The organism is Micropruina sp., from assembly GCF_047606665.1.
In the GTDB taxonomy this organism is placed as follows: Bacteria; Actinomycetota; Actinomycetes; order Propionibacteriales; family Propionibacteriaceae; genus Micropruina.
This window is the reverse complement of sequence record NZ_JASGEF010000035.1, coordinates 1-82,993: the sequence shown is the minus strand read 5'-3', so window position 1 is coordinate 82,993 and position 82,993 is coordinate 1. Positions and strand designations below refer to the sequence as shown.

Here is an 82,993-nt window from a genome sequence, read left to right as displayed (position 1 = left end):
TCGGTCGTCCCGGACCAGGCATCTGCGGCTCCTTCGGTAGAGGTTCTACCCCCTGAAACCGCCCCACCCCAACCGAAATTCCCGAATCCAGCAATTATCTCACGAAACAACCTGACAGGACACTAGGGAGAGGACCCGGTCGGTGTGCCGGCGACCTGGGCGTCCATCCGGTCCAGGGCGGCGAGCATGGTCCGGGCGCTCTGACAGAGCACCTCCAGGTCGTCCACCGACAGCACCTGCAACACGGCGCCGAGAATCCGGTCGAACATGGAGTCCATCTGGCGCATGATGTCGCGGCCGGCCTCGGTCGGGTGCAGGCGGCGGATCCGGCGATCGCCGACGTCGTCGCTGCGCGCGATCAGTCCCTTCTCGACTAGGCGTTCGACCAGCCCGCTGGCGGTCGGCGCGCTCACCCCGAGCAGACCGCCGAGCTCGTTGCCCGAGATGCCCGGACGCCGAACGACCTGGCCGAGCACCCGGAACTGCTGCATGGTCAGGTCGGGTGGTGGCGGCATCGGGCCCACCAGACCGATGGCCCGGTCGTGCACCTGCATGTTGAGGTCGATCAGGTCGGCAGCCAGCGTCGCACGTTCTCCGTCAGGTCCGAACGACTGGGGTGATCGCACCAGGAATCGCTTTCTGCCATACGAATAGTTAGAGCTATGCTAACCGACGTGGCCGGATCTGGTCACCCGTTCGACCCGGCGCCCGTGAGCCGAAGAAGGGGAAACCGTGCTCCGCCTGACCAAGCTCAGCCTCGCCCATCGCACCGTGGTGTTGCTGCTCAGCCTGTTGACCATCGGATTGGGTGTCTACTCGACCACGGCGCTCAAGCAGGAGTTGATCCCGTCCATCGACGTGCCCCGTGGCAGCGTCGTGAGCGTCTACGCCGGCGCCGCACCGGACATCGTCGAGGCGCAGGTCTCCAAGCCGATCGAGAGCGCCGTCAAGGGCGTGGACGGCATCACCGACGTCACCTCGACCAGTTCCAGCGGCGTCTCCCAGGTCTCGGTGAAGTGGGACTACGGGGTGTCGGCCGACGACATGGCCAACAAGCTGCGCAGCGCCATCGACTCGATCGCCGCCACCCTGCCGAGCAACGTGGACCCGCGGGTGATCACCGGCGGCACCGACGACATCCCGGTCGCGCTGCTCGCCCTGTCGTCCGACGAAGACCTGAACACCCTGTCCCAGAAGGTCACCGACACCGTCGGCCCCGAGCTGAAGGCGGTCGCCGGCGTCCGCGACGTCGCGGTCTCGGGGGAGGAAGAGCACGAGATCGTCATCACCTACAAGCAGTCCGAGTTGCAGAAGTACGGTGTCGACCCGGCCACCATCGCCCAGATGTTCGCCGCCAACTCGACGGCGATCCCGTCGGGCACCATGTACACGGGCACCGCCAACCTCAACGTGCAGACCGGCACCACCTACTCCAGCCCGAAGGAGATCGCCAATCTCCGAGTGCAGGGCACGGACGGCCCGGTCCGGCTGAGCAGGCTGGCCACCGTCAAGGAACAGCCGGTCGAGAAGACCAGCATTTCACGGGTTGACGGCCGGGCGTCGCTCACCCTGTCGGTCACCAAGACCCAGGACGCCAACACGGTCACCGTCGCCCACGGCATCGCCGACAAGCTGCCGGGGCTGGAGCGGTCGCTGGGCAGCAACGCCCGCTTCGTCACGGTGTTCGACCAGGCCCCCTACATCGAGCAGTCCGTGCACGACCTGACCGTCGAGGGCGGCATCGGCCTGGCCATGGCGGTGTTCGTGATCCTGCTGTTTCTGCGCTCGCTGCGTCCGACCCTGATCACCGCGATCTCGATTCCGCTGTCGCTGCTGATCGCACTGATCGGTCTGTGGGTGGGCGGATTCACCCTGAACATCCTCACCCTGGCCGCGCTGACGGTCGCGATCGGACGCGTGGTCGACGACTCGATCGTCGTGATCGAGAACATCAAACGTCACCAGGGCTACGGCGAGGTCGGTGGAAAGTCGATCATCAACGCCGTCCGCGAGGTGGCCGGCGCGGTCACCTCGTCGACGCTGACCACGGTCGCGGTGTTCCTGCCCATCGGCCTGGTCGGCGGACAGGCCGGCGAGATCTTCCGTCCGTTCGCGGTGGCCGCCGTGGTGGCGCTGCTGGCCTCGCTGGTGGTGTCGCTGACGGTGATCCCGGTGTTCGCGTCCTGGTTCATGAAGCCGAAGGTGGTCCACCAGCGGGCCGCCGACGCCGATCCGGAGGCGACCGTCGTCGACCTAGAAGAGACCGAGACCTGGCTGCAGAAGGCCTACCTGCCGATCCTGAACGGGAGCCTGGCACATCGCTGGATCACCCTGCTGATCGCGTTCGGCATCTTCGCCGGCACCCTCGCGCTGGTGCCGCGGTTGAAGACCGACTTCATCGGCAGCATGGGGAACGAGAGCCTCACCATCACGCAGGAGCTTCCGGCCGGCACCAGCCTTTCGGAGACGGACAAGGCCGCCACCCGGATCGAGCAGGTGCTGGGCAACGACCCCGATGTGCAGACCTATTCGACGACGATCGGCGGTGCCTCGTCGGCGGTGTTCCTGGCCGCCCCGAGCGACACCAACAAGGCCAACTTCACGGTGCCGCTGAAGGCCGGCGCGAACGGCACCCAGGCCGCCGATCGACTACGTCGGGAGATCTCCCAGCTCGGTCCGGACCTCGGTGAGGTCGAGGTCGCGATCGGGGCCGGCAGTTCCTCGACCGGCCTGGCGGTCTACGTCGAGAGCTCGGACGCCGATCAGCTCGCCGCGGCCAGCGACCAGGTGCAGGCGATGGTGACCGGCATCCCCGGGCTGACCAATGTGACCAGCGACCTCTCCAGTGCCCGCGACATGCTTCAGGTGAGCATCGACGATTCCGAGGCCGCCGACCTGGGCATGACCCAGTCCTCGATCGGGCAGGCCGTCGCCCGCTCGGTGCGCGGGCAGCTGATCGGCACCCTCGCCGAGGGCGACGCCACACTGAACGTCTACCTACGCTCGCGCACGCCGGTGAAGAGCCTTGAGGAGCTACGCGAGATCAAGCTGCCGGTCACCCAGCTGATGATCGGCAACGCCAAATCGGACGCCGCCGATCGTGTCCAGGAACGCTCGGAGAAGCTGTCGGAGGAGTCCAAGCGGGACGCCACCAAGGCCTACAACGACCAGGTCAACGCGCTGAAGAAGGGCCGTGCGGAAGCCCGGAAGGCACAGAAGAACCTGACCAAGCAGTTGAACAAGGCGAAGAAGAGCCTGTCGTCTCTGCGGAAGCAGCTAGCCACCGCGCAGCAGCAGCTGGCCACGGTCTGCCCGGTCGATCCGGCCAATCCGATCTGTGCGCCGCTCCCGGCCACCATCTACGGACTCACCCAGCAGCTTTCAGCCGCCGGTGCTCAGGTCGCCCAGCTGGGTGCGGCACGGGCCCAGGCCAAGTCCGGGGTGACCCAGGCCGACAAGCAGCTGGACGCGGCGGCCGAACAGCGGACGAAGTCGCTGGAGGCGCAGAACAAGCAGCAGGCCATTCAGGACGCCAGCAAGGAGGCGGCTGAAGCCACCGCCGATCCGGTCCGACTGCGGCAGGTCGCGAAGGTCGACCTGGTGCAGGCGCCGGCCAGCGTGACTCGGGTGAACGGTATCCGGGCCGCCACCATCACCGGCACCTCGGAATCGTCCGACCTGGGTGCGACCACCGCGGCGATCTCCCAAGGCATCGCCTCGCTCGATCTGCCGCAGGGGGTCACCGTCCGGATCGGCGGCGTCTCGCAGCAGCAGCAGGAGTCGTTCGCCCAGCTCGGCCTGGCAATGGTGGTCGCCGTCGCCGTGGTGTACCTGATCATGGTGGCCACCTTCGGCTCGCTGCTGCAGCCGATGATCCTGCTGGTGTCGATCCCGTTCGCCGCCACCGGCGCACTCGGGTTGTCGCTGATCACCGACACCGCGCTCGGCATTCCCAGCATGATCGGCCTGCTGATGCTGATCGGCATCGTCGTGACCAACGCGATCGTGCTGATCGACCTGATCAACCAGAAGCGCAAGTCCGGCTCCAGCATCGAACAGTCGATCGCCGCCGGCGCCCGGTTGCGCGTCCGGCCGATCGTGATGACGGCGCTGGCCACCATCTTCGCGCTGGTGCCGATGGCCCTCGGCCTGACCGGCGGCGGGGTGTTCATCTCCAAGCCGCTGGCGATCGTGGTGATCGGCGGGCTGGTGTCGTCCACCCTGCTAACCCTGATTCTGGTGCCGGTGCTGTACGACATCCTGGAGAATTGGCGGCGGAACGGACGCAGCAAGCGGGACGCCCGGCGCGCCGCGCGGCGGGTCGCCCCGGATGTGCCGACCGACGAGGCGTCCGCGCAGGCGTCCGCGCAGCAAGGCTGAAAGATGGATCGAGGGCTCAGAGGCCGGCGCTAGCAGCAGACACCTCGCTGGCGTCCCAGGTGGAGGACCGGCTGTCGGTCTCGATCGTGTAGAGCAAGAGAGAGCGAATACTTGATGACCGGTGGCCGCGGGACGGTTTTGCTCGCTCAGGTGGCCGCGCTGGCCTGGGGGCTGCAGCTCGCGGTGCTCAACCTGGCCCTTGCGCTGTTGTTGACCGACCTGCTCGGCGCCACCGAGGGGGAGGTCGGGCTGGTCCTGGCTCTCTACAACGCCAGCGGGTTCGTCGCCGCGTTGATCGTGCCGGCCTGGGCAGACCGCCGCGGCGACTATCTCGGTCCGATGATCGGCTGCGGCGGTCTCGCCCTCGCGCTCGCCGGCACGCTGGCCGTGGCCGGGTCGCTCCCCGTCGCAGCCGTCGCCCTGATCGTCCTCGGCGGACCGGCCGGAGTCGGTAGCACCTTGTTCTTCGCACACCTGCGGGCCAGCGGCTGGGCGGCGTCCGCGGTGATGCGGGCGCGGGCGATGGTCTCGGCGTCGTGGGTCGCCGGACCGCCGCTCGCCATGCTGCTGGCCGGACTCGCCGGCACCCGCTCGGTCCTGGTCGCCATCCTGGCGATCACCCTGACCGGCATCGCGGCCATCCTCGCCCTTCGCCGCAGACAACCCGGCCCAACCACCGGCCAGCGGGCGGCCGACGGTCCCGCGGTGCCGTCGTCCCGGAGACGGGTGTCGGGCGTCGTCGTTGCGTTCGTCGCCCTGCAGGCCACCAACGCGACCACCACCTCGGTCGTCACCCTGTTCACCGTCAGCGCGCTCGGTGTGGACGCCATCTGGGGCGGCATCGCGCTGGCTGTCGCCGCCCTCGCCGAAATCCCGGCGCTATTCCTGCTCGGACGGCTGTGGAATCGATACGGTCCAGTCGCGTTGCTGGTCGTCGGCAGCATGGCCGGGATCGCGTTCTACGTCGCGATGGCCTTCGTCAACGACCCAATGGCCCTGGTCGGCGCCCAGATACTCAATGCCTGGTTCTTCGCCACCGTCACCGGCGTCGGACTCACCTGGTTCCAGGACCTCATTCCGCGACCCGGACTGGCCTCCGGACTCTTTGCCAACACCCGCCGGATCGGCGCCATCGTCTCGGGCGGGGTGATCGCGATCGCCGGAACCACTGCCGGCTACACCGGAATGTTCCTGGTCTGCGCCGGGCTCACCGCCGCCGCGCTGGTCGTCATTCTGATCGCCGGAGGGCGCACGAACGGCAGGAAGAACGCCTGAAGCCACCATGGGCGTCGTGACCTGCTGCGAGGACCAAACTCGCCACAGTACGACAGCCATGATCCCGCGTCGGCGAACCTCGGACGCGGAGCATGATGGGGCCATGGCACTGCTGGAGCGGTCGGGCCCGCGGGCCGTGTTGAGCGCGGCGGTCGATCGGCTTCGCCGCGGCCGTGGCCAGGTGGTGCTGGTGCATGGTGAGGCGGGAATCGGCAAGTCCAGCCTGGTGGCCGAGTTCCTGCGGACGCTTCCCCGCGGCCTGCGGACATTGAGCGGCCGGTGCGACGATCTGCTCGTACCCCGTCCGCTGGGAGCGATCCAGGAACTATGGGACGGCGTGTCCGGCGCATTCGAGCCGAGCGGGCACCCAGGGCTGCAGACCTGCACCATGCTGGCGGCCCGGCCCACCGTGCTGGTCGTCGAGGACGTCCACTGGGCCGACGAGGCCACCCTCGACGTGCTCGGCTACCTCGCCCGGCGAATACGCGTACTGCCGCTGCTGCTCGTGCTGACCTTCCGCGACGACGAGCTGCCCGCCGGTCATCCCTTGCATCGCACCCTCGCCGCCGCGCCGAGTTCACGCTGCCGGCGGATCGAGCTGAGCCGATTGAGCCTCGACGCGGTGGCCCAGCTGGCCGGCCCAGCCACGGACGCCGCGGCCGTCCATCGGATCACCGGCGGCAACCCGTTCTTCGTGTCCGAACTGGTGGTCGCGCGGGGCGAGCAGACACCTGCCAGCGTGCGCGAAGCGGTCCTCGGCCGGTACGCCCGTCTCGATGGAGCGGCACGCACCACCGCCGATCTGATCAGCGTGCTGCCCGGCCGGTGCGAGGCGTGGCTGATCGACACCTGTCTGGGGGCCGGCGCCGACACCGTGTCGGGCGAAGCCGCGGGCCTGCTGGTCGCCGATCGCGACGGCGTCCGGTTCCGCCACGAGCTGGCCCGCCGGGTCATCGAGGGCTCACTTCCCGGACAGCGCCGTCGCGAGCACAACGCCGCGGTGCTTCGCGCCCTGACCGCCGCCGGCGCACCTGAGGCCCGGTTGGCGCATCATGCCCGGCAGGCCGGGGACCCCGCAGCGCTGGTCCGCCATGGGCTGGCCGCCGCCCGACTGGCGACCCAGTCGCGCTCGCACCGCGAGGCGGCCGATCTGTACGCTCTGGTCCTGGACCATCAGGAGCTGCTGACCGTCTCTGATCGGGCCGACGCCTGGGACGCCTACTCCACCGAGGCCTACGCCGCCGGCCGCAACGGGACCTCCGACGCCGCCCGCACCCAGGCCCTGGCGTTGCGCCGCCGGCTGGGCGATCCGCGGCGACTCAGCGACACGCTGCGGTGGCTCTCCCGGATCCGCTGGACCAGCGGCGACCGGCAGGGTGCCGAATCGGCCGGTGACGAGGCGGTTCGAGTGCTCGCCGGTTTGGACGACGCGGCGCCCTCTCCGGAACTCGCGACGGCCCTGAGCAATCAATCGGGCCTCGCGATGCTGGCGCAACGGGACGCCGAAGCGATCGAACTCGGGCGGCTGGCGGCGGCGATCGCGCACATGGTGGGCGACCAGGAGACGGTGGTCAACGCGACGGTCAACATCGGCAGCTCGCTGGCGCGGTCCGACCTGGACGCCGGCCTGGCGCTTCTGGAGCAGACCGCGCGCTCGGCGTCCGACCAGGGCTACGACGATCCGGCGGGCCGCGCCCTGCTCAATGCCGCCTGGAACGCCCTCGACCAGCACCGGCTGGAGACCGCCGGGCGGCTCATCGATCGGGCGGCGTCCTTCGCCGAGAACCGTGAGTTGTCGCTTTACCTGGCCTATCTGCACGTGATGCGGGCGATGCTCGCGCTGGCCCGCGGCGACATCGCAACCGCTCGCGTCGCCATCGGGCGGGCGCCGGACGCCCATCCCGCGCCGTCGACGATGGTGAAGGCGACGATCGCCGTCCGGTGCGGCGACCCCGATGCGCCCGCGCTGCTCGAGGCGGGCTGGCGAGTCGCGTTGGCGACGGCCGAGTTGCAGCGGATCCGGCCGATGGCCTGCGTCCGTGCCGAATGGGCCTGGCTGCATGCGGACGCCGCGGCCCTAGACGCAGCGACCGCTGACTGCTACCGGCTGGCGTTGCGCCGCGGCAACGCGTGGGACATCGGTGCGGTGGCGGTGTGGCGCCAGCGGGCCGGCCTGCTCGATGTCGTCCCAGACGGGATGCCAGAACCGTACGCCCTCGAACTCGCCGGCCGGACGCAGTCTGCCGCCGCAGCGTGGGAGGCGCTGGGCGAGCCGCATGCGCAGGCGCTGACGCTGCTCGCGTCGGACGCTGCTGAAGACGTCCGGGTTGGGGCGGAGATCCTCGACCGGACCGCCGCGGTCGGCGGGCTGCCGTTCGCGCGCGCCCGGTTGCGCGCGCTCGGCGTCGCGAGCGTGCCGCGGGGACGCCTGCGCCGGACCCATGCGAATCCGGCCGGACTGACCGATCGACAACTCGAGGTGCTTCGGCTGATGACCGCAGACCTTTCCAATCGCGCGATCGCGGACCGCCTGGTGCTCTCACCCAAGACGGTGGAGCATCACGTCGGGGCCATCCTGGCCAAGCTCGGCGTCACATCCAGGACCGAGGCGGTGCGGCTCGCCGCCGGTTGGTGAACGCCACGGCCGACGTGGTTCTCATCGAACAGTCTCGCCCGCCAGATGCCCCAGATGCCGCAATACCCCGGGGTGGTTACTCGCGTGCCCGATGACGCGGTAGCGTGGCGCTGTGGTCGTCGGTGTGCGCGCAGTGCTCTTCGACCTGTTCAACACCTTGATTCCAGGTGGCTCTCGCGTCGAACGCGACGGGGTTTCCCGGCGTATGGCCGAGGTGTTGGCTGTAGACCCTGACGATCTCGCAGCCATGATCCGTGACACGTTCGATGACCGCACTCGTGGCCGACTGGGAGACTTGCGAGGCACCGTCCGATGGCTGGCGAGTCGCCTCGGTGCTACCCCGTCCGATGCCGCCGTGAAAGAGGCCGTCGAGCTTCGTCTGGAGATGACCCGTGCGTTGCATCGCGACACATGGGCACTTCCGGCCCTGCGCGAGCTCCGCGTCTTGGGAATAGCTCGCGGGCTGGTGAGTGACTGCTCGGCGGAAACACCCGAGATCTGGGCGGACAGCCCTTTGGCTCCGTTCTTCGAGGCTGTGTCCTTCTCCTGCGAGACCGGCTTTCGCAAGCCCGCACCCCACGCATACCTGGCCGCGACACGGCAACTCGGCCTCCGCCCCGACGAATGCCTTTTCGTCGGCGACGGTGGAAGTTTCGAACTCACTGGCGCTCAGGCATTGGGGATGCACACCGTGCGCTTGGTGACGCAAGGTGCGAACGCCGGAGAATCCATCGACGAGGACACCGAATGGTCCGGTCCTCACATTGCCGACCTGAGGAGCCTCCTCCATCTGCCCCTCTTTGGTCGCGACCGCGCCTGACAGCCGATCGGTTCACTACCGCGATCTACACCCCTGCGACCAGGGCAAACGCAGCATCTGCGAGCGCCCGTGCGCTCATCGGCCTCACGAACTGTGGGGGTTCCGCCGGCAGATCTGGGGGTGCAGCCCCGACGTCCGGAGAGGTCCCCAGACCTAGCGTTTTCGGTACGGGCAGATTGTGCCCGCAGCACCGGCAGCGGTCCCGTCCAACCGCGTCGATGATCTCGGCGGACCGAGATCGCGTCATCGAGCCGGCGCCACCGGACGAGCACCAGGAGGTGCCAGACATGAGAACCAGGATGCGATTCGGAATCCTCGCCGGGGCCGCGTTGACCGTCGCCATCACGGTGCTGTCACTCGGCAGCACCGCAACCGCCGCACCCGCGGTCGCCGGCCATCCGGTCGCCAACGCGACGGCGACGATGCCCGGACCGGGCGTCCCCACGACGTCCCCTTCGTTGCCGCCGTTTTACCACTATCTGGTCAACCGGCAATACGGCCAGTGCATGTACGCTCCCGGCGTCCTGAACGGCGGACTGCAATTGGCGACCTGTACCTATTCCTTGAAGGAGCAGTGGTCGTTCCAGCAGGTGAATATCTATTCCGAACCGGGCAAGCCGAACATCTACCGGATCAGGAATCGGGAAAGCGGACTGTGCGTCTTCGTGAACAACACCGGGCCGGGCGGACGCGTCCGCGAGGGGTATTGCACCACCGCAGCCAATGTGCAGTGGGAGTTGTGGCCGTCGAGCGTCAGCGGCTCGTACCTGTTCGTCAACGTCAGCACCCGGCTGGCCCTGGACACCGCCGGCGGCCGGTTCAGCCAACTGGCCCAGTGGCCCCCGGCCGGCAACTACGCGCAGTTGTGGTACCTCTACCTGTGAGGACGCGGCGACGGCCCTACCTCGCCGGCCCGGTCCACGAAACCTTCGAAGGTGGCCGTGGCAATACCTCCCATCGGGGCGTCCGATGTAGTCAGCTAGAGCCATGTATGGAGCAGTGATTCACGCACCCGGCGACGTCCGCTTCGAGGAGCGCGCCGATCCCGTCATCGTCGAGCCGACGGACGCCGTGGTGCGCACCGTGGCCGCCTGCGTCTGCGGGTCGGACCTGTGGCGCTACCGCGGCGTCGCGCCGGTGCCACAGCCGACCCCGATCGGCCACGAGTTCTGCGGCGTCGTCGAGCAGGTCGGCGACGCGGTGACCACGGTCAAGCCGGGCGACTTCGTGGTCGGCGGCTTCAACCCCGGCGACAACAGCTGCCCGGTGTGCCGCAAGGGCGCCCAGGCCAACTGCGTCAACGGCGCCCACTACGCCGGATGCCAGGCCGAGAAGATCCGGATCCCGTTCGCCGACGGCACCCTGCTGACGACGCCCGGCGTCCCCACCGACGAGCAGCTGCCCGCGATCCTCACCCTGTCGGACGTGATGTGCACCGGGTGGCACGCCGCGGTCAGCGCCGGCGTCGCACCCGGTAGTTCGGTCGCGGTGGTCGGGGACGGCGCGGTCGGGCTCTGCGCGGTGCTGGCCTCGGCGCAGCTCGGGGCATCCACGATCATCGCGATGAGCCGGCACGACGACCGGCAGGCGCTGGCGCTCCGGTTCGGCGCCACCCACATCGTCGCGGAACGGGACGAGGCCGGCGCCGAGGCGGTCAAAAAGCTCACCGACGGGATCGGCGCCGACTGCGTGCTGGAGTGTGTCGGCACCGAGGGCTCCCGCTTGCAGGCGATCGGCTGCGTCCGGGACGGCGGAAACATCGGCCTGGTCGGCGTTCCGCACGGCGATCTCCCTGTGAACGAGCTGTTCTGGCGCAACGTCGGCGTCCGGGGCGGTCCGGCACACTGCCGCGCGTATCTGCCCGAGTTGCTCGAGCTGGTCTGGGACGGGGTGATCGATCCGGCACCGGTGTTCGATCTGCAGCTCCCGCTGGCCGATGTCGCCGAGGCCCATGCGGCGATGGACTCCCGGCGGGCGGTCAAGGTGTTGCTGCGGCCGTGAGTGACGGCGTCCGGGCGATCGATGCAGACCGAGGTGCCCGGCCGTCAACCCGAAATCTACGGAGTCGATTTGAGATGAATCGTTTTAGCATGCTCTCCATAGCGATCGAGTCTGGAGTTTTCGGGATCTCCTGTCATCGAGTCGACTGACGGACCGACGACTGCGAGGCGTCGAGTACCCCTACGCTGCGTAAGGAACCACTGATCCACCGCGTTCCGGGCCGCGGCAGGCTCGGGACAGCACCGATCAGCGCTTCCTTGGCGAGCGCGTTGTCACCCGAGGATGGGATGTTCGGATGTGGGTGCTCTACGCGGTGGGTTCCGCGGTGTTCGCGGGCCTGACCGCCATCTTGGCGAAGGTCGGCATCCGGCACACGCCGTCCAATCTGGCCACGGCGATCCGGACGGTGGTGGTGCTCTGCTTCGCCTGGCTGGCGGTGTTCGTGGTCGGCTCGCAAAGCACCATCGGGACGCTTTCCGGCGGCACGATCGGCTTTCTGGTGCTGTCCGGCCTGGCGACCGGGGCGTCCTGGCTGTGCTATTTCCGAGCCCTGCAGTTGGCCGACGTCAACCAGGTCACGCCGATCGACAAGTCCAGCATCGTGCTGACCGTGCTGTTCGCGATCGTGCTGCTGGGTGAGACCGACAGCCTGGCGACCCGGCTGGCCGGGATCGCGGTGATCACCGCCGGCACCGATCTGATGATCGACCGCCACCCGCGTCCGGCGTCCCCTGCGGTCCCGACCCGTGGGCCTGGTTGGCTGGTCTACGCCCTCGGCTCGGCGGTGGTCGCGGCGTTGACCGCGATTCTGGGCAAGGTGGGAATCGCGGACGTCGAATCGAACCTGGGCACCGCGATCCGGACCGCGGTGGTGTTGGTGATGGCGTGGGTGGTGGCCTTCGCGACCGGCGAGCACCGCGGGTTGAACCGGATACCGCGCCGCGATCTGGTGTTCATCCTGCTCTCCGGTGTGGCGACCGGGGCGTCCTGGCTGTGCTACTTCCGCGCCCTGCAAGCCGGTCCGGCCAGCGTCGTGGTGCCGATCGACAAGACCAGCATCGTGCTGACCGTCGCGTTCGCCTGGCTGTTCCTCGGCGAGCGCCTCGGCCGGCGGGCCACCATCGGCCTGGTGCTGATTCTCGCCGGGACGCTGCTGATGCTGGTGTGACCGCGGGGACGGTTCTCCCGGTCACCGGGGACCGCTGGGTGGTTAGTCGATGAGGGCGAGGCGGCGGAAGGCATTGGCGAGGCCGTCGGCGTCCACGTGGTCGGTGACCAGGGTGGCGGAGGCTTTCACCTCGTCGGGGGCGTTGCCCATGGCGACCGAGGTGCCGCAGGCGGCGAACATGCCGAGGTCGCTGCGGGCGTCCCCGAAACCGATCAACGACTCGGCGCCGACCCCCAGATGGGTGGCGAGGCGTTCGACGGCTGCGCCCTTGTGGATGCCGAGTTGACCGAACTCGCCGAATTCGGCGCGCTTGCCGGTCATGCTCCAGGTGTCGATCGCGGCGCGTCCGGCGTAGTGGGCGGCCAATGCGTCGAGGTCGACGGCGGGCTCCAGCACGAAGCTGATCTTGTTGACGTCGTCCCGCCCGGCCCGCGTTCCGTAGATCAGCTGCGGCATCGCCTCACGGATGAACCGGACGTTCTCGGGAGTCACCCCGCCGTCCAGGATCGCCGCCGCCTTCTCGGGCAGATGGTCGCTGGCGTACAGCCCGGAGTTGCATTCCAGGTAGAAGCCGAGATCTTCGGCCAGCAGCCACCCGACCGCCTCGGCGACCACGGCGGCGTCCAGCACCTGATGGAAGACGACCTGACCGGCGTCCTCGATGTAGCTACCGTTGCCGCCGATCAGTCCGTCGACACCCAGATCCCAGAGCTGGTCATAGATCTCGGCGCGGCTGCGTCCGGTGCACAGATAGACCCGATGTCCCCGATCGCGGGCCGCTCGGACGGCGTCCGCCGCACTCGCGGGAAGCTCGGTGGCGTAGTTGACCAGGGTGCCGTCGATGTCCAGCAGCAGCACCCGCCCCGGCGTCCCGCTCACCGGTCGGCCTCCGGTCCGGACGCCTGCAACGGACGGGCGACCGGCACCACCAGGATCGCCAACAGGCTGACCGCACCGACCACCAGCATCGCCCGCAGCACGCCGAAGTGATCGCCGAGGAAGCCGATCAACACCGGCCCGGCCAGGAACGCGCCGTAGCCGACGGTCGACACCACGCTGAGCCGGACGGCGGCGCGCGCCGGGTCGTCGGCGGCCGCCGACATGCCCACCGGGAAGCCGAGGCTGGCGCCGACACCCCAGATCGCCGCGCCCGCGAAGGCCAGCCACGGCGACCCGAAGACCACCAGTGCGCAGCCGACGACGGCAGCGGCGAACAGCGCCCGGAGCACCGCGATGCGGCCGTAGCGGTCGAGCAGCTGGGTGCCGAGGATCCGTCCGCCGGTCATGAAGGCGAGGAAGACGGCGAGGGCGACCACGCCCATCGAGTTGTCCAGGCCGTGGCCTTCGACGAAGGCGAGCGCCATCCAGTCGTTGGCGACACCCTCGGTGAACGCGGCGGCCAGCACCATCACGCCGATGAGCAGGGTGCGCGGCTCTGTCCACGCCGAGCGTCCCTTCGAACCGGCGGACCCGGTCGCTTCGGCGTTCTCGTCGAAGGCGGGCAGGAACTGGGCCGTGCCCCACCAGACGGCGGCCAGGGTCAGCACCGCAGCGAGCGACAGGTGGATGCCGAGGGGGATCTTCAGGTAGGTCAGGGCGGCGCCGATCAAGGCTCCGACCACGGTGCCGGCGCTGAACAAGGCGTGGAACCACGGCATGATCGCCCGGCCGAGCGCCTGCTCGATGATGGTGCCCTCCAGGTTCTGGGCGACGTCCCAGATGCCGATGCCCAAGCCGAACAGCACCATGATCGGCGCGATCAGCAGCAGCGGCGCATGCAGTTCGACGGCCAGCGCCGCGAGCACGATGCCGGGCAAGGTGAGCAGCGCGCCCAGCCGCACCGTCGCGGTCGCGCCGAAGCGGTGGGCGATCCGGCCGGCCACCGGCAGACCGAGCATCGAGCCGACCGAGATCGCCAGCAACAGCAGGCTCAACTGGCCGGCAGTGATGTCCAGCATCTGTTTCGCGTCGGGCACCCGTGACATCCACGAGGCGAAAACGAAACCGTTCATGCCGAAGACAAGAAGGTCTCCGTTGCGCGCCGATTTGGTAGCCAATTGGGACGTGGCTGCGACCTGGGTCACGGATTCCTCCGAGGGCATGCGGGCGCCACGCTGCCGCGTGGCCGGGTGAGGGACGTCCGGACCAGCCTAGGCGAATATGTACACTAGTGTCGAATTTTGTCGGAAGGGAGCCGATGGGCACACGCGACGGCGGCTACGCCAGCGGACGACTGCGCCGCGAGCAGATCGTCACCGCAGCGACGGAGCTGTTCTCGCGGGTCGGCTACCGACACGCCACCGTCCTCGAATTGGCGCAGGCGGCCGGCATCTCGCGCACCGGGCTGTTGCATCACTTCGGCTCCAAGGAAGCGCTCCTGGAAGCCGTTTTGCAGCGTCGGGACGCCGAGGACGCCGCGCGGTTCGACCTGGCCGCCGGCGACCAGACCGGCCTGACGGCGCTGGCCGCGCTGGTCGAACTGGCTTCCTACAACGCCTCGCGGCCGCAGCTGGTCGCGCTGTTCGCCGTGCTGTCCGCGGAGGCGTCCGACCCCGACCACCCGGCCCACGACTACTTCGTCCAGCGCTATCGGCGCACCGTGGACACCGTGCGACGATCGCTGACTCGGGCCGGCGAGGCCGGCCTGCTGGCGCCCCGCGTCGAACCGACCCGGCAGGCGCGCGCGATCGTCGCGCTGATGGACGGACTGCAGGTGCAGTGGCTGCTCTCCCCCGGCGATGTCGACATGGCCGACGAGATCCGGCGGCAGGTACAGCAATTGCTCACCGTCCCCTTGCCGACCGGCCCGTGAGAGCCTCACTTTCACACCTCGCGCTGATTTCGGTTTTCGGTGGGCGTCGGGCCTTGTCAGGGGTGCGGGTGTCGATTTGGGGGAATCCCAACACCTACTACAAGGCGCTGAAACGGTGCGCCGGCCAGCACCCACCACCGGCCATTTGCGGGCGCTCGCCGGCGGCGTAGGTAGTGGGCGCAGCATCCCACTGGGCATGGCATCGCCGGGAGGACGGATCTGGTCAGGCCCTGGAGCTGCCGAGTCCACAGGCCCCCACGTAGGGACGCAGCGCGTCCCGCACCCGGTCGACGAGCAGCTCGTGGCCGGACGGCGTGAGCTCCCCCTCGCGCACCCGGTCGAACTGCTTGGGCAGGTACTGGCTGATCAGCGGCCCGGGAATGCCCACCTCGTCCAAGTTCGCCAGCATCAGATCGATCGCCTTCACGATCTCTTCGTTCGGCAGGTAGTAGCGAATCCGATCGGAGTAGCTGAACCGGCGGGCGACCTCCTGCTCGTGCGCGGAGCCCTCGTAGTAGCCCTCCCAGTACCCCGGCGACTCCGTCATCACCCGCTCGATCACATCGACCAGATTGGACCGCCGGGTGGCGTCCTCGACCAGGTAGTTCTCGATCGCGGCAAGGGCGAACAGTCCCTCGCGCAGGGCGAAGGTGAGGCCCGGTCCGACCTTCAGGATCGCCCAGTGGTCGAGCACCAGATCGCGCAGGTTGCTCTCGGTCTGGTAGTCGGTCGAGTGCGCTTCGAAGACCAGGCGCTCCTGGTCGTCCAGGGCATGACGCAGCCCGCCGATGTTCGCCGAGACGTAGTCGATCACCTTCACATGGTCGAACTCGACCGCCGGCTGCACCACGATCGCCGCCACCTTCGACCAGGCGTCGGTGACGCCGGCCCGGTCGAACGCCTCCTTGTGCGCCGCGATGGTCTCGTGGACGGCCTCCGCGGACGTCGGGGTGAGCTTGCCGAGCGTCTCGTGCGCGCCGCCCGGAACCGGCACCTCGGTGCCGATCACATACGAGATCGGCACGCTCAGGTCGGCCGTGCCGGCGGCCTCTTCGGCCACCACCATCAGCCGGGCCGCACGCTCGGCGACGATGGCGTCGGTCAGCGGCACCGGGTCGCCGGCGCACGACATCGAGCAGTCGAGATGGATCTTGGTGTAGCCGGCCGCCACATACGCACGCACCAGATCTTCCGCCTTGGGCATCGCAACCTCGGGCGACTCCTTCTGCCAGCGGTTCGGCCCCAGATGGTCGCCGCCCAGGATCACCCGGTCACGGGGGAACCCCTCGGCATCGGCAATCCCGAGAACGAAATCGCGGAAATCGACCGGGGTCATTCCGGTATAGCCGCCGAACTGATCGACCTGATTCGAGGTCGCCTCGATCAGCACCAGGCTGTCGTCGGCCAATGCCTGACGTATCGACGCCTCGATGACCAGCGGATGAGCCGAACAGACGGAATAGATTCCCACCCCGACACCCCTGCGGTGGTCGGCCAACACTTCACGCAACGCATCGCGCGCCATGATTTCACCTTTCATTATCCGCCGGACGGCGAAGGATATCTTCGCCTCGCCCGGCAAGACTTCGGTTCACTAATAGACATCTTCGGTCGCCGCAGATAGGCTACCGACCGCTGGTCGAGTTCAGCGGTTCCTCGGCAGGCCGTCCTCTCCGGCGACCCGGAACATCACCTTGAGTCGATGCTCGTCACGAGAACGCATCGCCTCGAAACCGCTGACAGCGTCCTCGAGCAGCACCTCGTGGGTGGCCAACAGTTCGGCGTCGACCAGTCCCGAACCGAGGATGCGCACCGCGCTGGTCCATTCGTGACACGGGAAGCGATCGAAACCCACCCGACCATCGTGTGCGCCGCCCTCGCCATCGCCCGCGACCTGCAAGCCCGCTCCGGCCGGAGCCTCCGCAAGCTCATCACCCTGCTGAAGCCGCTGCGCCATGTCACCATCACCATCGGCAGCCACCGGGTACGCCCAACCCGCCATCAACCCAGACACCCAAGAAATCCTCCACACACTGGGGCACCAAAGAGGTGCAACTCAGGCCAGAGGTCAGCTGCCGGTGCGCCCGAGCGGCCCCCTCAGCCGGCCAGGGACGCCGGCTCCGGTACCGGGTCCAGTTCCGCACGCAGATCGGCCAGGATGCGGCAGAGCAGGCGGGACACCCGCATCTGCGAGAGGCCGAGTCGGCGGGAGATCTCGCGTTGGGTGCATCCCCGCCGAAACGCCGGCCGAGGAGCGTCCAGTCACGCGCCGACAGCCAGCCGAGCGCCTGCCGCAGCGCGAGGCGATCGGTGAGAGTCGCGTCCAGATCCTCGTCGGCAGTTGCGAGCCGGCGGACTCCCCGACCCCCGTGCGTGAGACGTCCAGCGAGTCGGGGTGGTAGCTGCCGCCGTGCCGAGCACGGCTCTTGCAACGGCCGCGGGGCCGGATCGTCCAGCAGTGGTCGGCGCGGTATCTCTCAACGGCCGACCAGAGCCACTCGATCGACCTGGACAAGGTCGTCGTGATCGGCACCGCGTCCCCGGTCGCGACTCGTCAGCCCATCGCACAGGGACAGGTCCAGCGTGACGATTCGTTCCACGATCGCGTGCCGCGACACGGGCTCGGGGGCCGCCCGAAGCAGGAGGACGAACAGGCCCTGCATAGCGGCTCCGCGGACGGATGGGACGGTCGATACGGCTGCGTTGTGTGCACCATGGCGCGCTCCTCGGGACAGCCGAGTCGGCACCGGGTTTGACCGCTCAGACGTCCGCGAGTGCCACGGGATCGTGGGAATCAGAGGGTTCGGGGGACGCCCGTGGCTGCGCAGCGTCTGGCGACCAGATGGCCGCCGCGCAGCCTCCGCCGCATGGCCCCAGGAGACGGTCCGCGCACGCCGCGCCACCCCGATCGTGCAGGTAGGAGGAGAGCAGATGTAGCTCATCACCGAATTGGGGTTGAGGTACACGCCTTGAGCGATCTCGGAGCTCGACATGAGGCTCGCGAGCTCGCTCGCCGGGTGATCGAGACCGGTCAGGAACCCGAAGAGGCGTAGACCCGGCGCGAATGCGCAATTGTGACACCCCGCAATTCTGACACCCAGGCATCGGGACCCGGCCCCTTGCCGAAACGCGGGGCGGGACGGACGATCGTTTATCAGGCGATCATCCGGCGGGCGTCCCGCCCATGGGGATGGCAGCTTTCCGACGGAAGGAGCCGTCAATGGCCCGCAACACACTCAATGTCCAGTTCGATCTCACCTCGATCAAGTGCCATGACGAGGGCGACGGCCTGGGTTCGGCGGAACCCTATCTGTGGACCGTCTTCTTCCTGGTCGACGGCTCCACGATCAGCGTCAACTCCGGGCTGACACTGTCCGGCCAGGCCACGATGCATTTCACCCCCGGCTCGCACGGCAACCTGCCCAATGACGATGTGGACGCCGGCGAGACCGTCTCCATCCCGGCCGCCATCGGCGAGTGGCAGACGCTGATGAAGCCGATCCCGGTGCCGCCGCCGTTCGACGCGGCCCAGCCCGACGTGGGCGGCGTGACCGGCGTGGTGTGCGTGCTGATGGAGGAGGACAACGTCTCCGACGACGGTGCCGCCGCCGGGAAGACCGCGCTCAACAACGCCGTACGCTCCGCGGTCAACCAGATCGTGGCCACCAGATCGCTCACCAATCAGGAGGTCTCCGAGGGTGAGTTGAAGCAATTCGAGGGCGCCATCAAGAGCGCCGTGGAGGACGCGATCAAGAACCAGCAGAGCTTCTTCGAGAACCTCTGGAGCTGGCTCAACCCCGATGACACCATCGGCTTCCAGGTCTTCCTGTTCAGCCATGACGAGCTCGCCAGCAAAGGCACGATCTCGTTCTCGAAGCGCTGGAAGAACGAAGGCGACTGGGAGATCTTCGGCAATGTCACCGGCACAGTCACCTGCCCGGCGAACGCGCTTGACAACCTCTTCTCGTCGGTCAATTCCAGCTCCAGTCTCGACCTGGACCGGATGCGAAAGATCAGGGACGACCGCCTGCGGAAATTCCCCGGTGTGGACAAGTGGTGGGGACTCGCCGAACGCAACCTTCCGGAGGCGGTCCGCATTCTGAGCGAGGACGCCGAACTGCGCGGCCAGGCCGAGAAGCTGATGCAGGTCGTCACCGATGCGGTCGATCAGCCCGACGCCGACGTCTCCGACGATCAGCTCAAGGAACTCGACGTCTTCTTCGGCGCTCTGGCCGAGCGCTCGGTCAGCCGCCGACTGCGGATCGACGCCCGCCGCGCACAGGAGGCGACCCGTCTGGTCACCCGCGGACGCGCCGACGGCGTCCTGAAGTTCCTCGGGACGTTCTCACCCGCCCGTCGTCAGACGGAGCGTTTGAAGCCTCTCGAGCCCCGCGCTGACCGCGAGCGTCCTTGACCAGCCGTTTCAGGCCCGTCGGGTCCGTGCGCGAACCAGCACGTCGAGCATCCGCCGGAGCATCCCGACCAAGACGACCGCCCAGACGACCACGGCGACGGTGACTGCGCCCTCCCCGATCGCGTGGATCGTGGCGGCCCGACAGGGGATTCCCGAAAACTCCACAGTCGATACCGAAAAGGCGGGCGACACGCCGGCGGAGAGCAATCGACTGGGGGGTTTTCGGGTTCGTTCGGTCGCCTACGGCTCCACCGAGGGGGCCCGCACCGGCGTGTAGCCCTCGTCGGCGAGCCATTCGCGGGCGCGTCCGCGCTGGCGGTCGTCGCTGAACGCAAACCAGGACGCGAGCCGGTCGGGCCAGCGGCCGAGGGTGTCTTTGAACCGGCGGAACGCTCCCCGGCCCTGAACCGCGACACTCAACAGGTCGGCGATCATCGGATCATCGAGGTCGTCGATGAACACCAGCATGTCCCGGTAGCCGTCATGGGAACCGTGCGGCCAGATGGTCAGCCACTCCCGTTCCTCCAGATCGTCATCGTCGTCGTAATCCCCGTAACCGGAGTCGAAGTCGGGCCGGAACTCCCCGGTGGCCAGGTCGATTGCGCCGCCGCTGTCGCCGAAACCGCCCTCGAGAGCCTCCGCCACGATTTCGAGGTCGACGGGCACCGGACGCAGCGTATGGATCGGTTCGGCACCCAGGCCAGCCTCCAGGGCTTCGGCGAGGACGTCGTCGCCGTCCCAGCGCCGCTCCCGCAACTCGGCGACGCAGCGGCGCGCCGGCTCCTCTGCCTCGGGCACGCCTGAACTCAGCGCGTCGATGAGCCCGTCGCCGACCAGTTGCAGCGCGTCCGGCGGCCACGCATCGCCCGCCAGAAGGCGCAACAGCCCAGGAACATCGCGCTCGTAGACGGCGATCCGCAACTCTCTACGTACGTCCTCAACAGCCATGGCTCCATCGTGGTTGGTCAGGTGACGGATGGCTACCCTGGCAAGATGTTGACCGCATTGCACACGATGATCTACTCCGATGATCCGACCGCGACCCGCGCCTTCTTCGCCGAGGTGCTGCACTGGCCGTTCGTCTCCGAGGGCGAGTCCGGCGACAGCGGCGTGGGTGGCGCGGGCACCGGTGGCAGCGATCCGGCCGAATGGCTGATCTTCCGCAGCGGCCCCAGCGAGGTCGGCGTCCACCCCACCAGCGGCGTCCATCGCGGCGAGAAATGGACGGCACGCCGGCAACACAACATCGCGCTGATGTGCGACGACCTGGACGCCACCATCGCCGAATTGCGCGGACGCGGTGCCGAGTTCAGCGGGGAGCCCGCCGAGTTCGGTTTCGGCCGCGGCATCGGGCTGAAAGTGCCCGGCGCCGACGATCTGCTGCTATACCAGGCGCACCACGCGATCGCCTATCGTCTGCCGGCCGCGGATACGACCCACGGGGACCGCTAAGGCAGCCCAGCCACAATCCGGACAGTCGCGCGACCTCGTACCAGTGCAGGGAAGGGAGGGTGGCAAGCCCGGCCACTAGCCATTGCTCCAGGCCGAAGTAGCCGGCGTCGGCAAGAACCCCATCGTGACCCACTGAACGCCAGGATCACAGTGGGAGCCATCACCGCAACGGCGGCGCCGCTGTTGCCGGCGTGGGCGCCGTGGTCACCAAGATCACCATCGTCATCGAACAGCCCGGTGATGGGCCTGAGCGCGAACGGTTCGCCCGGTGTCTACTTCCGTCGTCTACTTCCGTCATCGTGCGATGACGGAGGATTCCGCTACCGCGCCCGGACAGACCGTTTCGCCGTGACCGACTCGTCGGCCAGAATAGGGAGTCGCACCCCCGCGCCTCCCCCCACCGAGGAAGTCACCTGGCTATGCCGATCATGCTCTTCAAAGACACCACCTACCAGTTGAACGGCCTCATCGAGGACATTCGCCGAGGCGAAGTGGCTCTGCCCGATATCCAGCGTCCCTTCGTGTGGCAGGCCAGCAGGATCCGCGATCTTTTCGACTCGATGTACCAAGGATTCCCAGTGGGTTACCTTCTCTTCTGGGCCACAGGAGCACCGGTCGGGGCTCGACAGATCGGTACCGTCGAGAAGGAGGCGGTGCCGCGTCTGTTGGTGGTGGACGGGCAGCAGCGACTTACCTCGCTGTACGCCGTTCTCGCCGGTCAGCCGGTGTTGAAGTCTGACTATTCGACGGCCCGGATCAGCATCGGCTTCCGCCCCTCCGACGCTCACTTCGTCGTCACAAGCGCCGCGACTCGTGAGGACCCCGAGTACATCGCCGATATCACCACGCTCTGGAACGGCAAGGGGAGACGACAGGTGGTGCGGGACTTCTTCGCACGGCTCGAACAGAAACGCACCCTGGAGAAGGAGGAGCAGGATCGTCTCGATGACGCCATCGATCGACTGTTCGATCTACAGAACTACCCATTCAAGGTGATCGAGCTGTCCGCTGATGTGGACGAGGAGCAGGTCGCCGAGGTCTTCGTCCGGATCAACTCCGAAGGCGTCAAGCTCAACCGAGCCGACTTCATCCTCACGCTGATGAGCGTGCACTGGGAACGCGGGAGACTCGAGCTCGAACAGTTCTGCCGGTCGGCCAAGAACCCGGCCGCCAGCGGCCCATCCCCGTTCAACTGGTTCATCAAGCCCCAGCCCGACCAACTGCTCCGTGTCGGGATCGCGCTGGGTACCAAGCGAGCCGTCCTGCAGCAGGCATACACCCTGCTCCGTGGCAAGGATCTCAAGACCGGAATCGCCTCCGCGGAAGCGCAGAGGTCCCAGTTCCAACGGCTGGAGGCGGCTCAGAGCCACGTCCTCAACCTGACCAACTGGCACGAGTTTCTCCAGTGCCTGGAGCGTGCCGGCTACCGCAGCGCGGCCATGATCACTAGCGACAACGCGGTGCTGTACAGCTACGCGATGTGGCTGATCGGGCGGGTGGACTACCGGATGCCGATCGCGGAGCTGCGCGATGTGATCACCCGATGGTTCTTCATGGCGCATGCGACCAGCCGATACAGCGGTTCGTTCGAAACCCAGTTCGAGTCAGACGTCGCCAAGCTCGATAGCATCACCACTGCCGCAGGATTCACCGCCACCCTCGACCAAGTTGTGAACGACACGCTGACCTCCGATTTCTGGACGATCACTCTGCCGAACAGTCTCGCCACATCTGCATCGAAGAGCCCCGCCCTCAGTGCGTATATCGCCGCGCTCAACATCCTCGATGCGGACGCTCTGCTGGGCAAGGTCAAGGTGAGATCTCGACTCGACCCCGCGATCGCAGCGAAGAAGGGCGTGGAACGGCACCACATCTTTCCCAAGGCCTACCTGAAAAGGCATTTAGGCCTAACGGACATCAAGCAGGTCAACCAGATCGCGAACATGGCCCTCGTCGACTGGCCCGAGAACATCGGAATTTCTGACCAGCCACCCACGGAGTACTGGCCGACGTTCGCCGCGCGGCTCGATGCGCATGTCCTGGCGCGCCAAATGCACCACCACGCACTTCCGGAAGGCTGGACGGAACTGTCCTTCTCCGAGTTCTTGGTCGCCCGCCGCAGCCTTATGGCACAGGTCGTTCGTGAAGCGTTCGACCAGCTGCGCAGTAGCAGGTATGTGGCGCAGTATCCGCACTCGGCCCGGCCGAGTACGGACGATCAGGCAGGCCTGCCCGACGAGAAGCGCAGGATGTCCGTGGCCGAGCTGCTGGAGGCCGGGTCCCTGCAACTGGGTGCCGTCCTGATGCCGGCCGACAACTCCCTCGATGCGCTCGCAACCGTGCTGGAGGACGGCCGACTCGACATCGACGGCCGGCTCTACGAGTCACCCGACCATGCGGCGATCGCGGTGACGGGCGCCGAATCCGACGGCTGGCGGTTCTGGCTCGCGGACACCCCGGAAGGCCCTCGCCCACTCATCGAGTTGGAGGCGATCGTCGGCTGAGCGACTGCTCTAATCATCCAGGCTCCGGACGCCGCGGGCCACCTCACCGAGCCAGGCCAGAGACGGCTTCGGGGTGCGAGCGAAGGTCTCCGGATCCCACGAGACCAGGCCGAATGTCGGCTTGTAGGAACCCCATTCGTAGTTGTCGAGCAGCGACCAGTGCAGGTAGCCGAACAGCGGCAGGCCGGCGTCCATCTCGGCGCGCAGGGCTCGCAGTGCATCGCGGGTGTAGTCGATCCGGCGGGCATCGTCCGCGGTGGCGATGCCGTTCTCGGAGACCAGCACGGGCAGCCCGGTGATGTCGTGGGCGAGCCGGGCCGCCTCGGCGATGGCCGGCGGGTAGTACTCCCAGCCGGTCAGCGTCCGCTCGACGGTCTCCGGTGCCGGCACCGGGCCGTCCAGGGTGATCCGGGTCCGGGTGTAGGCCTGGACGGCGACGAAGTCGTCGCCCCGCGCCGCCTCCAGGAAGACGATCTCGCGCGGGTAGGCGTACTGCTTCAACATCTCCTCGGCGCCCGGATCGGCGAAGAACTGCTGCGGCGCCACCGGCCAGCCCACCGCAACACCCACGCTCCGGACCAATTCGACCGCCCGCTTATGCGCGGCGATCAGATACCTGGTGGCCACCGGATCAGGCGCCGGCAGACTGCCGGCCTGCAATTCCTCGCCGCCCTTCTCACCGCCGATCATCATCGCCAGAATGTTCGGCTCGTTGATGGTGAACACATGCGAGGCGGCGTCCAGCAGCGGCAACACGGCTTCGACATAGCGGGCGAAGCGTTCTACGCTGCGCTCTTCGCGCCAGCCGCCGTCCTCGGTGAACCAGCGTGGCGAGGTGAAGTGGTGCAAGGTCAGCAGCGGGGTGACGCCGTGTTCGGCGCAGCAGGCGATCATCCGGCGGTAGTGGTCGAGTTCGGCCCGTGAGAAATGTCCCTCGACCGGTTCGATGCGGGCCCATTCCAGCGAGAACCGGTAGCTGGTCAGACCCGATTCGGCGAGTAGCCTGATGTCCTCGGCATAGCGGTGGTAGCTGTCGGCGGCGTCCCCGGACGGCTCCGGAATCGGGGTTCCGGGCGCATGTTCGCGCGCCCACCAGTCGCTGTTCACGTTATTGCCTTCGATCTGGTGCGCTGCCGTCGCGGCACCCCAGATGAAGCCGTCGCCAAAATCGTGGCCCATTGCCGCTCTCCCTTTGTGTTCTCGATTTATGTTCTCGATGGTTGGTCGTTTGTTCAAATGCAGGCGCTCAGCCGGTGATCTCCAGGCCGGCGACCAAGAGATCGGACAGCCTGGACGACGGCCCGACCAACAGTTCGAAGATGCCGGGCTCGACGATCCGGTTGCCGGCGGCGTCCACGATGCTGGCCGACGCCGCCGGCACCCGCAGCTCGACCACCCGGCTCTCCCCCGGATCGAGGAAAACCTGGACGAACGCCTTGAGTTCCCGGTCCGCCCAGGTGACCGACGCCACCACGTCGCGGACGTAGACCTGCGCGGTCTCGACGACCGGCCGTCCACCCACATTGGACACCCGCACCGTGGCCCGAATCGTCTCGTCGGCGCGCACCCGCGGCGTCCCGATCTGAAGATCGGCGTACTGCACCGAGCTGTACGAAAGGCCCTCGCCGAAGGCGAATTGCGGGTCCTGTGTCAGGTCGGCGTAGCGGTTGCCGTGCTGACCACGGACGGTGTTGTAGAAGACAGGCAGTTGTCCGGCGTGCCGGGGAATCGAGATCGGCAGCCGTCCAGTCGGCTCGACCCGGCCCAGCAGCAGTTCGGCGATCGCCCGCCCGCCGCGCATGCCGGGACTGAACGCCCAGATCAGTCCGGACGCCGCCAGCGCAGTCGGCGGCAGCACCAGCGGCTTGCTGCTCATCACCACCACCGTCATCGGAGTGCCGGTGGCAGCGACCGCGTCCAGCAGCGCCAGCTGGCCGGCGTTGAGCTCGAGGGTGGCGGTGGAAAGACCCTCGCCGACCTGACTGAGGTGGTCGCCGACCACCATCACGACGTGGTCGGCCCGTTCGGCATGGTCGACCGCCTCGGCGATCAGGCCGGGATCGGGGCCCGCCGGCACCGACCGGTACCGGTCCGGCGCGCCCGGCCACGCCGGCAGATCGCCGGCCAGGCGCGCCATCCGCGCACCCTGCGCGTGGGTGATCTCCCAGTCGTCCGGCGCGACCGCACGCAACCCGTCCAGCACCGTTTCGATCAGCTGCCGCGGATGCCCCTCCGGCATCCAGTCGATCTGACCCGAGTTGCCCGCCCAGTCCCCGAGCTGACCCTGCGGATAGTCGGCCAGCGGCCCGATCAGGGCGATCCGGCGTCCGGACGCCGACGCGTCGAGCGGCAGCAGAACCTCGTTGCGCAACAACACCAGCGCCCGCCGGGCCGCCTCCAGGTTGAGCGCGGCGTGCGCCGGCGAACCGATCGCCGACTGGTCGGCGACGCACGGCAGCCGCGGCCGGTCGAACAGGCCGAGCGCGAACTTCAGGCCCAGAATGTGCCGGACGGCGGCATCGACCCGCGCCTCGTCGACAGCACCGGACGCGATCGCCTCGGCCGCCGCGGCCGCGAAACCGGGCGTGTTCATGGTGAGGTCGTTGCCTGCGTTGATGGCGATCGCGGACGCCTCAGCCAGGTCGCGGCAGACCCGCTGTTCCCAGACCATCCGGCCGACGTTGTCCCAGTCGGTGATCAGGATGCCGCGGAACCCCCACTCGCCGCGCAGAACGTCGTTGAGCAGCCAGGTGTTGGCGGTGACCGGGACGCCCTCGATCGCCTGATAGCCGAGCATGAACGTGCCGCAGCCTTCCCGCACCGCACGCTCGAACGGCGGCAGGAACCAGGAGCGCAGCTTGCGCCGGCTCAGATCGGCCTCGCTGGCGTCCCGCCCGCCCTGAGTCTCGGAGTAGCCGGCGAAATGCTTGGCGGTGGCGAGAATCGCGGTCGGGTCATCCAGCCCGCGACCCTGATAGCCGCGGATCATCGCGGCCCCCAGCTCGCCGATCAAGAACGGATCCTCGCCGAAGGTCTCCCCGACCCGTCCCCAGCGCGGGTCGCGGGCGATGCAGAGCACCGGCGAGAACGCCCAATGGACGCCGGTCGCCGCCGCCTCGACCGCCGTGGCCCTGGCCACCCGTTCGACCAGCTCGACATCGAAGGTGCAGGCCAGCGCGAGTTGCTCGCCGAAGATGGTGGCGCCGGGCCAGAACGAATGCCCGTGGATGACGTCCTCGGCGACCAGCAGCGGAACCCGCAGCCGGGTGCGCTGCACCAGTTGGTGAAGTTCCAGGAGCCGGGCCGGTGAGGCGTGCAGCACCGACCCGGCCAGCTTGGCCAGCACGATGTCGGCGAGATCCTCGCGAGCGTCCAGTTGCAGCATCTGTCCGAGCTTCTCGGGCAGCGTCATCCGGCCCAGCAGATCGCTCACCCGTTCCTCGACCGGCGCGTCCGGATCGAGGTAGCGGGCCTCATCCGGCGAGGCAGCAACGTACTGGGCAGGGCGCTCGGCGCCCTGCCCAGTGGTGTCGTCGACGTGGGTCACGACCGGCGTCCGCTCACTTCACGCCGGCGCTGACCACGCTCTGCACGAAGTAGCGCTGCAGGAAGAGGAACAGGATGACGATCGGGGTGACCACCAGCACCGAACCGGCCAGCAGCAGCCCGTAGTTGGTGGCTTCCTGACCCTTCGAGAACAGGGTCAGCGCGATCGGCAGGGTGTACATCTTCTCGCTCTGCGCAGCGACCAACGGCCAGAGGAACTGGTTCCACGAGCCGAGGAAGGTCAGGATCGACAGGGTTGCCAGCGGCGCCCCGCACAACGGCAGGATCACCCGGAAGAAGATCGTGCCTTCCCTGGCGCCGTCGATCCGGGCGGCCTCCATCAGCACGTCCGGGATGCCCATGATGAACTGGCGCATTAGGAACACGCCCAGCGGCGTGACGATGGACGGCAGGAACAAGCCGGGCAGGGTGTTGACCAGGCCGAGCTTGCTGACCAGCACGAACAGCGGGACGAAGGTGACCGTGCCGGGCACCATCAGGGTGATCATGACCAGCGCGAACAGCACCTTCTTGCCGGGGAATTCCATCTTGGCCATCGCGTAGCCGACCATCGAGCAGAACACGACATTGCCGGCCACCGTGACGATGGCGACCACGAGGCTGGTGCCGAAGAACTGCTGAATGTTCAGCTCCTGGAACCAGCGGGTGTAGTTCTCGAAGGTGATCTCGGCCGGGACCAGCCCGACCGGGTTGCGCAGCAGCTCGCCCTCGGTCTTCAACGAATTGATGATCATGATGACGAACGGCAGCAGGTACAGGATCACGCCGATGGTCAGCAGCACATAGGTGATGGCTTGCAGCGACATCGGGGTGGCCATGCCGGCCCCGGTCCGGCGTTTCCGTCCGGACGTTTCCGGCGCCGCCGCACGGGTGGCCGATGTGGTGGTTGTCATATCGCCCTCAGTCCTTCTCGCGCAGGACGCGGAACTGCACCAGCGACAGCAACGCGATGATCACGAACAGCACGTAGCTGCCCGCCGATGCGGCCGCGTAGTTGCCGAAGCCGAACTGGTTGTAGATGAAGTAGCTGACCGAGAGGGTCGCGTTCAGCGGACCGCCGTTGGTCATCACGAACGGCTCCTCGAAGAACTGCAGGTAGCCGACCGAGGTGAGGATCGCGCCGAGCAGCAGCGTCGGACGCATCAACGGCAAGGTGATATGGACGAACCGGCGCCAGATGGTCGCCCCGTCCACCGCGGACGCCTCTTTCATCTCGGGCGCGATGCCCTGCAGGCCGGCCAGGAAGATGATCATCAGGGTGCCGACATTGCGCCAGACCGCCATCAGGATCATCGCCGGCATCGCCCAGAAGGTGTCGTTGAGCCAGTTCGGCCCGTTGATGCCGACCGCGCCCAATGCGGCGTTCAGCACGCCCTCGTCCTGCAGGATGAACCGCCACACGACCGCCACGGCGACGATGGAACAGACCACCGGCAGGTAGAAGCCGACCCGGTAGACCGCCCGGAACCGCTCGATGCCGCTGTTCAGCGCCAACGCCAGCAGCAATGCCACCGCCATGGTCAACGGAATGCCGACCAGCACGAAGTAGAAGGTGACGCCGAGCGAGTTGAGGAACTGGGCGTTCCGGAACAGGCCGGTGTACTGGTCGAATGCGACGAAGCCGACCGCGAATGGGTTCGGAATGTCCTGCGCCCGGAAATCGGTGAACGACATCGCGAACGACGACACGATCGGAATCAGCATGAAGACCGCGAAGAACACCATGTAGGGGGCCGCGAACCCCCATGCGACCCAGGCCTGCCGGCGGGCGTCTCTCGACGCCCGTCGGCGGCCTGGCTTCGCCGTCGCGGTTGCGGCGGTCATCGCCGTCCGGTGCCGATCGAGTCAGCCTGGCTCTGCAGATCCTTCATGACCGCTGCCGGATCGGCGCCACCGCGGACGATCTGCTCCAGCGCCTTGTCGGCCTGCGCGCTCACCTGTGTCCAGGTCAGCAGGGCCGGCGGGGCCTTGGTGTCGGTCAGCTGGTCGCCGAAGACGCTCAGATGCGGATCGTCGGCCAGGCTCGGATCTTTCCAGGCCGCCTGCTTGGCCGGCAAGTCGCCGATCGTCTTCTGCCACTTGACCTGGATCTCGGGCTGGCTCAGCCAGCGGGCGAACTTCCAGGCGGCGTCCGCGTTCTTGCCCTGCTTGAAGACGACCAGGTTCGAGCCGCCGGTGAAGCTGGTCGAGCTCTTGCTGGCCGGCACCCGCATCACCGAGAACTTCGACTTGTAGGAGTCGCCGCCACCGGCCTTGGAGATCGATCCGATGCCGCTCGGTCCGGCGGTCAGCACCGGGGTGTCACCGCTCACGAACAGCGACTCGCCGGCACCCGCGCCGGTCGCCGGGTTCGGATCGGCCAGGCCCTCGGTGAAGAGGCTCTTGTAATACTGCATGGCCTCGACGAACTCGGGGGTATCCAGCGTCCACTTGGTCTGGGCGTCGTCGGTCAGGTTCGCGCCGTTCGACCAGGGGAACATCAGCATGCTCTGGAAGCCGTCCGCGCTGCCGCCGTTGGGCAGGCCGACACCCCACTTCGCGCCGGCCTTCGACTTCAGGTCCTTGAGGAACTGTTTGAACTCGTCCCAGGTGGCCGGGGCCTTCTCCCAGCCGGCCTTCTTCGCCAGGTCGGTGCGGTAGTAGAAGACACGGGTGTCGACGTACCAGGGGATGCCGAACAACTGGTCGCCGACCTTGTTGGTGTTCAGCGAGCCCTGGAAGAAGTCGGAGGTGTCGATGCCCTGCGGGACGGTCTGGAAAGCATCGTTGAAGTCGGCCATCCAGGTGGTGCCCATCTGGGCCATGTCGGGCGTGGTGCCGGACGCGATCGCCGTCTGGTACTTGTTGTGCGCCGCGTCCCAGGGCAGCGGGGTCACGGTGATCTTCAGGCCAGGGTTGGCCTTGGTGAATTCTTCGGCGAACTTCGGCAGCGCGGCCGCCTCGTCGGCCTGCGCCCAGACGTTGAGCTCGCCGGTGGCCGGGGAATTGTCGATCGACGCCGCCGGTGCCGTCGAGCCACCGCCGGACGGGGTCTCGGCACGGCCGCAGCAGGTGAGCAGCAGCGACGTGGCCAATGCCGCCGCACCGAGGGCCGCGGAGGCCCTCTTCCATTGTTTCGTCCCTGACATCGTTGTCCTCTCTCGTGGTCCTCCACGAACCATGGGCAGACCCTCGGTGATTTATGATCGCCGAGTAGTTAATCCCTTGCCGCGAGGGTAAGAGCCCTCCCCAGCACTGTCAAGGGCTTCCGCCGGAGCCATGGCACACTGAGCGGATGGTGAACGCCCCGGTCGAGCAGGGACGTCCGCTGACGTCCAGCCAACTCCGCCGAGTCACCGCCGATCGCATCCTGCGCGCCATGAAACGCCAGTCGGTGCTGACCGCGACCGACCTGATGGAGGCCACCGGCCTCAGCCGAAACGCGATCCACAAGGTGTGCGGCGAGTTGGTCGGCCTCGGCCTGGTCACCGAGACCGGCCTGTCGGACGACGCCAGCCGCGGCCCGGCCGGCCGGGGCCGCCCGCCGCGGATGTTCAGCTTCGCCGCGGACGCTGGCGCGATCGTCAGCGTCGACTTCGGGGTCAACACCATGCGGGCCTGCGTCGCCGACCTGCGCGGCAACGAACGAGGCCGGGTGATGCGGCACGTCGACAACCCCGACGACATCGACCGGGAGCAGATCCTCGACGAATTGCTCACCGCCGTATTGGGCGCCGCCGGCGTCCCCGCCGACCGGATCCGGGTCGCCGTGGTCGGCGTCCCGATGGCGCTGTCGTCGAACGTGGCGATCCACTACCCCGCCTATCAGCGGGTGATCGACATCTCCCGGCGCTGGGGACGCACCCACGGCTGGCCGGTGCTGGTCGAGAACGACGCCAACCTCGCCGCCCTGGGCGAACGGCGCTTCGGCGCGGCCCGCTCGGCCACCGATGTCGTCGTCCTGCTGGCCGGCGAGCGGCTCGGCGCCGGCATCGTCACCCGCGGCACCCTGGTTCGCGGCGCGCACGCCAGCGCCGGCGAGCTGCGATTCCTCTCGCTGCTGCCCGGTTCGACCCCGGAATACGTGGGCATCGGGCTGCAGGCCCGCGGTCTCGCGCGGGACGCCCTCGCCGACGGCTGGGCCACCGAGGGCCTGCGCGCGGCGGTCGAGGCCGACGACGGTCACATTCGCATCTCGAGCATCTTCCGGACCGCCGAAGCCGGCGATTCCAGCGCGATGTCGATCGTCCGCACGGTAAGCGAACGGCTGGCCGGGCTGATCGGCGTGCTGGCCACGATTCTCGATCCGGCGATGGTGGTGATCTCCGGCGGCGTCGCCGAGGCGGGCGATCTGCTGGCCCGGACCACCCAGGGCCTGCTCCCCTCGTGGATGATCGACAACCCCCCACGAATCGCGATGTCTACACTCGGTGCCGACGCCGTCGTGGCCGGCGGCATCAGCCTGGCGCTCGACCACCTCGACGCCCATCTGCTGGACGACCTGGACGTGCCCGACCGGGCCGGTGGTCCAGCGGCCTGACGCCGGCGGCACCGCCTCAGCCGACCGCTGGGCACCGGACGCGCGTGAGGATATTGTCATCGGCGTTGATTAATTCGCCACACAGGTCGAGGAGCATTCATGATCGACGCCGACGTCCGCACGGTTGACCTGCCGTTTCGAGACTCCGCCCTTCCGGTCGCCGATCGGGTCGCGGACCTGCTCAGCAGGCTCACCCTGGAGGAGAAAGTCGGGCAGATGATGCAGCTCGACGCCCGCCAGGACGTCGCCGACGAGGTGCTGCGAATGGGTGCTGGCTCGCTGCTGCACGTCTCCCCCGAACGACTCTGGCTAGCCCATTCGCTGGTCGAGCAGACCCGGTTGCGGATTCCGCTGCTGATCGGCGAGGACTGCATCCACGGCCATTCGTTCTGGTCGGGCGCGACCGTCTTTCCCACCCAGCTCGGCATGGCGGCGTCCTGGGACGCCGGTCTGGTCGAGCGCATCGCCCGAGTCACTGCCGTGGAGGCCGCCGCCACCGGGGTGCACTGGACGTTCTCGCCGGTGCTCTGCATCACCCGCGATCTGCGCTGGGGGCGGGTGAACGAGACCTTCGGCGAGGATCCGTTCCTGATCGGCGAACTGGCCTCGGCGATGGTGCGCGGCTACCAGGGCTCGGGGCTCGACGATCCGACCGCGATTCTCGCCACCGCCAAGCATTTCGCCGGCTACTCCGAGACCCAGGGCGGCCGGGACGCCAGCGAGGCCGACATCTCGCCGCGCAAGCTGCGGTCGTGGTTCCTGCCGCCGTTCGAGCGGGTTGCGAGAGAGGGATGCCGGACCTTCATGCTCGGCTACCAGTCGATGGACGGCCTCCCGATCACCGTGAACGACTGGATTCTGACCGACGTGCTGCGCGGGGAATGGGGCTACACCGGCACCCTGGTCACCGACTGGGACAACGTCGGCCGGATGGTCTGGGAACAGAAGATCCACCCCGACTACGCCCACGCCTCCGCGGCGGCGGTCCGGGCCGGGAACGACCTGATCATGACCACCCCCGGCTTCTTCGAGGGGGCGCTGGACGCCGTCGCGTCCGGCCTGCTCACCGAGGCCGACCTGGACCGGGCGGTGGCCCGGATTCTCACCCTGAAGTTCGAGCTGGGTCTGTTCGAGAACCCGCGCCCGGCCGACTCGGACCGGATCGCACTGTCGATCGGGTCGGACGCCCACACCGTGGTGAACCTCGAAGCCGCCCGGCGTTCGCTGGTGCTGCTGCGCAACGACGGCGTGCTGCCGCTCTCCCCCGCCCAAAGGCGGGTCGCGGTGGTCGGGCCGCTCGCCGACGACGCCCAGAACCAGCTCGGCGACTGGGCCGGCGGTTCTGGTCAGGTCGACTGGATCGACGCCCAGCCGCGGGAGCTGATCACCACCGTGCTGGACGGGCTGCGCGCGCTCGCCCCGGCCGACTGGACGGTGGCCCACGCCCGCGGCGCCGACATCGCGCACTTCGTCCCGCACCCGGACGGGCCCACCTACCCCGACGGTCAGCCCCGGATGCCGCTGGTGGTGGCCAGTCCGCCCGACCCGGAGGCGATCGCCCAGGCGGTGGCGGCCGCCGCGGCCGCCGACCTGGTGGTGGCCGTCGTCGGCGACTGCATTCCGCTGTTCGGCGAGGCTCGCTCCACCGCCACCCTCGAACTCATCGGCGGCCAGATCGCGCTGCTGGACGCCGTCGCGGCCACCGGCACCCCGATGGTGGTGGTGCTGATGGCGTCCAAGCCACTGGTGCTGCCGCCCTCGGCACTGGACGCCGCGGCGCTGCTGTGGGTCGCCAACCCTGGCATGCAGGGCGGCCGGGCGATAGCCGAACTGCTGCTCGGAACGATCGAGCCGTCCGGACGGCTGCCGATCTCGTTCGCCCGCCACGTCGGCCAGCAGCCCTGCTACTACAACCAGGTGCGCGGCCAACACGGCGACCACTACGCCGATCTCACCCAGACCCCGGCCTTCGCCTTCGGCGAGGGACTGTCGTACACGACCGTTGACTACAGCGATCTGCGGTTGGACGCCGACCGGCTGACGGCGTCCGACGCCCTGGCCGCGGAGGTGCGGCTGACCAACACCGGGACGCGGCCCGCGCGGGAGACCGTGCAGGCCTATGTGAGCGACCTGATCACCTCGGCCAGCTGGGCCGATCAGGAGTTGAAGGCCTACCGGCAGGTCGATCTCGAACCCGGGGAGTCGGCCGTCGTCCGGATCGAGATCGGCGTCTGCGAGTTGACCATCGTGAACGCCCGCGGCGTCCGGGTCATCGAACCGGGCGAGTTCGAACTGCGCGTCGGCCCCTCGTCGCGCGCCGACACCCAGTTGCGCACACGGTTCACGGTCGTCGGCTGACTCCTAGAACCAAGTCCTCGATCACGACCAACCGTCAAGACCTTCTTGACATACGTACGTGTCAAGCTAGCCTTGACGGATGGAGACCCGCGAATCCGCGCGCAGGAACGGGCTCGACGAGTTGGATGTCGCCGTTCATGGGGCCCGCGACGCGACCCATTTCCGGCGCATCCTGGCAGCACGTCGACAGATCGCCGAAGCCGAAGCCGAACTTCGCGATGCGGTCCGGGCCGCACGCGCCGCAGGCGATTCCTGGGCGGTGATCGCGGCCGCTCTCGACACCACCAGGCAGGCCGCGCAGCAGCGCTTTGGAAAGAGTTCAGCGTAGCCAGACGGCGGATATCAGCGGGCGTCGGGGCAGGAGGATCCCGCCACCCCAACGACGGTTGATACCGAGTTGGTATCATCCACTCATGGCTATGACACTCCGCTTGAGCCCCGAGGACGACCGCGCGCTCACCCTGCTTGCCGAGGCGGACGGCGTAAGCAAGCAGGAGGCGACGGTGCGCGCGATCCATGAGGCCGCGGGCCGTCGGGTGCGCCGCGACAAGCTCGCGGAACTGTCCGCGGGGGCACGGGAACGCTACGCCGACCTGCTGGACCGACTCGGCCAATGATCGAGTACGTGGAGCTCGACGACATTCTGACGTTGATCGATGACCTCGGTGTCGGTCCGATCCGGGACGTCGGGCTGCTCGACTCTGCCGCCCATCGACCACAAGCCACCGTTTTCGGTACCGACGCCTACCCCACCCTTGATCGGAAGGCGGCAGTCCTGCTCGAATCCCTTGTTCGCAACCATGCACTGATCGACGGAAACAAGCGCCTCGGCTGGTTGGCCACCGTGGTCTTCTACGGGCTGAACGACATCACCATCGAGGCGCCCGACGACGATGCCTACGACCTTGTCATCGGGATTGCGAGTGGGGTGGTCGGCTATCAGGAGGCGGCACTCCAGTTGGCGCCCTGGACTGACCGTGTGACGACGCTCGTTTCCACCGAATCGCCATTCTCGCCGTCGAACGGCGGGCTGAATGGACTGGTACCCGTGTGACCGCGTCGCTGGATCGCGGCTCAACGACTTCTTCCTACGCGGATGGTCAGTGTGACGGGGCGAACACTTTTCCTGGATTGAGGATGCCGAGCGGATCGAAGACCGCTTTGATCTGACGCTGCAGTTCCCACTGGTCGTCGCCGAGTTCGTCGGCAAGCCAGCGGCGTTTGAGCACGCCGATGCCGTGCTCGCCGGTCAGGGTGCCGCCCAGACGGAGGGCAGAGCGGAACAGATCGTCGGCGGCGTCCCAGACGATGTCGGGCACCTGGTCGCCGGAAAAGACGAAATGGGGGTGCAGATTCCCGTCGCCGGCATGAGCGAACGCCGGAATCCTCAGTTCGTACTCGCGCTCGACCCTCACGATCTCGTCGAACATCGCGGGCAGCGCGCTTCGCGGCACCGATACGTCCTCGATGAGGGCGGTGCCGAAGGACTGCTGTAGCGCGGGGTTCACGGCCCGCCGCACGGCGAGCAGCTGTTCGCTCTCGGACGCGTCGCGGGACAGGGTGACGTCGCCGCCCAGCCCGCGCAGCACGTCGGCGACTTGCTCGGCCTCGGCGCGCGCGGCCGGACCGTCGGTCTGCACGATCAGCAACGCGGCACCGGACGCCGGGGGCTCCAGTCCCAGGTAGGCGCGGGTCGCACTGACGCACGTGGCGTCCATCAACTCCATGATCGCGGGCTGGACGCCGGCCGCCATCACCGCTGCGGAACCTGCGGCGGCGTCCCCGGCGCCGGGGAACGTGGCCACGATCGTCAGTGTCTCCCCGGCGACGATTCGGCGAAGTTTGAGCGTCGCGCCGACGACCACGCCGAGGGTCCCCTCGGAACCGACGAACAGCGAGGTGAGGTCCAGCCCGGTGACGCCTTTCACGCTGCGATGGCCGAGGTGGAGAAGGCGTCCGTCGGCGAGGACGACGTCGAGACCGAGCACCGCGTCGCGCACCGCGCCGTACTTCGCGCAGAGCAGACCGCCGGCGCCGGTGGCGATATTGCCGCCCACCGTCGAGATGGCGCGGCTGGCAGGATCGGGCGCCCACCACACGCCATGCTCGGCAAGCATGGCGTTGAGATCGCCGTTGAGAATGCCCGGCTCCACCACCGCGAGCAGGTCGTCCGGTCGTACCTCGAGGACGCGGTCCATGGCGCGCAACGACAGGGCGATCTCGCCGGGGCCGGCATTGGCGCCTCCGGCTAGACCGGTGCGGGCACCCTGCGCGACCACCGGAGTGCGAGTCTCGGTCGCGATCCGCATCACCGACTGGACGTCTTCGATGGACGCCGCGCACACCACCGCCAGCGGGGGGCCCGCGGAGACATGCCCCGATCTGTCGGCCTGCGCGCTCGTCAGGCTCTCGACGGAGGTGTCGACGCGGTCGCCCAGCACCGTCCGCAACCGATCGACCACGCGGGCATCCAGCATGTCGCGGGAGTCTAGTGCGCCAGGGCCGCCCCGATGGGACCTGGCAGACCCTTCGGTCCTGGCAGAAGACGCCCTGCAATTGGGGTGGTGGTGCGGCGGGGAGGGGTTCTTTCGGGCCACTGACCGTCGAGCGTCGCGTGTGGACGAGGTCCCGCCGGCAAGGGTTTTCGACAAGCTCAACCAGCGACGGACTCGGTCGCGATGCAGGTGCCGTTGCGCTGCACCAGCCGGTCCGGCGAGGGCTGGCCGGGCTCGGCGCCATACACCGCGTCGGCCTCCGTGGACCGCGACGCGTTGATCACCGTGCCCAGCAAGTGCCGTACCAGGTGCGGTGACGCGTCCCCCACCGCTTGGGACAACAACCGGGCAGGGTCGACATATGAGGAACGGTCATCGTGATGGCTCCCTTACGGGAGCCGGAGCCACCGAAACACCTCGGACGCGGCCGGCGGCGCATTTGACGGGCATCCCCACGCTGTTAGGCTGGTCTTCGCCGATTTGATCCAATCATCGAATCAGCCCCACCAGCCTCCGGCCAGCGTTCCCGCGGCCGAACACCCACAATCGTCCAGGAAGGACGGGGCGGACCAATGTCGCTCTCTTCGCACGATGTCTTCAACGCGCCCGATTGGTGGCGACAGGCCGTCGTCTACCAGATCTATCCGCGCAGTTTCGCCGACGCCAATGGCGACACGATCGGTGACCTGAAGGGCATCACTTCGCGGGTTCCCTATCTCAAAGACCTCGGCGTCGACGCCGTCTGGTTGAGCCCGTTCTACCCCTCGGCGCTGGCCGACGGCGGCTACGACGTGGACGACTACCGCGATGTCGATCCGAAGATCGGCACCCTGGACGATTTCGACGAGATGGTGGCGGCCCTGCACGCGGCGCACATCAAGGTGGTCGTCGACATCGTCCCCAACCACTCCTCCGATCGGCACGAGTGGTTCAAGGCCGCCGTCGCCGCCGGCAAGGGCTCGCCGGAACGTGACCGCTACATCTTCCGCGACGGCAAGGGCGAGAACGGCGAGTTGCCGCCGAGCAGCCTGCGCTCAATCTTCGGCGGCGACGCCTGGCATCGGGTCACCGAGCCGGACGGCACGCCCGGCCAGTGGTACCTGCACCTGTTCGCCAAGGAGCAGCCCGATTTCAACTGGGACAACCCCGAGGTGCACGCCGATTTCCTGAAGACCCTGCGCTTTTGGAGCGACCGCGGCGTCGACGGCTTCCGGGTCGATGTGGCGCACGGCCTGAAGAAGAACCTCGACCCGGCCTTCGACGCGATGATCGGCGTGGATGACGGCATCGTCGAGTCCGGCGACGGCCAGCATCCGCTGTGGGACCGCGACGAGGTGCAGGACGTCTACGCCGAGTGGCGCGCGGTGTTCAACGAGTACGATCCGCCGCGCACCGCGGTCGCCGAGGCGTGGGTGCGGCCGCACCGCCAGGCGCGCTATTCCTCGCCCGCTGGCCTGGGCCAGACCTTCAACTTCGACCTGCTGCGGGCCGAGTTCTCCGCCGCCGACTTCCACGACGTCGTCGACCGCAACCTGAAGGCGGCCAAGGAGATCGGCGGCTCGACCACCTGGGTGTTCTCCAACCACGATGTGGTGCGGCACGCCACCCGCTACGGACTGCCGGGCGGTGCCGTCGGTGCGGGGGCGCCGGGTGCCGGCTCCACCACTGGCGGCAACGATGGCAAGCAGTGGCTGCTGGACGGCGGCGACCCGTCCGCGGTCGACCAGGCGAAGGGCCTGCGCCGGGCGCGGGCGGCCACCCTGTTCATGCTCGCGCTGCCCGGCTCGGCCTATCTGTACCAGGGTGAGGAGCTGGGTCTGCAGGAGGTCAGCCAAATCCCGGACGCCGACCGCCAGGACCCGGCGTTCTTCCGCAACCGCGAGGTCGAGATCGGACGCGACGGCTGCCGGGTTCCGCTGCCCTGGACCCGCGAGGGCTCGTCCTTCGGCTTCGGTGCCGACGGATCGCATCTGCCGCAGCCGGAATGGTTCGCTGACTACGCCGTCGACGTTCAATCGGACGATCCGGCGTCCACGCTGAACCTGTACCGCCGGGCGCTGGCCCTGCGGCACGAGCTGGAGTGCGAAGAGGCCCTGGAATGGACACAGGTGTCGCCGACGGTGCTGGCGTTCGCCCGGCCGGACGGCTGGTCCGCGGTGACCAACTTCGGCACCGAACCGGTCGCCCTGCCCGAAGGCGAGGTGCTGCTGGCCAGCGGTCCGCTCGGCGACGGCCGGCTCCCTGGCGAAACCACCGCCTGGCTTCGTCGCTGACGCGATTCGTGAGCTGCGCGGGTGGCGAGATGGCCGCACGCCGCCCCGCAGGGCGCGAAGGTCGTTCCTGATCGCCTTGCCGATCCGTTCGACCTCGGTGCCGAAATGGTTGTCGGAGACCATGTAGGTCCAGGTGGCACCTGGGCGATACAGGCCCGCGTCGGTGAGGTCCAGGCGTCCGTCAACCACCGGCGCGTTCGCGATCACGGTGGATAGCGAGCAGCCCGCCGTAGCGATGCGCGAGGTCACGCAGGCTGTGTCGCTGGCCGTCGGCGACCCGTTGCGCATGGTCCATCCAGCGAAGCAGCTTCCGGTCGAAGACCGTGCCGTCGTCGGCGACGTCGCGGGCCGGCGGATGCTCCGGCGCATAGCCGAGGATCAGATCGTCCAGGCTGGTCAGGAAGACGGCGCGTCCGGGATCGCCCTGGCGTCCGGCCCGTCCACGAAGCTGATCGTCGAGCCGCCGGCTGGGGAAGCGTCCGAGGCCGACGATGAGCAGGCCGCCGAGTTCGGCGACTCCGGCGGCGAGCCGGATGTCGATGCCACGCCCGGCCATCTGGGCCTCGGCGACCAGGTCGATCGCGGCCACGTCGCGCTCGGCAGCGGTGTCATAGAGCCGGTCCGGCTCGTCGACGCGGATGCAAGGACGGTGCGCTGGCAGCCCGCCCACCGGCAGGTCGTAGAGGTCGGCGATCTCGCCAGCCGCGGTGACCAGCGTCGCGCTCATTCCGACCACCGGCTCATACAGACCGATCAGGTCGCGCACCAGCAGCTGATCGAGCACATCGACGCCCGAACCCGGCTCCAGATGTTCCTTGGCCTCCACCGCCTCCTGCAAGCCTTCCGGCCACCGTTTGCAGCGCCTCGACCTGGCCGCGGCGCCGAACAGTTCAGGCCGCCGTGTACGGACTCAACCGCCCGGAAGCGATGCGGGTGGTCACGATAGTCATCGACGCGATCCACGAGAACTGGCAGGAGGCGCTCGCCGCCGCGCGCCTGACGAACTGGGAAGGCGCCCAACTCCTCGGCTCGCGAATCCTCAACCCCGCGGTGGCCGACGATCTGCCCAAGTCGCTATCGACCGTAGTGAACAGGAGGTTGTCGGAGTAGGCCAAACGATCGTCGTTGGTCTTCGCAGGCTCGATCGCCGTTCTTCCACCTCCGCACTCCGACGGTGGGCGTGGGCGTGGGCGCACGAATCTGTCGGTCCGGTCGGTCACACTGAACTGTGCGCCATCGCACAGAAGGAGCCGTCATGGATCTGCCAGCCCGAGACCCGGTCACCGTGCGTGACCGGCTCGATGTCGCGAACCTCGTGAGCTACCTGAGGCGCGAGACCCGCGAGCGGCCCGTGGTGGTGCTCACCGTCGCACCTGGCCATACCGCCCCGTACGCGTCCGCCGCCGAACTGGCCGGCGTGGCGAAGGGACGCGCCGATGTGGTGACGATCCCGACCGACGATCTGACCTGGCAGTTCAGCGAGTCGCTGGACGATCCGCAGGCCGGCACCTATCGCGGCGCCTGCCGGGTGTACCCGGCGGGCGCCGACTGGGAGAGTCATCCGCTGACCGTGCCGTTGCGGATGGCCCGCGACCGCACCGAGATCGCCAACCTCCCGCGGCTGATCGAGGACGATCTGCGCCGCCACCTGGAGCGGCCACCGACCCGACCGACGAAGCCAGTTCCACGACCGAGCCCGGCACGGGCCCCGATCCCCAGCGCACCCAGTCCGGTGCTGAGTCTGGGCACCATCGCGACGGACGCCGAGGCGTCCGCGCTCGCCGCCTATCTGGAGAGCCCGGCCCGCACCCAGCCCGCCGTGGTGGTGTCCAGGTCGGCGGACGCACCGGCGGCTTTCGCCGACATCGCCCAGCTGCGGGACGATCTCGTCGGCCTGGCGCAGGTGCACGAGATCACCACCATCGAGGCCAGCTGGGCGTTCAGCCATGCGGTCCCCGACATGTGCCAGGTCTACGGCGGCGCGAGCCGGGTCTACCCGATCGGCACCGCCTGGATGGACGACCCCTACCTGTCGCCCCTGCGGTTCGCCCACAGTCCGCGCGATCGGACCACGGTCACCCGGCAACTGGTGGCCGACGCCATGAACATGACCTCCGGTGGCAGCCACACGGTGCCGGCCGGCGCCACCAAGGCGCCCACCGTCACCGGCGAAGTGAGCGGTATCGCCGCGGGACGGGCCCTGGTCAACCTGCGCGACCAGTTTCCTGCGGTGCTGTGGCCGGAGCTGGTGGAACCCGGCCTGCCGGCCGAGCGGTTGTTCCGCAAGGGCATGCAGGTCCGGGGGACGCTCGACCCGGAGAGCCGGCGCATCGACGTCCGAGCCATGCGGCAAGAGCCGGGCGTTGCGGTCAGCCACTACCAGGCGGGCGACACGATCTTGGCACGGGTGTCCGCCGTCACCGCCGACCAGTGCACCATCGAGCTGTTTCCACGGCTCGAGCACACCCTGACCGTCTCCGACGTGACCGACGTACCGACCGATCTGCGCGAACTTCTCAGCGTCGGCGAGGTGCTGCCGGTCTGGTTCGGCGGCCGGGACGGCGATGAATGGCTGCTGTCGTTGCCCGACGCCAACCCGGACGCGGCGCGACCGGCACCGAACATCCTGGTCGGCGGCCCACCCTGGCTGGTCCCCTCGGTTGCCGAGCCGTCCGACGTCTCGGACCATCAAGTCTCGAAACCCGAGGACGTCGTCGCGGACGGGTTCGTCCTCGAGCCGTCCGCCCAGGTCGTCGAGGCACTGCGCCGCCAGATCGCGCAACAGACGGAACTGCTGCGCGAAGCCGAAAGCACGATCGCGCAGCTGACCGACGAACTCGCCACCGCACGGACGCAGCGACGGATGGCGGTCACCCGGCGGTCCACCGATTCCGACGACGCCGCACTGTTCCTCGACCCCCGCGAGCAGCTCGACTTCGAGATCAGACAGGCCTGGGCACGAATGGTCCAGCCCAGCGAGAAGGCCACCTACCCGCTGAAGAAGTGGACCTACGGACCCGAGTTCATCGACACTCTGCACAGCGTCGAAGGGGTCAAGCGCGCCAAGGTGGTGGAGGTGATCGTGCACGTCCTCACCGGCCGGGACGCCGAACTCACCTCCCGCGGACTGCACCAACTGCGCACCGGACGCGGCGGCGACAACCCCAGCGTGACCCGCGCCGGCGGCGAGCTGTGCTGGCGAGTGAGCCTGCAAACCAAGACGCCCGGCGCACGCCGCCTGCACTACTGGATGTGCAACGACGGCTCTGTCGAACTCAGCAGCATCCGCGTGCACGACGACACCCGTCCCTGAATGGCACAGATGGCGATGACCGTCTCAGCGGAACCACGCCAACATCCCGGCGCCTCAGCGGCGAGACGGCCCGCGTCGAAGCCATTCGCGTCGACGCGCGGGACCTACGCGTCCTCCCTCGTGGCCGTCACGTCGATCAGCGGCTGGGTACGTACAAATCGGCACGGTCGATCTTGTCGCCGAGCACCATGACGTCTATGTCGTTCTGAGCGTGACCAGCTTCCCCTGCATACCGTGCCGCCCATGACCCGAAGATCACCACCCGGTCGGCACCGGGGACGTCCGCGAACTCCTCCGCGATCACTTGACGGGGCCCGAAAGTCACCTCCAAGAGCCGCCCCAGCGACTCCGCCGCCGGATGGCCGAGGTTCGCACGAAGCATCCGATTCCGGCCCAGGACGGTCTCAGCGACCAGTCGGGATTCCACCAACCGCTCGGCTTCGCGATGGACCGTTGAGACCGACGCACCGACCCGCCGAGCCAGATCCGTGAGGCTGAACTCCTGACCGGGGTGAAGGTACAGCCAGGTGAGAAGCTCAGCCTCTGCGTGTCATCGAGGCCTAATCTGGAGCCACACCACCGTCCGCGACACGCATCTCACGAGGGAGGGCACCATGGCCGGAGCCCAACACCCTTCGGTGACGGGGATGGATGAACGCACGCTCGGACGCATCGACTTCATCCTCTTCGACGCCGACTACCGCGATGCCAAGGACGCCGTCGAGGATTCGTGGCGGGTCGCCGTGATGGCCTCCGATCCCCGCACTCGCGCGGCGCACGAACGCGTCCGTGCCGCAGCGGTCAGGGCGGCCAACGAACGCCGCGACCCCACCGCCCCACGTGCGCCCACCTCGACGACCGTGCACCGCGTAGCACTGGGAGTCGCGCTCCTCGCCGGCGTGGTGGCGATGGCCCTGCCGACCACCCCACACGGCAGCCCGCTCGCCGTCCGGGACGCCATGCTGCCCGCCGGCCTGCTCGCCGCCGTCGCGGTCGCGCTGTTGTGCTGGCTCGAGCCGCATCGCGCCAACGGATCGCTGTGGGGATCACGGGTACCCGCGGTGATCCATCTCACCTTCGGCGGAATGTGGATCCTGACCGCGGTGGCGGTGTTCATGCTCCGGTGGGACGAGGTCGGTACATTTTCGGCGCTACCGGCCATCTCAGGCCTCATCCTGCTCGCGAGCGCAGGCTTGGCGGCGCTCATCTTGTGCGGGTACGCGCACTGGGCCGACCGATCCGGACGTCAGACCGGCGTCGCCCGGATCACCGGCGACCTCCTCGATCAGCGAGACGCACCCGAGGTCTTCGACGCGCTCGACCGCTGGTGGTCAACCACCGGCCCGGACGCGATGCAGCACTCCGCGACCCGCGTCCGTGCCGTGCGGCGGGAGGTATTGGCGCGTCTGAAGGACGGCATGCTGATCACCGAACGCGACGAGCGCGTAGCGTGCTGGGCTCCCGATCCCGTGACGTGGGCCGAGCGTCGACGGTGACCGTCCTGAGGTCGATCACCCGCCGCCGACATGCACAACCTTGACATCGGTGCCGGCGGTCAGCAGCCGGAGGTCTGCCGGATCGCCGGTGACGATGACCGCCGGCTGAAGAGAGATGGCCACCGCGGCCACCACTGCGTCCACAGTGAGATCGCGCTTCTTGCGCCGTAGCGGCTCTGCGTGCTCACGCAGCACCCCGGCCCGTGCCGCCGCGAGCCGTTCCCGCATCGCCTGTTCGTTGCGGCTCGGGGCAGCCAATGCCTCGGTGTCCAAGACGACCGTGCGCGGGCGCGGACGGCTCACCGCATCTCGTCCATGTAGCGGGCCACATTGGCCTAGTCGACCGGGCCACCTTCGATTTCCAGCTCCTCAACCAGACTGGCGAGGTCGTCCAGTTCAAGCTGACGCCGCAATGCCTCGGTCACATACGCCGACACCTGACCGCGCGGCACCCGCTCGCGCACCGACTTCAGGACGTCGGAGGGAATCGTCCAGGACGCCTTCTGGTAGGTGACGTCGGTGCTCATGTGTCTGCCCTACCAGCAACCCGATTCCGCAGAGGCACTGCCAACCTGACGGGCAGCCAGGATGCGACGGAAGTGCACGGCATCGCGGTCCTGACTCATCGCCGGGTCGAGTTGGTCCAGTCCGGCTACGTCGCGAGCGGCGTCCACCGCAGCAGTGTAAGACCGCATGGCAGGGATTACTGCTGCGCGAACTGGCCTCTCCGAGCGAGAGCCCGCAGGCGGTCATCGCTCGGATTCGGGCCGACCTCGACGCGCTCGCCTCGTCGGTGGCTTGACGCGGACGCTCAGCTGAGCCAGAAGGGCCGCAGCATGGCGTCGACGTCCTCGGGGCGGACGCGGAGGATGCGACGTCCACTGGAGAAGACCGGCAGTTGACCGGACGCGATCCGGCGTCGAAGGGTCTTCCGGCTGATGCCCGTCCGCTCCGCCGCCTGGGGCACCCAATGGTCGGGGCGACAGGACTCGAACCTGCGATCTCCTGCTCCCAAAGCAGGCGCGCTAGCCACTACGCTACGCCCCGGTCGGCCGCCGCTCGCGCAGACGACCTCGTTGAGTGTAGGACAGCCGGACGGCGCCAGGGAAACCGGCCGCCCGTCCGCACAACCTCGTGGGCGTCCTCGTCTAGGGTCACTGGAATGGAATCACCCTTCCACGACATCGACGCCTACCTCGGTCTGCCTCGATGCTCGGGCCTCAGCCTGTCCCCGGACGGCACCCGTCTGGTCACCACGATCGCCACCCTGAACGCCAAGCGGACCCGCTACCGCAGCGCGCTCTGGCAGATCGACCCGACCGGCATCGAGCCGGCCCGGCGGCTCACCCGGTCCCGTCCGGGCGAGTCGTTGGCGACGTTCAGCGACCGCGGCGACCTGTTGTTCACGTCCAGCCGTCCCGATCCGGACGCCGATGAGGACGAGGACAGTCCCGCCGCGTTGTGGCTGCTGCCGGCGTCCGGCGGTGAGGCGGCTCTGATCGGCAACCGGCTGGGCGGCTACGACACGGTGCGCAGCCACGGCGATCGAGTCCTGGTCGCCGCGCCCCGCCTGGGCGCGTCCACCGACGAGGCGGACGACGACCGCCGTCGCAAGGAGCGCAAGGATCGGACGATCAGCGCCATCCTGCACGCCGGCTACCCGGTGCGGCATTGGGACCACGATCTCGGTCCGGGCGCCGTCCATCTGATGACCGCGACGCTGCCCACACCCGGCCCGGACGCCGGAACCGACCTCCCCCGCCTCGATCTGCGCGACCTGACGCCGACGGCGTCCGCCAATCAGCTGGAGGAGTTCACCTTGTCGCGCGACGGCAGCTTCGCCGTCGCCGTCGAATACGCGCCCAGCACCGCGACCGATCGTCGCAGCCGGCTGATCCGGATCGACCTCGACGACGGCAGCAGCACCGTCCTAGTCGACTATCCGGACGCCGACGCGCAGAATCCTGCCCTCTCCCCCGACGGCAGCCGGCTGTTGTTCACCCGGTCGCCGCTGACCAGCCCGGACCGCCCGGCTAGCCAAGAGCTGCGCCTGCTCGACCTGGCCACCGGCGACGACCGGCGGGTGGCAGCCGACTGGGACCGGTGGCCCACCGGTCAGGCTTGGCTGCCGGACGGCAGCGGCGTCGTCCTGACCGCCGACTCCGACGGACGTGGCCCGGCCTTCCTGCTCGACCTCGACACGGCCACGGTCACCCGGTTGACCAGCGACGATGCCACCTTCACCGACCCGCAGGTCTCGCCCGACGGACGCTGGCTGTACGCGCTCCGCACCTCGTACCTGGCGCCGGCCGAGGTCGTCCGGGTCGACCTGGACGCCGCCCGCCGCACCGGCGCGCCGGTGGCGTCCGAGCTGCTGAGGAACCCGGCGCCGGCCCCCGATCTGCCCGGCACGCTGACCGAAGTGACCACCACGGTCGCCGACGGCAGCACCGTCCGGGCTTGGCTGGCACTGCCGGCTGGGGCCGGTCCGGATGCGCCCGCTCCACTGCTGCTGTGGATCCACGGCGGCCCGCTGGGTTCGTGGAACGCCTGGAGTTGGCGCTGGTGCCCCTGGTTGCTGGTGGCCCAGGGCTATGCGGTGCTGCTGCCCGACCCGGCCCTCTCCACCGGATACGGCGAGGCGTTCATCGCCCGCGGCTGGGGACGGTGGGGCGCCGAGCCGTTCACCGACCTGATGGCGATCACCGACGCCGCTGTCGCCCGCGACGACATCGACGCCTCGCGCACAGGTGCGATGGGCGGATCGTTCGGCGGCTACATGGCGAACTGGGTGGCCGGCCACACCGACCGGTTCCGCGCGATCGTCACCCACGCCTCGCTGTGGAGCCTCGACCAGTTCGGACCGACCACCGACCACGCCTATTACTGGGCGCGCGAGGTGGGCGAGGTCATGCTGCGCGACCACTCGCCGCACGCGTTCATCGAACAGATCCGCACCCCGATGCTGGTCGTCCACGGCGACCGCGACTACCGGGTGCCGATCGGCGAGGGGCTACGGCTGTGGTGGGAGCTGCTCTCCCGTTCCCGATTGGCCATGGACGCCGACGGCCGGACCCCGCATCGCTTCCTGTACTTCCCCGACGAGAACCATTGGGTGCTCAGCCCGCAGCACGCGGCCATCTGGTACGGCACGGTGTCGGCGTTCCTCGCCGAGCATGTCCTCGGCGAAGCCAAGCCCTATCCGGAACTGTTGAGCGGCGACTGAAGGGGCGGCCGGCAGCTCAGACCAGCGACTGGCCCAGCGCCAGCCAGGCCAGCACGGCCAGGTCGTCCGGTTTCCTGAAATCGGACGCCGCAACGGCGGCCAGCAGTCGGCGCGAGTTCTTCGTCGCGCAGGCCGCGGCCGGCTGGGCCATCGGCCACTCCTCGGGATACAGCTGCAGCAGCCCCACCAGCTGGGCCTGCCGGACGGCGTCCAACCCGACGGGTTCGCCGGGTAGATCGCCGCCGAGCGCGTTGATCAGTCCCGCGAACGACCCGCCGGAGACCTCCTGGCTGCGCAGGTTCAGCACGTTCAACTCCAACGCCACCCATGGCGAGACGCTCGGACGCGACAGCAACCCGAGAGCCTCTTGCCGGGCGTCCTCGCCCAGCGCGAGGCTGGCCAGCCAGGCCGCCATCACCACCCGGCCGTAGCCGGGCTGCGGGTGCATCATGCCCAGCCGACGCAACGCCGTCCGGACCATCCGGGCGTTGCCGGACCGCTGGCCCCGGACGATGCCCGTGGCGATCGCCAGCAGATCGGCGTCCTGACTCCAGTCCCGGTCGTCCAGCAGTCGCTCGGCCGCGGACGGCTGGCTGATCAGCGCCCGGCCCAGCGCCTCGGCCACCACGAACGCCCCGGCCGGCGTGACCGGCGCGCCACTGCGCAACACCCAGGACGCGCCCGCCGCCAGCACCGTGTCGAGCATCGGCGCGAACGAGACGGTGAGCGAGGTCAGGCCGCGCGGCGAGTGGACCGTCACGCCGGCCCGGCCCGGCTCGCCGATCACCTGGACGGCGTCCCCTTCCGTGCGGGTGCTGGCGGGCGGGGTGACGACCAGGGCATGGTCGGGCTCGCGGAACTCCCACGGCTGTCCGGCGCTCAACTCCAGCGGCGCCAGCCAGGCAGGTAGTCGGGCGCCGATGGCGTCCATGGACGGGTACAGCTCGGCGCGCAACGTGCCGACCCAGCGGCGTCCGGACGGCAGCACGAGATCGGGAGGCGCCAGCGCGAAGCCGTCACCGGCGTCCTGCAGCCACCCCTGGATCAGCCGCAGCCCGACCACCGGTGCCGGACGTCCGGAGGGGGCGATCGCGATCAGCCCCTCGGCGCCCGCCGCCCATGCCCACGCCACGCAACCCGAGGCCGGCTGGACCGAGAGTCGCGGCGGCTCGGGAAGAGAACCGCCCAGCGCGCCTGCTTGGGGAGCAGGAGATCGCGAGTCCCCTTGTACCGGATCACCGGCGCGCAACGCCCACCGCACCGTCCAGGCCTCGGCCGAGGTGTGCCGAACGGAGCAACTCGCGTCCCCGAGGGTGAAGCCGTGCTCGACCTCGTCGGCGTCGTCGGTGAATCGACCGGCGGGCGTCAGGCCGTGGAGTTCGAAGTCGGCCCAGACGTCGTCGCCGTGCAGCAGCGTGAAGCCGGTGCCGTCGGCTCGGACCCCGACACTGAACGCTCCCCAGCGCATCAGCCGGAACCCGTCAGCGCCGCCGCTGGCAGCGCGGACACCAATAGAGGTTGCGCCCCTCCAGCACCTGGGTGCGCACCGGCGTCCCGCAGACCAGGCACGGCAACCCGGCCCGGCGATACACGTAGACCTCGCCGCCGTGCCGGTCGACCCGCGGTTCCCGGCCCATCGCCTCGGGCAGGTGTTCGTCGCGGACGGTGTCGATCCGGCCGTCCCGCACCCCGAGCCGCAGCAGCACAACCAGGTCGGCCCAGATCGCGTTCCAGGTCCGGCGCGAGAGCGTCTTACCCTCCTTGAACGGGTTGATCCGATGCCGGAACAGCACCTCGGCGCGATAGATGTTGCCGACCCCGGCGGTCACCGACTGATCCATCAGCAGCGAGGCGACGGTGCGTCCCGAGCGAGAGATCTTGGCCCATGCCTTCTCGCCGGTGCATTCCGGCCGGATCGGGTCGTCCCCTGCCTTGGCCATCACCTCGGCACGGGCTTCGTCGGTGATCAGCCGGCACCATTGCGGACCGCGCAGTTCGGCGCGGTAGACGTCCCGCGCGATCAGCAGGCGCAACGTGTCCGGGCCGGCCGGCGAGGTGGGCGGAGCGTCCAGCAGCCACAGCTTGCCGATCAGCCCCAGATGAATGTGCACCACCCGGTCCGGACCGAAGTCGACGAACAGGTGCTTGCCATAGGCCTCGGCGGCGTTCAGCACCCCGCCGTCCAGCAGCGCGGCCTCGTCGGCGAACCGGCCCTGCGGACTGCTCACCCGCACCGTCCGCCCGCCGAACCATTCGGTCAGCCCATCGGCGAGCCGATGGATCACGTGCCCCTCGGGCATAGCCTCTCTCCCGCTCGGACGCCGGTCAGCGGGCGTGCTGGGCTTCGTACTCGTCGAGCATGGCAAGCCGGCGCGCATGGCGCGGGTCGCCCGAGAACGGCGTCTCGAGGAAGACCGTCACCATCTCCAGGGCATCGCTCAGCGACTGCATGCGTCCGCCCAGGGCGACGATCCGAGCGTCGTTGTGTTCCCTGGCGAGCCGGGCCGTCATCGTGTTGTACGCCAGCCCGGCGCGCACGCCCTTCACCTTGTTGGCCGCGATCTGTTCGCCGTTGCCGGAGCCGCCCAGGACGATGCCGCGGCTCTCCGGGTCGGCCGCCACCGCCTCGGCACAGGGCAGCACGAAGGCCGGATAGTCGTCGGACGCGTCATAGGAATGCGCGCCGTGATCGATGATCTCGTAGCCGGCGCCGGACAGTTCCTTGGCCAGGAACTCCTTCAGGTCGTAGGCCGCATGGTCGGCCGCGATGTGCACGCGCATGCCGCCCAACATAGCCAACTCCCTAGCCGGGTGGATATCGACGTCCGGTGATCAGTCGAAGATCGGTCCGACGGTGCGGGTCCGCTTGGCCTCGAAGAAGCCGGGGTAGGCGGTCAGCTTGGCGAAGCCGTCGAACAGGTCGCCCGCCTGCTCACCCTTGGGCGCCGGGGAGATCACCGGCCCGAACAGCGCCATGCCGTTCATATGGATCACCGGGGTGCCGACCTCGTCGCCGACCGGGTCCATGCCCTCGTGGTGCGAGCGGACGAGCTCGTCGTCGGCGGCATCGGTGTGACCGGCCTCGATCAGCGACACCGGCAGCCCGGCCGTGGCCAGCGCCTCGGCGACCGTGTCGTCGGAGAGGTCCCGGCCGCCCGGATGCAGCAGCGTGCCGATCGCCGTGTAGTAGTCGCGCAGCTTCTCCGGGTAGTCCCGCTGGACGGCCAGCGCGACCCGTGCCGGCGGACGGGCCAGATCCATCATCTGGCGGTATTCCTCCGGCAGGTCACGCTCCTCGTTGAGCACCGAAAGGCTCATCACATGGAAGTACACCTCCACATCGCGTACCTTCTCGACCTCGAGGAGCCACCGGGAGGTCATCCAGGCCCACGGGCACGCCGAGTCGAACCACATGTCCACACGTTGCGTCATGGGCACACGGTAGTGCGCACGGCCGCCGCCCTCCTCGCCCGCTCGCTGGCTGAGTCCCGCGGGCCTCCTCTACTCGCAGGAAGTCTGAAATCGACCCAACTACGTCACCGGCCCGCTCACAAAACGGGTCTCCCAAAGTGCTTTCTAGGTATGAAGGTCATCTCAGACCCTCATCACGGGCGCGGCCGCTGCCCGCCTGCGCTGGTGGCCGGAGTGCCCGCTCGACACGGTGTCCGCCGCTGTGAAAGACAGGGTGAAGGCGCCGACGCCCGGCTACCTGTGGGAGCGGCGCACCATCCCCGACGATCTGATCGTCGATCGGGCCCAGTTGCGGATAGCCAGTCCCGCGGTATCGGCGCTCGACCTCATCCCCACGCTGGGCGGCCAGGTGATCGACGAAGCATTGCGGCGCAGAGCCGTCGACCTGGCGGCACTGCGGAAGGGTTGCCTCAGCCGAGGGGCAAACCTCTCAACTCTGGGGTCGATTTCAGACTGACTGCCAGATGCCCGACTGGCCGACGCCAGGAACTCCCGCGACGATGGGTGCATGACCGCGGCTGTCGGGATCGACATCGGCACCAGCAACACCAAAGTCGTCCGGGTGGAGCGGGGTGTCGGCACCACTGTGCTGAACCGCGCCACGCCGGCCGGCCTCGATGACCTGCTGGCGCTGGTGGTCGCCGGGCTTCGGGTGGCCACCGAGGCCGGTTCGGTCGATGCGGTCGGCGTCGCCTCGATGGCCGAATCCGGCTACCCGCTCGATGCCGACGGCCGAGCCCTCACCCCGTTGCTGTCCTGGCGGGACGGCCGCGACGTCATCGAGATTCGCAGCCTGGCCGACCGGTTGGGCGCCGACGCGCTGTTCGAGGCGACCGGCGTCCGGCCGGGACCCAAGCCGTCCCTGGCGGTCTGGCTGTGGCTACGGGCTATGCACCCGGACACGTTCGCCGCGATGCACCGCTGGGCCGGGGTCGCCGACGCCGTCCACCTCGCCCTCACCGGTGAGCTTCGCACCGACCACACCCTTGCCGGGCGCACCCTGGCGTACCGACTGCCGCCCGCCGGCGAGCGGCTCGCCGGCAGCTTCGACGCCGACCTGTTGACCGAGGCCGGGCTCCGCCCTGACCGGCTCGCCCGCGTCGGTCTGATCGGCGATCCTCCGTCACGGGTGCGGCCCGAGGTAGCAGCGGAGACCGGGCTGCGAGCCGGCACCCCCGTGGTCGTTGCCGGGCACGATCATCAGGTCGCCGCGTGGGCGTCCGGCGTCCGTGACATCGGCCAGGTCGCCGACTCGGTGGGCACCGCCGAGGCGATGCTCAACCTGGTCGGCCGGGTGCCCGATCGGGCGGCCGTCCGGCGCCAGGGGATGAGCGTGGTCCGGACGGTCGACGGCAGCACCGAGGCGCTGCTGGCCGGCACCGGCAGCGCCGGCGGATTCCTGCAATGGCTCGCCGACCGGCATGCCGACGGCGAGGTGTCCGACCTGCTCGCCCTCGATTCCGCGGGAAAAGACGCCCTGGCCGGCGGCGGCTGGTTGCTGCCCTACCCGGCCGGACGCCAGTGCCCCGAGCCTGACCCCGCCATCGGCGTCCGGCTCGTCGGGCCGCCGCCGGCACACCTTGGGGTGGCCGCATTGGAGGCGGTCAGCTACCAAGCGCAATGGGTGCTCGACAGCCAGGCGGCCCTGTCGAGACGCCGCACCGCCCAGCTCAGCCTCAGCGGACGCCCGCTGCATCGAAGCCCCTTGTGGGCGGGGATCCGGGCGACCCTGACCGACGCCGCAACCACCCTGACCACGGTTGCCGAACCCGTCGCCAGCGGCGCAGCACTCCTGGCCCTCCACCGGGCCGGCCTCGGTGACGAAGCACCGTTGCTGTCGCAGCAGGTGCAACCCGTGGACGGCCTCGGCGACCGCTACCGGGAACGGCTGCGGGACTTCATCGCCTCGGCTCGGCAACCGGGGCCCTAGATCGGCTGACCGGCCCGCCGCGAGCCCGGCGCCATGCCGCGGCCGCCACCCGAACCACTGCCCCCGCGCCACAGACCTGGAGTACTGTGACCGAGGCGCGCGACTTCCACCCCTGGAGGACCATGTACCCGGCCAACATCACCCGCGACGAAGCCAGTGCCCGCTCGCGGCTGCTGACCACCCACCGCTACCAGATCACGGTCGACCTGACCGGCTCTCCCAGCACGTTCACCTCGACGTCGACGATCGCGTTCAGTTCGCTGACCGGCGCGACCTTCGTCGACCTGATCGCCGATTCGATCATCGAGGCGAGCCTGGACGGCGCACCCCTCGACACCTCGGGCTTCAACGGCGAACGCCTCGCCTTCGAGGTCTCCGACGGCAATCACGTGCTCGCTATCACGGCAGCCTGCCGTTACAGCAACACCGGCGAGGGCCTGCATCGGTTCGTCGACCCGGTCGATTCGCGGGTGTACTGCTACACCCAGCTGGAGGTCGCGGACGCCCGGCGCGTCTACGCCTGCTTCGACCAGCCGGACCTGAAAGCGTCCTTCGAGTTCGCGGTGCTCGCCCCCGCGCATTGGACGGTGCTGTCGAACTCGCCCGAAGTTCAGCCCGCCGTCGCCGGCGAGTTGGGCCGCTGGGAGTTCGCCCCGACCCCGCCGATCTCCACCTACATCACGGCGTTGATCGCCGGCGAGTACCACACGGTGCGCACCGTCTACGACGGCCGCGAGGCCGAGATCCCGTTCTCGCTGTCCTGCCGGGCGTCGATGGCCGAGCACCTGGACGTCGATCGGCTGTTCGCGACCACCTCGCGCGGCTTCGACGTCTTCGAGGAGCATTTCGGCGAGCCGTACCCGTTCACCGACTACGCCCAGGTGTTCGTGCCCGAGTTCAACGCCGGCGCGATGGAGAACGCCGGCTGCGTCACCATCCGCGACGAATATCTGTACCGGTCGCGGGTGACCTCGGCCGCCTACGAGGCACGGGACAACACGATCCTGCACGAGCTGGCCCACATGTGGTTCGGCGATCTGGTCACCATGACCTGGTGGGACGACCTGTGGCTGAACGAGTCGTTCGCCGAATGGGCTTCCCACTTCGCCCAGGACGAGATTCGCAAGCGGCACGGCGGCGACGACCCCTGGGCCACCTTCTGCAATCAGCGCAAGACCTGGGCCTACCGGCAGGACCAGCTGCCGTCCACCCACCCGATCGCCGCCGACATGGTCGACCTGGAGGCGGTCGAGCTCAACTTCGACGGCATCACCTACGCCAAGGGCGCCTCCGCGCTGCGCCAGCTGGTGGCCTTCGTGGGGCTGGGGCCGTTCCTGGCCGGCGTCCGGACCTATTTCGGACGGCACGCCTGGGGCAACACGCAGCTGACCGACCTGCTGCGGGCGCTGGAGGAGGCGTCCGGACGCGACTTGTCCTTCTTCACCGGGCAGTGGCTGCAGACGGCCGGCGTGAACACGCTGACCAGCGAATACGAGATCGACGAGCGGGGACGGTTCTCCCGGTTCACCGTCGTCCAGCACGCCACCGAGCAGTGGCCGACGCTGCGCCGGCACCGGATCGGAGTCGGCTGCTACGACCCCACCGATGACGGCATCGAGCACGTGCACCGGGTCGAGCTCGACATCGACGGCGAGCGCACCGAGGTGCCGGCCCTGGTCGGCGTCCCGGCGCCGGCGGTGGTGCTGCTCAACGACGGCGACCTGTCGTACGCGAAGATCCGGATCGATCGCGGGCTGGACGTCGTAGTGGCCCGGATCCACGAGTTCCTCGATCCGGTCGCGCGTGCCCTGCTCTGGGGATCGACCTGGGACATGTGCCGGGACGCGCAGCTGCCAGCGTCCGACTACGTCGACCTGGTGACTCGCGGGGTGGCGGTCGAGACCGACCTGACCGCGGTGACCGCGGTGCTCGCGCAGGCCGAGACGGCGGTGCGCTACTACACGCCGCGGGCCGCGCGGCCCGCGTTGGCGACCCGGTGGACGGCCGGGCTGGTGCGGCTGCTGAAGGACGCCGAACCTGGCTCCGACCACCAGTTGGCGATCGTCCGGGCACTGGCCACCTCGCTCGGCACACCGGCCGGGGCGGACCTGCTGCGCGCCTGGCTGGCCGGCGAGGAGGTGCCCGAGGGGCTGGTCGTGGACGCCGATCTGCGCTGGCGGTTCGTCACTCAACTGGCCCAGCTGGGCGGATTGGACGATGACGAGATCGCCGCCGAACTGGCCCGCGACAACACCGCCACCGGAGCCGAGAAGGCCGCGGGTGCACGGGCGGTGCGTCCGGACGCCGACGCGAAGGCCGAGGCCTGGCGGCTGGCGATCGAGGACGCCTCGGTGCCGAACGCGACGCACACCCAGATCTGCGTGCACTTCTGGGCGCAGAACCAGGAGGCGGTGCTGCGGCCCTACGTGGACGCCTGGTTCGAGGTGATGGCCGACATCGCCGCGCAGCGCAACCGCTGGGGCCAGCGGTCGTTGGCGATCCGCAAGAACATCGGTGAACTGCTCTTCCCGCGGCCCTTCGGCGACCGGGCGCTGGTGGCGCGGATCGATGAGTGGATGGCGACCACCGAGCTCACCGACTCGGTGCGCCGGATGGTCAGCGAGCGGCGGGACGACGTGGAGCGCGCCCTGCGCTGCCAGGAGGCGGCTGCGAGTTGACCGCTGCGAAACCCGTCCAGGCGGTGTGCCTGAACGGGGAACTGGCGCCGTGGCTCAGGAGTCCTTGCGGACGATTTCCCGTGCGCGATCGGCCCCGAACCAGCTGGGCGCCATGCCCAGGATGAGAATCACCGCCGCGATGGCCGCCGGGACGCCGAGCAGCACCGTCAACGATTCGATGACGGTGGGATCGGCCACCTCGGGCCAGCCCGGCAGGGTCTTGAGCGGGATCAGTCCGAACATGGAGACAGGGTATTGCACGACGTCCGCCGCGTCACGACCTGGATCGCGGGATTCTTTCGCGCGGCCGCAGGTCGGGTGGGCGCGGCCGCAGCGTCCGCCGCGCGCTCGATAGAGTGTCCCGCGGGCCGTTTCGGCGTCCGAGCCGGCCCGCAGCCAACCCTTACAGGAGCATTCGCGTGACCAAGAAACCCGCCCACTTCGCGTGGGACGGCCATCACATCGCACGCGCCGTGGCCAGGATGGCCCACCAGATCGTCGAGGCCAACGCCGGCAGCGAGGACCTGGTGCTGCTGGGCATCCCGACCCGCGGCGTGCTGCTCGCCCGGCGGCTGGCCGACGCGATCCGCAGCATCGAGGGCGTGGATGTCGGGGTGGGCGAGCTCGACGTCACCATGTACCGCGACGATCTGCGCCGGCAGCCGACCCGCGCGGTCGGCCGCACCACGATCCCGCGCTCGATCGACGATCTGACCGTGGTGCTGGTCGATGACGTGCTGTTCACCGGACGCACCATCGCCGCTTCGCTGGACGCCCTGAAAGAGGTCGGACGCCCCCGCATCGTCCAGCTCGCGGTGCTGATCGACCGCGGCCACCGGCAGCTGCCGATCCAGGCCGACCATGTCGGCAAGCAGGTGCAGGTACCGCCCGACGCGCGGGTCAACGTCCGGCTCGCCGAGATCGATGAGGCCGATGCGGTCACGATCAGCCTGGTGGAGGTCTGATGCGACATCTGTTGAGCGCCGGCGATCTGAGCCTGGCCGAGATCACCTCGATCTTGAACACCGCCGAAGAGATGCACACCATCCAGTCCCGGCCGATCAAGAAGCTGCCGACACTGCGCGGCCGCACCGTGATCAACATGTTCTTCGAGGACTCCACCCGCACCCGGACCAGCTTCGAGATGGCCGGCAAATGGATGTCCGCCGACACCATCAACGTCACCGGCAAGGGCTCGTCCACCTCCAAGGGCGAGTCGCTGCGGGACACCATGCTCACTCTGGACGCGATGGGCACCGACTGCTTCGTGATCCGGCACGGCTCTTCCGGCGCGGTCGCCCAGGCGTCCGGCTGGGTGAAGGCGCATGTGGTGAACGCCGGCGACGGCACCCACGAGCATCCGACCCAGGCCCTGCTGGACGCGTTCACCATGCGGAGGCACTTCCGCGCTCGCGCGGAGAATGGGCAGAGCCGCGCTCGCGCGGAGAATGGGCAGAGCCGAGGCTTGGGCGAGGAGTCGTTCGAGGGCAAGACGATCGCCATCGTCGGCGATCTGCTGCACAGCCGGGTGGTCCGTTCCAACGTGCTGCTGCAGCGCACCCTGGGCTCGAAGGTGATCCTGGTCGCTCCCCCGACCTTGCTGCCGACCGGGGTCGACCAGTGGGGTTGCGAGGTGACCGACGACTTCGACGCGGCACTCGAGGCGTCCGATGTGGTGATGATGCTGCGGGTCCAGCGGGAGCGGATGCACGGCGGCTTCTTCCCCACGGCTAGGGAGTACACCGAGCTGTACGGGCTCACCCCTGAGCGGTTGGCCCGGCTGCGGCCGGGCGCGGCGATCTGTCACCCGGGCCCGATGAACCGCGGCCTGGAGATCTCGTCCGAGGCGGCCGACGCCGCCAATTCGTTGATCCTCGACCAGGTCACCGCCGGTGTCTCGGTGAGGATGAGCGTGCTGTACCACCTGCTGGGAGGAAGCCCCGAATGAGAGACCTGCTGATCACCGGGGCCGCCCTGGCCGACGGCACAACCGGTGACCTGGGCGTGCGAGACGGGGTGTTCGTGCCGGCCGGCGACGTGACCGACGCCGAGCGGATCGACGCCGACGGGCTGCTGGCCCTGCCCGGACTGGTCGACTCGCACACCCACCTGCGCGAGCCCGGACGCGAGGACGCCGAGACCATCGCCACCGGCACCTTGGCCGCTGCCCGCGGCGGCTACACCGCCGTCCATGCCATGGCGAACCTGGATCCGGTGACCGATTCAGCCGAGGCGGCCGAGTACCTGAAGGCGCTGGCCGGACGCACCGCGAGCGCCGAGGTGATCGTGGTCGGGTCGGTGACCAAAGGCCTGGCCGGCGAGGAACTGTCCGAGATGGGGCTGATGAACCGCTCCTCCGCCGGCGTCCGGATGTTCTCCGACGACGGCAAATGCGTGATGGACTCGCTGGTGATGCGCCGCGCGCTCACCTACGCGAAGACCTTCGACGGAGTGATCGCCCAGCACGCCCAGGACGCCCGGCTGGCCGGCACCGGGGCCTGCTGCCACGAGTCCGAGATCTCCGGACGGTTGGGGCTACCCGGCTGGCCCGCGCAGGCCGAGTCGGCGATCATCGCCCGCGACGTCGAGCTGGCGCAGCTCGCCGGGGGCCGGTTGCACGTCTGCCACGTCTCCACCGCCGAGGGCGTGGAGGTGATCCGCTGGGCGAAGGCCCGCGGGGTGAACGTGACCGCCGAGGTGACCCCGCACCACCTCTACCTGGCCACCCGCGAGGTGGAGAGCTACGACACCACCTTCAAGGTGAACCCGCCGCTGCGCACCGACGAGCACATTAAGGCGGTCCGCGAGGCGCTGGCCGACGGCACCATCGACATGGTCGGCACCGACCACGCCCCGCACGCCCGGCAGGACAAGGACCACCCCTTCGACATCGCGCTGCCCGGCATGCTCGGCCTGGAGCAGTCGCTGGCAGTGGTGCTCGAGGTGATGATCAACACCGGACGCCTGGACTGGCCCACCCTGGTGGAACGGATGTCCTACGCCCCGGCCCGGCTCTCCCGGACCACGACCCAGGGCCGCCCGATAGCCGTCGGCGAACCCGCCAACCTGGTGCTGGTCGACCCGTCCGCCCGTGCCGTGGTCGATCGGGACGCATCGGCGTCCAAGTCGCGCAACAACCCGTACCACGGCCGCGAACTCCCCGACCCGGTCATCGCCACGATCTGGGCCGGACGCCTCACCTACCGCCGCTGAATTTTCGTTATACACTTTTCCTGTGGTGAGTGAGGAACAGATCCGGCAGTGGGCTGACGAGGCCGAGGCCGGCTATGACGTTGCGGAGTTGAAGCGGCGCGGACGCGGACGTCCCGGCCGCGGGGCCGAACCGATGCAGGTAGTCGCGGTGCGGCTCACGGCCGAAGAGTTGGAGGCATTGGACGCCGCGGCCGCCCGGCACCAGGTGAGCCGTTCAGAGGCGATCAGGGCAGCGCTGAGCCACTACGCGGCGTGAAAGTTCATTCCAGTGCACTCAAGCATGGTGTACCAACTGACGACGTCGTTCAAGCCGCCATGTGGCCGCTGTGGGTCGAGCCGTTGGACGACGACGAGCCCCGCCGCGAGTCGCGTCTCGGCTTCAATACCCACGCACGCCTGCTCGAGACGATAGTGCTGATCTTCGAGAGCGGCGATGAACTGGTCATCCATGCCATGCCCGCCCGCAGGCAGTACTGGGAACTCCTCCCCTAGGAGAACAGGGTGCGGACCTCGTCGTAGCGGGCCAACAGCGCGGGGATGCCGGCGCGAATGGCACGGTAGGCGGCGACATCGTCCGGATCGGGGACCAGTTCGTCCGAACCGGCATCGGGATCGGCGCCCAGCGCGATCAACGCCTCGCGCAGGGACGCCGCCTCGCCCAGTCCGTACAGCGCCAGTGCGGCCGCGCCGAGCGCGGTGCCGTCCGCCCCGTCGGTGACCACCAGCGGACGGCCGAGGGCGGCCGACAGCACCTCGCGCCAGACCGGCGAGCGGAATACTCCTCCGGTGGCCCGGATCTGCCGGATCGGGCTCACCCGGTCGAGTTCGTCGACGATTGTCGAGAGCATCAGCGCGACCCCCTCGACGGCGGCGCGGACGAAGTGTTCCCGCCCGTGACTACGCCGGACGCCCAGGAAGGCGCCGGGAATGGTCGGGTTCCACAGCGGCGCCCGTTCGGCCATGAGGAACGGCAGCGCCACCAGTCCTTCCGCCCCGATCGGAATGTCGCGGGCCAGGTCGAGCAGCATGCCATCGGGGTTGCCGCCGGGCTCGTCGGCGAAGTCGACGCCGAACACGTCCCCGCCCCAGCGCACCACGATGCCTCCGTTGCTGATCGCACCCCCGATCACCCAGGCGTCGTCGGCCAGGTTGTAGCAGAACAGCTTGCCGGCCTCGTCGACGTACGGCCGTTCGGTGACCATCCGGACCGCGCCGGAGGTGCCCAGCGACAGCCCGACCACGCCGGGTTCGAGCGCACCGACGCCTAGGTTGCCCAGCGGTCCGTCGCCGGCGCCGAGCACGACACGGACGCCGTCCGGCAACCCGAGCTCGACGAGCAGCTCGGCGCGCACCGGCAGCGCCTCGGTGGTAGGCCGCACCGGCGGCAACTGATCGCGCCGGACGCCCGCGACCTGCAACGCCTCCTCGCTCCAGTCCCGGGTGTTCACGTCGAGCAGCCCGGTGCCGGAGGCGTGGGACACCTCGGTGACCAGTTCCCCGGTCAACTGCAGCAGGATGTAGTCCTTCAGCCCCACCCACCACCGCACCGACGCCGCCGTCTCCGGGTCCTCCTCGGCGAACCAGATCAGTTTGGTCAAGTGCGACATCGAATGGATCGGGGTGCCGGACGTCCGATGCAGCCGGCGTCCAAGCTCGGTACCGCGCAGCTGCATCGCCTGCGCCGCCGCACGGGAATCGGCCCAGGTCAGCAGCGGGGTGAGCGGACGGCGGTCGGCGTCCAGCCCGATCAGGCCGTGCAGCGCCGTCGACACCCCGATGCCGACCACCGGGGCCGATCCGCACGCCTCGGCGATCTCGACCAGTCCCTCGCGCAAGGCCCGCCACATCACCTCAGGTTCCTGCTCCTCCCAGCCGGGCCGGGGCTGCTGCAGCGGATACTCGTTGTCGGCACTGGCCCGCCATTCACCGCCCAGCGCGAACGCCGAGACCTTGGCGGCGGTGGTGCCGACATCGAGACCGATCACCACGCGTGCATCGTGCGGCGCCTGCGCCATCATCAGCCCTCCATTCTTCCGGCCAGAGCCAGGATGCTGGCTCGGGAATCGCGATCGGTGATCTCCAGGAACTCGCAGACCCGGTTCACGGAGCGTCCCAGGGTGCCCTCGCCGAGGGCACGGATGGTGTCGCCGCCGGCATCGTTGAACGGCGTGCCGTTGCCGCGCAGATGCAGCGTCCAGGCCGCTACCGCCCGCTCGGCGCCCAGCGGGCTGTTGCCCGCCGCACGATCGGCCAGCAGCGCCGGCACGATCCGGACCGGCACCTTCTGCGATCCGTCCGCGGCGATCCGGCTTAGCCGGTTCCGCATCCGCGGGTTCCCGAATCGGGCCAGCAGGGCCGTCCGGTAGTCGGTCACGGCGTCCTCATCGAGCGACAGCTGTCGTTGCGCGACGTCCCACCATTCCTCCACCCAGCCCCGGACGACGGGGTCGGCGATCGCGTCGGCGACGGTCTGATGACCTCGGATGGTGCCGGCGTAGGCCATCAGCGACTGGGCGCCGTTGCGCAGCCAGAGTCGCCGCAATTCGTACGGGACAAGGTCATCGACGACCTCGGCACCGGCGCTTTCCCAGTCCGGACGCGGCCCGCGGAACTCGCCGGCGAGCACCCATTCGCTGAACGGCTCAGTGGCCAGCGCAGCCTGATCGTCGACACCTCGCTCGTCCAGCACGGCTTGCCGGACGGCGTCAGAGGCGCGCGGGGTGATCCGGTCCACGATGGTCGTGACGAAACCCACCTCGTGCTCCAGGTAGCCGACCAGATCGGGCGCGGCGCGGCGGGCCAGACCGCCGAGGACGACCGACAGCACGGTGCCGTTATCGGGCATGTTGTCGCAGCTGACCAGGGTGATCGGCCCGGCACCGGCGCGGCGGCGTTCGATCAGGCCGGCGACCAGCTTGCCGGGGGCGGTCCGGACGGCGTGCAGATTGCCCGCCTCGATGGCGGCCACATCGGCAGCGACGTCGTCGTTCTCCAGATCGATCCGGCCCAACTCGCTGTGCCGGTAGCCGGCCTCGGTGATGGTCAGGGTGACGACGGTCACCTGCGGGTCGGCCAGGTAGTTCAGCAGCGCATCCACATCGGTACCGCTGTGGGTCTCGGCGATCGAACTGACCACCCGGTAGTCGTTGCGCTCCGGACCGACGCCGACCAGGGTGTACAGGTTCTCCTGCCTGGCCAGCTCGGAGTTGATGCCTTTCGAACGGCCCGAGAAGGCGGCGATGCCCCACCGATCGGCGTCCGCCGCACGGTCGGTGTACCAGGCCTGGTGCGACCGGAAGAAGTCACCGAGGCCGAGATGCACGATCCGCACCGGCGGTGCCGGACGTCCGTCCTGTGCTCGGGAGAGTCGACGGGCCACGATGCCTGCCTTTCTACTTGGCCGGGCTGCCGATCCTAGTGCCGCCAACCGACATTCCTTCCGCGCAAGAGCGGTGCGAGTCCCGCCTGTCAACCACAGGGTTGCGAAACAACCTGTCCACGGCGGGGTTCGCAACGCCTTCCGAAGGTGCTGGTTCTGGTGAAATGATCGCTGAGAACTCCCCCGAGCAGTGAGGAAGCAGATGAGCGACAAGACGGGCAGCGCACAGATCGGCGTGGTGGGCATGGCGGTGATGGGGTCGAACCTGGCACGCAACTTCGCCAGCAAGGGCTTCAAGACCGCGATCTTCAACCGCACCTACGCCAAGACCGAGGCGGTGGTGGCGGCACACCCGGAGGCGGGCTTCATCGCGTCCGAGACGGTCGAAGAGTTCGTCGACTCGTTGGAGAAGCCGCGCCGGATCCTGATCATGGTCAAGGCGGGCCCGGCCACCGACGCCACCATCGACTCGCTGCTGCCGCACCTCGACCAGGGTGACATCATTGTGGACGGCGGCAACACCCACTTCCCGGATACCCGGCGCCGGGAGAAGCGGATCTCCGAGTTGGGCTTCAACTTCATCGGCTGCGGCATCTCCGGCGGCGAGACCGGCGCCCTGCTCGGTCCAGCGATGATGCCGGGCGGCCCGAAGGACTCCTACGCGCACATCGGTCCGATCCTGGAGAAGATCTCGGCCCAGTACGACGGCGAGCCGTGCTGCACCTGGATCGGTCAGGACGGCGCCGGCCACTTCGTGAAGATGATCCACAACGGCATCGAATATGCCGACATGCAGTTCATCGGTGAGGCCTACGACCTGCTCAAGGGCGCCGGTCTGTCCGCCGCCGAGGCCGCGGACGTCTTCGCCCAGTGGAACACCGGTGACCTGGACTCGTACCTGATCGAGATCACCGCCGAGGTGCTGCGTCAGGTGGACGCCGCGACCGGCAAGCCGTTGGTCGACGTCGTCGTGGACGCCGCCGGCATGAAGGGCACCGGCACCTGGACGGTGCAGTCGTCGCTCGACCTCGGCGTCCCGGCCGCCGCGATCGCCGAGGCCGTGTTCGCCCGCGCCGCGTCCGGCAGCACGTCGCTGCGCGCCGCCGCCCGCGCCGCACTGCAGGGCCCGGACGGCAAGATCGCCGTCGACGACCGGGAGGCGTTCATCGCCGACGTCCGGCAGGCGCTGTGGTGCGCCAAGGTGATCGCGTACGCCCAGGGCCTGCACCTGATCAAGGTCGGCGGCGAGGAATACGGCTGGGACATCGACGTGGCCGCCTGCGCCCGGATCTGGCGGGCCGGCTGCATCATCCGGGCGAAGCTGCTCGACCGCATCTCGAACGAGTATGCGGCCGGCAACCTGGAGACCCTGCTCGAGGCGCCGTCGATCAGCGCCGAACTCGGCGCCAGCAACGGCGCCTGGCGTCGGGTGGTGGCTCGGGCGTCCGAGGCCGGCGTCCCGATCCCCGGCTTCAGCTCGGCACTGTCGTACTACGACCTGGTCCGCGCCGACCGCACCAACGCCGCACTCACCCAGGGCCTGCGGGACTTCTTCGGTTCGCACACCTACAGGCGGATCGACAAGGAAGGCACCTTCCACACGCTGTGGTCGGGCGACCGCTCCGAGATCGAGGCGGAAGACACCCACTGAGGCTCACGGCCTACGCACATATGCCCCCTGGTGACCGTGCGCGTGCGTTCGCTAGCGTGCGCGCATGGTCGGGGGAACTCGCGGCGCGCTGGCGGCATTCGCGGCCGTGTGGATATTCGCGCTGGCAGCTTGTGGCGGCCTCGGCGCCCGTGTCGGCGGCTGGGCAGATGATGTTGCCCGCGCGGCTGCAGCATCGAGGGACGACGTGGAGCGGGTCGCCTCGTGGGAAGCCAGCCGGACCGGGCGCTCTGCCGATGAGGTAGGCCGAGGATGGCTGGCGAAGCCGGTGCTCAACGCTCAGACACTACGCACGCGCTACGAGTCGATCCCCGCAGGGGCACGAGGTGCGGCATGCGATCTGGTCGGCTCGATTCTCAGTGACATCCTCGCGAAGAAGGAGAGTTTGGGCTGGGGGATGGTCACCAAGAACGCCATCCAGGCCGTGGCCGGAATGAACCCGACCGCCGGTCAGCGGGCACTGGCCGAGGATCTTCGCGCTGCGGTGGACAAAGCCGTCAACGGCAACCCGGATGTCCTGGCGCTCCTCGTGGCAAAGACCGCAGCCTGCTCTCTCGCATAGGAATTCCGGCGGCCCGCCGCAAGCCACGGGTCGTCGCTGCGGTCACCGCGGACTCAAACAGGCTCAGCCGGCCAGGTCTCCAGCCCATGCCGAAGATCGTCGGGGACCGGGATCGGACGTCCTGACCGGTCTCCGCAGACCAGGACGCTGCGGGCGCGGGCGTGCACGGTGCCGGCCAGTGGGTCGGTGACCTCGGCGACCAACGTCATGGACGTGCGACCGATCTCGGCCACCGCGACCCGGCTCTGATACGGCTCCAACCGGTGGTCGAGTTGGGCCAGGTAGTCGACATCCTGGCGCACCACCATCCACAGGTATCCGGCCCCGCCGGCGGCCGACATCCGGTTGCCGGCCGGATCGGCCTCGCTGGACATGTGCACCCGCGCCTCGGCGACGAAGTCGAAGAAGCGGACGTTGTTGACGTGGCCGTACGCGTCCAGGTCGGTCCACCGGACGGTGAGCGGCGCGGTGTGCGCTCGCTCCCCCGGACGCCAGCTGCCGAGCGGACGCAGCGGCTCCAGCGGACCGCTGTGGTCGGTGAACCAGGCCCGTTCGTCCGGCGTCATCCGGCGTGGGCGTCCGGTGCCGAAATCGAAGACGCACAGCAGGGTGCGGGCCCGCGCGGCCACCACTCCGCCCTGCACCACCTGATAGCCGATGGTGAATCGGGACGCCCCCACGTCACCGACCCAGAGCCGCACCTCGACAGGCTCGTTGCGGAACTCGACGGGCGCCAGGTATTCGACCTGGTGGCCGACCACCAGAGTGCCGTTGCCGAGCAGCGCGGCGTTGGCACCTTCCAGCAGGAAGCGGACGCGGGCCTCTTGCAGGTAGTCGGCGATGATCGCGTTGTTGACGTGGCCCTGGGCGTCGAGGTCGACCCAACGCAGCGGGACCTCGATGACCGCGGCAGGTTTCACTCGTCGCCCGGTTCGCGCTCGTACATCGAGTCGATATCGTCGGCGAAGCGCTTGGCGATCGCTGCGCGGCGAATCTTCATGCTCGGCGTCACTTCGCCATCGTCCACGCTGAACTCCTGCGGCAGGATGACGAACTTCTTGACCGTCTCCCAGCGTTCCAAGGTGGCGTTGGCGCGCTGGACGAACTCCTCGACGGCCTCGCGGGTCTTGTCGCTGGCGACGATCTCGGCGTAGTCGGCGTCGGCCATGCCGTTCACGTCGGCCCACCGTTTGACGTTGTCGGCGTCCAGGGTGAGCAGCGCCGAGATGTACTTGCGGCCTTCGCCGACCACCACCGCCTGGCTGACGAACGGGATGGCGGCGACCAGGGCACCCTCCACCTTCTGTGGCGCCACATATTTTCCGCCGGAGGTCTTCATCAGATCCTTCTTGCGGTCGGTCAAGGTGAGGTTGCCGCCGGCGTCCAATACGCCGACGTCACCGGTGTGGAACCATCCGTCGACGATCGCCTCGGCGGTCAGGTCATCGGCATGGTGGTAGCCGAGCATCACGCCGGGTCCACGCAGCAGCACTTCGCCGTCGTCGGCGATCTGCACCTCGGTGCCGGGCGCGACCCGTCCGACACTGCCGAAGCGCGGTTCGGTGGGCATGTTCACGAACGAGAACGCCGTGGTCTCGGTCAGTCCGTAGCCCTCGATGACGATCAGGCCGGCGGAGTAGAACCAGCCCTGCACCTTCTCGTTCAGCTTCGCCGAGCCGGACACCATGAACTTCATCCGGCCGCCCAGCCGTTCGCGCAGCTTGTGGAAGACCAGTCGGTCGGCCACCGCGTACTGCACGCTGAGAAGCGGCGGCAGCGGACGTCCGGCCAACCGGTAGGGGTGGCTGTTCTTGCCAACGCCGAACGCCCAGCGGGCGATCCGACCCTTCAGCCCGGTCGAGTTGGACGACAGCACGGTGGCGCGCACCTTCTCGAAGATCCGCGGCGCCCCGCACATGAAGGTCGGTTTGGTGACCCCCAGGTTGGCCACGATCCGGTCGACCCGGCCGTCCACCGCCGAGGCGAATCCGATCGCCAGCTGGATGGCGAGCAGGCATTTGCCGAACACGTGCGAGAGCGGCAGCCACAGGTATTGCAGGTCGTTGAAGTCGATGAGTTCCAGCTTCTCGACCGCGAAACCCTCGTAGATCCAGTTGCGCTGGGCCAGTTCGACACCCTTGGGGCGTCCGGTGGTGCCCGAGGTGTAGATCAGGGTGGCCAGGCTCTCCAGCCCGACGCCTTCGCGGGCGGCGTCCACGCAGCCGGGTTCGTCGCGCAGCCGCTGCTTGCCGCGCCCGATCAGCTGCCGCCACGACAGCGTCTTCTCTCCGTCGCCCTCGCCGTCGAGCAGGACCACGGCCCGGACCTGCGACGCCTCGCCGAGTTTCGCGGCCTGGTCGGCGTTCTCGGCCACCAGCACCTGGGAGGCGGAATGGCCGACGATGTACTGAAAATCGTCGGGCGCGGTGTTGGGATAGATGGTCGTGGTCGCGGCCCCGATCGCCCCGATCGCCAGATCGGTCAGGATCCATTCCAGCCGCGTGGTGGCCGCGATCGCGACCCGCTCTTGCTGGCCGACCCCGAGGGTCAGCAGGCCCGCGGCGACGTCGTGCACCCGCTGCCTGGTCTGCGCCCAGGTCAGGGACTGCCAGACGTCGTTGGCGTCGGGGTAGCGGAAGGCTTCGGTGTTCGGTGTCTGTTCCACGCGCCAGTCCAACAGCGCGCCCACCGAGGTGGGCTTGTCCCGCAAGATGGCGTCGGCTTGGGCGTTCATCTCACTCCTGTCTGACCTCGGCGTCGGTGCCGAATTCCGGCCCATTCTAGATGCGACACACTCAACGCGGCGGGAGCGCGCGCGGAGTCTCGACCGGTTCGATTTACGGTTCAACGATCGATGTTAGAATGCCGCCGTGACCGCGACCGCGCAGACCGTTCAATGGCTGACCGCCGATCAGCAGACGATCTGGCGCACCTTTCTGGCCGGTGTCAGCCGCATCAACGAGCGCCTCGACACGGAATTGCGGCCGTTCGGGCTCGATCTCGGCGAGTACGAGATCTTGGTGAATCTCTCCGAGGCCGACCAACTGGAAATGCGGATGTCCGAACTGGCCGAACGCGTACGGCAGTCTCGCTCGCGCCTCACCCACACGGTCGCCCGGATGGAGGCCAAGGGCCTGATTCTGCGCAAGAGCTGCCCGCATGATCGCCGCGGCGTGATCGCGGTGCTCACCGCGACCGGGCTGAACCTGCTGCAGACCGCCGCACCGAACCATGTCGCCTCGGTGCGCGCCGCCCTGGTCGACGTCGTCGAACCAGCCGACTACGAGGCTCTCGGTCGCGCCATGAACGCCGTCATCGACGCAGCCGAATAGGGCGGTGCCCGCGCGAAGCTCCCGCTGAGGCTCGATATACTCGTGGGCGCTCTGTTCGACTCTCCCTTTCCTTGACGAGGTTCCGTATGCCCGAGTTCGTGTTCACCATGCACAACGTCCGCAAGAAGCTGGGCGAGAAGCTGGTGCTCGACAACGTCACCATGTCGTTCTTCGAAGGCGCCAAGATCGGCGTCGTCGGACCCAACGGTGCCGGCAAGTCGACCATGCTCAAGCTGATGGCCGGTCTGATCCAGTCGGACAACGGCGATGTCTTCCTGAAGAAGGGGGCGTCGGTCGGCATCCTGCTGCAGGAGCCGCCGCTCACCGAGGGCAAGACGGTGATGGAGAACATCGAAGAGGCCGTTGCCGAGACCAAGGGCATGCTCGACCGGTTCAACGAGGTCGGCATGGAGATGGCCGAGCCTGACGCCGACTTCGATGCGCTGATGGAAGAGATGGGCAACCTGCAGGCCCAGCTCGATCATCGCCAGGCATGGGACCTGGACTCCCAGCTGGAGCAGGCGATGGACGCCCTGCAGTGTCCGCCCAGCGAAACCGTCGTCGACGTGCTGTCGGGCGGCGAGCGGCGCCGGGTGGCGCTGTGCAAGCTGCTGCTGCAGCAGCCCGACCTGCTGCTGCTCGACGAGCCCACCAACCACCTGGACGCCGAGAGCGTGAACTGGCTCGAGGGCCATCTGAAGTCGTACCCCGGTGCGGTGCTGGCGGTCACCCACGACCGCTACTTCCTGGACAACGTGGCGGAGTGGATCTGCGAGATCGACCGCGGCCAGTTGCACCCCTACGAGGGCAACTACTCCACCTATCTGGAGACCAAGCGGCAGCGACTGCAGATCGAGGGCAAGAAGGACGCCAAACGCGCCAAAATCTTGGAGAAGGAACTCGAGTGGGTGCGGGCGAACCCGAAGGCTCGCCAGGCGAAGAACAAGGCCCGCCTGGCCCGCTACGAGGAACTTGCCGCCGAGGCCGATCGGCGCCGTCAGGTCGACCTGACCGAGATCAACATTCCGCCCGGCCCGCGGCTCGGCTCCGACGTGTTGGACGCCAAGAAGCTGGTCAAGGGCTTCGACGACCGGGTGCTGATCGACAACCTGTCGTTCACCCTGCCCCGCGCCGGCATCGTCGGCATCATCGGCCCGAACGGCGTGGGCAAGACCACGCTGTTCAAGATGATCGTCGGCGAGGAGCATCCCGACGCGGGCAGCCTGGACGTCGGCAAGACCGTCCAGATCTCGTACGTGGACCAGTCCCGTGGCGGGATCGACTCGTCGAAGAACGTCTGGGAGGTCGTCTCGGACGGCCTGGACCACATCAAGGTCGGCAACTTCGAAATGCCGTCGCGTGCTTATGTCGCCTCCTTCGGGTTCAAAGGTCCCGACCAGCAGAAGCTGGCGGGGGTGCTGTCGGGTGGTGAACGCAACCGCCTCAATCTGGCCTTGACGCTGAAGATGGGTGGCAACCTGCTGCTGCTCGACGAGCCGACCAACGACCTGGACGTCGAGACACTGCAGTCGCTGGAAGACGCGCTGCTGGAGTTCCCTGGCTGTGCCGTGGTGATCTCGCACGACCGCTGGTTCCTCGACCGGGTCGCCACCCACATCCTGGCGTGGGAGGGCAGCGATGACGACGAGGCGAACTGGTTCTGGTACGAGGGCAACTTCGCCGACTACGAGGTGAACAAGGTGGCTCGGCTCGGTGCCGAGGCGGCCCGTCCGCACGCCAGCAAGCACCGGCGACTCACCCGCGACTGAACACGGCACCGGTACCGGCAGCCGACCTGGGGGACGGGGGAGGTACCCCGCATGCCGGCCGCCGGCCCGCTGCCCCAGGGTTTCGACTCGCCAGCCGGACGAACCGGCTGGACGTCCCCCTCGGGCGGACTTGTGATGCGGCTGATCAGGCGGCGACTGTCTGCCCCTTGGCGGGGCTGGCCGGATCGTCGGCGTCTTCCAGTTCTTTGAACACGCTCGGGTCGTCCACGGGCGGCTGCTGGGACGATCGCTCGGTCTTCTTGAAGGCCGTGGTGCCACGGCTCAGGTCGTGCCCGACGGCGACCGCTTCGAGCACCAGCCGCTCGCGCAATTCGCCTGTTTCGGTGTTCGTCCAGGCCCAGGTGGTCAGCCGTCCGGTGACGATCAGCGGGTCGCCCTTGGCGACGCTCGCCTGCACGTTGAGCGAGAGCTGCCGGTTGCGGCAGTTCACGTTCAACCAGGTCGTGTCGCCGTCGCGCCAGCTGCCGTTGCGGACGAACCGCGGGGTGCAGGCGAGCCGGAACGCGGCGTAGGCCCATTCGTTGGTGTCGTCGGTGCGGACGTCGATGTCGCTGCCGACGTTTCCGGTGACGGTGATGGTGGCGTCCATGCTGCCTCCTGTGGACTGGGATGATCTGTCGTCCTCAGTGTGGGCACGTCGCTCGAAAAGTGTTCAAAATCGTCAGCGGGGATCTCGACAAGCTCGACCAACGCAGGCCGGCAAGGTCTCGACAAGCTCGACCAACGGATAGCTCGACCAACGAAGGGCGCCCCTCTCAGCGGGCCTCGCGGACCGCAGCCACCGCGCGCCGATGACGGTCCAGCTCTTCCTCGACCGGCGCCAGCAGTTCGGCGTCGGTGACCTTGGCGATCGCCTGGTGCAAGATCCGCTCGACCCGATGCGCCTTGCCGCGGGCGCCGACCGAGACGCCGAGCGCCGACAAGCCGGCCAAGGCGAGCCCGCCGGCCACTCCGCCGGCGAGCAGCACGAACTGGGCCGGCCAATTCCACCAGTACACGGTCGGGAGGCCACCGAAGCCGAGCGCCGGCGCGAACATCACGAACAGCGTCCACAGCCCGCCGACGACGACGGCCACCAACAGCACCCATTGCAGGGCCCGCACCACCGACCACCACCCGGTGCCTCGGTCGGGTTCCAGGTCAGCACCCGCGATCGCGGTGTCCAACCGGTCCATCAGCAGTGCCTCGTGGCCCCGTGCGGCGGCGTTCACCGCCGCCGCCCAGCCGCGGGGCAGGCCCTCGGACGCGGCGTCCACCAGCTCGCGCAGTCCCCGGTCGAGCCGGGCCCGCTGCACCGGGCCGGCGTTCGGCAACGAGGTGCGGCTGATCGCAGTGGGCGCCAGCCGGCGGTCGCTCTGATCGAGCCGCAGCGCGCGCAGCGGGTCGGGCTTGAACCGGGCCACCCAGTTCACGAACGGCCATCCGGTGGCCAGCCCGCCACGCAATTTCCAGGTGTCCCGGACGCCTTCGACGGCCAGCGGGACGCCGCTCGCGTCCGCCAACGCCTGGACCAGCGGCTCGCGGCGTTTCCGGTCCAGCACCGGCGTGGTCGCGCCGCCCAGTTCGCCGGCCAGCTCCTGCGCGGCGACCGTGACGTCGGCCGCGGTCCGGGCGCTGATCGCCGCCTTGTCGGCCACCGCCTGCGCGAGCACCTGCCGCAACTCGGGGACACCGGTGCCGTCCAGCGCCGACATGGACATCAGCCGAGCCCGCCCCAGCCCCTCGTCGTCGAGCAAACGCCGCAGATCGGTCATCGCGTCGGCCAGCTCGTCGGGCCGCAGCCGGTCGGACTGGTTGAGCACCACGATCATCACCTCGGCGTACTGGGCGAGCGGCCGCAGATAGCGTTCGTGCAGGGCGGCGTCGGCGTACTTCTGCGGGTCGACGATCCAGATCAGCATGTCGACCAGCGGCACCAGCCGATCGACCGTCATTCGGTGCGCGGTCTCGGTCGAATCGTGGTCGGGCAGGTCGAGCAGCACCAGGTTCGCGAACGCGCTGCGCTGCGCCGGCACCAGATGGCGCCGGGGCACATCCAGCCAGTCGAGCAAGTCGCCCGGCAGCTCGCTCCCCCACGCCACCGCCATCGCCGTCGCGGTGGTCGGACGCCGCACGCCGGCGGTGGCGAACGCGGTGCCGCTGATCGCGTTGAACGAGGTCGACTTGCCCGAGCCGGTCGCCCCGGCCAGGGCCACCACGGTGTGGTCGCCGGCGAACGTCCCGCGCTCACCGGCCCGTTTCAGCACCGCCGCGGCCCGCGCGACCACCTCGGGCGCGGACCGGTCCCGGCTCAGCTCGACGGCCTGATCGAGCGCTCGCAGTCGTTGCGCCAGCGTCCGGCTCACCGGCCCTCACCCCCGTCGCCGGCCGGCAACTCGGGACCCGGCAACTCGGGACGCCGCGGAACCTGCCGGGCCACCGGTGCGGCCTCATCGAGCCCCACCCCATCGTCGAGCCCGGCAACGGCGGCATCGATCGGATCGTCGACCCCACCACGGGCTTCTCCGATCGCAGCCAACGCCGCACGGACCTCGTCCGCCACCTCGGCACGGACGCCGACCCCGTCCAGAACGGCCTCGTAACGAGCCAGTTCGGTGGCCAGCAGCGCCTCGACGCGGGCGTCCAGATCACGTTTGGCCCGCTTGGCGAGCCGGCGGACGGCGTCCTCGCCGAAGACTGCTTCGAGGACCCGCTGGGCGAGCAGGGCGGCGCCGCCGGCGACCCCGACCTCGGCGCCGGTGATGCCACCGGTGGTCGAGAACACCAGGATCATCAGCGCCACCCCGACCCCGTTGGTGCCCAACGCCAGGAACCGGGCCCGCGACTTCTTCGATCCGCCCTCGTTGCTGACCAGCTCCAGGACATCGGCCTGCCAATTCCTGATCGCCAGCGACACCTGAGCGGGAAAATCGGGCGATCCGCGATGCAGGACGGCGCCAGCCGGAGTATCCAGCAGCTGGCGTCCGGCCGGATCGTTCTCCCATGCCGCCGCGGCGCGCTCGGCGGCCGCCTCCCCTTCTTCCCGGATCAGCACCTCCATGCCCGACTCCACCGCCAGCTTCACCTCGCCGACCTGTGCCGGCTCGCCGCGCAGGGACGCCATCAGCCGGTCGCGCAGCCAGCCGATCTTCTGCTCCACAGCCCGGAAGAATTCGCCGGTGCCGACGAAGTCCTGCCAACGGGCCAGCACCTCGCCGCGCAGCAGGCTGCCGTCGGCGGTCTGGACGCCGATCGTGCGGGCCCCCTCTCGGTAGGCGCCTTCGGCGTCGGCGCGCAGTTGAGCCAACGCTGCGGTCTGTTCATCAGCCGCCTCCGCCACCGCGGGCGCCGTCCGGCATTGGGCGGCGATCGCGCCTTCCAGGGTCTGCAGAACGACCGCGGCCCGGACCCTGGTGTCGGCCACCAGTGCGGACAGCCAGTCCCGGATCGGCGCGACGGCGGTGTCCGGCAGCAGCCCTTCGTCGTCGGTCACGGTCTCCGGGACGGCGAACAGCGGCGAGTCGCCCAGCCCCCGGTCGGCCATCAGAGCGCCCAGATGCGCCGGAACCTCGGTCATCGCCGCCGGCGGCACCCTCTGCAACACGACGGCCAGGGCCGTGCTCCGCTCGGCTGCCGAACGCAGATACTCCCACGGCACCGCGTCGGCGTAGCGGGCCGCGGTGGTGACGAACAGCCAAAGGTCGGCGGCGGCCAGCAGCTGCGCGGCCAGCGCCCGGTTCTCGGCCACCACAGAGTCGATGTCGGGCGCGTCCAGGATCGCCAATCCTTGCGGCAGGGACGCCTCCGGCACCAGCTGCAGGGTGCGGGTGTCATCCGCGGCCTCCAGAGAACGAGCCAGACCGGGCAGAATCCGGTCCGGACCGAACCAGTGCGCGTCGTCGGGGTGATGCACCAGAACCGGTGAGCGCGTGGTCGGACGGATCACGCCGGGACGACTGACCGTCCTGCCGATCATCGAGTTGATCAGCGTCGATTTGCCGGCCCCGGTGGAACCGCCGATCACCGCCAGCAGCGGGGCGTCCAGACGATGGAGCCGCGGCAGCAGATAGTCGTTCAGCTGACCGGTGAGGTCACGCGCCAGGGTGAGCGCCGGGTCGCGTCCGGGCAGGTCGAGGGGCAGCCGAACTCGGCCGAGAGCGTTCGCGAGCAGCTCGAGCGAACTCGCCAGTTGGCCAGCGCTCATGCCTCTCCCTCAACCTGTGGGCGGTCCCCAGGTCGGGTCCACCCTGGAGTATTGCTGTGATCCTAGTGGTGCCGAGCCTGGTCCGGCGGGCCAGTTTCCACCGATTCCGGCCGGACCCGGATAGTTCGGCGGCGGGTAGTCCACACTCTGCTGCTTGCGCAGCGTCGGCAGGCTGAGCCGCTGGCCGCGCGGATCGTCGATGGCCAGGCCGCGCAGCGACCGCGCCTGATAGAGCAGTTCGGTGGCACGCGCCTGTCCGACGCCGTCGATGACGCCCTTCACCTCGGCGTCCCGTAGGTAGGCGAGCTCGGTCAAGGTGCGTTGCAGGCTGAGCGTGGCGCGCAGCACCGCCCACCCGCGGGTCGCAGCCACGATCAGCGCGCGCGCCCGGCGGCGGACTCGTGACGCCGTCTCCGGATCGACCGGCTGCAACCAGCCCATCCGGGCATAGTCGGCGAGCCGGGCCCGAATCTTGCGGCTTTCGGCGAACAGCTGTCGCACCGCGTAGATCGCGGCGGACGCGACCAGCGGCAGCGCGACCGCGAAGTAGATGACGTAGCGCATCATGCCCTGAGCGAAGCTGGCCTGGGAGTTGAACATCATATGCAGCAACGCGGCGAGCAGGTAGCCGATCAGCGGCGCCAGCACCCGCACCACCTTGCTGTGGGTGCGCAGCGCGACGATCAGGCCCAGGCCGGTCATCATGGTGAACAACGGATGCCCGAACGCCGTCCAGAAGCCGCGCAGCCAGACGAGGTCGCGGATGGCCGATTCGGCGTCCCCGGTGTTGATCTGGGAGCTCGAATACATGATCGCGCGCGCGTAGTACATGATGTTCTCGGTGAACGCGAAGCCGGCCGCCGACAGACCGGCCAGGGCCACCCCGTTGAGCTTGGTGACCAGCTGATAGCGCACCAGCATCGCGACGCCGAACAGCACCGTCGCCTTCGCGGCCTCTTCCACGAACGGCGCGATGTAGATCGCAGCACGAGCCCCCGTGGTGGGGTCGGCCTGTGTGCCGGCCACGACGATCGACAGCTGCTCGGACGCCCAGGTGTTGACCAGCAGGGACAGGAAGGTCGCCACCGACGCGCCCCAGCCCAGCGTCAGATACCAGATCAGCAACCGCTGCGGCCGGAACCGGTCGGCAAGCACGAAGAGCACGATCCAGAAGATCAGCGTCGGCAGCGCGAACCAGAACGAGTCGCGGATCGCCGAATGGTTGATGCCGGGCACCACACCGTCGCGGACCGGAGTGTCGGCGGTCATCATCGCGTACATCGACCACAGACAGGCCGCGTAGATCGCGGTGAAGACCAGGCCGATCCAGGTCCAGGGGTTGGTCAGGATGCGTTTGGGCAGCGGCGCGGACAGGTCCGGCTGTGACGGTATGCCGTTGAGCAACCGGCGATGCCGGGCAATGGTGTCCGTCGACATGCCGGCAAGACTACCGGGCGCTCCTCAGCGGGTCGGTGCACGCGCTTGTCGATGGGGTTCGGAGTCAGGGCCGCCCGTCGTGACCCGCGTATTGGTCGACACCAACGTCGTCATCTCGGCACCGTTGTTCCCGCGGTCGGCTCCCGGTGAGGTACTGGTTCAGGTGCTGGCGGGAAGACGGCCGGCCCGGACGTTTGCGCTGCGCGGCGGGGAGGCGTCCAGGGCGCGCAGCATGCGGTGGAGTGGCTCGCGCAGCTCGCTGCGTGCCGGCTCGGCCAGATCGGTGACGTAGTCGACTCCCGCAGGAATCCAGGACATGCCGTACATCGTGTCCCGGAAGTCGGTGCCGCCCACACTCCAGCGAGTGTGGGCGGCGTCCTCGCCTCGGCACTTTGCGCCCATTGGCCGAAGTAGGACCGCATCTCGTCGAGCGGCAGGGCCATCACGACCTCCGCCTCGACGGCATTCCGAACCCAGGAGCGCGCGACCAGAATGAACTCCGCGATCTCCTCCTGTGTAACGGCTTCGGCGTGAAGAGCACCCGTGTGTGCTCGAGATCGGCGAGACCCTGCAGTGGTTCGTTCCGGGCGTGCTGGTGATGATCGTGCTGTTCGGCACCGGCGCGACCGGACCGAATCTGCAGTACGAGATGGTGACCGGTTCGCACGAGCGCACCCTGGTCGCGCCGCTGTCGCGTTCCTCGCTGCTGATCGGCCGAGCCCTGAAGGAGATCGCTCCGATCGCGGCGCAGGCCGTCATCATCGTGCTAATCGCCTGGCCGTTCGGGTTCACCGTCCATGTGCAGGGGCTGGTGGTCGGACTCGTCCTACTCGCGGTGTTCGGCGTCGGCCTGGGTGCGCGCTCCGACACGCTCGCCTTGAAGACAAAAGACCGGGAGCGCTGATCTTCCCGTTGCTGATCCTGTCCGGCACGCTGCTGCCCCTCGACACGGCGCCGGCCTGGATGCGTGCGGTGGCTTCGGTCAATTCGATCAACTGGGTGGTGCAGGCCGAGCGGGCGCTGCTGGACGGCGAGCTCTGCGCCATCCCGGTGCTCTGGGGCTGGATCGCGGCACTCGCCCTCGCGGCAGTGGGCGTGCTCATCGGCGTCCGGACAATCCGTAAGAGCGACTGAGAGGTGGGCGCCTCGGGCGAGACTCGAACTCGCGACCAGCCGCTTAGAAGGCGGCTGCTCTATCCAACTGAGCTACCGAGGCAGTGTCGACGCTCAGCGTATATCGTCCTATAGGTTGCTCGGGTGAGTCTGGTCGGCGGTGGCGGTGCGCCATGGCGGCGTCTCGCCACCGCCATCTACCTGCCGACCGCCGTGTCGTTCATCGGATTCGGCGCCATCGTCCCGTTGGTGCCGCTGACCGCCCGTGCCTTGGGCGCCTCGATCGCCGAAGCAGCCTTGGTGGTGGCGTTGATGGGGGTCGGCAGCCTGATCGGGGCGTTGCCGGCGGGAGTCATCGCCGACCGGTTCGGTGAGAAGAAGTCGCTTGTCGGGGCGCTGTTCGTGGACGTCGCCTGCCTGCTCACCTGCGTGTTCGCACCCAACACCTGGGTGCTGGCCGGGGCGGTCTTCGTGACCGGGCTGTCCGGTTCGATGCTCAGCCTGGCCCGCCAGTCGTATCTGACCGTCGCCGTCGGCCTGGAGTATCGGGCTCGCGCGCTGTCCACCCTGGGCGGGGTGTTCCGGATCGGCTCGCTGGTCGGGCCGCTGATGGGTGCCGCGGTGGTCAGCGTCTGGGGGTTGCAGGCGGCGTACCTGGTGGCGTCCGGCACCAGCCTGCTGGCGGCGATCGTCACCCTGGCGCTGCCCGATCTTCCGGTCCCCGAGCATGAGCCGGGTCAGCCCGTCCGGCTGGCGCAGGTACTGCGTCGGCATGCGCGCACCTACGCCACCGCCGGGACGGGTGCCGCCGCCTTGATGTTGGTCCGCACCTCTCGCGACGCGCTGCTGCCGCTGTGGTGCGAGCAGATCGGCCTAGACGCGGCCGCCACCAGCCTGATCTTCGCGTTGTCGTCCGGCATCGACATGACGCTGTTCTATGTCGGCGGCTCGGTGATGGACCGGTTCGGACGCCGCTGGGTGTCGGTGCCGGCGATGGTGATCATGGGGCTCTGTTTCGCCCTGCTGCCGCTGGCTCACTCGCTGCTCGCCGTGGCCGTGTTCGCCGCCCTGCTCGGGCTGGGCAACGGCATCTCGGCCGGCGTGGTGATGACGATCGGTTCGGACGCCTCGCCGGCGGTAGGGCGTCCGCAGTTCCTGGCCGGCTGGCGATTGACCAGCGGCATCGGGCAGGCGGCCGGCCCGCTGTTGGTCACCGCGATTGCGGCCGTGGCACCGCTGGCGGCGGCAGCTCTCGCGGTCGGTGCGATCGGTCTGACCGGTGCCGGCTGGCTGTGGCGCTGGGTGCCCGAGCCATCCGTTCAGGGCCGTTGAGGCGGTCGCTGTGTCGCACGGACGGTTTGCATAACATCCCGGCAACGACAAGGGGTATCGCCTTGACCGTCGGCGGCGGGCGAGCCTAGCGTGGCTGCAACCGGGGCCCGCTGAGCGAGGCTCCCTGAGGCGATCCAATGGAGGATCTCATGCGTGCTCCTGCACTTGCGGTCGCCCTCTCGCTGGTCGGCTGCAGTTCCGGCACGCCGGCCGCCAGCCCGTCGGCGAGTTTCCACCGTGGCGTCCGCTCCTGGCGGCGGCGCCGGTGGCGAGGTCGGCGTCTTCACCTGGTGGGCGGACGGCTCCGAAAAGGTGGGCCTGGATGCCTTGGTGAAGCTATTCAAAGAGAAGTACGCCAACGACACCTTCGGGAACCTGGCCGTCGCCGGCGGTGCCGGCAGCAACGCCAAGGCAAAGCTGGCCTCCGAATTGCAGAACGGCAATCCGCCCGACTCGTTCCAGGGCCATGCCGGCGCCGAGTTGCAGGACTACATCCGCGCCTCCCAGATCGAGCCGGTCAATGATGTAATCGCCGCGCTCGGCGGGGCGTCGGTGCTCCCGCAGAGTCTGCTCGACCTGCTCACCGTCCAGGGCAACATATATTCGGTGCCGTCCAATATCCACCGGGCGAACGTCGTCTGGGTGAACCCGGACGTGTTGAAGAAGGCCAACATCACCGCCGAGCCGGCCGACCTGGACGCGTGGCTCGCCGACATGCAGAAGCTGAAGGACGCCGGCGTCTCCACGCCGCTGAGCGTCGGCGGCAACTGGACGCAGGTTGGACGCAGGTGCAGCTGTTCGAGACCGTCCTGATCGCCGATCTGGGCGTCGACGAATACACCAAGCTGTTCGCCTCGGGCGCCAAGTGGGAATCCGACGGAGTCAAGAAGGCGGTCGCGCATTACGCCAAGCTGCTCAGCTACGCCAACACCGCCTCGGACGGCGACGATTGGCCGGGCGCCACGGACGCGGTGATCAACGGCAAGGCCGCCTACAACGTGATGGGCGAATGGGCGGTGGCCGAGTTCACCTCGAAGAACAAGAAGGACGGCGTCGACTACACCTACTTCGCGGTGCCCGGCACCAAGGGCGTCTTCGACTTCTTGGCCGATTCGTTCACCCTGCCGACGGGTGCGAAGAATCCCGGTGGCGCCAAGGACTGGCTGGCGTTGATCGGCTCGCCGGAGGGCCAGAAGGCGTTCAACCTGGCCAAGGGTTCCATTCCGGCGCGCACCGACGTCCCGTCGACCGATTTCCCGGCCTACCAGCAGTCGGCGATGGCGGCGTCCTTCAAGTCGGACAAGATCGCGCCGTCGATCGTGGTGCTGATTCCGCTGTACGTGGTGCTGGTGACGTGGCGCTGGTGACCAGTTTCAAAGGTGGCGCGGAAGTGTCGTCGGCGACCGCCTGGGACCTGCCGCACATCTTCTCCACCGAGGGCTGGACGTCCGCCGCCACCCGGCTCGCGCCGGCGTTGGGCCGCTCGCTGGTGCTGGCCGTCTCAGCGGCCGTGCTGTCGTCGATTCTCGGCTCGCTGAACGGCTACGTCTTCGCCAAATGGAAGTTCCCCGGCGCCGACGTCGTGCTCACCGCGTCCCTGTTCGGCATGTTCATTCCCTATCAGGCGGTGATGATCCCGCTGCAGAAAATGCTGCTCGACCTGCAGACCCACGGATTCGGCTGGGTCGACGGCATTCCGAAACTGATCCTGGTGCACACCATCTACGGCATCCCGATCTGCACGCCGATCTTCCGCAACTACTACGCGACCGCCGTCCCGACCGAGATTCTCGAAGCGGCTCGGGTGGACGGCGCGGGCATGCTGCGGATATACACCTCGATCGTGCTGCCGGTGTCGATCCCCGGTTTCGTGGTGGCCCTGACCTGGCAGTTCACCTCGGCCTGGAACGACTTCCTGTTCGCGCTGTTCCTGACCTCGTCGCGCAACGGCCCGGTGACCCACGCCCTGCAAGAACTCGCCGGCGGACAGAACCCGGACTACCCGTCGATCATGGCCGGCGTCCTGGTCGCCTCACTGCCCATGCTGGGTGGTGTACATCCTGCTCGGGCACTACTTCATCAGCGGACTGATGAGCGGCTCGGTCAAATGGCCGGAACCGCCGATTCAGTCGTCGTAGGACTCGCGGCCCCGGCGCACGATCAGCGGATCGGGGTCGTGCACCACCGAGGTGTCCTTGCCCTCGTAGTCGAACTGGTTCAGGAAGGCCCGCATGGCGTTGATCCGGGCCCGCTTCTTGTCGTTGCTGCGAATCGTGGTCCACGGCGCATGCTTGGTGTCGGTGCGCGCAAACATGGCCTCCTTGGCCGCCGAGTAGGCGTCCCAGCGGTCGAGCGATTCCAGGTCCATCGGCGAAAGCTTCCAGCGCCGCACCGGGTCGATCTGCCGGATCGCGAACCGCGTCCGCTGCTCACGCCGGGTGACCGAGAACCAGAATTTGGTGATGTGGATGCCCGACTCGATCAGCATCCGCTCGAACTTCGGCGCGTGCTGCATGAACGTCTCGTACTGTTCGTCGGTGCAGAAGCCCATCACCCGCTCGACGCCGCCGCGGTTGTACCAGGACCGGTCGAACAGGACGATCTCGCCGCTGGTCGGGAAGCGCCGGATGTAGCGCTGGAAGTACCACTCCCCCAGCTCGGTGCTGGACGGCTTGGTCAACGCCACCACGCGGGCGGCGCGGGGGTTGAGGTGCTCGATGAACCGCTTGATGGTGCCGCCCTTGCCTGCGGCGTCACGGCCCTCGAAGACAATGATGTGCTTCAGCCCGTTGTCCTGGCCGTGGTACTGGAATTTCAGCAACTCGACCTGCAGCAGGTACTTCTCCTGCTCGTACTCCTCACGACTCATCAGCTCGTCGTAGGGGTAGTCCTCACGCCAGGTCTCGACAGCGCGGCCGCCCGGATCGATCAACTCCGGATCTGCGCTCTGGCTGTCCGCCACCGTGTACCCGGCGGCGACCAGCTTGTCGATGAACTCGCGAAGGTTGTCGTCGGCATCAGGCTGGAGCGCGTCCAGGTCAATCGTCATTGGGGTCCTCCCGGCTCGGCGTGAGACAAGCCTATTGGTTCCTTCCGTCCCGTCCAGTGCCGCGCCACTCCGACACGTCGAGACTTCGCCGGTCAGCACTAGAGTGTTGGCCGTGGCTGACCTTCTGGTGTGGATCGATTGCGAGATGACCGGGCTCGACCTCACCAGCGATGCGTTGATCGAAGTGGCCGCCCTGGTGACGGACGGCGAACTCAACGTCCTCGGCGACGGTGTCGACGTGGTGGTCAAGCCGTCCGCGGCGGCGCTGAGCCAGATGAGCGACTTCGTCCGCGAGATGCACGACAAGTCGGGGCTGCTGACACTGCTGGACGACGGTCTCGACATGGAGACCGCCGAGCAGCAGGTGCTCGACTACGTCCGCCAGTGGGTGCCGAATGTGCGGACCGCGCCGCTGGCCGGCAACACCATCGGCACCGACCGGGCGTTCCTGGCCCGCGACATGCCGGCCCTGGAGTCGCACGTGCACTACCGCAACGTGGACGTCTCCAGTATCAAAGAGCTGGCTCGCCGCTGGTACCCGCGGGCCTATTACAACACCCCCACCAAGTCGGGAAACCACCGCGCGCTGGCCGACATCCGCGAGTCGATCGAGGAGTTGCGCTACTACCGCGAGGCGGTCTTCGTCCCGCAGCCGGGGTTGTCCACCGCCGAGTTGCGAAAGATCGCCGCCGTCCACCAAGGTGCGCTGAGCGGGCCTGTGACGTAGGTCGGCACCGACTGAGATCTCGGACCCCCGATCAGGATCGCCGCCCGCACTGGATGGTGCGTGACGGCGGCGTCCCGATTGGCGCGCCCCGACACCGGTGACCTAGACTGTCCTAGCCGTGGCGCCCGACCGCCACGACATGGTGGGTATAGCTCAGCTGGTAGAGCACCTGGTTGTGGTCCAGGATGTCGCGGGTTCGAGTCCCGTTACTCACCCTGATGTGGCGAGGTTCAAACCCTCGACCAGAGTCACCGCTCTGGTTCCGGTTTGAACCTCGCCCTTTGTTTTCGCCTCGGCAGCCCAGTTCAGGGCGTTGGCCTGCACCTCGGGATCGCACAGCGTGTCGTAAGGCCGCTGGTACGTGACGCAGGGCTCCCCGTCGTCGTCAATGAAGATGGCGGTGAAGAACGCCTGGTTGCACAGACGACGGTTCGCGTCGTCGCACCGCCGGTAGATGTCCGCCGCATGTGCGAGCAGCCCAATCGAATCCTCCAGGTTCGCGCGAGCCTCGGCGTACTGGTCGTGGTGGGCGACGATCCGGTTGTTGATCGTCTCCAACTCAGCACCGATCCGGGCTTGCTCCTGCTTGAGCAGGTCCAGCGGCACGGCGTCGGCGTAGTGCGCTTGCAGCAGCTTGACCCGCTCGTTGTCGAGACGGTCACGGTCAGTGGCGAGCCCAGCCAGCTCCTTGACATCGGCAGCCATCAGCCGGTCGAACGTGGCGTGGAGCATCCCGGCGACGTTCTGCCGGGTCTGTCCGTCGATCTGGATGGTCTCGTAGTAGCCCTCGATTAGTCGCTCCACGTCTTCGATGAGCACGGCCTGCCGGGTGCAACCGCTCGTGTCACCGTGCCGACCCGAGCACACGAAGTACGGGTAGACCTTGCCATGACGGTTACGGGAGTGGCAGATGAGCAGCCGACTGCCGCACTGTCCGCAGTAGACTGTGCCCTTCAGGTAGTGGTCGTGAATCTGGGTGGCGTCGGCGGCAGACTTGTGGGCGTCGAGTACGGACTGGACTTGGTACCAGACCTCGCGCGGCACGATCGCTTCGTGCGTGCCCTTGTACGTGGCCCCCTTGTAGCGGATGTCGCCCTTGTAGTACGGGTTCGTGAGAATCCGATGCACGCTCGACAGGCCGATGGGTTTGGACGGCCGGTTGGGCGACGGCGGCGTGTTCAGGCCACGCCGCACGAGTTCGCGGTGGAGCTGGGTGGTCGTCCACTGGCCCGAAGCGAAGACCTGGAACGCCCACGTCACCAACTCCGCTCGCTCAGGATCGACCTGCACGGTGCGTATCTCACGGCCGCGGTCGTCACGGACTCCGACGTTGAGGTAGCCCATCGGTGCCCGGTTGATCGTGCCTCCTTGCGCCGCCTTCTGCGACAAGCCCTTGATCGTCTCGGTGGCAAGGTTGCGGGAGTAGAACTCCGCGATCGAGGACATGATGCCGTGCAGCAACATCCCCGAAGGAGTCTCATCGATGTTCTCGCTGGCTGACACCAGCATCACGCCTGCGTCGCGTAGCGCGAGGTGGATCGTCACGTCGTCGGCGCGGTTGCGTGCAAGCCGGTCGACCTTGTGGACGATGCAGTAGTTGATCTGGTGCTCGGTGACGTACTGGATCATCCGCATCAGTTCGGGTCGGTCGGCCTTGCGTGCCGACTCGCCGGCGTCCACGAACTCTTCGATCACGGTTGCGCCGAGCTGTTCGGCCTTGCGGCGGTTCGCTTCGCGTTGGGCAGGGATGGAGTATCCCTCGTCCGTGCCGCCCTTCTCCGCTTGCTCCTTGGTGGAGACGCGCAGGTAGGAAACGGCCACGGCACCGCCCGTAGGCACCGATGGGGACAGGAGGCTATCGACCGCGGCTCGGTCGACAGTAAGGGTTGTCATGGCTCTTCTCCGCGAGTGGTGGTCCAGACGCCCACCGCAGAGCTGTCAACTGCGAATGTTGATTGTGAGAAGAGCCCGAAGGCTGTAGGACGAGGCCCAGGTCGGCCAAGTTCGCGTGCCCGCCGAGACGGCGGGGTTTAGGACCACAACATCCACCTCTGCGGCGGACACCTTCATTCTACGACGAGTCGCTGACACCGGCCATAGCCCGGTGTTCCCGCGCACGTGTGGCTCGCTGTTCACCAGAGTCTTGGAGCGCGAACCGGATCAGCAGCTCGGTCAGCTTGTCAAGGTCGGGGGGCTCTCTGTGCTCGGCGCGCACAGACAGGTTCCGCTCCTCTCGTGACCGACGGTTGGTCTTCCTGACGTACTTGCGCGGCATCAGTCCTTCACCTCGCCCTGGGCTGCCGGGTTTTTTCCGGACTTGCTTGTTGGTTGTTTTCTAGGCGGCTGTTGGGTTGGTGTTGTTGCCGTAGAGGACTTCGTTGGGCGTTTGGTATCCAAGTGTGGAATGAAGTCTACGCTGA

At 68.5% G+C, this 82,993-nt stretch carries 72 protein-coding genes, 3 tRNA genes and 3 pseudogenes; 40 read left to right on the top strand and 38 right to left on the bottom strand.

The window, feature by feature from the left end:
• Positions 1 to 122 precede the first annotated feature (122 nt).
• Positions 123 to 626, bottom strand: a complete 504-nt coding sequence (locus QM619_RS07975; RefSeq protein WP_415106505.1) for a MarR family winged helix-turn-helix transcriptional regulator — start codon at positions 624 to 626, stop codon at positions 123 to 125.
• Between the two features lie 106 nt (positions 627 to 732).
• Between QM619_RS07975 and QM619_RS07970 the strand changes: the two genes are divergently transcribed.
• The 7 genes from QM619_RS07970 (at position 733) to QM619_RS07940 (ending at position 12,279) form a co-directional block, all read left to right on the top strand.
• On the top strand, positions 733 to 4,380 hold the full coding sequence (locus QM619_RS07970) for an efflux RND transporter permease subunit (protein WP_415106502.1): 3,648 nt from the start codon (positions 733 to 735) through the stop codon (positions 4,378 to 4,380).
• 114 nt (positions 4,381 to 4,494) lie between these two features.
• Positions 4,495 to 5,655, top strand: a complete 1,161-nt coding sequence (locus QM619_RS07965) for an MFS transporter (RefSeq protein ID WP_415106499.1) — start codon at positions 4,495 to 4,497, stop codon at positions 5,653 to 5,655.
• Positions 5,656 to 5,758: 103 nt separating this feature from the next.
• Entirely contained in the window at positions 5,759 to 8,290 is a 2,532-nt protein-coding gene (locus QM619_RS07960; protein WP_415106496.1) for a helix-turn-helix transcriptional regulator, read from the top strand.
• A 112-nt stretch (positions 8,291 to 8,402) separates the two neighbouring features.
• Positions 8,403 to 9,110 carry an HAD family hydrolase gene (locus QM619_RS07955; protein WP_415106493.1) on the top strand — a complete coding sequence of 236 codons (708 nt, stop codon included), beginning with the start codon at positions 8,403 to 8,405 and terminating at the stop codon, positions 9,108 to 9,110.
• Between the two features lie 287 nt (positions 9,111 to 9,397).
• Positions 9,398 to 9,994, top strand: coding sequence for an RICIN domain-containing protein (locus QM619_RS07950; RefSeq protein WP_415106490.1), 597 nt, complete (start codon positions 9,398 to 9,400; stop codon positions 9,992 to 9,994).
• Between the two features lie 103 nt (positions 9,995 to 10,097).
• Positions 10,098 to 11,111, top strand: coding sequence for a zinc-dependent alcohol dehydrogenase family protein (locus QM619_RS07945; RefSeq protein WP_415106487.1), 1,014 nt, complete (start codon positions 10,098 to 10,100; stop codon positions 11,109 to 11,111).
• Positions 11,112 to 11,406: 295 nt separating this feature from the next.
• Entirely contained in the window at positions 11,407 to 12,279 is an 873-nt protein-coding gene (locus QM619_RS07940; protein WP_415106484.1) for an EamA family transporter, read from the top strand.
• A gap of 42 nt (positions 12,280 to 12,321) precedes the next feature.
• On the opposite strand, the gene QM619_RS07935 is transcribed toward QM619_RS07940, so the two are convergent.
• Both QM619_RS07935 and QM619_RS07930 read right to left on the bottom strand, forming a co-directional pair.
• Positions 12,322 to 13,158: a Cof-type HAD-IIB family hydrolase gene (locus QM619_RS07935; protein WP_415106481.1), complete on the bottom strand. Its 837-nt coding sequence runs from the start codon at positions 13,156 to 13,158 to the stop codon at positions 12,322 to 12,324.
• Positions 13,155 to 14,291, bottom strand: a complete 1,137-nt coding sequence (locus tag QM619_RS07930; RefSeq protein WP_415106478.1) for an MFS transporter — start codon at positions 14,289 to 14,291, stop codon at positions 13,155 to 13,157. The genes QM619_RS07935 and QM619_RS07930 overlap by 4 nt, the downstream gene beginning before the upstream one ends.
• A gap of 185 nt (positions 14,292 to 14,476) precedes the next feature.
• Here QM619_RS07930 and QM619_RS07925 point away from each other — a divergent pair, with 185 nt between their 5' ends.
• Entirely contained in the window at positions 14,477 to 15,091 is a 615-nt protein-coding gene (locus tag QM619_RS07925; RefSeq protein WP_415106475.1) for a TetR/AcrR family transcriptional regulator, read from the top strand.
• 223 nt (positions 15,092 to 15,314) lie between these two features.
• Here QM619_RS07925 and QM619_RS07920 read toward each other — a convergent pair whose 3' ends face one another.
• From QM619_RS07920 to QM619_RS07910, 3 genes are all read right to left on the bottom strand, one after another.
• Positions 15,315 to 16,616: a D-tagatose-bisphosphate aldolase, class II, non-catalytic subunit gene (locus QM619_RS07920; RefSeq protein ID WP_415106472.1), complete on the bottom strand. Its 1,302-nt coding sequence runs from the start codon at positions 16,614 to 16,616 to the stop codon at positions 15,315 to 15,317.
• A 120-nt stretch (positions 16,617 to 16,736) separates the two neighbouring features.
• The gene (locus tag QM619_RS07915) at positions 16,737 to 16,946 is read right to left on the bottom strand and encodes a hypothetical protein (RefSeq protein ID WP_415106469.1); all 210 of its coding nucleotides are present in this window, start codon (positions 16,944 to 16,946) and stop codon (positions 16,737 to 16,739) included.
• A gap of 242 nt (positions 16,947 to 17,188) precedes the next feature.
• A complete protein-coding gene (locus QM619_RS07910; protein WP_415106511.1) occupies positions 17,189 to 17,353 on the bottom strand; it encodes a sigma factor-like helix-turn-helix DNA-binding protein in 165 nt (54 codons plus the stop codon).
• Positions 17,354 to 18,311: 958 nt separating this feature from the next.
• Between QM619_RS07910 and QM619_RS07905 the strand changes: the two genes are divergently transcribed.
• Positions 18,312 to 19,505, top strand: coding sequence for a hypothetical protein (locus QM619_RS07905; protein ID WP_415106466.1), 1,194 nt, complete (start codon positions 18,312 to 18,314; stop codon positions 19,503 to 19,505).
• A gap of 240 nt (positions 19,506 to 19,745) precedes the next feature.
• Here the strand turns inward: QM619_RS07905 and QM619_RS07900 are convergent, their stop codons facing one another.
• Positions 19,746 to 20,453 (bottom strand): UPF0158 family protein, encoded by a 708-nt coding sequence (locus tag QM619_RS07900; RefSeq protein WP_415106463.1) that lies wholly within the window; start codon positions 20,451 to 20,453, stop codon positions 19,746 to 19,748.
• Between the two features lie 45 nt (positions 20,454 to 20,498).
• Between QM619_RS07900 and QM619_RS07895 the strand changes: the two genes are divergently transcribed.
• Together QM619_RS07895 and QM619_RS07890 are read left to right on the top strand one after the other, a co-directional pair.
• Positions 20,499 to 20,957, top strand: a complete 459-nt coding sequence (locus tag QM619_RS07895; RefSeq protein WP_415106460.1) for a VOC family protein — start codon at positions 20,499 to 20,501, stop codon at positions 20,955 to 20,957.
• Between the two features lie 419 nt (positions 20,958 to 21,376).
• A complete protein-coding gene (locus QM619_RS07890) occupies positions 21,377 to 23,461 on the top strand; it encodes a DUF262 domain-containing protein (protein ID WP_415106457.1) in 2,085 nt (694 codons plus the stop codon).
• A gap of 9 nt (positions 23,462 to 23,470) precedes the next feature.
• Here the strand turns inward: QM619_RS07890 and QM619_RS07885 are convergent, their stop codons facing one another.
• The 5 genes from QM619_RS07885 to QM619_RS07865 form a co-directional block, all read right to left on the bottom strand.
• Positions 23,471 to 24,640 (bottom strand): glycoside hydrolase family 1 protein, encoded by a 1,170-nt coding sequence (locus QM619_RS07885; RefSeq protein ID WP_415106454.1) that lies wholly within the window; start codon positions 24,638 to 24,640, stop codon positions 23,471 to 23,473.
• Between the two features lie 67 nt (positions 24,641 to 24,707).
• Positions 24,708 to 27,008, bottom strand: coding sequence for a glycoside hydrolase family 3 N-terminal domain-containing protein (locus tag QM619_RS07880; protein WP_415106451.1), 2,301 nt, complete (start codon positions 27,006 to 27,008; stop codon positions 24,708 to 24,710).
• Between the two features lie 13 nt (positions 27,009 to 27,021).
• Positions 27,022 to 27,921 carry a carbohydrate ABC transporter permease gene (locus QM619_RS07875; protein ID WP_415106448.1) on the bottom strand — a complete coding sequence of 300 codons (900 nt, stop codon included), beginning with the start codon at positions 27,919 to 27,921 and terminating at the stop codon, positions 27,022 to 27,024.
• A gap of 7 nt (positions 27,922 to 27,928) precedes the next feature.
• A complete protein-coding gene (locus QM619_RS07870; protein WP_415106445.1) occupies positions 27,929 to 28,852 on the bottom strand; it encodes a carbohydrate ABC transporter permease in 924 nt (307 codons plus the stop codon).
• The gene (locus tag QM619_RS07865; protein ID WP_415106442.1) at positions 28,849 to 30,156 is read right to left on the bottom strand and encodes a sugar ABC transporter substrate-binding protein; all 1,308 of its coding nucleotides are present in this window, start codon (positions 30,154 to 30,156) and stop codon (positions 28,849 to 28,851) included. The genes QM619_RS07870 and QM619_RS07865 overlap by 4 nt, the downstream gene beginning before the upstream one ends.
• Positions 30,157 to 30,302: 146 nt before the next feature.
• Between QM619_RS07865 and QM619_RS07860 the strand changes: the two genes are divergently transcribed.
• From QM619_RS07860 to QM619_RS07840, 5 genes are all read left to right on the top strand, one after another.
• Complete coding sequence (locus tag QM619_RS07860) at positions 30,303 to 31,547, top strand: ROK family protein (RefSeq protein ID WP_415106439.1); 1,245 nt, start codon at positions 30,303 to 30,305, stop codon at positions 31,545 to 31,547.
• Positions 31,548 to 31,646: 99 nt separating this feature from the next.
• Entirely contained in the window at positions 31,647 to 33,905 is a 2,259-nt protein-coding gene (locus tag QM619_RS07855) for a glycoside hydrolase family 3 N-terminal domain-containing protein (protein ID WP_415106436.1), read from the top strand.
• 79 nt (positions 33,906 to 33,984) lie between these two features.
• On the top strand, positions 33,985 to 34,233 hold the full coding sequence (locus tag QM619_RS07850; RefSeq protein ID WP_415106433.1) for a hypothetical protein: 249 nt from the start codon (positions 33,985 to 33,987) through the stop codon (positions 34,231 to 34,233).
• 91 nt (positions 34,234 to 34,324) lie between these two features.
• Positions 34,325 to 34,522 (top strand): CopG family transcriptional regulator, encoded by a 198-nt coding sequence (locus QM619_RS07845; protein WP_415106430.1) that lies wholly within the window; start codon positions 34,325 to 34,327, stop codon positions 34,520 to 34,522.
• Positions 34,523 to 34,530: 8 nt separating this feature from the next.
• Entirely contained in the window at positions 34,531 to 34,959 is a 429-nt protein-coding gene (locus QM619_RS07840) for a type II toxin-antitoxin system death-on-curing family toxin (RefSeq protein ID WP_415106427.1), read from the top strand.
• Positions 34,960 to 35,005: 46 nt separating this feature from the next.
• Here QM619_RS07840 and QM619_RS07835 read toward each other — a convergent pair whose 3' ends face one another.
• Together QM619_RS07835 and QM619_RS07830 are read right to left on the bottom strand one after the other, a co-directional pair.
• Complete coding sequence (locus tag QM619_RS07835) at positions 35,006 to 36,382, bottom strand: FAD-binding oxidoreductase (protein WP_415106424.1); 1,377 nt, start codon at positions 36,380 to 36,382, stop codon at positions 35,006 to 35,008.
• Between the two features lie 176 nt (positions 36,383 to 36,558).
• Positions 36,559 to 36,744, bottom strand: coding sequence for a hypothetical protein (locus QM619_RS07830; RefSeq protein WP_415106421.1), 186 nt, complete (start codon positions 36,742 to 36,744; stop codon positions 36,559 to 36,561).
• Positions 36,745 to 36,972: 228 nt separating this feature from the next.
• Between QM619_RS07830 and QM619_RS07825 the strand changes: the two genes are divergently transcribed.
• Complete coding sequence (locus tag QM619_RS07825) at positions 36,973 to 38,673, top strand: glycoside hydrolase family 13 protein (RefSeq protein ID WP_415106418.1); 1,701 nt, start codon at positions 36,973 to 36,975, stop codon at positions 38,671 to 38,673.
• A gap of 181 nt (positions 38,674 to 38,854) precedes the next feature.
• Here QM619_RS07825 and QM619_RS07820 read toward each other — a convergent pair whose 3' ends face one another.
• Positions 38,855 to 39,499, bottom strand: a complete 645-nt coding sequence (locus QM619_RS07820) for a hypothetical protein (RefSeq protein ID WP_415106416.1) — start codon at positions 39,497 to 39,499, stop codon at positions 38,855 to 38,857.
• A gap of 74 nt (positions 39,500 to 39,573) precedes the next feature.
• Here QM619_RS07820 and QM619_RS07815 point away from each other — a divergent pair, with 74 nt between their 5' ends.
• Together QM619_RS07815 and QM619_RS07810 are read left to right on the top strand one after the other, a co-directional pair.
• Positions 39,574 to 39,783 (top strand): hypothetical protein, encoded by a 210-nt coding sequence (locus QM619_RS07815; RefSeq protein WP_415106413.1) that lies wholly within the window; start codon positions 39,574 to 39,576, stop codon positions 39,781 to 39,783.
• 145 nt (positions 39,784 to 39,928) lie between these two features.
• Positions 39,929 to 41,986, top strand: coding sequence for a hypothetical protein (locus QM619_RS07810; protein ID WP_415106410.1), 2,058 nt, complete (start codon positions 39,929 to 39,931; stop codon positions 41,984 to 41,986).
• Positions 41,987 to 42,122: 136 nt separating this feature from the next.
• Here the strand turns inward: QM619_RS07810 and QM619_RS07805 are convergent, their stop codons facing one another.
• Both QM619_RS07805 and QM619_RS07800 read right to left on the bottom strand, forming a co-directional pair.
• A complete protein-coding gene (locus QM619_RS07805; protein WP_415106408.1) occupies positions 42,123 to 42,368 on the bottom strand; it encodes a hypothetical protein in 246 nt (81 codons plus the stop codon).
• A gap of 36 nt (positions 42,369 to 42,404) precedes the next feature.
• Positions 42,405 to 42,509 (bottom strand): annotated as a pseudogene (locus QM619_RS07800) (helix-turn-helix domain-containing protein); the annotation flags it as partial.
• A gap of 124 nt (positions 42,510 to 42,633) precedes the next feature.
• Here QM619_RS07800 and QM619_RS07795 point away from each other — a divergent pair.
• Complete coding sequence (locus tag QM619_RS07795; RefSeq protein WP_415106405.1) at positions 42,634 to 43,482, top strand: hypothetical protein; 849 nt, start codon at positions 42,634 to 42,636, stop codon at positions 43,480 to 43,482.
• A 15-nt stretch (positions 43,483 to 43,497) separates the two neighbouring features.
• Here QM619_RS07795 and QM619_RS07790 read toward each other — a convergent pair whose 3' ends face one another.
• The 4 genes from QM619_RS07790 to QM619_RS07775 all read right to left on the bottom strand — a co-directional run bounded on the left by QM619_RS07790 (position 43,498) and on the right by QM619_RS07775 (position 44,529).
• A complete protein-coding gene (locus tag QM619_RS07790) occupies positions 43,498 to 43,785 on the bottom strand; it encodes a hypothetical protein (RefSeq protein WP_415106402.1) in 288 nt (95 codons plus the stop codon).
• Between the two features lie 32 nt (positions 43,786 to 43,817).
• The gene (locus QM619_RS07785; RefSeq protein WP_415106399.1) at positions 43,818 to 44,009 is read right to left on the bottom strand and encodes a hypothetical protein; all 192 of its coding nucleotides are present in this window, start codon (positions 44,007 to 44,009) and stop codon (positions 43,818 to 43,820) included.
• 284 nt (positions 44,010 to 44,293) lie between these two features.
• Entirely contained in the window at positions 44,294 to 44,449 is a 156-nt protein-coding gene (locus QM619_RS07780) for a helix-turn-helix domain-containing protein (RefSeq protein WP_415106396.1), read from the bottom strand.
• Between the two features lie 4 nt (positions 44,450 to 44,453).
• Positions 44,454 to 44,529: transfer RNA gene (locus tag QM619_RS07775), tRNA-Pro, on the bottom strand.
• Positions 44,530 to 44,644: 115 nt separating this feature from the next.
• Here QM619_RS07775 and QM619_RS07770 point away from each other — a divergent pair.
• Positions 44,645 to 46,708 carry a S9 family peptidase gene (locus QM619_RS07770; protein ID WP_415106393.1) on the top strand — a complete coding sequence of 688 codons (2,064 nt, stop codon included), beginning with the start codon at positions 44,645 to 44,647 and terminating at the stop codon, positions 46,706 to 46,708.
• A gap of 16 nt (positions 46,709 to 46,724) precedes the next feature.
• Here the strand turns inward: QM619_RS07770 and QM619_RS07765 are convergent, their stop codons facing one another.
• Genes QM619_RS07765 through QM619_RS07750 form a run of 4 tightly spaced genes read right to left on the bottom strand, consistent with a single transcriptional unit; the run spans position 46,725 to position 50,140 of the window.
• On the bottom strand, positions 46,725 to 48,176 hold the full coding sequence (locus tag QM619_RS07765) for a hypothetical protein (protein WP_415106390.1): 1,452 nt from the start codon (positions 48,174 to 48,176) through the stop codon (positions 46,725 to 46,727).
• A 13-nt stretch (positions 48,177 to 48,189) separates the two neighbouring features.
• Positions 48,190 to 49,008, bottom strand: a complete 819-nt coding sequence (locus QM619_RS07760) for an Fpg/Nei family DNA glycosylase (RefSeq protein ID WP_415106387.1) — start codon at positions 49,006 to 49,008, stop codon at positions 48,190 to 48,192.
• A 25-nt stretch (positions 49,009 to 49,033) separates the two neighbouring features.
• The gene (locus QM619_RS07755; RefSeq protein ID WP_415106384.1) at positions 49,034 to 49,489 is read right to left on the bottom strand and encodes a ribose-5-phosphate isomerase; all 456 of its coding nucleotides are present in this window, start codon (positions 49,487 to 49,489) and stop codon (positions 49,034 to 49,036) included.
• A 51-nt stretch (positions 49,490 to 49,540) separates the two neighbouring features.
• Positions 49,541 to 50,140 (bottom strand): DsbA family protein, encoded by a 600-nt coding sequence (locus tag QM619_RS07750; RefSeq protein ID WP_415106381.1) that lies wholly within the window; start codon positions 50,138 to 50,140, stop codon positions 49,541 to 49,543.
• A gap of 229 nt (positions 50,141 to 50,369) precedes the next feature.
• Here QM619_RS07750 and QM619_RS07745 point away from each other — a divergent pair, with 229 nt between their 5' ends.
• The 3 genes from QM619_RS07745 (at position 50,370) to pepN (ending at position 54,787) form a co-directional block, all read left to right on the top strand.
• Positions 50,370 to 50,636 (top strand): hypothetical protein, encoded by a 267-nt coding sequence (locus tag QM619_RS07745; protein ID WP_415106378.1) that lies wholly within the window; start codon positions 50,370 to 50,372, stop codon positions 50,634 to 50,636.
• Between the two features lie 51 nt (positions 50,637 to 50,687).
• Complete coding sequence (locus QM619_RS07740; RefSeq protein WP_415106375.1) at positions 50,688 to 52,109, top strand: FGGY-family carbohydrate kinase; 1,422 nt, start codon at positions 50,688 to 50,690, stop codon at positions 52,107 to 52,109.
• Positions 52,110 to 52,231: 122 nt separating this feature from the next.
• Entirely contained in the window at positions 52,232 to 54,787 is a 2,556-nt protein-coding gene (gene pepN, locus QM619_RS07735; RefSeq protein ID WP_415106508.1) for an aminopeptidase N, read from the top strand.
• A gap of 54 nt (positions 54,788 to 54,841) precedes the next feature.
• Here the strand turns inward: pepN and QM619_RS07730 are convergent, their stop codons facing one another.
• Positions 54,842 to 55,030, bottom strand: coding sequence for a hypothetical protein (locus QM619_RS07730; protein ID WP_415106372.1), 189 nt, complete (start codon positions 55,028 to 55,030; stop codon positions 54,842 to 54,844).
• A gap of 176 nt (positions 55,031 to 55,206) precedes the next feature.
• Between QM619_RS07730 and pyrR the strand changes: the two genes are divergently transcribed.
• From pyrR to QM619_RS07705, 5 genes are read left to right on the top strand one after another with little or no spacing between them, the layout of a single operon-like run.
• Positions 55,207 to 55,752 (top strand): bifunctional pyr operon transcriptional regulator/uracil phosphoribosyltransferase PyrR, encoded by a 546-nt coding sequence (gene pyrR / locus QM619_RS07725; RefSeq protein WP_415106370.1) that lies wholly within the window; start codon positions 55,207 to 55,209, stop codon positions 55,750 to 55,752.
• Positions 55,752 to 56,735: an aspartate carbamoyltransferase catalytic subunit gene (locus QM619_RS07720; RefSeq protein ID WP_415106367.1), complete on the top strand. Its 984-nt coding sequence runs from the start codon at positions 55,752 to 55,754 to the stop codon at positions 56,733 to 56,735. The genes pyrR and QM619_RS07720 overlap by 1 nt, the downstream gene beginning before the upstream one ends.
• Complete coding sequence (locus QM619_RS07715) at positions 56,732 to 58,000, top strand: dihydroorotase (protein ID WP_415106364.1); 1,269 nt, start codon at positions 56,732 to 56,734, stop codon at positions 57,998 to 58,000. The genes QM619_RS07720 and QM619_RS07715 overlap by 4 nt, the downstream gene beginning before the upstream one ends.
• Positions 58,001 to 58,022: 22 nt before the next feature.
• A complete protein-coding gene (locus tag QM619_RS07710) occupies positions 58,023 to 58,256 on the top strand; it encodes a ribbon-helix-helix protein, CopG family (protein WP_415106361.1) in 234 nt (77 codons plus the stop codon).
• On the top strand, positions 58,253 to 58,492 hold the full coding sequence (locus tag QM619_RS07705; RefSeq protein ID WP_415106358.1) for a hypothetical protein: 240 nt from the start codon (positions 58,253 to 58,255) through the stop codon (positions 58,490 to 58,492). Before QM619_RS07710 ends, QM619_RS07705 begins: the two co-directional genes overlap by 4 nt.
• On the opposite strand, the gene QM619_RS07700 is transcribed toward QM619_RS07705, so the two are convergent.
• Positions 58,489 to 60,018 (bottom strand): gluconokinase, encoded by a 1,530-nt coding sequence (locus tag QM619_RS07700; protein WP_415106355.1) that lies wholly within the window; start codon positions 60,016 to 60,018, stop codon positions 58,489 to 58,491. The genes QM619_RS07705 and QM619_RS07700 overlap by 4 nt on opposite strands.
• A complete protein-coding gene (locus QM619_RS07695; RefSeq protein ID WP_415106352.1) occupies positions 60,018 to 61,379 on the bottom strand; it encodes a mannitol dehydrogenase family protein in 1,362 nt (453 codons plus the stop codon). The genes QM619_RS07700 and QM619_RS07695 overlap by 1 nt, the downstream gene beginning before the upstream one ends.
• Before the next feature lie 202 nt (positions 61,380 to 61,581).
• Between QM619_RS07695 and gndA the strand changes: the two genes are divergently transcribed.
• Positions 61,582 to 63,030 (top strand): NADP-dependent phosphogluconate dehydrogenase, encoded by a 1,449-nt coding sequence (gene gndA / locus QM619_RS07690; protein WP_415106349.1) that lies wholly within the window; start codon positions 61,582 to 61,584, stop codon positions 63,028 to 63,030.
• A gap of 64 nt (positions 63,031 to 63,094) precedes the next feature.
• Positions 63,095 to 63,610 (top strand): hypothetical protein, encoded by a 516-nt coding sequence (locus QM619_RS07685; protein WP_415106347.1) that lies wholly within the window; start codon positions 63,095 to 63,097, stop codon positions 63,608 to 63,610.
• A gap of 53 nt (positions 63,611 to 63,663) precedes the next feature.
• Here the strand turns inward: QM619_RS07685 and QM619_RS07680 are convergent, their stop codons facing one another.
• Positions 63,664 to 64,530 carry an acyl-CoA thioesterase gene (locus QM619_RS07680; RefSeq protein ID WP_415106344.1) on the bottom strand — a complete coding sequence of 289 codons (867 nt, stop codon included), beginning with the start codon at positions 64,528 to 64,530 and terminating at the stop codon, positions 63,664 to 63,666.
• On the bottom strand, positions 64,527 to 66,344 hold the full coding sequence (locus tag QM619_RS07675; RefSeq protein ID WP_415106341.1) for an AMP-dependent synthetase/ligase: 1,818 nt from the start codon (positions 66,342 to 66,344) through the stop codon (positions 64,527 to 64,529). The genes QM619_RS07680 and QM619_RS07675 overlap by 4 nt, the downstream gene beginning before the upstream one ends.
• A gap of 136 nt (positions 66,345 to 66,480) precedes the next feature.
• On the opposite strand from QM619_RS07675, the gene QM619_RS07670 reads away from it, so the two are divergent.
• The gene (locus QM619_RS07670) at positions 66,481 to 66,942 is read left to right on the top strand and encodes a MarR family winged helix-turn-helix transcriptional regulator (protein ID WP_415106338.1); all 462 of its coding nucleotides are present in this window, start codon (positions 66,481 to 66,483) and stop codon (positions 66,940 to 66,942) included.
• 86 nt (positions 66,943 to 67,028) lie between these two features.
• On the top strand, positions 67,029 to 68,711 hold the full coding sequence (gene ettA, locus QM619_RS07665; RefSeq protein ID WP_415106335.1) for an energy-dependent translational throttle protein EttA: 1,683 nt from the start codon (positions 67,029 to 67,031) through the stop codon (positions 68,709 to 68,711).
• A gap of 145 nt (positions 68,712 to 68,856) precedes the next feature.
• On the opposite strand, the gene QM619_RS07660 is transcribed toward ettA, so the two are convergent.
• The 5 genes from QM619_RS07660 to QM619_RS07640 form a co-directional block, all read right to left on the bottom strand.
• Positions 68,857 to 69,321, bottom strand: a complete 465-nt coding sequence (locus QM619_RS07660; RefSeq protein WP_415106332.1) for a single-stranded DNA-binding protein — start codon at positions 69,319 to 69,321, stop codon at positions 68,857 to 68,859.
• A gap of 166 nt (positions 69,322 to 69,487) precedes the next feature.
• The gene (locus tag QM619_RS07655) at positions 69,488 to 71,077 is read right to left on the bottom strand and encodes an ABC transporter (RefSeq protein WP_415106329.1); all 1,590 of its coding nucleotides are present in this window, start codon (positions 71,075 to 71,077) and stop codon (positions 69,488 to 69,490) included.
• The gene (locus tag QM619_RS07650) at positions 71,074 to 72,915 is read right to left on the bottom strand and encodes an ABC transporter (RefSeq protein WP_415106326.1); all 1,842 of its coding nucleotides are present in this window, start codon (positions 72,913 to 72,915) and stop codon (positions 71,074 to 71,076) included. Before QM619_RS07650 ends, QM619_RS07655 begins: the two co-directional genes overlap by 4 nt.
• Before the next feature lie 9 nt (positions 72,916 to 72,924).
• Positions 72,925 to 74,352, bottom strand: a complete 1,428-nt coding sequence (locus tag QM619_RS07645) for a PrsW family intramembrane metalloprotease (protein ID WP_415106323.1) — start codon at positions 74,350 to 74,352, stop codon at positions 72,925 to 72,927.
• Between the two features lie 159 nt (positions 74,353 to 74,511).
• Positions 74,512 to 74,754: a hypothetical protein gene (locus QM619_RS07640; protein WP_415106320.1), complete on the bottom strand. Its 243-nt coding sequence runs from the start codon at positions 74,752 to 74,754 to the stop codon at positions 74,512 to 74,514.
• 145 nt (positions 74,755 to 74,899) lie between these two features.
• On the opposite strand from QM619_RS07640, the gene QM619_RS07635 reads away from it, so the two are divergent.
• Both QM619_RS07635 and QM619_RS07630 read left to right on the top strand, forming a co-directional pair.
• Positions 74,900 to 75,256, top strand: coding sequence for an ABC transporter permease (locus QM619_RS07635; protein WP_415106318.1), 357 nt, complete (start codon positions 74,900 to 74,902; stop codon positions 75,254 to 75,256).
• 8 nt (positions 75,257 to 75,264) lie between these two features.
• Positions 75,265 to 75,486 (top strand): hypothetical protein, encoded by a 222-nt coding sequence (locus QM619_RS07630; RefSeq protein ID WP_415106315.1) that lies wholly within the window; start codon positions 75,265 to 75,267, stop codon positions 75,484 to 75,486.
• An 8-nt stretch (positions 75,487 to 75,494) separates the two neighbouring features.
• Here QM619_RS07630 and QM619_RS07625 read toward each other — a convergent pair.
• A tRNA-Arg gene (locus QM619_RS07625) sits at positions 75,495 to 75,568 on the bottom strand.
• 41 nt (positions 75,569 to 75,609) lie between these two features.
• Between QM619_RS07625 and QM619_RS07620 the strand changes: the two genes are divergently transcribed.
• From QM619_RS07620 to QM619_RS07610, 3 genes and pseudogenes are all read left to right on the top strand, one after another.
• Complete coding sequence (locus QM619_RS07620) at positions 75,610 to 76,797, top strand: MFS transporter (RefSeq protein WP_415106312.1); 1,188 nt, start codon at positions 75,610 to 75,612, stop codon at positions 76,795 to 76,797.
• Positions 76,798 to 76,934: 137 nt separating this feature from the next.
• A pseudogene (locus QM619_RS07615) lies at positions 76,935 to 78,116 on the top strand (ABC transporter substrate-binding protein); the annotation flags it as partial.
• Positions 78,117 to 78,157: 41 nt separating this feature from the next.
• A pseudogene (locus tag QM619_RS07610) lies at positions 78,158 to 78,935 on the top strand (carbohydrate ABC transporter permease); the annotation flags it as partial.
• Here the strand turns inward: QM619_RS07610 and ppk2 are convergent.
• Complete coding sequence (ppk2, locus tag QM619_RS07605) at positions 78,923 to 79,846, bottom strand: polyphosphate kinase 2 (RefSeq protein WP_415106309.1); 924 nt, start codon at positions 79,844 to 79,846, stop codon at positions 78,923 to 78,925. The pseudogene QM619_RS07610 and the gene ppk2 overlap by 13 nt on opposite strands.
• 112 nt (positions 79,847 to 79,958) lie before the next feature.
• Between ppk2 and orn the strand changes: the two genes are divergently transcribed.
• The gene (gene orn, locus QM619_RS07600) at positions 79,959 to 80,573 is read left to right on the top strand and encodes an oligoribonuclease (protein WP_415106306.1); all 615 of its coding nucleotides are present in this window, start codon (positions 79,959 to 79,961) and stop codon (positions 80,571 to 80,573) included.
• Between the two features lie 142 nt (positions 80,574 to 80,715).
• Positions 80,716 to 80,788, top strand: a tRNA-His gene (locus QM619_RS07595).
• Here the strand turns inward: QM619_RS07595 and QM619_RS07590 are convergent.
• Positions 80,784 to 82,394 (bottom strand): recombinase family protein, encoded by a 1,611-nt coding sequence (locus QM619_RS07590; protein ID WP_415106303.1) that lies wholly within the window; start codon positions 82,392 to 82,394, stop codon positions 80,784 to 80,786. The genes QM619_RS07595 and QM619_RS07590 overlap by 5 nt on opposite strands.
• Between the last annotated feature and the right edge of the window lie 599 nt (positions 82,395 to 82,993).

Excerpts from the sequence above, each read along its gene's own strand:
- QM619_RS07965 (WP_415106499.1), top strand. The coding sequence starts at position 4,495 with ATGACCGGTGGCCGCGGGACGGTTTTGCTCGCTCAGGTGGCCGCGCTG.
- QM619_RS07960 (WP_415106496.1), top strand. The coding sequence starts at position 5,759 with ATGGCACTGCTGGAGCGGTCGGGCCCGCGGGCCGTGTTGAGCGCGGCG.
- QM619_RS07950 (WP_415106490.1), top strand. The coding sequence starts at position 9,398 with ATGAGAACCAGGATGCGATTCGGAATCCTCGCCGGGGCCGCGTTGACC.
- QM619_RS07945 (WP_415106487.1), top strand. The coding sequence starts at position 10,098 with ATGTATGGAGCAGTGATTCACGCACCCGGCGACGTCCGCTTCGAGGAG.
- QM619_RS07940 (WP_415106484.1), top strand. The coding sequence starts at position 11,407 with ATGTGGGTGCTCTACGCGGTGGGTTCCGCGGTGTTCGCGGGCCTGACC.
- QM619_RS07930 (WP_415106478.1), bottom strand. The coding sequence starts at position 14,291 with ATGAACGGTTTCGTTTTCGCCTCGTGGATGTCACGGGTGCCCGACGCG.
- QM619_RS07925 (WP_415106475.1), top strand. The coding sequence starts at position 14,477 with ATGGGCACACGCGACGGCGGCTACGCCAGCGGACGACTGCGCCGCGAG.
- QM619_RS07920 (WP_415106472.1), bottom strand. The coding sequence starts at position 16,616 with ATGGCGCGCGATGCGTTGCGTGAAGTGTTGGCCGACCACCGCAGGGGT.
- QM619_RS07905 (WP_415106466.1), top strand. The coding sequence starts at position 18,312 with ATGGCCCGCAACACACTCAATGTCCAGTTCGATCTCACCTCGATCAAG.
- QM619_RS07900 (WP_415106463.1), bottom strand. The coding sequence starts at position 20,453 with ATGGCTGTTGAGGACGTACGTAGAGAGTTGCGGATCGCCGTCTACGAG.
- QM619_RS07895 (WP_415106460.1), top strand. The coding sequence starts at position 20,499 with ATGTTGACCGCATTGCACACGATGATCTACTCCGATGATCCGACCGCG.
- QM619_RS07890 (WP_415106457.1), top strand. The coding sequence starts at position 21,377 with ATGCCGATCATGCTCTTCAAAGACACCACCTACCAGTTGAACGGCCTC.
- QM619_RS07885 (WP_415106454.1), bottom strand. The coding sequence starts at position 24,640 with ATGGGCCACGATTTTGGCGACGGCTTCATCTGGGGTGCCGCGACGGCA.
- QM619_RS07875 (WP_415106448.1), bottom strand. The coding sequence starts at position 27,921 with ATGACAACCACCACATCGGCCACCCGTGCGGCGGCGCCGGAAACGTCC.
- QM619_RS07870 (WP_415106445.1), bottom strand. The coding sequence starts at position 28,852 with ATGACCGCCGCAACCGCGACGGCGAAGCCAGGCCGCCGACGGGCGTCG.
- QM619_RS07865 (WP_415106442.1), bottom strand. The coding sequence starts at position 30,156 with ATGTCAGGGACGAAACAATGGAAGAGGGCCTCCGCGGCCCTCGGTGCG.
- QM619_RS07860 (WP_415106439.1), top strand. The coding sequence starts at position 30,303 with ATGGTGAACGCCCCGGTCGAGCAGGGACGTCCGCTGACGTCCAGCCAA.
- QM619_RS07855 (WP_415106436.1), top strand. The coding sequence starts at position 31,647 with ATGATCGACGCCGACGTCCGCACGGTTGACCTGCCGTTTCGAGACTCC.
- QM619_RS07850 (WP_415106433.1), top strand. The coding sequence starts at position 33,985 with ATGGAGACCCGCGAATCCGCGCGCAGGAACGGGCTCGACGAGTTGGAT.
- QM619_RS07845 (WP_415106430.1), top strand. The coding sequence starts at position 34,325 with ATGACACTCCGCTTGAGCCCCGAGGACGACCGCGCGCTCACCCTGCTT.
- QM619_RS07835 (WP_415106424.1), bottom strand. The coding sequence starts at position 36,382 with ATGCTGGATGCCCGCGTGGTCGATCGGTTGCGGACGGTGCTGGGCGAC.
- QM619_RS07825 (WP_415106418.1), top strand. The coding sequence starts at position 36,973 with ATGTCGCTCTCTTCGCACGATGTCTTCAACGCGCCCGATTGGTGGCGA.
- QM619_RS07810 (WP_415106410.1), top strand. The coding sequence starts at position 39,929 with ATGGATCTGCCAGCCCGAGACCCGGTCACCGTGCGTGACCGGCTCGAT.
- QM619_RS07805 (WP_415106408.1), bottom strand. The coding sequence starts at position 42,368 with ATGCTTCGTGCGAACCTCGGCCATCCGGCGGCGGAGTCGCTGGGGCGG.
- QM619_RS07795 (WP_415106405.1), top strand. The coding sequence starts at position 42,634 with ATGGATGAACGCACGCTCGGACGCATCGACTTCATCCTCTTCGACGCC.
- QM619_RS07785 (WP_415106399.1), bottom strand. The coding sequence starts at position 44,009 with ATGAGCACCGACGTCACCTACCAGAAGGCGTCCTGGACGATTCCCTCC.
- QM619_RS07770 (WP_415106393.1), top strand. The coding sequence starts at position 44,645 with ATGGAATCACCCTTCCACGACATCGACGCCTACCTCGGTCTGCCTCGA.
- QM619_RS07765 (WP_415106390.1), bottom strand. The coding sequence starts at position 48,176 with ATGCGCTGGGGAGCGTTCAGTGTCGGGGTCCGAGCCGACGGCACCGGC.
- QM619_RS07760 (WP_415106387.1), bottom strand. The coding sequence starts at position 49,008 with ATGCCCGAGGGGCACGTGATCCATCGGCTCGCCGATGGGCTGACCGAA.
- QM619_RS07755 (WP_415106384.1), bottom strand. The coding sequence starts at position 49,489 with ATGCGCGTGCACATCGCGGCCGACCATGCGGCCTACGACCTGAAGGAG.
- QM619_RS07750 (WP_415106381.1), bottom strand. The coding sequence starts at position 50,140 with ATGACGCAACGTGTGGACATGTGGTTCGACTCGGCGTGCCCGTGGGCC.
- QM619_RS07740 (WP_415106375.1), top strand. The coding sequence starts at position 50,688 with ATGACCGCGGCTGTCGGGATCGACATCGGCACCAGCAACACCAAAGTC.
- pepN (WP_415106508.1), top strand. The coding sequence starts at position 52,232 with ATGTACCCGGCCAACATCACCCGCGACGAAGCCAGTGCCCGCTCGCGG.
- QM619_RS07730 (WP_415106372.1), bottom strand. The coding sequence starts at position 55,030 with ATGTTCGGACTGATCCCGCTCAAGACCCTGCCGGGCTGGCCCGAGGTG.
- QM619_RS07720 (WP_415106367.1), top strand. The coding sequence starts at position 55,752 with ATGCGACATCTGTTGAGCGCCGGCGATCTGAGCCTGGCCGAGATCACC.
- QM619_RS07715 (WP_415106364.1), top strand. The coding sequence starts at position 56,732 with ATGAGAGACCTGCTGATCACCGGGGCCGCCCTGGCCGACGGCACAACC.
- QM619_RS07700 (WP_415106355.1), bottom strand. The coding sequence starts at position 60,018 with ATGATGGCGCAGGCGCCGCACGATGCACGCGTGGTGATCGGTCTCGAT.
- gndA (WP_415106349.1), top strand. The coding sequence starts at position 61,582 with ATGAGCGACAAGACGGGCAGCGCACAGATCGGCGTGGTGGGCATGGCG.
- QM619_RS07685 (WP_415106347.1), top strand. The coding sequence starts at position 63,095 with ATGGTCGGGGGAACTCGCGGCGCGCTGGCGGCATTCGCGGCCGTGTGG.
- QM619_RS07675 (WP_415106341.1), bottom strand. The coding sequence starts at position 66,344 with ATGAACGCCCAAGCCGACGCCATCTTGCGGGACAAGCCCACCTCGGTG.
- ettA (WP_415106335.1), top strand. The coding sequence starts at position 67,029 with ATGCCCGAGTTCGTGTTCACCATGCACAACGTCCGCAAGAAGCTGGGC.
- QM619_RS07660 (WP_415106332.1), bottom strand. The coding sequence starts at position 69,321 with ATGGACGCCACCATCACCGTCACCGGAAACGTCGGCAGCGACATCGAC.
- QM619_RS07650 (WP_415106326.1), bottom strand. The coding sequence starts at position 72,915 with ATGAGCGCTGGCCAACTGGCGAGTTCGCTCGAGCTGCTCGCGAACGCT.
- QM619_RS07645 (WP_415106323.1), bottom strand. The coding sequence starts at position 74,352 with ATGTCGACGGACACCATTGCCCGGCATCGCCGGTTGCTCAACGGCATA.
- QM619_RS07640 (WP_415106320.1), bottom strand. The coding sequence starts at position 74,754 with ATGGGCGCAAAGTGCCGAGGCGAGGACGCCGCCCACACTCGCTGGAGT.
- ppk2 (WP_415106309.1), bottom strand. The coding sequence starts at position 79,846 with ATGACGATTGACCTGGACGCGCTCCAGCCTGATGCCGACGACAACCTT.